Below are 115,343 nucleotides of genomic sequence, written 5' to 3'. Positions count from 1 at the left end.
AGCTCCTCGGCTTCATTCAGAGGAATTTCTTTTTCCCATTCGTAACGGCTGATACCGGATGCATCGGATGCTCCCTTAATGGTGAGATACCCCTGCCCGCCACGTATGCGTACCCGCACCGTCCGTCCGCGCGCACTGCTGATATATCCCTGAATGATACGGTTCTGCGAGTATGCTTGCGACTTGTATTCTCCTTTTACGAGAAATTTCCGTTCTATCTCTTGCGGCATATTTATCTTCTGAATCAGCCTAAGAAGGAATAGCCCACCAGCATGGCAACCACCAATACCAAAGCGGCAACTCCGATAATCAGCAATACTCTCCTGGCTTGTTGTTCTTCTTTCCGGCTGTGCATTACTTTCTTTTTACTCTTTCCCATGGTGTTTCTATAGTTTAAAGTTCAACGATAAACAAAGTAAAAGGAAATTCGGGAAGTTTGCAAGCATTTATAAAAGAAAAAAGAAAGGAATGTGTCAAAACAAAAAAACGTTTGTTATTTGTTTCTTTATCAGACACGGGATTACACGGAGTTCACCGAAAAAGAATAAAGCAAATCTGCGAAATCCGTGCAATCCTGTGCCTATAGAAAGGAAAACAGAAAGGACTAAATGTTATCTCCGCCTGCAAATTCCATCAGGTAGGCCTTGACGAAACCATCTATCTTACCGTCCATTACCCCGTTTACATCCGAAGTCTGGAAATTGGTACGGTGGTCTTTCACGCGGCGGTCGTCGAATACGTAACTGCGGATTTGCGACCCCCACTCAATCTTCTTCTTGCCGGCTTCCACCTTTGCCTGTTCCGCCATACGATGTTGAAGTTCCTTGTCGTACAGAATGGAACGCAACTGACGCATTGCATTCTCCCGGTTCTTGGGCTGGTCGCGCGTTTCGGTATTCTCAATCAGGATTTCCTCTTCCTCGCCAGTGTAAGGGTCTTTGAACTGATAGCGCAAACGCACGCCGGACTCCACCTTATTTACGTTCTGTCCGCCCGCACCGCTGGAACGGAAAGTATCCCACGAGATGCGCGCCTGTTCGATGTTCACCTCAATCGTATCGTCCACCAGCGGAGTGACGAAAACGGATGCGAAAGAAGTCATACGCTTGCCCTGAGCATTATAGGGAGATACGCGCACCAAACGGTGGACACCGTTCTCGCCTTTCAGATAGCCGTAGGCATAATCGCCCGATATTTCAATGGTACAGGTCTTGATTCCGGCCTCGTCGCCTTCCTGCAAGTTGGAAATAGTTGCCTTATATCCGTGTGTTTCGGCATATCGCAGATACATACGCATCAGCATGCTCGCCCAGTCCTGACTCTCCGTGCCGCCGGCTCCCGAATTTATTTTCAGTACACAATCCATCTGGTCGGCTTCCTCACGAAGCATATTCTTGAGTTCAAGGGCCTCTACGGCAGCGGATGCCTTTGCATAGGCCTCATCCACTTCCTCTTCCGTTACCAGTTCATCCTTGTAGAAATCGAATGCAAGCTGCAACTCATCCGCCAGAACCTTGACTTCATTGTAGCCGGAAATCCATTGCTGCAAGCCTTTCACTTTCTTCATCTGAGCTTCGGCGGCTTTCTGGTCATCCCAGAACCCCGGAGCCTGCGTGCGCAATTGCTCCTCTTCCACTTGTATTTTTTTTCCTTCGATGTCCAGATAGCGGTTCAACGCTTCGGTACGTTCCTTGATATCTTTCAGTTGTTCAATGGTAATCATATACTTTCTTCAAATTCTATCTTTTCAAACCGCAAAGATAGTGCAAAAGTCTGAAAAAATCGCATAAATCCGCTGCAATCAACGGAATAAGAAAGAGGGCGGGCTATTCCGCCACTACGTCCCAACCCGAAAGTACATCACCGTAGAAGTAGAAAGTAACCTTAAAGACCGTCCTGCTGTTCTCATCCGCCACCCGATAGCAACGGGTGGCATCGTAAGATTCCGTTTGCTTATACTCACCCAAAGCCAACGGGGGTAACTCCTCTTTACCGGATGCTTCGGCCACAATCCGTCGCATACGCTTTTCCACCGACGCCATGATGCCTTTATGAGTAAAAGGATTGGTATCCGCCACGTGAGGATGCACCGCTTCAATGATACCGCCATTAGCCGCGCGCACCGCCCGTACACTGTCGGTATAAGTTTTGAACCGGTTCTTTACCTCGGACGAGCGCAAGCCTGCCACCGTAAATACGGCAATGCCCTGAGCACCGCTATTCAGCGCGGCATCCATACATTCGAACATTTCCGGACCATCGGTAGCAGTCATGCCGCAATACAATACGGTTTTATCATTCTTGTCGCGCACATTCTCAACGGTACAATCGGAAATAAAACTGACATCTTCCGTATAGAAAGTATGGTAAACCATCGGAAAAACGATATCCAGGTTCCATTTACCCCAGTCCTGCCGCACCATGCGTGAAGCCATCTTCGGCGTAGGAAACGGAGATGCCGCCATTGTCTTGCCATACGAATGCACCACTCCGGCAATCATATTCGCAACTTCCGTTATCTGGTCGCAACGGAACTGCCGCCACTTTATGTCTGTCGAAGGGTCCTGCTGCTCACGCGGGTCATAGCCATACCTGCTCTTGAACTTTTCGAGCATGGCGGGATGATAACCGTAATCCCATGCGGCATATTCCCGGTCTTGCACAATACCGTAATGCGGCCATAACGTGGTAGGAAGCACTACATCCACCAAACGGTTGTAGTCGATGGCAATTCCGTTCAATCCCTCGACTTCGCAATACGACTTAATTTTCTCCCTGATGAATTCGCGCACCTCAGGCAGTGCGGGACAGAGGAATTTATAATAATCCACATATGCCGTAGTATCTGCGAGGCTCTTTCCGTTGCGGTTTACGCTGAACCAGTCGGGATGTTCTGCCAAAATCTTATCGCGGTCGTGCTCCAGATTCATGGTCCACAACCATGCGTATACTTCAATGCCGTGTTTACGGGCTATGGGAATGGCAATGCGATAGTCGTCGGGGGTGGGTGCATTCAGCATTATTCCATCCATGCCGATGTCGTTCATCACCTGGCATACCGAATCGAAATTCATGCCGGGACGATAATCCAGCCATGTCCAGAACATGGGATACTGCTTAACGGTTACATTATTTTCCTGCCGGCATGAAAAAACGCTCCATATTGAAAACGACAATATCAGCGCCGATAAAAGCTTTCTCATAGCATACTAAGTTTTAAGATTAAAAATATCTTTCCATAGAATATAAACAGACCACACCGGCACAACCCTAAGAAGAAATACACATTTTTTATCCCGACTTCCAACTTTTTCCCCTTTTCTCCCTCCCCGCTCACAAAGACTTCTGAACAGGGGAACAATGAGTCCCTGAGTGAAAGGCATTCAGTCAGGAAGTCAAAGGCATTCAGTCCCTGACTCGATGGAGCTCATTCAACGGAGCGGAAAAGAAGGAAAAAGAAGAAAGAATCATACCGTTCCATTTGTAAACATATAAGCCTAAACCGTTGACGGCATATCCGACAATAAAAAAGGAGGCATACCGCCCTCCTTTTTTATTATTTTAAGCAAACTCTAAAGTCATCCGGACTTTTATTCTTCGTACATCTTATCAATCAGCTCCTTATAATTCTTTGCCACCACAGAACGTTTCAGCTTCAATGTATTTGTCAGTTCGCCCCGTTCCATGCTGAACGGTTCGGACAATAAAGTGAAACGTTTCACCTGCTCATAATGCGCAAACTGCTGTTGCAACGTATCAATGCGGGCACGGAACAAAGCCTGCACTTTAGGATGCTGCAATAAATCGGCCATATCCTTGTACTCAAGGCCTTTCTCCTTGGCGTAGTTCTTCACCAAGCCATAAACCGGAACAATCAAGGCAGACACAAACTTACGCTGGTCGGCAATGACAGCAATCTGGTCAATGTAACGGTCTATCGACAGTTTGGTTTCCAGAGCCTGCGGAGAGATATACTTTCCGTTCGAGGTCTTGAACAAATCCTTGATACGTTCGGTCAGATACAAATGATTTCCCTTCAGATAGCCGGCATCACCCGTATGGAACCAACCGTCTTTGTCGATAGCCGCAGCGGTGGCTTCCGGTTTCTTATAATAGCCGGTAGTAATAGTCTTACCGCGAAGCAGGATTTCATTGTTTTCTCCAATCTTCACTTCAAGGTCGGGCATGACAGTACCTACCGAACCTATCTCATACCCCTTGTCGAGGAAGCAGGACACGGTAGCCGTAGATTCCGTCAATCCATAACCCACCACCATATTGATGCCCACCGAGTGCACGAATTCGCAGATTTCATCGGATACGGCAGCACCGGCAGTCGGGAAGAAATTACCGTTCTCAATACCGATTGTCTTTTTCAGCAGGGCATAGATAGTCTTTTCATAGAATTTATACTTCAGATGAAGCATCAGGGGCGGCGTTTTGCCTGCACGCAGGTAATCAATGTTGTGCATCTTCCCAACTTTAAGAGCATCCAGCATCATTGCTTTCCGCAGGCCGCTCTCCTGGGCAATCTTCTCCTGCACACCGGCATATACCTTCTCCCAAAAGCGGGGAACGCTGCACATCAATGTAGGACGTATCTCCTTGATAGTGGTCTGAATATCTGCCGGACGAAGATTGACACAAACCTGCACACCTCTGTGAAGACAGAAATAAGTCCATGCTTTTTCAAACACATGCGTCAACGGAAGGAAGTTCATGGACACATCCTTATCCGTCATGGCAGTCAGGCGGATATCATGGATGCGGATAGCCTCTCTGTAGTTGAAGTGGTGCAGCATCACTCCTTTCGGCTCGCCGGTGGTGCCGGATGTATAAAGAATATTGGCAAGGTCGCTGTCCGATGCACGGGCGGTACGCTCTTCCACAACGGCATTGTGGGGTAGCCCCTCGCCCAATGCCAGAAACTCGTCGTAGTAGATAGAGGTCTTGTCGCGGGGATCGCGCACAACGCTGCGGTCGAAAATAATCAGTTTCTCCAGAGAGTGGCAAAAGCCAAATGCGCTGAAAGCGGCATCATACTGGAATTGCTCGCCCACAAAGAGGAAACGTATCTGAGCATCGTTGATAATATACTGGGCCTGAGCCGAAGAGCTGGTAGCATACAGCGGTATGGTAACCAGACGGTTGGCAAAGGCAGCAAAATCGGTAAATAAACATTCCGGCTTGTTTTGTGAGAAGATACCGATGTTCCTCTGTTCCTCTGCACCTAAAGCCACCAACGCATTGGCTGCCTGACGTACTGTACGAGAGAATTTATTCCAAGTGATAGGTATCCATTGTGATGTTTCATAGTCCCTGTATTTAAGGGCTACTTTGTCTCCATACTTCTCTGCCTGACGATGTATCAGAACAGACAAATGATGATAAGTCATATTTTTAATGAATTGGTAAATATGGGTACAAAGGTATTAGTTTTATTTGAAACTATCTCCCTTTTTCGGGATTTATCCGTAAGTTTGCAAAGTAATAACGAATATATAACAGAACCCAACGATGACAACGGATATAGAAACACTGGTTTCCGAGGCAATCGGACTGCTTAAATCATTGATAGCCATACCATCATTGAGCCGCGAAGAGGAGCAGGCTGCGGACTTTCTTCAGAATTACATCGAAATGCAGGGAATGGCAACCGGACGGAAAGGCAACAATATATGGTGTCTCAGCCCGATGTTCGACCTGAACAAGCCTACGCTGCTGCTGAACTCGCACATCGACACGGTGAAGCCCGTAAACGGATGGCAGAAAGCCCCGTTCACCCCTACGGAAGAGAACGGCAAGATTTACGGTTTGGGAAGCAATGATGCCGGAGCAAGCGTAGTCAGCCTGCTGCAGGTATTCCTGCAATTGTGCCGGACTACACAGGCTTACAACCTGATTTACCTGGCTTCCTGCGAGGAAGAGGTGTCGGGCAAGGAAGGAGTAGAGTCCGTACTGCCGGAACTACCGCCCATACAATTCGCCATTGTGGGCGAACCCACGGAGATGCAACCCGCCATTGCCGAAAAAGGGCTGATGGTACTGGATGTCACCGCCTACGGCAGGTCGGGGCATGCTGCCCGGAACGAAGGCGACAACGCCATATACAAGGTGCTGAACGACATTGCCTGGTTCCGCGATTACCGTTTCCCGAAAGAATCGGCTTTATTGGGGCCGGTAAAAATGAGTGTAACCATGGTGAATGCAGGGACACAGCACAATGTAATACCCGACCGCTGCACATTCGTAGTCGACATCCGCAGCAACGAATGTTACACCAACCAGGAACTTTTCGACGAGATACGGAAACACATCGCCTGTGAAGCCAAAGCGCGTTCTTTCCGCTTGGGTTCTTCGCATGTTTCTCCCGAACACCCGCTGGTAAAAAAGGCCGTTGCGATGGGTCGGACTCCTTTCGGTTCGCCTACCCTTTCAGACCAAGCACTGATGTCTTTCCCGTCCATGAAAATAGGACCGGGCAAGAGCAGCCGCTCCCATACTGCGGATGAGTTTATCTTCGTCAAAGAGATTGAAGAGGCTATTGCACTTTATCTGGACCTGCTGGACGGAGCAACAATATAAAACTTATCTGTTCAGCCAGGGTTCGGGATTCAGCTTCTCCTTTTCACGGCGTAGCTGGAAGTGAAGTACCGTACGTCCGCCGTCCGCCCCATCCGAGAATACCTGGCCGATAGCTTGCTTGGTAGTGACCGTATCACCTTGTTTCACCGAAGCGGAAGCCAGGTTGCAATATACGGAAATATAGGCTCCATGACGGATAAGGATATTAAACAGCCCGTTCAGTTTGAATACGGCCGCCACCTTGCCGTTGAAGACGGCACGCGCCTGCGCCCCCGGTTTTCCCTGGATGTCGATACCTTTATTGTCCAACTTGACATTGCGCAATCCCTCCACGGCATATTGCCCGTAATGGCTGGTTATGATATAGGCTCCGCTGATAGGCATAGGCAGCTTGCCGCGGTTATTGGCAAAGTCACCGGACAGCTCGCGGTCGGCCTTACTCATGGTATAAGTTTCCAGAGGAGCAACCTTTTTTCCGGAAGCGGACGTTCCCGACTTAGCCGCTTTAGCCGCTTCTTTCTTGCGGGCAGCCGCTTCACGGCGTGCTTCCTCTGCGGCACGTTTGCGGGCTTTCTCTATTTCTTCGGCAATCAAGCGGTCGATACGCGCATTAAGTTGGCTGGCCTCGCGCCGCTTCTTGGCAATCTCGTTCTGTAATCCGCGTTGCTTCTTCCGTAAATCGGCCACAAGGATACGCTTTTCTTTCTCCTGCGCTTCCAGTTTTACTTTCTCGGCCTCGCGCTCTTTCAGCAGATTGGCTTTGGCAGCCCGCACCTGCCTGAGTTCCGCTTTCTTCTTATTGACCTGTTCCTGCTTTTTCAGCACTTCCTCGCCCTGCAGGCGTTGGTAGGTGGCATACTCACGCACATAACGCAAGCGGCGATAGGTCTGCGCCAGACTCCGTGCAGAGAAAATAAACATCAGCTTCTCCTCAATGGAACGGTTCTTATAAAGGTACTGGACAGACGACTCGTATTTCTTCTTCTTGTCCTTCAAGTCGCGCTGCAATTTTCCTAACTGGCGTTCCAATGACGATAGCTCACGGTCTATCGACTCTACATCGTTATTTATGGTAAGGATATATCGTTTGCGTTCCTCTATCTGCCCCGTCAAAGCGGCAAGTCCGTTCAACTGGCTGCTTACGGTTTTCTTTGTAGTTTTCAGAAGTGTTTCCGATTCGGTAATCTGCTTTTGCAAAGCACCGCGCTTGCTTTCCAATTCCTTTATCAGTTTGTTGGACTGGGCAAGAAGCGGAAAAGCCAGACAGAAACAACCTATAAAAATACAAAGCAAACGTCTCATAAGCTCATCAGCATTTCTAATATTTCATTCAACTCAACTTGTGTGTACTTTGAAGACAGCTCGGTAGGCGTCAGCGAAAACGAATTATTGGAAAAGCCGGACAACTCGATTCTGCCTTTCTCCAGCGAAGGAATGCCCAATTCCTTTCCCGACAACTCTTTCTTTCCGTTGGGTTTGGAAGCATTGAATAGAATCTTTTCCAAATGGGCAAAGTCGGCTTTCTTCGGTAGCACATCTTTCAATTCCTTACGGGTAGCACGGACGTAACGCTTGCCCATGCGGTCTACCAGCAATATTTCTTCGGGTGTCACCTCCATGCGCGCCACCTCTGTACGTATGATAGGCATGAGGAAAGAAAGCTGCATCCGTTCGCCGCTTATCAGCTTCATCGTACCGTTTACGGTGAAAACGGCGTCTTTGGTAGGAACGGTCAGCCGCACCTTGGAAGACAGGTAGCGGGTACTTTCGGGAAATTTGGATGTCTCCGCCTTCCGGGTGGTTTTACAGCCTGCCAGACAGCAGAGGATAAAGAGCATAAAGACCAGAGTCCTGCCATTGAATTTTGTTTGTTCCATTACCTTGTTACTTTTATTATGTATCACTTCACCGTTTTACCGACTTACTTATCACTGATATACTTCTTCTTCCGAATCTTCTCCTGTAGGGTCCTGGACTTACTGCCTATCTTCAATGCCTGGTTCCAATACTCCAGAGCCTTGTCCACATCACCCGTCATATAGTAGATGTCGCCGCAATGTTCTACGATGACATCGCTTTTGCCTCCGTCACTTTTCATGGCATCGTCTATATACAAACGGGCCTCGGCATAATTGCCTTTCTCAAACAGAATCCAGGCATAAGTGTCCAAATAGGTGGCATTATCGGGTTCCGCCTTCACCGTCTTATAACTCATCTCCTCGGCTTTATCCAGATTACGGCGCTCGACAGATAGGTAATAAGCATAATTGTTCAAAGCTCCGATATTGGAAGGATTGTACACCAGCGCCGAATCATAGGCAGCATAGGCTTCCGTATTCAAATCTTTCGTATGATAGGCATCTCCCAAAATGGAATAGAAATCTGAAACAACCTCTTTCTTACTGTCCGCCGTAATTTGCGTCAATGCTTTCTGACAAATGGAAATTACATCATCCGTCCGTTCCGCCTGGTTATAAGCGATAGCCAGATAGAAATAGAACTCCAGCATCTCCGGGTTGGTTTCAACGCCGGCTTCGCATAAATCAATCACATCGTTGTAATCCTCCTTGCGTACCGCTTCACCCAGCAACATCATACGCGCAGCCGTATTGGTAGGATCGATTGTCAACACCTGACGCAGTACCGGAAAGGCTTCCTTGTTCATTCCCTTAGATAAAAGATACTGAGCGTAAAGCATCGGTATCCCGGCATCATCCGGCTCTTGTTCCAGAATACGGTCGAAAAGGCTGATAACCCGCGTACTGTCCTTACCGTTCTGCTCATTCTGCACGACAAACTGGCGCATTACATTCAGTTTCGTTTCCGAAGGAACTTTCTTGTTGAGCAATAAAGTGTCCAACTGCTGCTGATAAAGGTCTTTCTGACCGGTCTCCTCATAATAGGACGCCAGCGAATACATCGCCATGGCATTATCCGGCTCGGCATCCAACACCTTGCGGTACATGTTATATGCTTCCTCTTTCTTTCCGTTCTGCATATATACATCCCCTAACACAACCTGATAACGGGAATCCATCGGATACTCCGCAACCAGGCTCTCTATCTCATGGAAAGCATTCTTATTGTCTTTCATTTGCAGATAAATACGGAACTTCTCCATACTCAACTGCTCGCTTTTGCCCATCTTCTCCTCAATCCGGTTCAAAGTGGCAATCACCTTATCATACTGCTCCTGCCGATTATAAATGTCCAACAAGGCATAAAGCGGATCCAGCTTGTCGGTGAAACGTATAGACATATCTTCCAGCAGCTTCATCGCTTTCTCCTTTTCGTCCTGTTGCTGATAAAGATTCGCCAGTCCCTGACTGTACCAATAATTATCCGGATCGTTTTCCACGGCCTTCTCCAATGCAGCCTGCCCCTGAGGCACTTGCTTCAGGAACAAATAATATTGCGCCAGTTCGTATAAGGCCGACGAAGCATTCGGATTGATAGTCAGGCAATGTTGCAGCAAATCAAAAGCCGCATCATAGTCTTTCTGAATCTTCAGACGGGCTGCTTCCAAAAAGAAATAATCGTACTTACGCTGCTGTTCCGGAGTAAGTTCCGCCACAGGCTTCGCCGATAATGCCTTTGCCTGCTTACGGGATGTCCCGCAGGAGACAAGCAAGAAGCCCGCCACCAACAAAAACAGCCCTATTTTCTTATTATTGAATATGCTCATTATCTATATAAAATCAAATGGTATAAGCAACCCTCCGTCAATCACTAATCACTCATCGCTAATCACTCATACCCCATCCCAACTACACGCCCGTATGTCCGAAGCCACCGGCACCGCGTTCCGTTTCATCCAACACATCCACCTCCTGCCATACGGCCTGCTCATGGCGGGCAATTACCATTTGGGCGATTCGTTCTCCGTCCTCAATCATAAATGTTTCCGAAGAAAGATTTACGAGGATAATACAGATTTCACCGCGATAGTCTGCATCGATAGTACCCGGAGAGTTCAATACCGAGATACCTTTCTTGATAGCCAAACCGCTGCGGGGACGAATCTGCGCCTCAAACCCCGCCGGCAAAGCGATGTACAAACCTGTAGGAACCAGGCAACGCTGCAACGGTTCCAAAGCTATCGGCTCGGAAAGATTGGCACGGATGTCCATTCCGGCAGACAACTCGGTGGCATATGCAGGCAACGGATGTTTCGACTTATTTATAATTCGGACGGTCATACTATTATTTGCCATTTCAATGAAGTTACGATTGAGATTACTTTAATTCACTATTTAACGGACAAAATTACGGATTTTGAAGCAAATAGTCATACATTTGCAGTTAAATAATAAGAAAGTAAGAACATGATGGACTGGAATACCCTCATATCCGCCAAACGATTCGGCTTGGAAGAGTTTCATAAAGAGCGTCACGAGAACCGTTCTGAATTTCAGCGGGATTACGACCGCCTCATCTTCTCCGCACCTTTCCGGAGATTGCAGAACAAGACACAAGTGTTCCCTCTGCCCGGCAGCATATTCGTACACAACCGGCTGACACATAGCCTGGAAGTTTCCTGCGTAGGTCGTTCGCTGGGCAATGACGTAGCCAAAGCCATCCTTGCCCGCCGCCCCGAACCGCAAGACTCTTATCTGCCCGAAATCGGCTCCATTGTTTCCGCAGCATGTCTGGCGCACGATTTGGGCAATCCGCCATTCGGACATTCCGGCGAACGCGCCATCTCTACTTTCTTTTCGGAAGGAAAAGGGCTGGCATTGAAAGAAAAACAACCCGACGGAGAACAACTCACCCCGGCACAATGGGAAGACCTGACTCATTTCGAAGGAAACGCAAATGCTTTCCGTCTGCTTACCCATCAGTTTGAAGGACGCCGCAAAGGCGGTTTCGTCCTGACCTATTCCACACTTGCCAGCATCGTAAAATACCCCTTTTCATCGAGCCTGGCAGGACAGAAATCCAAATTCGGCTTCTTTACTACCGAAGAAGAAAGTTTCCGGCGAATAGCCGAAGAACTGGGGATGAAACAGCTTAACGGTTCACCTTTGAAGTACGCACGTCACCCGCTTGTCTACCTGGTAGAAGCGGCAGATGACATCTGCTACCAGATGATGGATATTGAAGATGCCCACAAACTGAAGATTCTCACTACGCAGGAAACGCAGGACCTGCTGCTGGCCTACTTTCCCGACGAACGTAAGGCGCACATCCTCGACACGCTCAAGATTGTGAGCGACACCAATGAACAGATAGCCTATCTGCGTTCTTCCGTCATCGGGCTGCTTATCGGCGAATGCACCCGGGCATTCCTCGATAACGAAGTACAGATACTGGAAGGGGAATTTGAGGGAAGTCTCATCAAGCATATCACCGAACGGCCTGCCGCGGCCTACCAACATTGCGCAGAGGTATCTTTCAAGAAGATATACCGTTCGCGCGATGTATTGGACATAGAACTTGCCGGTTTCCGTATCATCAGCACCTTGCTCGAACTGATGATCGATGCAGTACGCTCACCGGAAAAAGCATATTCGCAGTTGCTCATCAACCGGGTATCCGGACAATATAATATGAAAGCAACTGCACTGTATGAAAGGATACAGGCCGTATTGGACTACATATCCGGCATGACGGATGTATTCGCCCTCGACCTCTACCGGAAAATCAACGGAAACAGCCTGCCGGCTGTATGATTTATCTGCTCGGATAGAATATCTTATTCGCCCCGGAAGTCAGTTTGCATGCTTCCGGCTCGCTTTCGATGAATGACTGGATATGGCGGATGCGCTTTTCCGCCAGGATTTCATCGACGGCAATCAGGATACCTGTTTCTTCCACATCACCGAAACCGTAATTAATGGCCGTACCGAACATACGCATTGTCGGACTGAGACTCATGTAGGCATTTACCAACGGCGGAATATTGTATCCCAGCTTACGGATTTCGCCATTCAATATTTTATAGTCTTCCTTAAATGTATCCTTACAGAACAATGCAGCCAGTTCTTCCTCATCCGACTCCAATTGCAGCGGTTTCATCGGAGTAATCAGACTGTCTTTATCGGCAAAATGCTTTCTCAGGAAATAAAGAATCATGTCGCGTCCTTTACGGATATAACTGGGATACATGGTAACCTTTCCGAAGAAATACTTCACGTTGGGCATAACCACCGTCAACGCACCCAAGCCGTCCCACAAATTATCCAATGCGAACAAACCTTTGCTGTCGCGACGGGTAGACTGGTATTCGAGCGTCACGAATGAACGTCCAAGCTCAATGGTAGTAGGAAGATATTCATTCAAGAATTTCTCGGAAAAATTAAACATGTGCGCAGTAGCCAAAATCGGAGCGCCGTGCTCGTCGAAGCGTACATCCGTACCGAGAATATAGCGGTAACCGCCTAATATCTCTTCCTCTTCCGGATTCCAGACTATCAACTGCTTATAAGGATTATCCATAATATCGTACTCATCAATATCCATGGACATTCCTGTTCCGCCACCGGCAGCACGAAATGCAATCTCACGCAGACGTCCGATTTCCTTCATCGTATTGGGTGAATCCTGGGCAGTAATAATATATATCTGATTATTACTCTTATTCGTCATGCGCAAGCGTTTGTCTTCGGTCAACTCCGCTTTCAGCAGTTCTTTGCTTATCGGTGCAATAATATCTTCCATCTTCCGAGCTTCTATTTTTTTATATTCAATGTTCAACTTACAATTTATACACGATATCTTTCACATACTGCGCCCATTGGGCAGGTGTTTTCGTCTTATCGAATGTTTGCCAGGGAATAGGCTTACCTATAGTAATGGTAAATGTTTTATGACGGTTTTTCAACATTTCATCTGCCAGATACAACATGGCTATATTAAACTTGATACCCAACGTTTTGCAAAGATTCGCCAGGTTATAGAAAAAATCGGAGTTACGGCCGTCAAAATGAATGGGTACTACATCGCGGTGCGCTTCAACGCTCTTTACTATAAACGTCTTTTTCCAGTCCAAATCGCGGATAACCCCATTCCGGCGACGCGAGCAAAGCCCGGCAGGAAACATGATGAGCTGATCGTCCGATGCAAACCCGGCCTCTACCATTTTCGGAAAGTCCTTGGCCTGCTTGCCGGTCTTATTGATAGGAATACAAAGAGGAGCCAGTCCATGCAGGTTCATAAGCAGGTCATTTACCATATATTTCACCTTTCCATCGTAAAAACTCCCAAGTACATAACCCAACGCCACTCCATCCTGTCCACCTAAGGGATGATTGGAAACGAATGTATAAAGACCGTCTTTTCGCAGATTCTCCTTGCCCTTCACTATCAATTTGGCATCCAGAAAGTCCAGACAAGCCTGCAGGAATTCCACCCCCACTTTATCTTTCGACTCTCTCAGAAAAACATTCAATTCATCCTGATGAACAATGCGCTTCAAATAAGATACGACAAACTTAGGGATATACTTCACATGCTTCGGAGCTTTCTCCCGAAGAATCTTATCAATGTCAATCAAAAATAAAGAGTCGTCAGCCATTCTTTTTGTGATGAAATGATTGCGCAAAATTAACGCATCTTTTTAATTAAATGCAAATATTCGATAGAAAACTGCACCCAAAATCTATCAAATAGCACCTAAAATCTATCAATTGATAGTTTTCACCCCAAAGATTGCTTAAAAACAGCCTGTCGAAAAGCCGGAACTTTCGTAAACTTGCAATGCTAAAAGGCAAAACGAACAAGTAACCATTTAACAAAGCACATTTATGAATAGTATGACATTTAAAAAAGATCTGATCGGAGTTCAAAACGATTTATTACGCTTTGCGTACAAGCTCACCTCCGACCGCGAAGAAGCCAACGACCTTCTTCAAGAAACATCACTCAAGGCTTTGGATAATGAAGATAAATACATGCCCGATACTAATTTCAAAGGTTGGATATATACGATCATGCGCAACATCTTTATTAACAATTATCGTAAAGTAGTGCGCGACCAGACATTTGTGGACCAGACGGACAATCTTTACCACCTGAACCTGCCGCGCGACACAGCATTTGAGAACACAGAAAGCGCATACGACCTGAAAGAGATGCACCGTATCGTCAATTCACTGCCACGCGAATACAAAGTACCGTTCTCCATGCATGTTTCCGGTTTTAAATACCGCGAAATAGCCGAGAAGCTGGGACTCCCGCTGGGAACTGTAAAGAGCCGTATCTTCTTTACCCGCCAAAAACTACAACAAGAACTGAAAGATTTTGTTTAGTCAAGAAAAAGAAAACACTTCTTTCCTTTTTCAATAGATAACATAAGTTTTAAATATAGTAGCAAAGAGAAAAGGGCTTTCGGTAACGGACTGCCCTTTTCTCTTTTATTATCTTATGCTACCATCAGGATACGGAACTGTCCTGCCGGTTAGCTTCAGAATAGGCATAGTAGCATGTTGAGACTTTAAATAATCGCTCAATACCTTAGCCAGTTCTTTAGCTTTATCCGGATACCTGGCAGACAAATCATCATTCTCCGAAATATCATTCTCCAAATTATAAAGGCAGGCACTACCCGATTCATAGTAATGGATTAGTTTCCAATCACCCGCCACGACCGCACTTTGCGGTGCACCGATCGTCTGTCTTCTCTCACCCCAGTTATTGGGATAATGAAAAAACAAAGCACGCTCTTTATCTCCGGCATGTCCTTTTATTTGCTTCAAAAAACTTATCCCATCAATATGTTGAGGTGTCCGATAATCGCAGACTCCGGCAATTTCCAACAACGTAGGAAAAAAATCTTCAATAATAACGGGGGTGTCATTTATGGTAGAAGGTTTGGCAACATGTGGATAACAAACAATCATCGGCTCACGGATTCCACCTTCCTTTAAAGAACCTTTACCTTCACTCAGCGGATAATTCTTATCATGACGACCGATTGTATAACCGCCGTTATCCGACATAAAAATAATAACCGTATTATCGGCTATACCTTTTTCGTCCACATAATCCATTAAATCGCCTAAACTTTTATCCATACCCTCCAAAAGTGCCGCATACTGTGCTTCTTTATGTGAAAGTCCCTTATCTGCGTACTTCTGGTAGAAACGTCTGTCTGTTCCGAAAGGCGCATGTACAGCATAATGGCTCATATAAAGAAAGAACGGCTTAGACTGTCCGGTTACCTTATCTAATAAGCTTTTCGCCTCCAATGTCAAAGCTTCAGTCAAGAAAGTATCAGTACCATGATATTGCTCTAAATCCGGAACAGCCCACACTGCTGCACGTTCCGGATCGCTCTTGGCGCCATATCCTTCCTCGCCCAGATAGCTCCCCATAGCTCCGGCAGCATGACCGGCAATATTATAATCGAAACCTATTGTCAAAGGATTGGCCGCAGGTGTACCCATCGAACCAAAATGCGCTTTTCCAACCATCATAGTAGCATATCCATTCTCACGAAGTAGTTGAGGCAAACACTTCGCATAAAAAGAATGTTCCAATCCCGCTTCCGGACAAAGACCATTATAATTCCATGCTTCAAATTCCAAGACAGCATCTTTCCTATCGGTCGGCGTATCTTTCTTCAACGTCCAGTTTGTAACTTTATGCTGCGCAGCATTTGCACCAGTGAACAAACTTACACGTGACGGAGAACTGATTGAACAGGCATAAGCGTGAGTAAACATAACTCCCCTTTCAGCTAAACGCTCCATATTGGGAGTTTCATAAATACGGTTCAAGTCCGTGGTATCTTTCCAAAAAGGCAGAGAGGTATCCTGCCACCCCATATCATCCACCAAAAAAAGGATGATATTAGGTTTACGCTGTGCCATAGCATTACCCGACAGCAATGCTACAACTGTTAAGGAAGCAACTGTATATTTCATTTCACGTACCTATATCAATAGAACCTTATGGCAGGAGCTTTCCCACCTTTATAATCTTTATTCACATACACCCGTATCCAGTCAACGAACATGGCCGGCATAGCATCTTTTTTCCATTCGGACGGCATAACCGCCCCGGGCCATGCCTTAGGATTGGTTGATATACCGGTACTGAAAATAAGAAAGAAGCCTTCCGGATCACTCCAAGGCCAATCTTCATTGCCATTGGCTCCCTTACGGTGTTCAAAATAGGTCTGTCCATTCACGCCTCCTACTATGCGGTCGGGATACCATTCCAGCCAGTAGATATTCCACCAGGACATATCGGCCAGGTCAATTGTCGAGGTAACACTTCCGCTGCCTCCTACTACTCCGGCATAATAATTCTCCGAGTGCAATGTGAAATGTGCACGATTATTGACTGTCTTTTTCGGATTTTCCAATAAATCTATTTCCCCATTCTTAGGCCAAGGACGGTTATTGTTCCCCATAAACCAAAGTGCATCGTTGAAACCTTGATAAGCATTGCGTTTAAAACGAATCTCAATACGCATATTCTCGGTAAAGTTACACCAGAAATCCTTGCTTCCGGGCAATGACGTGCGATAACAGCCGTGAGAGAACTTCACATTGGCACCAAAACGATTGTCCAAAGAATCGGTTTCCTCAACTGTACGAATCTGTAACACACCATTGTTCACTTCCGAACAGCGTGCATTATCCACCCGTGCGGCACGGCTCATGTGTGCCCCCCTATGTTCAATGAATCCTTTCGGAAGATTATTTTCCGTATCACGGTTCAAAAATTCATGAGCGGTGTAGAAACGCCAACCTTTCACTTTCGGATGATTATCACCGGGTTTTAGCTTCAACGGTGCACCGGGACGGTCGTATACCAGTGTTTCATCATCTTTCGGCATGCCTTTCACAGCAAGGATACCCACCTCGCCAATAGCAGTAGATACTTTCCCGTTGATTTCGGCAAGCGGTTCAAGCTTGAAGTAACGTGCCCGATAACTCTTTCCGAAGCGTACAAAGTAAGGAACGGGATTGTGCATAATATTGCTGAACTCACCGGCTGCATCGCATTTTGTCCATTCCTCGCCGTCACTACTGATGTAGAAAGCATATTTGTAAATAGTACCCGCCAGGTCATCACCCGTAACCGGAGCATAACTGAAGCCTGTAACCTGCACTTCGCGTCCCATATCCACCGTCAACGGTTTCAATGAGTTGGTGTACCACCCCGTACTCCGGTCTCCGTCAATAGCCTGATGCGCATTCGGTTCACCGTCTGCTATACGCCATTCATCCACCGGAATATCACTCAACTGCACTTCCGTATTCTCGTCATTCAAAGGTTCGGCGAAGAAAAGTCCCACTTTCAGGATATTTGCCTTTCCACGTGCCGAACGGACAGTAACCCGTATTTTCTCCGCCTTGGTATCCGAGAAACGGATCAGACGTTTGTACCCAACCGTCGTACCTTCCGCCACATATCTCCACGAACCATTGGAGTAAGCCTCCACAAGAAAATTTTCCACACGCTGTCCTTTGGCAATATCTTCCTGAATAAGGAAGGTATTTACCACAGCGCCTTTCTGCACTTTATATTCGCGGACATCTCCACTTAAGGATTGCCAACGGGTATCTCCTTTCTGCAGAAAATCTTTGCCGAACGTCTTCTTCAGATAACCGGAAAGCTCTTTCAGACGCTGCACATCATTCTCATGAATCAACCCGCGCTTATCAGGCGGAATATTAAGCAACAATACCGAATTATAACCTACAGATTTGAAATAAATATCCACCAGATGCGCCAACGACTTCACTTGCTTGTCCTGTGCAGCATGATAGAACCAACCCGGACGAATAGACACATCCACTTCGGACGGCCACCAGAAAAGTTCCTTGGCACGCGCCACGATGTCACGACCGCCCAAGTCTTTGGCCTTACCATAAATACCCAATCCCTTTCTCAGTTCTTCCGAACGGGAATAGATGCCCGGCGGCAATGCTGTGGCACTCCACTCGGTTTCACGTCCGATTCCCTTTTCATTACCTACCCAACGCACATCATCACCCATGATAGCAGTCACAGCTTTGGGCTGCAGGCGACGAATGGTCTTTATCACTGCATCCCAGTCATATTCTTGCTTTTTACCGTTGGGTCCTTCACCGTTTGCACCATCAAACCATACTTCGTGAATTTCACCATATTGCGTCAGCAACTCCGTGAGTTGTTCAATGAAGAATTGGTTATAGACGGGAGAATCGCCGTAACAAGCGGCATTCCGATCCCACGGAGAGAGGTATATGCCAAACTTAATACCGTATTTATCGCATGCATTACGCAATTCGCGTACCAAGTCTCCCTTCCCGCCACGCCAGGGACTGGATGCAACAGAGTGCCGGGTAGTCTTCGTAGGCCACAGACAAAAACCGTCGTGATGCTTGGCGGTAATGATTGCCATCTTAAAACCTCCGTCTTTGAGTGCACGTACCCACTGCTCACAATCCAGTTCGGTAGGATTAAAGAGAGCAGGGGCTTCCGTACCATCCCCCCATTCACGTCCCGTAAAGGTATTGATACCGAAATGCAGGAAAGCGGTAAACTCCATTTGCTGCCACTCCAACTGTTGCGGAGTAGGAATTAAACGTGAAGCCATGTCCAGCTTCTGTGCAGCAGTAGCCTTTTCGGGGAAGATCAAATGTTTCTCGTAATAGGTTTCCTGTGCCTGCACTCCACAAAAGACTGCGAAAAGTAATGATGTCAGGAGCATTATTTGTTTCATATATATATTCTATTAATAGTTAACTCAATACCTCTTGCTATGAGCAAAATTCAAATAAGTTTGCACTCATCTGACAAGATAGATGGTAAAATCAAACTGTTGCCTGTCTATAGGAATAAGATAAGGCGGTAATGTGGCAGGTCCGCAAGTAGCGGTGCCCACTCCCGACTGTCCGGCATCCAGATGCACGGTTACCTTGCCATTACGTTCGAGTTCGTTAATGTGGGTAGCCTTTTCAATATTCTCATCCGAGAAAGGAGAAATACTAAACTGAAACGGACGGCTCGAATTGACAAACAATCCGTTATTGGCTTCATCCGCCAACTTCATCCAACGTACATCGGTACGATTACCTGTAGCCTGCGGCTTTACATAATAATGGAACATACGTTCAACAGTCGTATTGTATATGTCAATCTTACCGGACTGCTTACGGTCGGCATACGTTTCATGCTCTCCGCGCCCCAGATAAGAAACATTCCCATACCTATCGTTCATCTCGAATGCCAATCCCATGCGGGCCATTGATTTAACCATCGTAGTATCGGGCGTAAATTCGGTTTGTATCCTGACACCTCCGTTCTGCGCCAATGAGTATGCCAAAATAGCGTCGCCCACCTTCTTCCCTGCCTCATTCAGCAACTCCACTACCGCAGTAGCAGAAGCCTTGCCTTTTTTCAAAGAAACAACTTTCTGCACCGTCTTGTCAAGTCCCGCCTGACGCCATAAATGTGCCGCTTTCCGGTCGCGATTGTCATTATCCGTTGCCGGACGGAACAAGCTCAATGTAACCGGACTTGCCAGCAATTCTGTCCCATCCTGTGCAAGCAATTGTAAAGCACCGCTCTTTTCGTCCACCGTAAAAGTCATTTTGCCGGATGTTTCCGGCAGATAAGCCTTTCCGGTTGCATTACCGGGTAATACAAATTGGTCATAAGCTACCTCCCAGGAAGTATCTACTATAGGAGAAACTGTTTTCCGCATCCAACTCAAATTCAGATAGGCTTCACGCGTATTAACCGGCAGTTTGACTGCTCCAAACATCACATTGACCATTCCATGAGGCAAACAATCCACCTCCTGCATTCCTTTCGCCAGTACCATACCATTATCGGCTGTTACATTCCAATGCAATATATATTGATTCAGGTTCGAAAAATCAAACCAATTCTTAATACGTACAGTCAGATTCTTTTCATTGATCAAGGTTGTTTTGATATTCTGATAGATTTTCTTCACTTCCAATAAGTGCGGATGCGGTTCACGGTCTGCATTTACCAGACCGTTGCAACAGAAGTTACCAAAACTCGGAATATCTTCAGGTCCGTAGTCACCACCATAACTCCAATACCAGCGGCCGTTGTCGTCAATCTCACGGAACGACTGGTCTACCCAATCCCATATAGCTCCGCCTTGCACCATCGGATTACTCTCAAAAACATCCCAATACTCCTTCATACCCCCACAACTATTACCCATAGCATGCAGGTATTCACACAGAATAAAGGGACGATAAATACCCGGTGTAGCCAGATAAGCTTTGATTTCATCCACACTGCGATACATGCGGCAATAAATATCGGTATTATAGTTCTGTTCCGCCCGTTCATATTGTACGGGACGATTATTTTCTACCGACTTCAACCAATCGTATGTACGCTCAAAGTTTATACCATTGCCCGCTTCATTTCCCAAAGACCAGATAACGATGGCAGGATGGTTCTTGGAACGTTCGTACATACGCTGCGTACGATCCATGTGTGCCGGCAACCAAGTGCTATCCTTCGCCAGCGATGCCGGGCCATAGCCCATACCGTGCGATTCGATATTCGCCTCATCTATCATATACAATCCGTAACGGTCGCAAAGAGTGTACCAATAAGAGTCGGTAGGATAATGCGAATTGCGCACCGTATTGATATTGTTCTGTTTCATCAGGCGGATATCTTGCTCCATCAATTCCTTACTGACAGTACGTCCCAGTTGGGAATGTTCGTGCCGGTTAACACCTTTCACCAATATCGGTACCCCATTGATACAGAAACGGCCGTCCTTTATTTCCGAAGTGCGGAACCCCACCCGGCAACCGGTTACTTCGGTCACCTTGCCCGTAGCATCCTTCAACTCCAGAAACAATGTATAAAGATTAGGATGTTCCGCACTCCATGCCTGCACTGCCGGGAGTCGCTTCCCCGGAAAAGAGATGAAGTTGCTTAATCCGCGTGACTTTACCGGAATCTCTTCCGCCGATACAGTCCGGCCTTCCGCGTCTTTCAGCGTGTACGCAATGGAAGAAGCATTCTGTGAAGCGCCTTCTATCGTTACATCCAGACCGAAAAGACCATCTTTATAGTTCGTTTTTTCCAAAGAAGACGTCACTTTATAATCAGCAATATACCGGTGGGGAGTACTATACAGATATACATCGCGTTCGATTCCGCTTAAACGCCACATATCCTGACACTCCAGATAAGAACCGGCACTCCAGCGGTAAACTTCAAGTGCTATCATATTCTCTCCGTCTTCCAGTTTATCCGTAATATCCCACTCCGCAGGAGTTTTTGAGCCCTGATTGTATCCGATAAACTTACCGTTTACCCATACGTAATAGAAAGAGATAACTCCCTCACAGCAAAGCACCACCCGGCGATCTTTCCACGAAGCCGGAACTTTGAATGTACGGCGGTAAGAACCGACTTCATTGTCTTCGTAAGGAACCAGCGGCGGGTTCTTCTTGAATTTGAACATCTTGTCGTCAAACTCATACGACTCATTCACATAAATAGCCGTACCGTACCCCTGACGTTCCCAATTACCGGGAACAAGAATGTCCGCCCAACCACCGGTATAAAAAGACGGTTTATAAAACTCCTTCGGTCGTTTATCGGGATTCTTCACCCAATGGAATTTCCATTTGCCATTCAGGCTGAGGTAATAGGGAGATTGCTCGTAATCGCCCTGCTCCACATCCGTTACCGTGGCATACGGCCATACATAGGTATGAGGTTGCAATTTATTCAATCCTATGGCATATTGGCTTTGCCATTCCGGCTGTTCTTGTGCTGCAAGCGGTGAAAACGCAAGGATAGCTCCAAGTAATGTAAATATCTGTCGGCTCATACGGTCAATCATACACATTCGTTTTTTCATTCTATAATAAGTTCATCCAAGAAAGGTCTCGCTTCTTGTCCCGGACGCACATGATTTTCCGGACACAAGCCTGCTCCGCAAAGTGTTATCCGCACATAGCGGGCCTGCACATTATCCAAGGCAAACGAGCAGTTGTCAACATAAGAACCTTCACGGAAAATTTCTTTTTGAGAATAGTGCAATTCTCCAGCCAGACGGAAGTTGCGGTTATTATCAGATACAGCCACCCGTATACAAGCAGGTTTATGTACTGCCATTCCGTAAACAGTGATGCACCCCAACGTTACGGTATGGATTTCTTCTTTCTTCTGCAAATCAACAGTAAAAGAAATCGTATCGTTATTCATCCAAGAGCACCATTCGAAATCGGTTTGCTTCAAGCTGCCCCGTACGCCATTCACCAACAACTTCAGTTTTTCGGTATTGCTTCCCAAAATAGGTTTAGCCGTTGCTTTATTCCATTCCACCGGCAGAACCAATGTTTTACCTATCTGCTCTCCGTTGGCAAAAGTGGCAGCTTTCACGGTCTTAGATGTCGTAAGCCGTAAAGGCTCCGAATAAAGTGCAGATTGCAAATCCGGTTCCTTACCGTCAGTGGTGTAATGAATCTGTACATCCGGACGAACACATTCCAACTTGACCTGTAATTGCCCGTCAACGGGAGTTACCGTATGCTGTATATTATACATGGAACGGGCATAAACTATTCCCTTCGCCGCAATATGTTCATTAAACCGGTCCATCGCTTTTAAATAAGTCTGCCAATCCTTACGGTCGGTTTGCGTCCATGCCCCTTCGGCCAAAGCAGACAGGCGCGGAAACAACAGATAGTCCACATCCTCAGGCTTGTTGCAAAACTCCGTCCAAAGGGATGCTTGTACACCCATTAAAAGTTTCTCAACAGCCGGACTCCATTCTTTTTGTACGGGTTCATAATCATATACATCTTTCAGAGTATTATTGCCGAAATAAGTCAATGGTTCAAACCATTGCGGCCCCTGATAACGGATAAGATACAATATAAGCGCAGGAGTCATCACAAACCGATGTCCCAGTTTGGCGGCTTTCAATGCAGCCTGTCCACGCCCCTGCCAGCCGAAAATAATGGCATCTTCGGGAATATCGGTATTGGTCAGCTCGTCCCATCCCATCACTTCGCGGCCTTTACTCTGCACATAACGCGCCATACGTGCCATGAAATATCCCTGTAAGTCTTCTTCGTTTTTCAACCCTTCTGCTTTCATGCGTGCCTGACAACGCGGACATTTTTTCCAATTAACCTTCCATGCCTCATCACCACCCAAGTGAATATATCTTGACGGAAACAAATCTACGATTTCATCAATCACTCCTTCAAGGAAAGTATATACACTATCGTTTCCAGCGCAATAGATGATATCGGCATGAGCTCCTCCCAATCCCGGCAACACCCCGATATATTTATCCACTACCGGACAGGCAAGCAATGGATACGATGCCAATGCGGCATTACTATGAGCCGGCATTTCTATTTCCGGAATCACTTCGATATGGCGTGTCATGGCATAAGATACAATCTCCCGAATATCATCCTGCGTATAAAAGCCTTTCTCCACCGTGGGTTCTCCCTGACGGGCATTACGACGGGCAAAGAACGGCGCTCCCGGACGTTCCACCCGGCGCGATCCAATTTCCGTAAGCAGCGGGTAACGTTTGATTTCAATACGCCAACCATTATCATCCGTCAGATGCAAATGCAGCTTGTTCAGTTTCAACATAGCCATGCAATCTATGATACGCAGCAGATTCTCCTTAGGCGTGAAAAATCGGGATACGTCTACCATCAATCCGCGATAGCTGAAACGGGGGCGGTCGGTAATAGTCATGGCAGGTACGGTCCACAAAGCGTTAACCACCTGTGTACCCTCTATAGCAGCCGGCAATAATTGCCGGATACTCTGCAAGGCATAAAAAAAGCCTTGTACATCCGATGCGTAAATGCGGATTTTCTTTGAGGTGATTTCCAACAGATAGGCTTCCGAATCTAAGGAAGCATCAGTTAGCAAGCAAACATCTCCTTTCTTACTTTCCGTTTTTATACGGGGAGTAAAGCCGGCGGCATTCGTAAAAAGCGCGGTAAACTGTTTCACGACTTCCGCCTGTTCTTCATTTTCCACTGCGAATACCGTCTTAGCCGTGAATTGAAAGTTACCCGTGCCCGGCACAATTGCGACCGGACAGGGAACCAACGAAAAAGGCTGAGTCAAGTTATCTGCCTGGCAGCCCAAGGGGGGAAGCAACCAGCAGCATAATAATAGCATTATAAAGTATTTCATAAAATAAAATCGTTATTTTCAAGTAAAACATAAATCATTCCTTATCTCTTTCCGGTCCGAAGCGCACCGGGTCGTTATATTGTTGCTGTAAATCCAGTAAAGTAGTTTTCAGTTCGGCTGTCACTTCTTCGGTACCGGGTTGGCCATAGATGTTATACATTTCGGCAGGGTCGTTTTTCAAATCATACAATTCCCAAACATCGATGTCATTATAGAAATGAATCAGTTTATAGCGCTCTGTACGCACTCCGTAGTGGCGTTTTACCATGTGTTCTGCAGGATATTCGTAGAAATGATAGTACAATGCCTTACGCCAGTTTACAGGATGCTCTCCCTTGAGTAACGGCAACATGGAAATGCCGTGCATATCTTCCGGCAGACTGATACCTGCAAGATCGAGGATGGTCGGACCATAGTCTATGTTCTGTACCAAATCCGTAATGTCGCCGCGTGCATCCAGCCCTTTGGGCAGGTGCATAATAAGCGGTGTGTGCATGGACTCTTCGTACATGAAACGCTTGTCGAACCAACCGTGTTCGCCCATATAAAAGCCTTGGTCAGAGGTATAAACCACCAATGTATTGTCCAGCATATCTTTCTCTTTCAGGTAATCCAATACACGCCCTACATTATCGTCCAGCGACTTAACCACTTTTGCATAATCACGCATATAGCGCTGATATTTCCATTCGGCGAGTTCTTTACCTTTCAGGTCACGTTTATAAAAATCTTCAATGATAGGCGCATAAAATGTGTCGAAAGCTTTACGGTCATCAGCGTCCATACGTTCTATGTAACTCAGATAGCGCTCTTTCAGTGGGGAGTCTTTGCCCTCTTTCAACATCTTCAGGTCGTAAATCAAGTCCATATCCTTGAATATGCTCATTTCCTGAGAAGCGGCGGCAGGGCGGCCTTTATAATCATCATAGAAGTTATCGGGCAAAGGAAATGTCTTGTCTTCGTAGAGGGCAAGGTTTTTTATTTCAGGCAGCCAGTTGCGATGAATGGCTTTATGATGAATAAAAAGACAGAAAGGTTTTTCCTTGTTCCGCCTGTTTTCCATCCAATCGATACTCATGTCTGTAATTAAGTTGGTGATATAGCCTTTGCGGACAACGGTATCATTGTTCATCGTGATAAAGTCCGGATTAAAATAATCTCCCTGGCCGGGTACAACTTCCCAATAATCAAAACCGGTAGGCAGGCTTTCCAAATGCCATTTACCTATAACAGCCGTCTGATAGCCGTTTTCGCGCAGTATTTTGGGAAAGGTTTGTTGCGAACCGTCGAACACACAAGTGGTATTATCATAGAATTTATTGCCACATGTGTGTTTGCCGGTAAACATGCAGGCACGGCTCGGCCCGCTCAAAGAGTTGGCAACAAAACTATTGACAAAGCGCACACCACCGTTGGCGATGCGATCTAAGTTGGGAGTTTCTATATAGCGATTGTCATAGCAGCTCATCATCTGCGCCGTATGGTCGTCGGTCATGATGTAGACGATGTTGTAAGGTTTTGAAGCCGGCATACATGCGGCCAATGATACCGCCGAAACCGCCCCTGTCAAAGTATACAACCATCCGGTCTGTAGTTTATTCATGATTCAATCAGTGATTAATTTGTTGTTTCCTTTTATATGTAAAATGCCGGAAGCATGGATATTCACCCATCCTTCCGGCATTTGGGTTTCTGATTATACTTACAGATTGTAACTTAGTCGGCCGGTATCGCCTTGATATAATCAGTCAAACTGCTATCCCATGAGTCCTTATATGTATCCACTTTGTCGGCCGGTACATATATCGATTCTAATGCCTCGCATCCGGTAAACCATGTACCTGAATGCTCTGCCGGTACATCTGTCGCCGTGCCAACCGTAACGCTCTTCAATGCCTTGCAATTCTTAAAGGCAGAGCCCCATATATTAATGATTCCTTCAGGAAGAATTATAGTTTCTATTGAAGTATTTTTATCTGTATCAGGTACGGAAGGGGTATTCATATAAAAAGCGTTGGAAGGAAATGCTTTAGTATAAGTAATTTCCGATAAGTCAATATTTACTACATCGGCAGTACCTTTCAAAGGATTTGTTATATTCGTAGCAAATGCAGCTGGAGCTAAAGCAGAAGCATCACCCGTAACCTTAACATTTTGAGTTCCGGGAGGAATCGTTATCGGCGTATTGGCAGAATAAGTAACAGTGGTCCAAGCTATTCCGGGAGTAGCTGTTGATGTAAATGTCGCTTCCTGAACAACCGATAACGTATTTCCGTCGGAAATCAGAAAAGCTACCGTTACACTTTCATCGCCTGACGGATAAGTAACAATCAATTTAGTATCAGCACCTATTCCCGTAACCTTTATCGTCCACCCTGCAGGAGTCTCGTCTACCTTTCTCATGATATGTCCGGCTCCAAGGGCAATCGGATATGTCACCTCGGTTCCGTTGGTGCCTTCATACGTTGCCGACAAAGCATCTTTCAGGTTCACCCACTTCACCAGCTCTTTCGTTGTATTGTCATTCAACGTAACAATCACCCTGCCGTTTTCTTCCTTCACCTCCTTAATAGGATGTGCACCTACTGCATTTTGGTCTACCGTCACCGTGGTTCCGCCAATTGTCAAATCGAATATTTCAGGATTATCGGCATTAGGCGTTAATGAAGCTCCGCCTCCTTCTGTCACATATACCTTCTTGCCTTCTATCTGTAAAGGCTCGCCGTTCATCGTCCAATAATAACCGTTATCGTCCTGTGCCACACCAACCGAAGCATCGCTTCCGCCACTGACCTCGCTGTCTTCATTATAGTACAACGTAATAGCATTAGCGTGCAGGAAAGAGATTTTATACCCTTGCACACCATCCTTTTCCACTTTTTCCACATTGGTCACATAATCGGTAGCCGTAAGAATCCCCTGCAAAGAATTCAGTTGGTCTACAACCGTCTTCTGCCATTTCTCCAATGCGGAAATTCTTTCTTCCTGACCGTTCACCGCATCCCACAATCCATCATCATCGTAGCTACAGCTACCCAACACAGTTACTGCACACAACGTGCACAAAATAGTCTTAATCTTCATATTATTATTCTTTATAGGTTAATGTTCTTTCTTTTTTTCATTGTTATGTACATTAATACAAAATGAGGTCTTTACGATAAGGCATCTCATGATCCGTATAAGTATCGTCTATATAAAAACGCACCCAGTCTATTTCCATACGGGGAATCTTTATATCCGGATTCACTTTCAAGATATTCCGTGCAGCCTGATAGCTCATCACCATATCCGTTGCACCGAAATTCGGCTCTGCTTTGTGCAAAAACATCATCGTGATGATGTAATACAACCCTTCACTGTTTATACTGTAGGAGAACGGCCAGCGACCGCCATTCTGTTCTGTCATCGCTTTGGTCACCCGAAGCGTTTCTACACCGTTTGTCCCTATGGCAACGGTTTCATCGTCTATCCATTCTACCCAATAAATCTGGAATTCGTCTATAATAGTACCTCCGGTCTTGCCGCCCGAAGCCAATTCCGTGACAGCTTTGGTTGGATTATAAGCACCGGCACCGGTACTGGTCCCCGGCGTGGGAGCACCAAAATGGAAAGTTTGTTCCACCCCGCGCCTGTATGCCAAATTATTGTGTCGGCTATTATTCTCCATAACATCTATTTCTCCAAAATCAGGCCAGTTATTCCACTCGGCATTTCCACCCACCTGCTCATTGCCTTGCAGCCAGATACCAGGCAGCATACCGCTATTTTCCATACCGCGGATACGGGCGCGGGTCTCAATGCGCATACCCGGATAAATACGGATATTGGAAGATGCCCATGCCGTACTATTGGCATTGCCGCGCATGAATTTACAAGAATAGAATGCAGATGTTCCATAATCCCATTCCTTACCCCCGTTACCGGATTTAGCCCTCTCTTTCAATGTCATCATACGCAAATAGCCTTCATCCATTACATAAGCATACTTAGCATTATCCACCGCACCTTGACTTTCTACCGCAGCAGTATTCTGGTCGGCAAAGCCAAACGGATATTCCTTACTGACATAATCGCCCATCGGACTGTCCTTCGTCGTGAGACAGGCATCAATCTTATGAAACTCATAAGCGCGGAAAAACTTCCATTTACCGTCGGGCAGCACATTGCCGCTGTTGGGGTGCGGGTCACCCTCTTTCATCACCACATAGTTCAGTTGTCCCCATTTCTTCACGGCATCTTCATTTTGAGGCGACACGAAGAGTTGGTCGGCATCCTCGTACAACCACCGTTCATCCCTTATCTTCGTATCCATACCCTTATGGATATCTATTCTGTGAATAATGATTTCATTTGCCACCAACGGATAACGGCTTGCCACCGGAATTGTGGAGAACGTGAGCTTCAGATCTTCATCGGCAATGGTTTCCGTACTTTTTATCATCATAATAGCCTCACTCTCCACCGAACTCTCTCCGGCCGGAATCACCAATTGTTCGGGAAGGTTCTCAAGACGCCGGGCCACACCTTCCGCAGGCGTAATAACGATAGTAAGGTCGTCCTTCAATTTAGAATTGACGGAAGCTGTCAAAATAAAACTCTGTCCCTCTTTCACTGTATTATCCGCATTGTTTTTTATCATTACGCGCGAATAATGATAATCGCTCACGGTGAGCAGTTGCAAGGCATTCTCTACTCTATAGCCGCGTGCAAAAGCCGATATTTCGACAGAATATTCTTTATTCAGCCCCTCTTTCACAAGTACCGGAATAGTCTTGCTCGTTTCTCCCTGCTTCATAACGACTTCGGTGGGAAATCCTTCGAACAACAGGCGGTCTACCGCTCCTTTTTCCGTAGTGGCGCTCAGTTTAATGCTTACATCCTCATTCATCGCTTTCATACCTTCGTCCGTACCGGTGACATCAAAAGTAATCTCCAGCGTTTCACCCATCACCAAATCCGTACTATTAATGCTCATCCTCAGAGGTACGGGTTCAGGTAACGGCGCCATCTTCTCCTCCGAACAACCGGTAATGCCCAACACGGCAAACAACAATATGCAATATATATTCTTACTCTTTTTCATGGTCTGTTCTTTCTAAAATTAAATAACCGCATCATATTCTTACTCTTCTCCCCAACCGGGATTCTGCTTCATCTGCCTGTTCAACTTGAGTTCGCTGGGCGGAATAGGAAGCAGGTAATCACGACCGGCAACAAATTGGTAGCCATTGGGCAACAGTTCCTGCAAAGGATCCATCCATTGACTACCGTCGGTCAGTATGGTAGTAAGTTTCGATTGCTGCTCTTCGGTGAATGATTTATAAAGTACCGCATCCTTTCCCAAATAAGCGCCTCGTCCACGCTTATTGACAATAACTTTGGCGCCGCCCCAACGCATAAGGTCGTCCAACCGATAGCCCTGTAACGCCAGCTCCACACGGCGCTCGCGACGAATCTCCTGAAGAACGGGCGTCAACGCGTACCCATAGTCTGTGAAATTAGGATCGACAGTCACAGGCTTCACATACTTCACTCCGGCACGTTCGCGCAAAGGCTTCAGTGTTTTTTCCAGTACGGCATCATCGCACTTACCCAATTCTTCCGCTGCCTCAGCATAACTCAACAACGCTTCGGCATAACGCATAATAACCAACCCAACTTCCGAATCTCCCTGCACATAGGTAGTATCCACTCCAAGTCGTATGTGATATCCCGTCACGTTCTTGGCATTGCCGTCACTCGTCAGGAAAGGGGGATTGATACCTTTGGCATCGGAAGCTACATCCTGCACATTCAATGGTCTGGAGCCGGTGATAGTCGATTTGAATTTATAGCCGCTACTCATCACAGTTTCCGTAAGACGCAAATCGCGATTTTTGAAAGTTTCATTGAAATCCTTGAATTTTTCATCATTCGGGTCAACAGGTATTCCGTCTGCACTAAGATATGTATTTACCAATTCACCCGATACCCCGGCAGGGCCGTTCTGGTCAACCACACCGCCGGCAAGTAATCCGCTCAAGGCATGAAACACACCTTCCGTAATAGAGTACTGTTTCCAAAAAATGGCTTCAGTGACATTGGAATAGTCTTTCTGATTGAAAAGACGTCCGTAAGCATCTCCCGGATTCACCACATCTTTATCCGTATCCCTGGTGTTCAGTTGCAATCCGCTGTTAAGCAACATATCGCCCCAACGCAGCACTTCATTGAAGAAGTACTCGGATTGGTCCGTATCGGCTGCAAAGGCATCGTTTTTGTGATATTTTTCCCAAGAACCCTCATAAAGCGCTACTTGCATGGCAAGCATCATAGCCGCCTCTTTTGAAATACGCAATCCTGCATATTTGCTACGGTCGAACAGTAAATCCTTCGCTTTATCCAAATCCTCAAGAATGAATTTTGCTACCTCGCTGCGGTCTTTTTGCGGAATCTGCAATCCGGCGATAGTAGCGTTCTCATCCCAAAAAGCATCCATCACGGGAATATCTCCGAACTTCTTCAGTTGCACAAAATGCCAATAGGCCCGCAAAAAGTAGGCTTCGCCAATCAGCGATTTAATCTCTTCCGTTTCCAGATTCTCGGGTACTTTATAGTAATGAAAGAAATAATTGACATTGCGCAGGTTCTTATAACCGGTTTCCCAAGCTTGATTACTGGAAAATACCGTTTCTTCGCCATTCAGGCGCCTATCGTAAATTTCGGACAGGATGTTATCGCTGTTTTTCTCTTCACCGCGCACTCCCATTCCGAATTTCTGCAAGGAAGGTAATGCCGTGTACAAGCCGTTGATATAGCCGCGTACCTGTGATTCGCCCGAAAGGAACGATTCATTATTCGGTGCAGTTATCGGTTCTCTGTCCAGGAAGTCGGAGCACGATGAAAACAGCGTGCTTGCTCCCATTAGTAATGCAATATATAAATAAGTTTTTTTCATACTCTTTATTCTGTTACCAATACTTAGTTAAAATGTGAAATCAATACCAAACACAAAGTTTCTGTTCATGGGATATACCTTACCGTTACCGTTCTCATTGGCAGCGGATGTCAGTCCCGGAGCCGTATCGTTGCTACCGCCCGCCCATGTATTCACCTGATTCAGAGTTTCCGGATCGAACGACTTGGGCAATGAGGTAATGGTAAACAAATTATCACAAGTAAAATAAAGACGTAAATTCTCCAGGCGCAATGCCTTGAGCATCTTCTTGTCGAATGTGTAGGATACCGTAAGGTTCTTCATACGCATATAAGCCGCATTCACCATATAACGAGTAGTATTATACCCGGCATTTACTCTGTAATCGTCTGTCTTCGGATCGGCCAGACGAGGCAGATAGGCATCGGGATTCTGCGGACTGAAATAATCCAGATGTTCCTTGAAGTAGTTCTTTCCGCCGAACAGATAAGTACTGCCCGCCAACGGGAAATCGCGTTTACCCACACCTTGGAACAAAGTAGAAACCTGGAAACCTTTGTAGCCCGCTTTCAGATTGATACCGAAAGAATATTTAGGAGTGGTGTTACCTATGATGCGTAAGTCGCCGTGGTCGTCCAACGTACCTTTTCCCGGATCCACTTTCCCGTCGCGATTGACATCGATATACTTCAAGTCACCTGCCTGCCACAGATTATCTGCCTTAAAGAAAGAGAGGTCCTTACTCTGAAGGTAATCGTCCACTTCCCGGTTGGTCATGAAAAGGTCGTCGGCCACGAATCCCCATATCTCGCCGATATCCATACCCTCATAATATCCTTTATTACGCGCCAAACCGGTATGATTATTATAAATGATACCTTCCGGATTATTATACTTGGTTACAACAGCCTTATAATCGAACAAATTAAAACCTATCCCATAGCTGAACCCGCATTTCAACTTATCCTGCCAGTTGACGGAAAGTTCCCAACCACGGTTACGCAAAGTGGCATTGTTTATCTTTGCACGGTCGTCCGGTACAATGCCGCTGACGGCAGGAATAGCTTCGGCCGGGCCAATCATATCTTTCGTCATGCGCTGATAAGCATCGAACGTTACGGAAAGACGGTCATCGAACAGCATCAAATCCAAACCGATATTGGCATTATCCACCTTTTCCCAAGTAATGTAGGGACTTATCATTTTCGGTGTAAGCGAAATGGTTCCTTTGGCGGGTTTATTGCCTGTACCCGGCAACAACCACGCATTCACGTTGTTCGGGTCGAGTGTCATCACGCCGAGATAATCATAAAGCCCCGCACCGTTTTGGTTGCCAAGACGACCATAGGACACACGTACTTTAAGCTGTGACACCGGCAGGTTAAGTTTGGTAAAATAAGGCGTACGTGAAATATCGTAGCCGGCAGAGAAAGATGGGAAAAATCCCCAACGATTGTCCGGAGCAAAACGGGATGATCCATCGTAACGTCCGCTGAACTCCAAGAAATAGATATTCCGGTAGTTCCAGTTAAGGCGGGCAAACATACCCATTGTAGCCCAATGCGACCGAGCTTCGGCTGCATAGGGAGTTCCATTGGCATTATCAAAAGAGTAAATATCCTCGCTCAACATACCGTCCTTATACATATACTCACTGGAGTTTTCCTGCAATTCCATCTGAAAGCCTGCCATCCCCTTGAAGAAATGATCGCCCCACTGACGGGTATAGGCACCGGTCACACTGGGCGAAAGATAGTAATTGAACACACTGCCGCGCGTCAGCGAACCGAACTGGGTATTCTGCCACTTCATACCGGGATAATGGTATCCCTGCTTATTGCCCGATACTTCCATTACAGAACCATTAGGCAACGCATAATTACCTTTACGCAACTCGAAACTATTGTTCTCTACGTCCAAACGGGCTTTCATCTCGCCCACAAACTCCAGTCCTTCCAGCGGAGTGATAATTGCAGAAAAAGACATTGCATCCGATACCCGATTCTGGCTATAGCCCGCCTTTTGCAGATAAAGTTGCTCGTTCCACGTAGGAGTGGAATACTCCGCCTGCTCGACAGGGAGTTTCGTGACACGGCTTGGCGACATATTAGCTATCGTTCCATAAAAAATAGTCTGGTTTGCCAAAGGTCGTTTCAAAAGACTCAACGACACATTATTATTGAAATTGAACTTCAGCCAATCTGTAGCACGTATGGAAAACTTAGTGTTCACATTATACTTCTCCAAATCATCCTGCACCTTATCCATCAAGCCTTCCTGGTAGATATAACCCAAACCTACATAATAAGAAGTCTTTTCCGAACCGCCCTGTATACTGATATTATGAGAATGGCGGATAGCACGGTCCTTGAAATAATAATCGAACCAGTCGGTATTGGCATACTGCGCATTATCGGCTGCCGCCCAACCGTCACCCGACTGATTGACATCTATACCGGGAAACTCGGCAGAATAAGGATTCTGCATAAAACCTTCCATTTTCTGAATAGTTGCATCGGAAATCTGATGAGAACGTCCCATACTCTCGTCCCGCAAATTGGAATACCTCGCCCATTCCAATGAGCTCATCATCTGCGGCATGTTAATGGGAGAGCTGAAACCAACGGAACCGCGATAGGTAACGCGCGCTTTCTCCTGTTTTCCGCTTTTAGTAGTCACCAGCACTACGCCATACGCAGCACGTGCACCGTAAACAGCAGCAGCCGAGGCATCTTTCAGTACACTGATACTTTCAATGTCGGCAGGGTTCACATTCTGCATACTCTGCTCGATGCCGTCCACCAATACATAGGGTTCGCCGCCGTTAATGGAACCGACACCGCGTATATTGAATTTTATTTCAGCGCCCGTCTCACCACCTACTCCATCGGCAGCGGCATCCGAAGCAAAATTCAGACCGGCAACATTTCCTTGCAGAGCACTGGTCAGGTCGGTTACCGGACGGCTGGTGATGGCTTCCGATTTCACAGTTGCCACAGCAGCGGTAATAGTATTACGCTTCTGCTTATCCATACCGACAACCACAACTTCCTCCAACAGTTCGGAGTCTTCTTTCAACGTATAGACATTACCGGTCAGCTTGGTAATCTTCACCTCCAACGGAGTATATCCTATATAAGATATAGTCAACATATCCCCCACTTTGCCGGCAACGGAAAACTCACCGTCCAAATTAGTAATGCCACCGGTAACTGTACCTCTAACGGAAACAGATGCGCCAATAATACTCTCGCCTTTATCGTCGAGAACGCGCCCCTGAATCATCTGTTGCTGTGCGGATACTCCTAAAGGAATCAACGTAAGGAGCAATAGAAAAACGAAACAAATCTTTTTCATAAGCAATTCTTCATAATATTAAATTTATAAGGTAATTCGGTTATCAGGTTTATGTCCTGTAAACCCACGGACAAATGTAAATCATGCCGTAAAAACAGATGTTCAATTATCACTATTTCTATTTCCAAATTTAACTAACATACATCTGTACATACCTGTAGAGCCTTTTTTAAGATTGCGCCAATGACTTTAGAGCAATACAAATCTGACATACCAACCAGTCATTGGAATGTGTGATATACCGAAAAACACACTCAAGTATAGAAACCGATATTTTGATTAATCAGTCATCACTCGTCACTTTTGCACTTAACCAACTGATAATGTACAAGTTGATTGGTGATGAGAAGCGTTATGACAAGTGACGACAAATACTTGGTCATCACCCTTTTTTTGCACTTTTCCACACCAATCACCTGTAATACAAGCATTTGACACTTATCGACAGAAAACTGATTATACCTTGTTTTCTTTGTTTTTTACCACATTTCATGCCGGTTATCTCCGGTACGGAATACAACAATGCCTTATATATAATACCGCAAAGCTTCATACATAATATCGCTATACCTGTTTCTTTTCCTCGTTTTGCAATTGGCAACCGAAGAGCCCGCAGTTGGCAACCGTACGGCCCGCAACCGGCAACCGGAGAGCCCGCAATTACAAAACGAGGTTTTGGTACATATACAAAGACAAAACGCATAAGAGAATATCCTGTTTAAAGCTATTGACGGCCTTATTTCTCCCGTTACTTTCCGAAGACGAGAACAGGAAAAATTAAGAATTCGCTCAGAAACAACAAGATAATGTTATGGAAATAAGTTACTTTCTCATACCGGATATTTGGCACAATACTTTGTATTTCCAAAACAATAAACTACTTTTGCAGCAACCCCTTGAACTATCCTTATGAAAAAAAATCCAGTCTTCTTAATGATTTGCCTATTGTTATCCCTTCCTTTTAAGGCTACAGAAATGAAGCAGTATGCTTTCCAGCAAATCATCAATATCCAAAACGGCTTATCTTCCTCCGTACGATGCCTGACCGTGAGCCATGAAAAAGGATATGTGTGGGTAGGTACACGCACCGGCATAGGACGTTTTGACGGATACGAACTGAAAAAATACCTCCACGACAATATAACCCATCTGTTTGAAGATAACGAAAACAAAATCTGGGCTGTTACCGCCAAAGGCCTGTATTACTACAATGAATCGGATGATAATTTCCTGCAAGCGAAAGACAAAGAACAGCATCCACTTTCTGCCGCCTCTATCTGTCCATGGACAGACGGAGTTTTATTTGGCGGATACGGAAAGATTTATAAATACAACTATGCTGACCGGCAAACGGAACTGCTTTGCTCCCTGCAACCCGACAATCACTATAATATCACTACCTTGCGAAAATGGGACAAACACACACTGCTTGCCATAAACCGTTGGAAAAACGCATTACTGATTGACATACGGACAGGAAAGACACAACCCGCTCCCTTCAAAAGTGATGAGCTGACGGACTGCTTCATAGACTCTAAAGGCAATGTATGGACTGCCCCATACCACCAAGGCGTAAAATGCTACGATCGCAACGGAAAGCTTTTACATGCTTACCACACGATGAATTCGTCCATGAAAACCAACGTTGTACTATCCATTACGGAATGCGACGGACACATCTGGATAGGAACCGACGGTTACGGAATCTTCATATTAAATCCTGAAAACGGAGAAATGGTGTCATTGGAACATGTGCCGGGAAACCGTAACTCGTTACCGACAAACTCCATTCTCTGCCTATACAAGGATTTCAATAACAACATATGGGCAGGCAGCGTATGGGGTGGATTGATAAACATCAAGGAAACGGGTATGACAACCTATTCGGAGGCTTTACCCGGAATAGAATATGGCCTCAGCGGTCAAGTCGTATTAAGCATCTATCAGGACGAAGAACAAAAAATATGGATAGGCACGGACGGAGGCGGCATCAACAAGTTTAATCCCGATACCCGGAAATTCAATCATATACTACCGACATGGGGCGATAAAGTATCTTCAATAACCGGCATAGACAAAAGGCGACTGTTAATTTCATTATTCAGCAAAGGCATATTCTTTTTCGATAAGGAAACAGAGGAATATCAACCGCTGATTATAGTCAATGACAGTATCAACACATTACTATGCCAACGGGGGAAAAATGTCAATGTACTCCAAAATACACCGGAAACCGTATTATTGCTTTCCGAATCTCCATATAGCTATCATTTGACAAAGAAGAAATTCACTCCAATCGTCTCCGTTGGAAAAACAGCTATAGACGGTGTAATACAGCCGGTGTGCAATGACAGCACCCGCAGTTTCCTGCACGATCTCAAACATATATACCGATTGGACAGCCTTAACCGGCTTCTACCCATCCACACCTGCTACGAAGACACTGTATTCAACTCTATTTCCCTCGATGAAAACGGACTCTTTTGGATAGGAAGCAACCACGGTTTAAGTTATTACTCTACCATAAGCAATAAGCGGACCTGTATCTCCAATGAATTAATCGACGAAATCAGCGCATTGATTTGTGACAAGCGGGGAAAAGTGTGGCTTGGAACCGAAGGCAAATTATTTGCTCATCTTATTGAAAAAAAAGAATTTATCCTTTACGGAGAGTCCGACGGCATCGTACTTAACGAATATTTGGAAAAGCCGCGACTACTATCCACGCAAGGAGATATTTATATGGGCGGCATCAACGGATTACTTCACATCAACAGGCAACTGCCCCAAGAGGAAAACAGTGATCCCGTTTTAAACTTGGCGGATGTATGGGTGGGTGGAGAACGAATGAATAACAATATCACCCACAGGCATCTGGAAGTCATAGAGTCAAACAAGCCTATATCTATCAAAATCATAGCCGGCAACAAGGATATCTTTCGAAAGCCGATGTTCCGTTTTACCGTACATGGACCGGACGGACAAATATCTTATTCCTACAAACCGGAACTGACATTGAACAACTTACCTATAGGAACATATCGAATATCGGCCTCATGCAGCACCCGAAGCGGAAGCTGGACCGGCGATTATCAGATATTAGAACTGTCGGTATCGCCGCCCTGGTACAAGTCGGGCTGGTTTAAGGCATGCTGCTTGGCATTGATTCTTTCTCTTGCAACGGGTATTATCTATTCGTTGTTGCGCCGCAATGCAAACAAACTGAAATGGGCAATGAAAGAGCATGAACAACAAGTGTATGAAGAAAAAGTCCGCTTTCTTATAAATATCAATCACGAACTGCGCACACCTTTGACCCTGATACACGCCCCCTTAAAGCAATTATTGGAATCGCTCACTTCCGACGATTGTAAATATGAAACCATACAAAACATTTGCAAACAGTCCGACCGTATGAAGAAGTTATTAAACATGGTCTTGGACGTACGTAAAATGGAAGTAAAACAAAGTACACTAAACATTGAAAAAGTAGCGTTGAACGACTGGATAGAACAACTTATTGCAGATTTCAAACCGGAAGCAAGGAACAGAAACATCGACATCCGGTACCGGACCGACACGGCGATTGACAGTTTGTGTTTTGACAAAGAAAAATGTACAACCATACTAACCAATCTTTTAATCAATTCTCTTAAATACAGTCCCGACAATAGCCGGATTATGGTTTCTGCCGACTTATCGGATGATAAGAAGTGCGTACGAATCTCTGTTTCCGATCAAGGAATCGGTTTAAAGGAAGTAGACATAAACAGCTTGTTTACCCGTTTTTATCAAGGTAACAACAGTCGTCCCGGAACCGGTATCGGGTTGTCCTATTCCAAAATTCTTGCCGAGCAGCACGGTGGAAGCATAGGAGCTTATGACCACCAAGAATTTCCAGGAGCCACTTTCTGGTTTGAAATACCCCGTAATATCCAGTCCGGAGAAATCACGCTGCAACCTCACCCTTACCTCAACGAATTATTGGCTCCCACCCAAGAAGTGGAAAGTATTCCTGATGCCGGTGACAATCAGGAAAACACCAAAGAACATACGCTACTCATTGTAGATGACAATGTCGATTTGACCGACTATTTGCACAACACTCTAAAAAACAAATTCAAGAAGATATGGCTGGCTTTCAATGGTGAAGAAGCCTTGCACACCTGCCGGAAATACCAGCCCGACATTGTGGTGAGCGACATTCAGATGCCGCGAATGAACGGGTATGAACTGTGTAAACATATCAAAGAAGAACTTGAAATCAGTCATATCCCCGTCATATTACTTACAGCACGCAACGATGATGAGAGCCAACTCTTCGGATACAAGAACGGGGCGGATGCCTACCTCACCAAGCCTTTTGAAGTGAATATGCTTCACGGCGTGATACGCAGCCAATTAAAGAACCGTGAACGGATACGCGCGCGTTACACCGAAACAGGCTCATTGCCTGAGCCGAAAGAAAGCACTTTCAGCTCTGCGGATGAAGATTTCTTACACAAGCTAAATAAGTTAATATCAAACAACCTGGACAATGCTCAAATGGGAATACCGTTCCTCTACCAGGAACTGGGAGTCAGCCGCGCTTCACTCTATAACAAGTTGAAAGCCCTTACAGGCATGGGAGCCAATGATTATATCACTAAACTACGCATCGAGCGGGCTATTTTTCTGCTCACCAACAGCAAACTTAGCATTAATGAAATCTCCGAACAGACAGGATTCTCCACATCAAGATATTTCAGTACGGTATTCAAACAATATACAGGATATTCACCCACACAATACAAAGAAAAGCACTCATAAATACCCTATTTTTCTCCGTTGGAACGGCAGTTATAGAATGCAATTACAGCAGATAACTGCGCCAGTTCCCCACCAAACAAACAACATAACACATTGTTCATTTTCAATAGAATAAGTAATCAACAAGCTGTTGAAAACTTCTAAATAAGATTTTAGTTAAAACATTGTGGGGAATTGTGGGGAAATGTGTACTTTTACCGTCGCTTATTATAATAAGGTGAAAAATGATACGCTTTTTAGGCAATATTGAAGCAAAGACGGATACAAAGGGACGTGTATTTATCCCTGCCGGCTTTCGGAAACAGTTGCAGGCTGCTTCCGAAGAGAGACTCGTATTGCGTAAAGATGTATTTCAGGACTGCCTGATACTCTACCCCGAAAGCGTCTGGTTTAAAACGCAAAACCAACTCCGGCAGCGGCTGAACAAATGGAATGCGAAACACCAACAAATTTTCCGACAGTTTGTAAGCGATGCGGAAATCATGATTCCCGACGGGAACGGACGCATCCTGCTGCCTAAACGCTACTTGCAAATGGCAGGCATACAAAGTGAGGTACGCTTTATCGGCGTGGACAACACCATCGAAATATGGGCGAAAGAAAAGGCTGAACAGCCTTTCATGGACCCGGAAGAATTCAGCGAAGCGCTGCAAGATATTTTAGGAGAGGAAAACCTGGGAGAGGAAGAAGCAGAGACAAGCGATAAGAGCGTAGAGTAATAGAACGATTGTAATGAAAGAAAAATGAAAGAAGAAACAACATATCATATTCCGGTACTGTTGATGCCAAGCGTTGACGGAATGAATATCCGTCCGGACGGAACGTATGTAGACGTGACATTCGGAGGCGGCGGCCATTCCCGCGAGATACTCTCCCGCCTGGGAGACGGTGGAAGACTGCTTGGTTTCGACCAGGATGAAGATGCCGAACGGAACATCGTAAACGATCCGCACTTCACTTTTGTACGCAGCAACTTCCGGTATCTGCATAACTTCCTGCGTTATCATGGCATCGAGCAGGTAGATGCCGTACTCGCCGACCTCGGTGTGTCGTCACATCATTTCGACGATAGCGAACGGGGGTTCTCGTTCCGTTTTGACGGCGCCCTCGATATGCGGATGAACAAGCGTGCCGGACTCACAGCCGCCGACATCGTAAATACATACGATGAAGAACGCCTTGCCGACATTTTCTATTTGTATGGAGAATTGAAGAACAGTCGCAAGCTGGCATCCGTTATTGTCAAGGCACGTGCCGTTCAAAAGATTGGCACCATCGGGGAATTTCTGGAAATTATCAAGCCCCTCTTCGGACGTGAAAGGGAAAAGAAAGAGCTTGCCAAAGTGTTTCAGGCGTTGCGCATCGAAGTCAACCGGGAAATGGAAGCATTGAAAGAGATGTTATATGCAGCCACGGAAGCATTAAAGCCGGGTGGACGGCTGGTGGTAATCACCTATCATTCGCTGGAAGACCGCATGGTGAAAAACATCATGAAGACCGGCAACATAGAGGGCAAGGCGGAAAAAGACTTCTTCGGAAACGTACAGACGCCTTTCCGTCTGGTAAACAATAAAGTGATTGTTCCTGATAACGATGAAATAGAACGCAACCCGCGCTCGCGAAGCGCCAAGCTGAGGATTGCGGAAAAACTGTAAGAATGAGGGAAGCGATAAGGCTGTAAAGAGATAGAACGATGAATGAAACAAATAATAAACAAGAGGAGCAAAAAGGCGAAAAGGTGAAAAGACGGACTTCGCTAAAGAACATTATAGGCGGTGATATTCTGGCTACGGACTTTTTCCGCCGTCAGACGAAGCTGCTTGTCCTCATCATGGTTCTTATTCTGTTCTATATCCATAACCGTTACGCCTGCCAGCAGCAGATGATAGAGATAGACAAGCTCAAGAAAGAACTGATAGATATAAAATACGATGCCCTGACACGCAGTTCCGAACTGATGGAACGGAGCCGTCAATCGCGTATCGAGGAATACATCGCAACGAAAGAGAGCGATTTGCAGACTTCGACCAATCCGCCATACTTAATCAAATAAGTACGGATAATGGTAAGCAAACCGATAAACAAGTAAACTGTAATATAGTATAATAGTAAATCGAAACAACCTTGGCAGTAAACAAGAAAAATATAATGACCCGCTACTTCTTCGTAGTCCTCGTCATGGGACTGATAGGAGTAGCTATTATCGTAAAAGGTACTGTCATCATGTTTGCCGAACGTCAGTACTGGCAAGATGTTGCCGACCGCTTTGTAAAGGAGAATGTTACGGTGAAGCCCAACCGCGGCAATATCCTTTCATCGGACGGCAAATTAATGGCGAGCTCCCTACCGGAGTACCGTATTTACATGGACTTCAAAGCAGGTGGAGAGAAGAAAGACACCATGCTTATGAATCATCTGGGAGAAATCTGCGAAGGATTGCACCGGATATTCCCCGATAAAAGTGCCGCCGAATTTAAAAGACATCTGTTAAAGGGACGCAAAAGGGGTAGCCGCAACTACCTGATTTACCCGAAACGTATCTCCTATATCCAATATAAGGAAGCCAAAAGACTGCCGGTGTTCAACTTGAACAAATACAAAGGCGGTTTCCACGAACAGACTTACAACCAGCGTAAAAAGCCCTTCGGCTCTTTGGCCGCCCGTACATTGGGCGACCTCTATGCCGATACAGCGCAAGGAGCCAAAAACGGTATCGAACTTGCCTTTGATACGCTGCTGAAAGGACGTGACGGTATCACCCATCGCCAGAAGGTGATGAACAAATACCTGAACATAGTGGACATTGCTCCCGTAGACGGTTGCGACATCATTTCCACCATCGACGTGGGTATGCAGGATATTTGCGAGAAAGCACTGATAGACAAGCTGAAAGAGATAAACGCCAGTGTGGGTGTTGCCGTATTGATGGAAGTACAGACCGGAGAAGTAAAAGCCATTGTCAACATGATGAAAGCGGGCGACGGCAACTATTACGAAATGCGTAATAACGCCATCAGCGATATGCTGGAGCCGGGTTCCACATTCAAGACAGCCTCTATCATGGTAGCCCTTGAAGACGGAAAGATTACTCCTCATACGGAAGTCGACACAGGCAACGGCATCATGATGATGCACGGCCGCCCGATGAAAGACCATAACTGGCATCGGGGCGGATATGGCAAGATTGATGTGACACGTATTCTGGAAGTATCATCCAATATCGGCGTCTCATATCTTATCGACAAGCACTACAGCGACAATCCGCAGAAGTTCGTAGACGGATTGAAGCGTATCGGTATAGACCGCCCGCTCCACCTGCAAATAGCCGGAGAGGGCAAACCTAACATCCGCGGTCCGAAAGAACGGTATTTTGCCAAGACCACGTTACCCTGGATGAGTATAGGATATGAAACGCAGGTACCGCCACTGAACATACTGACTTTCTATAATGCCATTGCCAACAACGGTACAATGGTGCGCCCTAAATTCGTAAAAGCGGCAGTGAAAGACGGTGAGGTTGTCCGTGACTTTCCTACGGAAGTTATCAATCCGAAGATTTGCTCGGACAATACGCTGACACAGATACGGGAGATTCTGCGCAAAGTAGTTGCCGAAGGTTTGGCCAAACCCGCCGGAAGCAAACAGTTTGCCGTAGCCGGCAAGACGGGTACGGCGCAGATTTCGCAAGGTGCCGCCGGTTATAAGGCGGGGCGGGTGAATTATCTCGTCAGTTTCTGCGGATACTTCCCGGCAGAGGCTCCCAAATACAGTTGCATCGTTTCCATACAGAAGCCGGGACTTCCGGCATCGGGCGGCTTGATGGCGGGTAGCGTATTCAACAAGATTGCAGAAAGGGTATATGCCAAGAATCTGCGGTTCGATATACGCAGTGCGATAGACAGCACCACCAATGTAATTCCTGCGGTAAAAGCCGGAGAGATGAACGAGGCATTATGCGTGCTCAACACATTGGATGTTCCGGTGCAGAAACAGTTTGAGGTAGAAAACGAGAGAGAGTTGTGGGGACACAGCCAGGCTGCCCCGTCCGCCGTTATCCTGCAAAATCAGAAAGTTTCCGACGGCATAGTTCCCAGCGTAGTGGGCATGGGGGCCAAGGATGCTGTTTATCTGCTGGAAAGCAAAGGACTTAGAGTACGCCTCAACGGCATCGGCAAGGTAAGAAACCAGTCCATCGCAGGCGGAAGCCGATTGATAAAAGGACAGACAATAGCCTTGACATTACGTTAATATAAGAATATACATTATTATATAATAAGGAATGAAATTAAGCGAACTATTAAAAGCGATACAACCGGTACAAATTATCGGCAGTACGGAGAAAGATATAACAGGAGTGAATATCGACTCCCGTTTAGTTGCGGCCGGACATTTGTTTATGGCAATGCGCGGTACGCAGACCGACGGTCACGCATATATCCCTACCGCCATTGAAAAAGGCGCTATAGCCGTACTGTGCGAAGACATGCCGGAAGAAACAAATCCTGATGTTACATATATCCAAGTAAAAGACAGCGAGAATGCGGTGGGTAAGGTTGCCACCACTTTCTACGGTGATCCCACTTCCAAAATGGAGCTGGTGGGCGTAACCGGCACTAATGGCAAAACAACCATTGCCACCTTATTATATAATACATTCCGTTATTTCGGATATAAAGTCGGACTGATTTCCACGGTATGCAACTACATTGACGACCGGCCCGTGCCGACCGAGCATACCACCCCCGACCCGATTACCCTTAACCGCCTGCTGGGTGAGATGGCAGACTCCGGATGCAAATACGCATTCATGGAAGTCAGCTCCCACTCTATCGCACAACAGCGTATCAGCGGTTTGAAGTTTGCCGGTGGCATCTTCACCAATCTTACGCGCGACCACCTGGATTATCACAAGACTGTCGAAAACTACCTCAAAGCAAAAAAGAAGTTCTTCGACGACATGCCCAAGAACGCGTTCAGCCTGACCAATCTGGACGACAAGAACGGGCTGGTCATGACCCAGAACACACGTTCGCGCGTATATACGTATTCATTGAGAAGCCTCAGCGATTTCAAGGGAAAAGTATTGGAGTCTCATTTTGAAGGCATGCTGCTCGACTTTAACAACCATGAACTGGCCGTACGCTTTATCGGCAAGTTCAATGCTTCCAACCTTCTTGCCGTATTCGGCGCAGCCGTACTGTTGGGAAAGAAAGAAGAAGATGTGCTCGTTGCCCTCAGCACTTTGCACCCTGTAGCAGGCAGATTCGACTCTATCCGCTCTCCGAAGGGCATTACCGCCATTGTGGATTATGCCCATACTCCGGATGCGTTGGTGAATGTGCTGAATGCCATCCACGGCGTACTGGAAGGCAAAGGCAAAGTGATTACCGTAGTCGGCGCAGGCGGCAACCGTGATAAAGGGAAACGTCCTATCATGGCTAAAGAGTCCGCCCGTTTGAGCGACCGTGTCATCATCACTTCCGACAATCCCCGCTTTGAAGAGCCGCAAGACATCATCAACGATATGCTGGCAGGGTTGGATAAGGACGATTTGCAGAAGACAATCAGTATCGCCGATAGAAAAGAAGCCATAAAGACCGCCTGCATGCTGGCGCAACCGGGAGATGTCATTCTCGTAGCCGGCAAAGGACATGAAAATTATCAGGAGATAAAAGGAGTGAAGCATCATTTCGATGACAAAGAAGAACTAAAGGCGATAATGTTTTAAAGTGATAAAGTAAGAAATTATGTTATACTACTTATTCCAATGGTTAGATAAATACGACTTCCCCGGTGCGGGTATGTTCGGCTATACATCTTTCAGGGCATTGATGGCTATCATCCTGGCATTGCTCATTTCGAGCATCTGGGGTGACAAGTTCATCGACCTGCTGAAACGCAAACAGATTACCGAAACGCAACGGGATGCCAACATCGACCCGTTCGGCGTAAACAAGGTGGGCGTACCGAGCATGGGCGGAGTTATCATTATCTTTGCCATTCTGATTCCCTGCCTGTTGCTGGGCAAGCTGAATAATATCTATATGATTCTGATGCTTATCACCACTGTGTGGTTAGGTTCATTAGGATTTGCCGACGATTACATCAAGATATTCAAGAAAGACAAGGAAGGCCTGCACGGTAAGTTCAAGATTATCGGCCAGGTAGGCTTGGGACTCATTGTAGGGCTTACCCTGTATCTCAGTCCGCAGGTCGTTATCCGTGAAAACATCGAGGTAGAGAGACCGGGACAAGGCATCGAGGTAGTGCATGCCGCCAAAGAAATCAAGGCTACACAGACTACCATCCCTTTCTTCAAGAGCAACAACCTTGACTATGCCGACCTCGTGTCTTTCATGGGAGAACACGCACAAACGGCGGGCTGGATACTGTTCGTACTCGTCACCATATTCGTAGTAACCGCCGTTTCCAACGGCGCCAACCTGAATGACGGCATGGACGGCATGGCAGCGGGCAACTCCGCCATTATCGGTCTGACACTGGGCATACTGGCATACGTATCCAGCCATATCGAATATGCCGGTTATCTGAACATCATGTACATACCGGGTTCGGAAGAGCTGGTAATCTTTATCTGCGCTTTCATCGGTGCACTTATCGGCTTCCTCTGGTACAACGCCTACCCGGCACAGGTATTCATGGGCGATACAGGCAGTCTGACCATCGGCGGCATCATTGCCGTATACGCCATTATCATCCATAAAGAGCTGCTGATACCTATCCTATGCGGCATATTCCTTGTAGAGAACCTGTCGGTAATTCTGCAACGGGTCTACTACAAAGCCGGCAAACGGAAAGGGGTTAAACAGCGTCTCTTCAAACGGACGCCGATACACGACCACTTCCGCACCGGCATGAACCTGATAGAGCCCGGTTGCAAAGTGGTATTTACCCAACCGGCACAATTGTTCCATGAATCGAAAATTACCGTCCGCTTCTGGATCGTAACCATTGTACTGGCAGCAATAACAATTATAACGTTAAAGATAAGATAACAACCCAATGAAGAATTATGAATGAAAAATGAAGAGTTACCGATACAGCGCATCACAATATGCAGCCGGATTCTTCATTCATCATTCTCCATTCTTAATTATAATAGTATATGAGTAGAATTGTAGTTTTAGGAGCAGGCGAAAGCGGCGCGGGAGCTGCCGTACTTGCCAAGGTGAAAGGTTTCGACACGTTCGTATCCGACATGTCTGCCATTAAAGACAAATACAAGGAACTGCTGAACAAGCATGGCATTGCCTGGGAGGAAGGACAGCACACGGAAGAGCTGATACTGAATGCCGATGAAGTGGTAAAAAGTCCCGGCATCCCCAACGACGCTCCGCTGATTCTGAAATTGAAAGAAAAAGGCATCTCCATCATCTCCGAGATAGAGTTCGCCGGACGTTATACAAACGCCAAAATGATTTGCATCACCGGTTCTAACGGCAAGACTACCACCACCTCGCTCATTTACCACATCTTCAAGAGTGCGGGACTGAATGTAGGGCTGGCAGGCAACATCGGCAACAGCCTTGCCTTGCAGGTGGCCATGGAGAAGCACGACTATTATGTTATCGAACTCAGCTCCTTCCAACTGGACAATATGTATAAGTTCCGCGCCAATATCGCCGTTCTGATGAACATTACCCCTGACCATCTGGACAGATACGATCACTGCATGCAGAAGTATGTGGATGCCAAATTCCGCATCACGCAAAACCAGACTCCGGAAGATGCTTTCATCTACTGGAACGACGACCCCATCATCCGCAGAGAGCTGGAAAAGCACGGCTTAAAAGCCCATCCCTATCCTTTCGCCGCCGTAAAGGAAGACGGCGCCATTGCTTATGTGGAAGACGGTGAAGTGGAAATCAACGAACCGATTGCTTTCAACATGGAGCAGGAAGAACTTGCCCTGCGAGGAACCCACAACCTGTATAACTCATTGGCTGCCGGCATTTCCGCCAACCTTGCAGGTATCCGCAAAGAAGATATCCGCAAAGCCTTGTCCGACTTCAAAGGTGTAGAACACCGTCTGGAAAAGGTAGCGACCGTACGCGGCGTCCAATTCATCAACGATTCCAAGGCAACCAATGTCAATTCCTGCTGGTACGCCCTGCAAAGCATGACAACCAAAACCGTGCTTATTCTCGGCGGCAAAGACAAGGGGAATGACTATACCGAAATAGAGGATTTGGTACGTAGCAAATGCTCCGCGCTGGTCTACCTGGGACTGCACAATGAAAAGCTGCACGGCTTTTTCGACCGCCTCGGTCTGCCGGTGGCCGATGTGCAGACCGGCATGAAAGACGCGGTAGACGCCGCTTTCAAATTAGCCCGGAAAGGCGAAACAGTATTATTGAGTCCCTGTTGCGCTTCCTTCGACCTCTTCAAGAGCTATGAAGACCGGGGCGACCAATTCAAGAAATACGTAAGAGAGTTATAAATGGATTTATTAAAAAGCATATTCAAAGGAGACAAAGTAATCTGGATTATTTTCCTCTTCCTCTGCCTCATCTCCATTACAGAGGTGTTCAGTGCTGCCAGTACGCTTACCTATAAGAGCGGCGACCATTGGGGGCCCATCACCCAGCACAGCATTATCCTGATGGTAGGCGCTGTGATTGTGGTCCTCATGCACAACATCCCCTACAAATGGTTTCAGGTATTCCCTGTCTTCCTGTTGCCGGCTTCCGCAATACTGCTGATACTGGTCATGATGATGGAACGTATCAACGGGGCGGCGCGCTGGATGACGTTCATGGGCATACAGTTCCAGCCCTCGGAGATAGCCAAAATGGCGGTTATCATAGTCACGGCTTTCATCCTGTCCAAAGGGCAGGATGAGGACGGCGCCAACCCGAAGGCTTTCAAGCGGATTATGATAATAACCGGAGTTATCTGCCTGCTCATTGCTCCGGAGAACTTATCCACGGCGGCATTGCTGTTCGGGGTAGTCTTTCTGATGATGTTCATAGGGCGTGTCTCTGCAAAACGACTGTTGATGCTGACCGGCAGCCTGGCATCGGTAGGCATTGTTGCCGTAACTTTCCTGCTGATGACAAAGAACAGCGACATACCTTTCCTGCACCGGTTCGACACGTGGCGTGCCCGTATCGAGAAGTTTACGAGTGACGAGGTAGTGCCTGCCGCAAAATTCGATATAGACAAAGACGCCCAGATAGCCCACGCACGTATCGCCGTCGCCACCAGCAATGTCATCGGCAAGGGACCGGGCAACTCCGTACAGCGTGACTTCCTGAGCCAGGCATTCTCCGACTTCATCTTTGCCATTATCATCGAGGAACTCGGACTGGTAGGAGGAGTCATAGTCGTATTCCTCTACATCTGTCTGTTGATACGTGTAGGACGTATCGCAAAGAAATGCGACCGCACCTTCCCCGCCTTCCTCATCATCGGCATAGCCCTGCTGCTGGTGTCGCAGGCCATCTTCAACATGATGGTGGCCGTGGGACTGGCTCCCGTAACCGGGCAACCGCTGCCGCTTATCAGCAAAGGAGGTACTTCGACGTTGATAAACTGTGCCTATATCGGCATGATACTGAGTGTGAGCCGGTACACCGCCAAGCTGGAAGAACAGAGAGCGCACGATGCCCAAATCACCATGCAGGTGGAAACCGGCAACGGAAACGAAAGCACTTACAGCGAAGCGCAAAGCGCTGCCGAGCCGACAGCCAAGATGCTGAACAGCGATGCCGAATTTGAATAAGATTAATTATCAGTAGTAGCAAGTAGATAAACTCATATATGGAAACAAAGAACAACAAACCGCGCATTATCATCAGCGGTGGCGGCACGGGCGGACACATTTTCCCGGCCGTATCCATTGCCAACGCGATTAAGGAATTGCGTCCTGATGCGGAAATCCTGTTCGTAGGTGCAGAAGGACGCATGGAAATGCAGCGTGTACCCGATGCCGGCTACAAGATTATCGGCCTGCCCGTGGCGGGCTTCGACCGCAGGCACTTGTGGAAGAACTTTGCCGTATTGGTGAAACTGGCACGCAGCCAATGGAAAGCGCGCAGCATCATCAAGCAATTCCGTCCGCAGGTGGCAGTAGGCGTGGGCGGCTATGCCAGCGGCCCTACCCTGAAAACGGCGGGAATGATGGGAGTGCCTACCCTGATACAAGAGCAGAACTCCTATGCAGGTGTCACCAACAAGCTGCTTGCCAAGAAAGCCTGCAAGATATGCGTTGCCTACGAAGGCATGGAAAAGTTCTTCCCTGCAGAGAAGATTATCATGACCGGCAACCCCGTCCGCCAGAACTTGCTCGGACATGCCGTTGCGCACGAAGAAGCCGTAAGCTACTTCAGCCTGAACCCGTCCAAAAAGACCATCCTGATACTGGGCGGCAGCCTCGGGGCACGCACCATTAACCGCACCCTGACCGCCGGCCTTGACGTCATCCGGCAGAACCCCGACATACAGTTCATCTGGCAGACCGGCAGAATATACATCGACCAGGTAAGGGACGCCATCACCGCGGCAACCGGTGAAGCCGTACACCACCCGCACATCAATGCCATACCCAACCTGTATGTGACGGATTTCATCAAAGACATGGCGAAGGCCTATGCGGCTGCCGATTTGGTAATCTCCCGTGCCGGCGCCGGCTCCATTTCGGAATTCTGCCTGCTTCACAAGCCTGTAATCCTTGTCCCCTCGCCCAATGTGGCAGAAGACCACCAGACCAAGAACGCACTGGCGCTCGTCGATAAAGACGCCGCCATCTACGTAAAGGACGCGGAAGCCGAAGAGAAACTCCTGCCCGCAGCACTGGATACGGTAAAAGACAGTGATAAACTGAAAGAATTGAGCAACAACATCGCCCGATTGGCATTGCCCGACTCGGCAACCGTCATCGCCAAAGAGGTGCTGAAACTTATTAAATGACAAGTACATGAATATAGAAACCATAAAATCCGTTTATTTCGTCGGTGCCGGCGGCATCGGCATGAGCGCACTGATACGCTATTTTCTATCCAAAGGCAAGTTCGTGGCGGGATATGACCGTACGCCAAGCGAACTGACCGGGCATCTCATTGCAGAAGGTGCACAAATACATTATGAGGAAAACACCGGTCTCATCCCTGAAAATTGCAAGGACAAGGAAAGCACACTGGTGGTGTACACCCCTGCCATTCCTCAGGAGCATGCCGAACTGGCCTATTTCCGGGAGAATGGTTTCGAGATACATAAACGTTCCCAGGTATTGGGCACGATTACCCGCAGCAGCAAAGGACTCTGCGTTGCCGGTACGCATGGCAAGACCACCACAAGTACAATGGCGGCGCATCTCTTCCACCAGTCGCATGTGGGCTGCACGGCTTTTCTCGGAGGCATCTCCAAGAACTACGGAACAAACCTGCTCTTATCTCCGGCCAGTCCGTACACCGTAATCGAAGCCGACGAGTTCGACCGTTCGTTCCACTGGCTTTCTCCCTATATGAGCGTTATCACCTCTACCGACCCCGACCATTTGGACATATACGGTACGCGCGAGGCTTATCTTGAAAGCTTCCGCCACTATACCACCCTTATCCAACCGGGAGGGGCACTGATTATCCGGAAGGGGCTTGCCTTGCAGCCGGATGTACAGCCGGGCGTAAGAACTTATACCTACTCCCGCGACGAAGGAGACTTCCATGCCGAGAACATCCGCATCGGAAACGGTGAAATCGTCATCGACTTCATTGCTCCGGACACCCGCATCAACGATATCCGGCTCGGTGTACCTATCGGCATCAACATAGAGAACGGCGTGGCAGCCATGGCGCTTGCACACCTGAACGGGGTCACCGATGAGGAAATCAGACAGGGAATGGCCAGTTTCCGCGGCGTAGACCGCCGTTTCGACTTCAAGATAAAGACGGACAGACTCGTATTCCTCAGCGACTACGCCCATCATCCCGCCGAAATCGCGCAAAGCGTGAAGTCTATCCGCGAACTTTACCGGGACAAGAAGATAACGGCTATCTTCCAACCCCATCTCTATACCCGTACCAGAGACTTCTACAAAGACTTTGCAGACAGCCTCTCGCTACTGGACGAAGTGATTCTGACAGAGATATACCCTGCCCGCGAACAACCCATTCCCGGTGTCAGCAGCCAACTCATATACGACAACCTGCGCCCGGGCATCGAAAAGTGCATATGCAGGAAGGAAGACATTCCCGACCTGCTCTCGAAGAAACCGGTTGAAGTGCTGATAGTGCTGGGAGCCGGAGACCTGGACAACTATGTACCTTCCATAGCCCGGCTGCTCGAACAGCGCAGCAAAGCGTAAACCGTAAAACAGTAAACAGCAAATAAGCCTATGATTAAAAGGATTCTACTTTCTATCGTCCTGTTGCTCGTCCTTGCCTACCTGATAGTGGCCGTTACCGCTTTCAACCGGAAGCCGGCGGGTCAAGTGTGCCGTGATGTGGAGCTGGTTATCAAAGACACGGTATATGCCGGCTTCATCACGAAAAAGGAAGTAGCCGCCATGCTGGAAAAGAAAGGCGTCAGTCCCATAGGCAAGCACTTGGACCGTATCCGCACCAAAACGTTGGAGCAGGCGCTCTCCAAGCATCCGCTCATCGACGAAGTGGAATGTTACAAGACGCCGAGCGGCAAACTCTGTATCGAAGTAACCCAGCGCATCCCTATCCTGAGGATAATGAGCGCCAACGGCGAGAACTACTATCTGGACAATAAGGGCACGGTAATGCCGCCCGATGCAAAGTGCGTTGCGCACCGTGCCATTGTGACCGGAAACGTAGAAAAGTCGTTTGCCATGAGGGATTTATATAAGTTTGGTGTATTTTTGCAAAAGAATTCGTTCTGGAACGCGCAAATCGAGCAGATTCATGTATTGCCCGACAAAAACATAGAGCTGGTACCGCGCGTAGGCGACCATGTCATCTACCTCGGTAAGCTGGACGACTTCGAACGGAAACTGAAACGGGTAAAGGTATTCTACGAAAAAGGATTGAACAAGGTAGGCTGGAACAAATATTCCCGTATCAGTGTTGAGTTTGGTAACCAGATTATCTGCACGAAAAGAGAATAGTTACCGCGCAGCAAATAGTAGACAGTAAATAGTAAAATAGTAAATAAAACAGTTATGGCAACAACAGATTTCATCGCCGCTATTGAGTTGAGTTCTTCCAAGATTTCCGGTATCGCAGGAAAGAAGAACAGTGACGGAAGCATTCAGGTGTTGGCCTATGCACGCGAAGATGCGTCCTCGTTTATCCACAAGGGGGTCATCTACAACATCGACAAGACAGCACAGGCATTGACTTCCATCACCAACAAGCTGGAAAACCAGCTCAACAACTCCATTGCCAAAGTATATGTAGGCATCGGCGGACAGTCATTGCGCACAGTAAAAAACGCGGTGAGTCGTACACTGGACGAAGAAGGCATCATCTCGCAAGAGCTGGTAGACTCTATCTGTGACGAGAACCTTGAAGTGCCGTTGGCAGACATGAGTGTACTGGATGTGGCCCCCCAAGAATACAAGATAGACAATACCCTGCAAGCCGACCCGGTGGGCGTGGCAGGCCAGCACATCACAGGACAGTTCCTCAACATCGTGGCACGCGCCTCACTCAAGAAGAACCTGGAACACAGCTTCGAGCAGGCAAAGGTAGAGATAGCCGACCTGCTTATCGCTCCGATAGCGTTGGCAAATGCCGTTTTAACGGAAAACGAGATGCGTTCGGGCTGTGCACTGGTAGACTTCGGCGCCGATACCACCACCATTTCGGTCTACAAGAACAATATTCTCCGCTACCTGAGCGTATTGCCGCTAGGTGGCAACACCATTACTCGTGACATCACGTCCCTGCAGATGGAAGAGCAGGATGCCGAAAAGCTGAAACTGCAATACGGCAACGCCCTCTACGAGGAAGAGGAAGAGAGCGAGACACCCGCCGTATGTGCACTGGAAGACGGACGCGCCATTGAGCTGGCCACGCTGAACAACATCATCGGAGCACGCTCCGAAGAAATCCTTGCCAACGTATGGAACCAGTTGCAGCTCTCCGGTTATGAGGATAAGCTATTCTCCGGAGTCGTATTCACCGGAGGCGGAGCAAACCTGAAGAATATTGAGGAAGCCTTCCGCAAACAAAGCAAAATAGAGAAAGTAAAGACGATGCGCTTCGTGCATGACACCGTTCACGGATTCAGTGACGTACTGACCAAGGACGGTATGCAGAATACCTTGCTCGGCCTTCTTGCCGCAGGCAACGAAAACTGCTGCCTGCAGGAGGTGAAACCGATCCTTGAAAAGCCCAACGACCCGAATGACACACAAACTGTCATCGGATTTGATACAGGCAAAGATACGGTCAAAGAAGCCCCCAAGAAGCCCGAACCTTCCAAACCCACGTCGGGCACCAAAACCGGTACAGGTACGAAGAAACCCGGCAATACAAGACCAAAACCAAACAGGTTTTGGGGGCTCTTCGATAAAATTCAGGAAGAAATTCTAGGAGATGGAGAGAAAATGTAACATAAGTTTTAACAACAGAATAAACTATTACTCATGGACGATATAGCACAATTCGATTTTCCGACCGATTCACCGAAAATCATCAAAGTTATCGGTGTAGGTGGCGGTGGCGGTAATGCCGTAAACCACATGTACCGGGAAGGCATACATGATGTCGCTTTCGTTGTCTGCAACACCGACCGCAAAGCATTGGAAGAATCTCCGGTTCCAGTTAAACTGCAACTGGGGCACGAAGGATTAGGAGCCGGGAACCGCCCTGCGAAAGCGAAAGAAGCGACCGAAGAAAGCATAAACGAAGTGCAAGGGATGTTGAACGATGGTACGAAAATGGTCTTCATCACTGCCGGTATGGGTGGTGGTACAGGTACCGGTGCAGCTCCTACCATTGCCCGGATTGCCAAAGAAATGGACATACTGACTGTTGGTATCGTTACTATTCCTTTCCGTTGGGAAGGAGACAAGAAGATAGACCAAGCATTAGACGGTGTGGAAGAAATCAGCAAACACGTAGATGCGTTGCTTGTCATCAACAATGAAAAGCTGGGTGAAATCTATCCAGACCTCTCCGTAACCAGCGCATTTGCCAAAGCAAACGACACCTTGCTGATTGCAGCCAAGAGCATTGCTGAAATCATCACTATGCGAGGCATCATCAACCTCGACTTCAACGATGTAAAAACAGTCATGAAAGATGGTGGGGTAGCTATTATGAGTACCGGTTACGGCGAAGGCGAAAGCCGAGTCAGCGAAGCCATCAAGAATGCACAACATTCTCCGTTGCTGAACAATAACGACATCTTCAACTCTAAGAAAGTACTGCTTAATATCTCCTACAGTCCCGACCATGAACTGATGATGAGCGAAATGGATGAAGTAAAAGACTTTATGAACCGCTTCAACCGCGACTTCGAAACCAAATTTGGTATGGCGGAAGACCCGGAACTGGAGCAAAAAGTCAAGATTACCCTGCTTGCCACCGGCTTCGGCATCCAGGACATCCACATGAAAGAGATGGACGACCGCATCACCCAGCGTACCGCAGAAGAGCAGAAGCGCCTTGCCGAATTGGAGGAAGAGGAAGAGCAAAGACGCTCACGCCGCGAAACCTATTACGGAAAGGATGCCAACACCAAGTATCAGCGCCTGCGCCGCCGGCATATCTATATCTTCAACCCCGAAGACCTGGACAACGCCGACATCATCAGCATGGTGGAGAACTCCCCTACCTACCAGCGCGACAAGAGTACCCTGGCGGCAATCAAGGTCAAGGCGGAAGAAGCCGGCATACTCGCCACCGAAGAAGCGCAGGAAGCGGAAAGCGGCGGCAACGGCATAATCACTTTCTAAACCGACTGTCGTTCCGGACTTCAGCCGGAAACAGTACATTGTAAACAGTAAAACAATAAAGAACAATATGGATTTATTTGAAAGAGTCAGCGAAGACATTAAAAACGCAATGAGAGCCAAAGACAAAGTAGCTTTGGAAACCCTGAGAAACATCAAGAAAGTATTCCTCGAAGCCAAGACCGCTCCGGGAGCCAATGATACCCTGACCGATGCCGATGCCCTGAAAATCATTCAGAAGCTGACAAAGCAAGGCAAGGACGCCGCCGAAATCTACGTGCAGCAAGGCCGCCAGGACCTTGCCGATGCAGAACTGGCGCAAGTAAAGGTTATGGAAGCATACCTGCCCAAGCAGATGTCTCCCGAAGAACTGGAAGCTGCCTTGAAGGAAATCATCGCCGAAACAGGCGCTACCAGCGGTAAGGATATGGGCAAGGTAATGGGCGTAGCCAGCAAGAAACTTGCCGGGCTTGCCGAAGGACGTGCCATCTCGGCCAAAGTAAAGGAATTGCTGGGATAAGCGTTCTGCCCAACCCAATACGTACAGAGCCGTACTTCAAGCTCCCCTCCGGTTGGAGAGCAGTTTGAAGTACGGCTTTTTATTGTTTTCATGCCTATGACACGCCCGTTTCCCCCGGAAGAAACGCCCGTTCCCTTTCATAGAAACGAGAATTTCCCTTTAAGGAAACTGAAATTTCCCTTAAGGGAAACGCGCGTTTCTCTACAGGAAACTCCAGGAAACACGTAAGGAAACGGAATGCCCTTTGAAACGGAGCTCAATCAAACAACTCTTTCAAGACTTCCAAAGACTTTAGTACGGGAAAATCCGGCAGATGCAAACGGTAATACTCGTTCATAATCGTCAGACAACGGGCACGCTCCATGCGGCTCATGGCAAAGAGATGCATTGTTTCGTAGTTCATGCGCATCAACCTTGTGAGACGTGCCGCCTCTTCCGGCGCTATATAGTCGGAATGCAATTGCGGACGCAACGGGGTAAAGCAGGCATTCTGCAAATCAAAATAATCGCCGCCGTGATAATCTTCCAAGTTCGGATACAATCCGAGAAAACGCGACAAACGCATCAAAAAGACCAGATGAAAATTGGCAAAGCCACTGCCGCATTCATCCAACCAGACAATGGAATGCTGCAAATAAGCGAATAAAGGACGGTTTTCCGCCTCCTCGCGCAGCGCACGATATAAGAATTCGGACAGAAACAAAGCGATGGCAGATTTATAAGGGTCGTAAGGAATCGAAGTAAAAGGATAGAAAGACTTTGCCTCTTTCACCTTATATATAGAAGTATTCGGACGGAAATCCGCTTCCAGCTCTACCAAAGACAGAGGTTGGAACAGTACCGACTTCACCGCAGCCTTGCGCGAACGGGACACCGGAACCAGGAAAGAAGCCCGTCCGGACACCTCGGTATAGATGTCTACAATAATAGAAGTATCCTTATACTTCAAAGAATGCAATACGATTCCTTGCGTTTTCTGTAACATTTCCGTCCTTTAATCAAGTTTCAATCCGGCTAACAAAGCTACAAAAAAAGCGCGAAACTACGGAACTTAAAGAAGAGGAATAAAAAAAATGAAGCAAATACAGAAAATTTAAAGCATCATTATACATCTGATTATCAATAGATAAAACCATATACAAGAGGAAACACAGAAGAAATTCTGCAAATTTTTTATCAGAAATGTTTGCCAATTCAAAAATAGTTTCTACCTTTGCAACCGCAAACGAAAGGAAAAACGATTGCAAAGAGCGGAAACGCTCAACAAGGATGGCCCGTTCGTCTATCGGTTAGGACGCAAGATTTTCATTCTTGAAAGGGGGGTTCGATTCCCCCACGGGCTACAATTAAAAAGATAAACGAATTAAAAAAGATTAGTCGAGATGGCAAATCACAAATCATCACTGAAAAGAATCAGACAAGAAGAGACAAGAAGACTTCACAACAGATATTATGGCAAGACCATGAGAAATGCTGTTCGTAAGCTTCGTGCTACTACAGATAAAGCTGAAGCAACAGCAATGTATCCTGGTATCACAAAGATGTTGGATAAGTTGGCTAAGACTAACGTAATCCACAAGAACAAGGCTAACAATCTGAAGTCAAAGTTGGCAGTTTATATCAACAAACTCGGTTAAGCTGATAAGTTACACAAAAGATATGGGAGTCCGGACTTTTTAGTTCGGACTTTTCTGCGTTTGTATCATTTCCGGACAATACCCTCAAAACAAACAAATCCTCACGGTGCTAAAAAGCTGTAAACAGCCCAAATTTATCAAGCCGCCGGCATGATATATCAAGGATTTTCACTATTTTTGCTTTGTTATTACAATAAGAGAAATTAGATTATGACTGAAGAAGAAAAGATAAACGGCGAAAGCAATTACTCGGCCAGTAACATCCAGGTACTGGAAGGTTTAGAGGCTGTACGTAAGCGTCCTGCCATGTACATCGGCGACATTAGTTCCAAGGGACTCCATCACTTGGTTTACGAGGTTGTAGACAACTCCATCGACGAAGCTCTCGCCGGTTATTGCGACCACATCGAGGTTACCATCAACGAAGATAACTCTATCACCGTACAAGACAACGGACGCGGTATTCCGGTAGACTTTCACGAAAAAGAACAGAAATCCGCTCTCGAAGTTGTCATGACCGTGCTGCATGCCGGCGGTAAATTCGACAAGGGTTCCTACAAAGTTTCCGGTGGTTTGCACGGCGTCGGCGTATCTTGTGTAAACGCATTGTCCACGCACATGACGACGCAGGTTTTCCGCAACGGAAAAATCTACCAGCAAGAATACGAATGCGGCCATCCGCTATATTCGGTAAAGGAAGTCGGCACTACCGCAATCACCGGTACGCGCCAGCAGTTCTGGCCGGATGCTACAATCTTTACTGAAACGGTCTACAGTTACGATATTCTGGCAACCCGCATGCGCGAGCTGGCCTACCTGAACGCCGGCATCAAAATTACGCTGACCGACCTCCGCGTAAAAGAAGAAGACGGAAGCTACAAGCAAGAAGTTTTCTATTCCGTAGAGGGCTTGAAGGAGTTTGTGCGCTATATAGATTCTTCCCGCGAACATCTGGTGAACGATGTCATCTACATCAACACCGAAAAGCAAGGTACTCCGGTAGAAGTAGCCATCATGTACAATACTTCCTACAACGAGAATATCCACTCTTATGTAAACAATATCAATACCATCGAAGGCGGTACGCACCTGGCCGGCTTCCGCCGTGCGCTGACCCGTACCTTGAAGAAATATGCCGAAGACAACAAGATGCTGGAAAAGGCAAAAGTAGAGATTTCCGGCGATGACTTCCGCGAAGGTCTGACCGCAGTTATCTCCATCAAGGTGGCCGAACCGCAGTTTGAAGGACAGACCAAGACAAAGCTCGGTAACAACGAGGTTATGGGAGCTGTGGACCAGGCTGTAGGCGAAGCACTCTCCTATTACCTGGAAGAGCATCCCAAAGAGGCCAAAATGATTGTAGACAAGGTGATATTGGCAGCACAGGCACGCGTGGCTGCACGCAAGGCGCGCGAGTCCGTACAACGCAAGTCACCGATGTCCGGTGGCGGCATGCCGGGCAAACTGGCCGACTGCTCCAGCAAAGACCCGGAAGAATGCGAATTGTTCCTTGTCGAGGGTGACTCTGCAGGCGGTTCTGCCAAACAAGGACGTAACCGTACTTTCCAAGCTATCCTGCCGCTTCGCGGTAAGATTCTGAATGTAGAGAAGGCCATGTGGCACAAAGCATTCGAAAGCGATGAAGTAAACAATATCATTCAGGCTTTGGGCATCCGCTTCGGTGTAGACGGAGAGGACAGCAAGGAAGCCAATATAGACAAGTTGCGTTACAAGAAAGTAATCATCATGACCGATGCCGACGTCGATGGTTCTCACATCGACACGCTGATCATGACGCTCTTCTTCCGCTATTTCCCGCAGGTGATACAGCAAGGGTATCTGTACATTGCCACTCCCCCGCTCTATCTCTGCACCAAAGGCAAGGTGAAAGAATACTGCTGGACAGACCAACAGCGCCAGAAGTTTATCGATACTTACGGCGGCGGTTCGGAAAATGCAGTCCACACCCAGCGCTACAAAGGTTTGGGTGAAATGAATCCGGAACAATTGTGGGAGACAACCATGAATCCGGAAAACCGCATGCTGAAGCAAGTGCATCTTGAGAATGCTGCCGAAGCTGACTATACCTTCTCCATGCTGATGGGTGAAGACGTAGGCCCGCGCCGCGATTTCATCGAAAAGAACGCAACCTATGCAAATATTGACGCATAATCAGGAAATTAAAAATTGAGAATTAAGAATTGAAAAATAGACATGCTATCATTTTAATTCTTAATTCTCAATCCTCAATTTTTTATTTACCAACCTCACATCTTACAACGAAGAAGCTCCGGACGGACAGGAAATACCTGTTGACCGGAGCTTTTCTTATATCATTCCCTGCTTCTTCATCTCTTCGGCAGCCAGTTCCAGCTCGGCATACCAATCTTCGCCGAATTTACGTATCAAAGGTTCCTTTAAGAACTTATATACCGGCACATCCTCTTTCCGCCCCAACAGGACAGCCGCCTTACAAACATCCCAACGGTGATAGTTCACCGCCTTATAAGGCCCGTAATCGCCTATGCGGATAGGATAAAGATGGCAGGAAACGGGTTTGTAAAAGTCCGTCTTACCTTCTCTATACGCTTTTTCTATGGCACAATAGCAACAGCCTTTCCCGTCATAGCAAGTAAATACACAGTCCTTGTTATTAACGATAGACGTTACCAAATCGCCCTCTTCATCCGTGTACACCACTCCTTGTGCATCTATCACGGCACGCGCTTCCGGAGAAAGTTCATCCCAAATCACAGGCAGTACCTCTTCCAGTTTCTCTACCTCCTCAAATTCCACCGGAGCACCGGCATCCCCTTCAATGCAACATTCTCCTTTGCAAGCATCCAGATTGCAAAGGAACTTCTCGCGCAGTACATCAAAAGAAACTACAACATCATCTATCTGTAACATTAGTAAATTGAAAATTAAAAATTGAGCATTAAAAAATAAATGTTCACCTGTTTAAAGATTGTTTCATCCGCTTCTTCTAAGACAATATGAATTCTTTCTGAGAATCCGCTAAAAACTTGTATGCGTTTACTATTCGAATAGCAAACGCATACGACTTAGCATGGATAACATTATCCCTTGCTATCATTTCTTAATTTTTAATTCTCAATTATCAACTTATAATCAAGTCTTTACCAGTCATTTCAGCAGGTTGCTTCATACCCAGAATATGCAGGATGGAAGGAGCTACATCCGCCAATACACCGTTCTCTACCTTAGCATTCTTATTGGCCGTGACATAAACAAACGGAACGGGATTCAAAGAGTGGGCCGTATTCGGCGTACCATCCTCGTTCAGGGCATGGTCGGCATTACCGTGGTCGGCAATGATGATTACCTCGTAATCGTTGGCTTTGGCAGCTTCCACCGTATCTTTCACGCATTCGTCGATAGCTTTTACGGCTTTCTCAATGGCTTCGTAAATACCGGTGTGACCCACCATATCGCCGTTCGCATAATTCACTACGATGAAATCGAACTTCTTGGTATTGATGGCCTCAACCAGTTTATCTTTTACTTCGTAAGCGCTCATTTCCGGTTTCAGGTCATACGTAGCCACCTTCGGAGACGGAACAAGGATACGTTCTTCCGCATCGTACGGAGTTTCGCGACCGCCGTTGAAGAAGAATGTCACGTGGGCGTACTTCTCCGTTTCGGCAATATGGAGCTGGGTCTTGCCGTTGGCTGCCAGGTATTCGCCCAAGGTATTCTGTACGTTTTCCTTATCGAAGAGAATGTGCACACCCTTGAAGGAAGCATCGTACGGAGTCATGCAATAATACTGCAAACCGGGAATAGTGTGCATTCCCTGCTCGGGCATATCCTGCTGAGTAAGCACGATAGTCAGTTCCTTGGCACGGTCGTTACGATAGTTGAAGAAGATAACTACGTCACCTTCCTTGATAGTACCGTCGAAGTTCGCGTTTACAATCGGTTTGATGAACTCATCGGTTACGCCCTCATCGTAAGACTCCTGCATGGCCTGGGCCATGTCGGAAGCAACCTTACCTTCTCCGTTTACCAACAGGTCATAAGCCACTTTCACACGTTCCCAACGTTTGTCGCGGTCCATGGCATAGAAACGGCCTACGATGGAAGCAATCTTACCGGCTGACTTTTCGCAATGTGCCGTCAACTGCTCGATGAAACCTTTACCGCTCTTCGGGTCGGTGTCGCGACCGTCCATAAAGCAGTGGATAAATGTATTCTCGATGCCGTATTCCTTTGAAATATCGCAAAGCTTGAACAGATGGTCGAAAGAACTGTGTACACCGCCATTGCTGGTGAGTCCCATAAAATGGATGTTCTTACCGTGCTCCTTCGCGTAAGAGAAAGCGGAAACGATTTCCTTGTTCTTCAGGATGCTGCCGTCGGCACAAGCACGGTTAATCTTTACCAAGTCCTGGTATACGATGCGCCCTGCACCGATATTGAGGTGACCTACTTCCGAGTTACCCATCTGTCCGTCGGGCAAACCGACATTCTCGCCGCTTGCCTGCAACTCCGAGTGCGGATAAGTGGCCAACAGGCTGTCCCAATAGGGAGTAGGCGTATTGAAAATCACATCATCTTTACCTTGATCGCCGATACCCCAGCCATCAAGAATCATTAAAAGGGCTTTCTTGCTCATAATTATTAGTTTTTTAATTGTACAATCTCTACTTATATGGAAGAAGGGAATTGATTTACAATCCGTTTTTCCAATTGCAAAGGTACAAAATAGCAGCCAAACTATGTCATTCGGAAAGTAAAAATAACATTTGCACAAAGGAGCGCTTTCCATAAACAACAAGAAATCCTAAAAAAGCCATGCCAACGCATGAAATCCAATATGATTTTCATACTTTTGCATGGCTTTTAAATAAAATCAACTGAAATTATGGACGATTCAAACCCACGAACGTGCAATAGTGTTTACAATTAAAGCGAGCGGAGACGTTGGTCGCAATGCCTCTGTTCGGACTAAAGAAAGGAGGCAAAACAATGAGAAAGTATCTCTACAGCGAAAACGGCTTCGTAGAAAAAGCCGAATGGAAACCTAACTGCTGGGTAAACGTGGAGTGCCCGGACGACAACGATTTCCAATTCCTTACCCAAGAACTGAAAGTTCCCGAATCATTCCTTGAAGACATAGCCGATACGGACGAACGTCCGCGTACGGAGACCGAAGGCAACTGGCTGCTGACCATTCTGCGCATTCCGATGCAGAGCAACCAGCACGGCATCCCGTTTATCACTGTGCCCATCGGCATCATTACAAACAACGATATCATCGTTTCCGTATGTTATCATCACACCGAACTGATACCGGACTTCATACAGCATACCCGCCGCAAAGGGATTGTTGTCAACAATAAGCTGACACTGATTTTACGAATCATATACTCCTCCGCCGTATGGTTCCTGAAATATCTGAAACAAATCAATAACGATGTGGCCACCGCCGAAAAGGAACTGGAAAAGAGCATCCGTAACGAAGACCTTCTCCAGCTGATGAAACTGCAAAAAACACTGGTGTACTTCAACACTTCCATCCGCGGCAACGAAGTCATGATAGGACGGTTGAAAAACATCTTCCAAGACACGGACTATCTTGATTTGGAACTGCTGGAGGATGTTGTTATCGAACTGAAACAGGCGTACAACACGGTAAACATCTACAGCGACATCCTTACAGGGACAATGGACGCTTTCGCTTCCATCATTTCCAACAACGTGAATGCTATCATGAAACGCATGACAAGCCTTTCCATTACCCTGATGATACCTACGTTGATAGCCAGTTTCTATGGTATGAACGTGGATATACATCTGGAAGGATTTCCACATGCGTTTGTGTTCATTGTGTTGCTGTCCGCAATATTATCGGCCGTGACCTTTATATGGTTCAGAAAGATCAAATGGTTCTGAAAATACGTGTACGCTACAGACATCAGTATTTCAACACCTTTGCAGACACCGTTTTATACCTGGGCATTGTCATACCGATAGAAGCACCGATATAAGTGGGGTCGCAAACTATATATTTCCGACCGTTCACCATGAGATAATCACCGGAAACATTGCCATTGAAGCGGACAGCAGTGGCGATGTGTTCCGGGTAATCCAGCAATACGACATCAAGCCCCAAGAGTTTCCGCACCAGATAAGAGAACAGCATCGCACGGTCCTCGCAATCGGAATAGGGATAGTAGAACAGTTCTTCGACAAAGAACGGCTTCTCGTATCCGAACTGTTGGCTATCTGTCTGATATTGGAAAGCGGTCTGCACGAAATTTATCAGAATGTTTGCCGCATCCGCCTCATTCCGCCCCTGCACCAAAGGAGCCAATGAAGATAATATCCGGTTTTCCATGGCAACATTGACCGGAGCATTGAAGTAGACGCTGTAATCGCACTGGGGATAATCTTTATAGAAATCCATCAAAGCCTTCGGAACATCCACCGTTACCCTGGCAGCGCTTCCCTTTGCCTGGTGAGTGGAGCTGACGACTGTACCCGGAAACAACGGAGCCTCTTTCAATTGCATTCCTACACTGTTCTTTGCCTTGGGAGAGTCTTTCTGACACATGTAAAACTGGCATTGTTCATTATTGCCGCTGAGATTATAGTAGTTCTGACCGTTTAAGGTTATATAAGGATGCGCATAGATAGAACAATCCGTAGCAACGAACAACATCATTTTATCTTCCGTGGCTTTTCTTGCCATACGTGCCTTGTAACCCATTTCATTGAGCAGGAACTGTTGCATTACAATGCTTTCATTGGCCGTACCGCAATAAGTATCGGCTACCTGCCTCACCAATGTAAAAACTCCCCAATCGTTCAGCCGCAAATCTTTCCGTATCTGCGCACAATCTGCCAATAACGGCTTGTAATCGGAGTTGCATAAAGCCTCGTAGGCATCCGCAATGGCATTCTCATTAAGTCCGTTCAGGCTGCATTTACGGTTCAGGCTGTTATTCAAATAAAAAGCCAGACCGCCATACGCTATCTTGCTGCGTCCCGATTCGCCCCTGTACAATGGGGACGTTGGAGTTGAGGAGACCGGTAACCGGGGTTCTGCCGCCAGCTCCGGACGTCGGTCTGCTTCAACAACAGGAGCAGGTTCTGCTTCCGGTTCGGCCTCGACAACCTCGACCACCGGTTTCTTTTCCGGCTGCACCGCCGGCTTGTCCGCAGCTTTCTCTTCGATAATGATGACTTTCGGGTCTTTCTTCTTCCGAACTATCACTTCGGGCTTGTCAAAGACAATTCTGTCCACCTCATTAAGCTGTACTACCGGCTTCTGTTTCCCTTCCGAAGTTGTCATATCGAGTATTTCCTCAATCGTCAGGCAAACCGGCTTTTCACTCTTCGGCGCAGTCTTTTCATCGTATACAACCGGCTTCACCGGTTCGGGCTTCACCCGCTTCAAAACCGGCTTCTCCGCTTCAAACTCCTTCCAGGGCTCACGCATGAAGTTGATGAAGTCTTTATCGGCATCATCCATAAATTTATCGAAGTCTTCCAGCTCCTCTTTCATAAAACCGGATATGCCGCCCTTGTTCTCCTGAGCCATTCCCGTAAGAGCCAATAAAAGCCCTGCAATAAAAGATATCGTTTTCTTCATGATCGCATCGTTTTAAATAACCGAAAAAGGTTGCACCCGGAGCACTGTGCCACAGGAACAACCTTTATAAATCCATATAGATTACTCAGCCTCTACCGGTTCGCCGATAAACTCCTCCACTTGCTGGGAGAGTACGCCCAAAGCCACCTGTTTTTTAGCCGCCAACGCAGCCTCTTCCCTGGCTTTCTTTGCTTTGGCCTCATCGATAGACATATATACATTGAATTCCTTGCTGCCGTCCTTGTTTTCTTTCACCAATACAAGGTGCTGCTTCACAAGACCGGCAATCTTTGTATTGACACCCGATTCATAAGCCGCGCCGAACTTGTCAATCTCCTCTTCCGGAGTAGAAGACGCCTCGGAAGACATCAACCCTTTCATCTTGCCTACAACCTGTGCTTTGGCTCTGGAAGCATAACTGGTAATGCCGTTCATTATGGCATTCTCTCTGCCTATTTTTACATTCTTGCCGATGGCAATACCTACCAGCTCGATGCGGTTTTCCGGATCTTCCTCCAGATACGTGCGGTACTTGGAAAAAGCATACTCCAGTGTAGAAGAACTTGCCAATGGCTTCCATCCCTCTTTGGTCAACTCTTTCACCCTTTTCTTGACATCCTTTTTCAGAGCTTTGGACTGTGCACCAGCAGTTGCCGCACAACCGAACAATATAGCGCAGACAAGCGCAAAAAACGCAAAACTTCTTTTCATAATCATTTCTTTTTTATTGTTAATAATATACTCATTCCCAGTTTGTGACATAAGGTAAAGACAACTGGGAGCGCTCTACGGCACCCGTTTGCGGATTGACGAATGTTATGGCACCCTGCACAAAGGAGAAAAGCGACTTCTTTTTCTCTCCAACCGTAAATTCACCCTCTGCCAATGCCTTTATCTGTATGATGCCTTTGGTTTTATAAACGCCATCTATATCATCGAATATAATAGGAGCGGATATTTCAGGAACATGAAGTTCCAACGCCTTCAACCCGAAAGGAGTGCCTCCCCTGTTGTTCAATGTCAGACGGATATTGATATTGAATATCTTTCTGTCCGCCACGGAATCGGCCGTCAGCACCAGTTTCCCTTCCGGTACGACGGAGAAAGCCATGCTTCCCGTTCCTGCCTCGTTCAGGAAAGCTTTATGCTGCAAACGTTTGCCGCCGACTGTCAGTGAGATGTTCAGGAAGTTCTCTTCTTCCGGCAGACAGTCTTCCGCACTGTACGTAATGACGAACATTCCGTCGGCAGGACGGACGCTGATTTGACCGGCGCAGTTGGACGTAACTTTGGGTTTGGCCGCCACTTTTATAGGATTACCATCCAACAGAAGCTGGCACTGATACTTTCCGCTTTCAAGGAAAGTGCCCGTCAGTGTAAGCGCATCGTACAACTGCCTGTAACGGGCAGTCAGCCCCTTTACCCGGCTCAAACGTACATCATCGAAGAAGTACTCGGACAAGGTATTCAGTTCCGTTATGGCACGGCTTATCTCATCGGCAGATTCGATTGCCCCTATCTTCTGCTCCAACGCTTCATACCGGGCCACCTGCCCGGCATCCAATGCTTCAAATTCCGCAGTCAGTTTCCTTTGCTCCAAACGCGAAAAAGGATACTTTACCGAATAATTATAATGTTCTTTTTTCGTGGCTTTGTCCTGGACTTTCTCCCAATAGATTTCTTCGACATTGGAAAGGGAAATCCCTTTCAGAAAAGGAAGATTGGCAGACTTTATCCTGGATATCTGCGTAAAAGCATCCGAAGATTCTATGTTTCCATTCACATTGACTTCCGAAAGAGTATTCTTCTTGGACACCGTTACATTGCTGGCTACCGACTGAATGATACGTTCGGTTATCTCGGTCAACGCTTTCGTCTGCCCCTCTGCCAACGAACCGGCCGTAACCGACACTACCAGATAATCTTCCACCGCCGTATTCAGCCAGCCCGGAACTTTCTTTGCACTCCTTTCCACCACTTTGGTCTGGGCTGCGACACCCGCAGCCAGCAATGTGATGAAAATCATCCATATCAATCGTTTCATACGCTTTTTATCTTTTTATTGCCATTGAACCGGCAGGTTACGAATGTATACTTTTGTATCCGCTACCAACAACTCTATATAAGAAAAAAGGGAGAATCTATCGAATACGTTCGTTACATAAAATTCCCGCCGTACCGTTACACGGGGCGGCATCTTCATCCATGCCCCGTTCTGTATCTCGAAGTTCTTGCATTCCGTACCACTGTCCGTAAAGGCGGAAGTAAATCGCAAGAACTCATCCGTATTACGACCTGTGTCCACATTGGTCATTTCCGCCAAAATCGTGATACGCTGCTGGGTAGCATTACCTGTGCACTTCAAAACCTTGAACTGCAGCCTGTTTGTGGAAAGGGTAATTTCGCAGCGGGCTGCCGGAGTTTCCTGCGCAACGGGCTTTTCGACCACTTTCTCAACAATCACAGGTTTCTCGACTACCTTCTCAACCACAACCGGCTTTTCCACTATCTTTTCAACCTCCACTATTTTCTCCACTTCAACAGGTTTCTCTATCACTTTCTGTATAATCACCGTATCCGGCTGTACATCGGGCACATACTGCGCCAACTCCGTCTGGAGCACGGAAGCCTGCTCATAACAAGGCACACTCTCCGACACGGCAGAAAGATAACTCAATGCCTCCGGGTATTTCTTCAAATTGTAAAGGCTTTGTGCTTTCTGAAGAATAGTGGCGCAATTAGCAGCATAATAATCCTGTATCTTCTGCCGGGCAATACGGATAAAACGGGTGTAAACCGGATCGGTTGTACGCAGAGCGGAAATCATGGCTTTATAGGGGTCGGCACCTTCTGCAGCCTGCCCGGACACAGACACAACGGCACTGTGATACATGCTGCCGTCTATCCTGTTCTTGGCAACCAGCGTCAATTCTCCCTTTACAAGCGTGGTATTACGCATCAATCCCGAAGTGGACTGCTTGTCTAAAACCGTTATTACCGGTTCTATGACAAAGACATTATAGTCGTTTGCCGCTCCCGCACTGTTTCGGGTGATAATTTGTCTCAACTTGTTTTGAAGCATTTCTTGCGATGCTGCGGACAACTCGCTTTCCCCGGACAACGGTTGTACGGAGAAGTTGATTGTCTGTCCCGAAAGCTGAACGGTACAAAATCCTGCAATCAATAGAAATAAGAATTTCTTCATATCATAATTATTAAAAGACAGATGTCCGGCTGTGTATCTTATCCATAAAAACACCTGCCGGACACCCAGTCCAATGTTATTCCCTGGAATTCTGAATTAAAAGCTGTATGTACTGTCCGGAAGCGGCCTTCTCGCTAACCGTATAGCCTTTGTCTTTCAACAATCCCGATGCAAACCTTCTCAGCTTGCCCGTTTCCGACTTTATGGAACGCGGTCTTCCCGTATCAGGGTCATATACCGGCACACGCATATAGACATTCAGACCGTTGCCTCCCGAACGGACTTCACCGTTGCCTTTGAAAGCATTTTCAAGCACCCACTCGTCAAGTTCATCACTCAACGTCATATCTCTTGTGCCGACAACATCGTTTTCCATATCAAAGTCGCAGTTTTCATCGACATTGAGGGTTATGTTCACTTCCCGGCCATTGGTTACCATATCACGGAATGCCTGTTTCAACTGGTTGAAGAAATTCTCAGAGATGCCTTCCAAGGCATATTCGGTCAGCTCTTTTTTAGACGCACGGAAACGGTCGCTCACAATACTGGCGTTTGCCAACGAAAAACCGGTCTCACGCTCTTTAGCCTCCATCAAAAGAGTGACATTGGAAGCTCCTCCGGCGAAATCTTCTTTGGAAATTTTCACCGTCACATATATATCCGCCCGTGCGCCATCCACATACGCCTGCAATCCGGTAGATTTGGCATTCAATGCAGAGGCCGCATAAGCACGGTTCTGCACCCGCTGGAACTCCGTCATAAAGTCAATCGTCTTGAAATTACGCAAATTAAACTCTTCCTTTATCTTGGAAAGAGCCAACGGCACAGCTTCATCATTCAGAACCGCATCTTTTATCCGGTCGTTCTCTCCTTCTCCGGGTTCTACAAACGGAACCACCATTACATTCGGCTGTCTCGCCTGACCGTTTTGGGCTAACAGATAAAGAGGTAGGAACAGACTTAAAAAAGAAACAACTATTCTCATAATCATCTATATTAATCAAAAACCGAACGAATCGAAGTTCATATTCGCTATCTTATTCTTCAAAACATAATAGTTGACTGCAATATCAAAAGGCTTCTTCTTTACTTTCTCACCTTTCACTTTGTCCAGTTTTCCCATGGGCTTCACCGAACTTATACAATCCTTATACTCCTTGTTCTCAAAAAAAGCAAGCAACTTGCCCTGGCTCTTCGCTTCCGCCTCCGACTCCGTCATCGAAATCACAGCCGGATAATCCTTGGAAAAACCCGAATAAAGCAAAGCACGGATTACACGCACTTCCGCATCCTCCTGCGCCAAAGCATCATTCTTGCCATATCCCAACGTACGGAGTACCACGACGGCATCTCCTCCACGTCCCCTTACTTCCATTAAATTAACCGATCCACCATAATTCACCGGTTTTACCTTTTGGGCAAAAGAAGTCGTGAAGCACAGTAAACAGAAAAAAGAAAAAATCAATATCTTCTTCATATATCAACGGGATTTTAAAAGTAACAGTCTACATTGCAGGAAACTGTTGGCATCCAATGTAGGTATCAATTCTATTATACGGTCTTTACCCTCGGTGAAAGAAACCGCAGATGTAGAAGCGCGCAAGTCTTGTACCTTTACAGCACCAACCACTTCGCTCTGACGCTCCCCACCACTATATTTTATCAAAGAAACCTGGAACTGATCTCCTTTTCTTATATTCAGGCTCTCGCCGCAGGTAATGACATATTCATCTCCTTCGTAGCCGAGAAGCCCGTATACCGGGATATTATTCAAAAAGAAGTCCGTCAAAGGCTCCGTTAAAGTAGCCAGAGCTTCCTGACAAGCGGCGTCCCGGTTGGGACGGATAGCGGTTTTCTTGATATCGCTGATAAACTCACGCGAAATCAATGCTGCCGCCGTAGAATCGCGCGCATCACTGATGCTTACTTTCAGGCGAAGTACACAGGAATAACCTGCTCCACCTGCCCTGCGGGTGAACTGGCAACTGTTTATATCACAGGAAAGCGTATAGTCATTCTGCTTGGAAGATACGTACTCTATCTTTTCCGCTCTGGACATCTTCATAAACAGACTGGCCTCTGCATCCCGTGTGAGGGCTTCCAATGCGTTTTCATCGGATATCTCAAAACGCCCGCTCGCCTTTGCCACTTCATCCAGCTTGGCACGTACATTCCCCTCATAGATACGAATCATATCCATAGGTTTGGTATTACCTTTGGCCTCCTGCTCTTTGGCAATATTCACCAAAGTGCCGTCCGTAACCTTTATATCTACAAGACGTAAGGTCATTGCGTTCTTACCCTTACTTTGGGCAAAAACACCCAAAGCAAGAGTAAGCATTACAAACAATAAATATATCTTTTTCATCGTGCTGTCCCTTGTTTACAACTATTCTTCTTTCACTTCCTGCCCCTCGTTGGCTTTCTTATACTTCAGTTTCTCCGTGTTCTCTTTGATATTACGCTGAATCAATGGAATTACATTTACAGACATCTTAATAGCTTTTGTTGCCTGTTTCACTTTCTTTCCGATTGTCAATGCTTTCAATGGGTCCGAAGTCAGAGATGCCAGTGCCGATACGCTTTCAGCAGTAAGGGAGACTCCACGGGCAGCAGCCTCTGTAAGATTCAGAGTAGCGATACTATATACTTTCAGCGCATCATTCTTGGCAATGGGTTCGTTTGTATTCTTGTTTTTGGCATTCCAAATCGTATCCGTCACTCCCATTTCTTCGTCAAAATAAGGTTCGGGAACCATCTCTATAAAAGCGGTATTCTCTTCTACCCGTTGCAGCAAAGCAAACAATTCATTCGTGTGTATAAAAAATGTATCAACTTCCGCAATGCCTATATTGGCTTCGATAGGCTCCCACTCTGCCAAAAATTCTTCATAATCTGCACGCAAATCAGCTATTTTAGCATCCTTCTTGGCTGCTTTCTTCAATTTAGCTTCTTTCTTGGCATTCTCTTTTGCTTGTTTTCGTGCTTCTTTTTCTTGTCTTGCTTTCTCTTTCTCCGTTAATTCCTGAGAGTAAGTAGTGGTAGTCAAAACAAGCAGACCCAATAAAACCAATAAATATTTCTTCATAACCTGTAATTTTTAATGTGAAACAGAAATAGTACTTCTGCTCCAGGGTTTATAATAAATGTGTAAATCTCCCTTTTCGCCTAAAAAATATTGATAGTTGTGAACAGCTTTTTACTAAATCTGAAAATACGCTTCACAGTCAGTTTCCAATCTGCTTAATCATGATATCACATCTTATCAATCCGTCTCAGATAACTTTTTTTTTCGTTAACAAAGATAAGCGCATTTTAATATTGCGTATGTACACTAATTTTATTATATTTACCCAATAAACACCTACTATTAACCAAAATACTATCAGAATGAACACAAAACTAAAGAAAATCGCAGGACAACAACTGCAGCTGCTACGCTTGGAGAAGAACCTGACACAAGAACAAATGAGCGAAAAACTAAATCTTTCTACAAGTGCCTACTGTAAAATTGAATATGGTGAAACGGATTTAACACTGACAAGATTAGACAAAATCGCAAAGGTACTGGGTATCTCTGCGTTAAGTCTATTCAGCTACATAGACAAAAGCATGAATCCGAATACAGACAACAGTTGCAAAAACAACAGCAACAATGACAGCGCATATGACCTGAATGACCTCCGTGAACTCATCAAGGCCAACACCAGAATCATCGACCTGCTATCCAAACGGATAGACTTATTGGAACAAAGATTATAGGAAAGGAAGCTCCAACTGCCCGCCACCCAGCAAATTGAACGTCATGCGGTGATAAGGAGTGGTTCCCCGTTCGGCAATAGCCGCACGGTGCTTCTTTGTGGGATATCCCTTATTATGATTCCAGTCGTAATAAGGGAACTCTTCGTGCAGCCGGTTCATATAATCGTCGCGATAGGTCTTGGCAAGAATGGAAGCAGCTGCAATGGAAAGGTATTTGCCGTCGCCTTTCACAACGGTGGTATGCGGAATGTCCCGATATTTCTTGAAACGATTGCCGTCGATAAGCAAATGTTGCGGACGTAGCTGCAACCGGTCAACAGCACGGTGCATGGCAAGAAAAGAAGCATTGAGGATATTTATCTTATCTATTTCCCCGGGAGAAACAATCCCCACCGCCCATGCCAACGCTTCTTTCTCAATGACTTCGCGCAGGGCATACCGCTGTTTTTCGGTCAGTTGCTTGGAATCGTTCAGCAGTTCGTTCTTGAAATCTTTGGGAAGAATAACGGCTGCGGCATAGACAGCACCGGCAAGGCAGCCGCGCCCCGCTTCGTCACATCCCGCTTCTATCAGTTCTTTATTTAAATAAGGTAACAGCATACATCACTACATTAGAATGCGCAAAGATAAACCTTTTCATAAGTAAACCGGATTTTTAAAGAGAATAAATATGACTATCTTTGCCGGCAAATTAAAATACAACAGAGATGTTTACGATTATCGGACTGATGCTCACCGGAATGTTGCTGGGCTATCTCTTACGGAAAAGAAGTTTACATAAGATTCATACTGTCATCACGGTATTAATCTGGGCGCTGCTGTTCATCCTCGGCATTGAAGTTGGCGGCAACGAGCAAATCATCAAAGGATTGCACACCATAGGCATCGAAGCCGTGATACTGACCTTGGGCAGTACGTTGGGCAGTGTCATTGCTGCCTGGGCGCTGTGGAAAGCTTTATATAGGAAGAAAGGAAAAACGGCATGAAAGGCAGCCTTATTATAATCGGTTTCTTTGTTTTGGGTACGCTTTGCGGAATTTTCCACCTGATACCCGTTGATGCAGTCATGGATAGCAAGGTCAGCTTCTATGCACTTTGCGCCCTGATGTTCAGTGTAGGATTGAGTGTGGGTAACGACCCGCAGACATTGAAGAATTTCCGTTCGCTCAATCCCCGGCTGGTATTTCTGCCCATTATGACGATACTGGGCACACTGGCAGGCTCTGCAGCGGTCAGCCTCATCCTGACGCACCGTTCCCTGACCGATTGCCTGGCCGTAGGTTCGGGATTCGGATATTATTCACTCTCCAGTATCTTCATTACCGAATACAAAGGAGCCGAACTCGGAACTATCGCCCTACTCGCCAATATCAGCCGCGAGATACTTACCCTGCTGGCAGCACCGTTACTGGTACGCTGGTTTGGCAACCTGGCTCCCATCTCTGCCGGCGGCGCCACAACGATGGATACCACACTCCCGATAATCACCCGTACCGCAGGACAGCAGTTTGTCGTAGTCTCCATATTTCACGGATTTGTTGTGGATTTCAGCGTGCCGTTTCTGGTGACCTTGTTCTGTTCGATATAGGTGATTACAGACAAAGCGCTGCTTCGAACGTAGAAATTAGGATATTATTGTGATAAATCCATCCCATGAGACAAATATATTCGTCTCGCGAAACGGCAAAAATCATCCCGTGAGATGAATAAATCCGTCTCACGGGATGAATGATTTCGTCTTACGGAACGAATCGCTTATGTTTAGAACAGGCTCCAAGCCACAGTCAGCCCCGCCATAACAATGGCCACCATGCTCATCAGTTTGATAAGGATATTAAGGCTCGGACCGGAAGTATCCTTAAACGGATCACCTACCGTATCGCCTACAACCGTGGCTTTATGCACTTCGCTGCCTTTGCCGCCGAAATTGCCTTCCTCGACATACTTCTTGGCATTGTCCCACGCACCGCCGGCATTCGCCATAAAGATAGCAAGTACGAATCCGCTGCTAAGTCCGCCGATAAGCAGTCCCAACACACCGGGAACACCGAAGACAAGTCCGGTCAGAATGGGAGCAATGATTGCTATCAGCGAGGGAACTACCATTTCGCGTTGCGCGCCTTTCGTGGAGATGGCTACACAACGTTCATAATCGGGTTCGGCCTCACCTGTAAGGATACCCTTTATCTCGCGAAACTGGCGGCGTACTTCATCCACCATATGGGCAGCGGCACGACCTACGGCATTCATCGTCAGTCCGCAGAACAGGAAAGCCATCATCGAACCGAGGAACATGCCCGAAAGAACTTTGGGATTCATCAACGTTACATCGTAGTGGTGCATGAAATCAAAGAAAGTGGCATCTTGTACGGACACCGCTTCACCGCCCACAAAGATGTCGGTAGTGCCCAGACGGGTCAGACCGATACGGATTTCCTCGATGTAGGATGCAAGCAGGGCAAGTCCCGTCAATGCAGCCGAACCGATGGCAAAGCCCTTACCCGTAGCGGCTGTCGTATTGCCCAAAGAATCGAGCGCATCGGTACGCTTACGCACCTCCTCGCCCAGACCGGACATTTCCGCATTGCCGCCGGCATTGTCGGCGATAGGACCGTAAGCGTCCGTGGCCAGTGTAATGCCCAACGTGGAAAGCATGCCTACGGCAGCGATACCGATGCCGTAAAGTCCCAGACCTACATTGGCAAAGTCGAAACCGGAAGCAAAAAGATAGGAAGCAATGATGCCCACCACTACGGCAATTACCGGAATGGCAGTAGAGAGCATACCCAGACCGATACCCGAGATAATGACAGTAGCTGGCCCCGTCTTGCCGCTCTCACTCAATTTCCGGGTGGGGCGGTAAGACTGGGAAGTATAGTATTCCGTGGAACGACCGATAACGATGCCTACCACCAGCCCCACAACCACCGAGCAGGATATCCACACCCAGTTGTCCAGCTTCAACAGCCAAAGGATAAGGAAAGTGGCAATGACTATCAGCACCGAACTCAGGTTCGTACCGAAAGCAAGGGAGTTCAGCAGGTCCTTCATCCCGGCATTCTCTTTGGTACGCACGGAGAAGATGCCTATAATAGAAAGGATAATCCCCACAGCGGCAATCAGCATCGGGGCAATGACGGCTTTGAACTGCATCAGCGTATCCCCCGAATGGATAAAAGCGGCTGCGCCAAGAGCCGCCGTAGCAAGAATGGAGCCGCAATAACTCTCGTAAAGGTCGGCTCCCATACCGGCAACGTCGCCCACGTTATCGCCTACATTGTCGGCAATGGTTGCGGGATTGCGGGGATCGTCTTCAGGGATGCCGGCTTCCACTTTGCCCACAAGGTCGGCGCCTACATCGGCGGCTTTCGTATAGATACCACCGCCCACGCGTGCAAACAACGCCTGTGTGGAAGCTCCCATACCGAACGTCAGCATCGTAGTGGTGATAATACAAAGTTTATGAGTGGGTGTCATCACATCCACAGGGATAACCGCATTGAGCAGCAGATACCAGAAGGAAATATCGAGCAGGCCAAGCCCCACTACAACCAGCCCCATTACCGCACCGCTGCGGAAAGCGATGCACAAACCCGCATTCAATGAGTTACGGGCAGCGTTTGCCGTACGCGCCGAGGCATACGTGGCCGTCTTCATACCGAGAAATCCGGAAAGGCCGGAGAAGAATCCGCCTGTGAGGAAAGCTATCGGAACCCAGGAGTTCTGCACTCCGAAGCCGTAAGCCATAATCGAGAAGAGAATCACCAGTCCCAGAAACACCCATCCCACAATCTTATATTGCTGACGGAGATAGGACATGGCGCCTTTGCGCACAGCAGCGGCAATCTTAACCATTTGAGGAGTTCCCTCACTCTCTTTCATCATCTGACGATGGAAATACCAGGCAAAGCAAAGCGCCAGAACGGAAGCGGCCGGTACCAGCCAGAAAAGCAATTGGTCCATAGCATAAATCGTATTAAAAGGTTGAACGAAAGCTTAAAAGTATTGATTTGAAATGAAATAAGCAAACGATTAACCGAATTTATGCCAAAGACTGGAAAAACAAAAGAATATATCAGAACGTACTTGATGATTTCCTTTAGGCACGGAATTACACAGGATTTCACGGAAAAGAATAAAGTTAATCCGTGAAATCCTGTATAATTCCGTGCCTGAAAGAAATAAACCGCAAGCGTTTTTTATTTTGCCGCACTCTCTTTATTCTACCGTCACAGCCGTACCGCAAGCAGTCACCATCAGCATACTGCCGCTGCCACCTACCGTTTCGTAATCAAGGTCAACGCCAATCACTGCATTAGCGCCCAACAAACGGGCTTGTTCCTGCATCTCGCGAAGCGCCGTATCTTTAGCCTCACGAAGCACTTCCTCGTACGAACCGCTGCGTCCGCCTACCACATCGCGGATACTGGCAAAAAAGTCACGGAATACATTGGCGCCGATAATTGTTTCGCCGGATACGATGCCATAATAACGGGTTATCTTTGCACCCTCAATCACTGAAGTCGTTGTTATTAACATAATCTTTATTTTTAAGTTATCTGCAACTTATCAGACGCACAAAGAGGAAGAAAAGTTGCAGCAATAGTCAAAAAAAAAATTAAATACGCAATTTCATCCGGCAAGCATCAAAACATACGGCTCACACGCTCTATACCCGCTACCAATACATTTATCTCTTCTTTCGTGTTATACAGGCCAAATGAAGCACGCACCGTTCCTTCAATGCCGAGACGCTGCATCAACGGTTGTGCGCAGTGATGCCCCGTACGTACGGCAATGCCCAAACGGTCGAGCAAAGTGCCCATATCGAAATGGTGAATATCGTCTACGAGGAAAGAGATAACACTCCCTTTCTCTTCGGCCTCACCGAAGATGCGCATACCGGGAATCTCTTTCAAACGTGTCATGGCATATGTAGTCAGTTCATGTTCATGGGCGGCAATCTTCTCCATGCCGATGGCAGAAACGTAATCCAACGCTTTGGCAAGCCCTGTCGTACCGATATAATCGGGTGTTCCCGCCTCGAACTTGAAAGGAAGTTCATTGAAGGTAGTCCGTTCGAACGATACGTGCTGTATCATTTCGCCGCCACCCTGATAGGGGGGCATCTTATCGAGCCATTCTTCTTTACCGTAAAGCACACCCACACCGGTAGGGCCGTACACCTTGTGACCGGAAAAAACGTAGAAATCCGCATCCAAATCCTGCACATCCACCGGCATATGCGGAATGGACTGGGCTCCGTCCACAAGCACGGGAACGCCTTGCCCGTGGGCATAGCGTATCATCTCCTTTACGGGATTCACCGTACCCAGCACATTGGATACATGGGCTACGCTGACAATCTTCGTACGTTCGGAAAACAACTGTTTGTACTCGTCCAACAAAAGTTCGCCTCTGTCATTCATCGGGATAACTTTAATGGCAATCCCTCTTTTGGCAGCCAGCAATTGCCAGGGAACGATGTTGCTGTGATGTTCCATGACGGAGAGAATCACCTCATCCCCCTCCTGCATAAACTCTTCACCGAAGCTGGATACAAACAGATTGATACTTTCCGTCGTGCCGCGGGTAAAGATGATTTCATTCGTACTGCCGGCATGGATGAACTTCCGTACCGTCTCGCGAGATGCCTCGTGCAACTCCGTAGCCTGCTGCGAAAGGAAATGCACACCGCGATGCACATTGGCATTGACCGAATAGTACTCATCCGTAATGGCATCCACCACCTGACGGGGTTTCTGCGTAGTCGCACCGTTATCAAAGTAAACCAACGGCTTACCATATACCTCACGGGAAAGTATCGGAAAATCAGCTCTTATCTTTTGAAGGTCCATATCTTTTAAATTATGAATTATGAATGAAGAATAAGCTGCGCAGCATCAGTACCCGCATGGCAATTCTTCATTCATAATTCTCCATTATTTACATATTGCACACCCGCGGCATTTGTTCAGTTCACCGCGGAAACGTTTCTCCACCAACAGGTGCAGACGGTCTTTCAAGGCATCCAGGCGGATTGTGTCAATCACCTCGTTTACAAAAGCGAACATCAGCAGCAAACGTGCCTCATGCACGGAGATGCCGCGCTGCTGCATATAGAACAGGGCGCTTTCATCGAGCTGGCCTACCGTAGCACCATGACTGCACTTCACATCATCGGCATAAATCTCCAGTTGCGGCTGGGTATACATATGCGCTTCGCGAGTGGCGCAAAGATTACGGTTCGTTTGCTGGGAACTCGTATGCTGCGCACCCGGACGTACCAGTACCAGGCCTGCAAAAGCACCGACAGACTGGTCGTCGAGCACATACTTAAAGAGTTCGTTGCTGGTACAGTTGGGCACTGCATGGTCTATGGTGGTATTGTTGTCCACATGCTGGTTCTTATCCGCAACAGCCATCCCGCAAAGGTTCAGTTCAGCACCTTCGCCGGCAAGCGTAACTTCGGTTGTATTACGGGTAGTACCGTTATGCAAAGTCATTCCGTTCAGCAAAACGTTGCTGTTAGCTTCTTGTCTGACATACAAACTGTTGATGCGTACCGTACTGGTATGCGTCTCTTCCAGTTCATAGAAGTCGAAAGTGGCGTTCTCCCCAACGAATACCTCTACCACTTGCGTAGCAAGGAAATTCACACTGTCCATGGCGTGGTCGCATGCCAGAAGACGGGCTTGCGCACCCTCTTCCAAAATGATAAGCACACGGCGGTTTACCATAAAGTTGACATCGCCGCGCAGAATGTTCACCAACTGGATAGGTTTCTCCACCACCACGTTCTTGGGAACATACAGCAATACGCCGTCCTGCGCAAAGGCTGTATTGAAAGCCGTCACTCCATCTTTGGAAGTATCTGCCAGCTTACCGTAGTACTTCTTCACCAGCTCCGGACGCTGCTCCGCCATTTCCTTGAGGCTACCGAAGATAACGCCCTCAGGCAAATGCGACTTCGGCAAAGCCTTGTTATAGAAAGCATCATTCACAACAAAGTAAAGGGAGGTGCTCATATTCGGCACATCGCACTTGAATACTTCGTAGGGATTAACCGGAATCTCCAACCGATTCAGGTTCAGTCCGTAATCGGGTTCAAAGAACTTGCTGACATCGGTATATTTATATTTCTCCGTCTTACGGGTAGGAAATCCAAGCCGCTCGAAGTCGGCAAATGCAGCGGCACGCGGAGCATTCAGCGCTTCGGCGCTATGGCGGCATATCATCGCCTCCGTCTGGGAGAAAAGGTCTATATATTGTTGCTCTACACTCATGTTATCTGATTATGAGTTTTGAATTATAATTATGAACGGGCTGCGCATCATCATGTCGCAGGATAATTCATAATTCATAATCCATAATTTATAATTCACTCGCTTCTTTCTTAATCCAATCGAAGCCGCGTGCTTCAATCTCCTTAGCCAGTTCGGGACCGCCCGTCTTCACGATGCGTCCGCCAAGCAGTACATGGACGGTATCCGGTTTCAGATAGTCCAGCAGGCGTTGGTAGTGGGTGATGACCATTGCGCTGGTTTGGGGAGTCTTCAGTTTGTTGAAGCCATCGGCTACAATGCGCAAAGCATCTACATCAAGCCCGGAATCCGTTTCGTCAAGAATGGCGAAAGTAGGTTCCAGCATAGCCATCTGGAAGATTTCGTTACGTTTCTTCTCACCGCCGCTGAAGCCTTCGTTCACGCTACGGTTGGCAAGTTTGTTGTCCAGTTCGACAATGGCGCGTTTCTCGCGCATCAGTTTCAAGAATTCGCTGGCAGACAGGGCGGGCAGATGACGGTATTTACGCTGTTCGTTGACAGCGGCACGCATAAAGTTCACCATCGAAACTCCCGGTATCTCCACCGGTGTCTGGAACGAAAGGAAAACACCTTCATGAGCGCGGTCTTCAGGACTCATAGCCAAAAGGTCCTTACCGTTGAAAGTTACCGTACCGCGTGTCACCTCGTATGCAGGATGTCCCACCAGCACATTGCTCAGTGTACTCTTTCCGGCTCCGTTCTGTCCCATCAGGGCATGCACCTCACCGTCGCGGATCGTGAGGTTGATGCCTTTCAATATCTCTTTGCCATTGATGCTGGCGTGCAGGTCTTTTATCTCTAACATGATATTTAATTTTGAATTTTGAATTCCAATAGCTATCCTACGCTTCCCTCGAGTGAAATAGCTAATAATTTCTGAGCCTCTACGGCAAACTCCATAGGCAGCTTGTTGAGTACCTCCTTTGCATAACCGTTCACAATCAGTCCTACGGCATCTTCCGTAGAGATACCGCGCTGGTTGCAATAGAATATCTGGTCTTCGCTAATCTTGCTGGTGGTTGCCTCGTGCTCTACAATGGCCGTCTCGTTATGGATATCCATGTAAGGGAACGTATGCGCACCGCACTTATCGCCCAGCAGCAAGGAGTCGCACTGGCTATAGTTGCGGGCATTGTCCGCTTTTTGGGCAACGCGCACCAGACCGCGATAAGAGTTTTCGCTCCGTCCGGCGGAGATACCCTTGCTGACGATAGTGCTGCGGGTATTCTTTCCGAGATGAATCATCTTCGTACCGGTATCTGCCTGCTGGTAATTATTGGTTACCGCCACGCTGTAAAACTCTGCCGTAGAGTTATCGCCCGAAAGGATGCAGGACGGATATTTCCAGGTAATGGCCGAACCGGTTTCCACCTGCGTCCAGGACAGTTTGCTATTTACCCCTTTGCAGTGTCCGCGTTTCGTTACGAAATTATACACGCCGCCTTTGCCTTCGGCATCACCCGGATACCAGTTCTGGACAGTGCTGTACTTCACTTCCGCACGGTCGTGCACCACAATCTCCACAATGGCGGCATGCAGTTGGTTTTCGTCACGCATCGGCGCCGTACATCCCTCCAGGTAGGAAACGTACGAATCATCATCCGCCACAATCAACGTTCTTTCAAACTGTCCGGTATTGCGGGCATTGATACGGAAGTAAGTGGACAACTCCATCGGACAACGTACCCCTTTCGGGATATAGACGAAAGAACCGTCGGAGAACACCGCAGAGTTCAGTGCAGCAAAGAAGTTGTCGCGATAGCCCACCACCGAGCCCAAGTACTTCTGTACCAAATCAGGATGTTCGCGCACTGCTTCGCTGAACGAACAGAAGATGATGCCTTTCTCCATAAGCGTCTCCTTAAAGGTAGTCTTTACGGATACAGAGTCCATTACGGCATCCACCGCCATACCGCTAAGTGCCATCTGCTCTTCCAGAGGAATGCCCAGTTTATTGAATGTCTTGACCAGCTCCGGGTCTACCTCGTCCATGCTCTTGGGTCCGTCCTTCTTCTTGGTAGGGTCGGCATAGTATGAGATAGCCTGATAGTCTATTTCAGGAATACGGAGATGCGCCCATGCAGGCATCTCCAGCGTCAGCCAATGGCGGTACGCTTTCAGGCGGAACTCCAGCAACCACTCGGGTTCTCCTTTTTTCTCGGAAATCAGCCGCACCACATCTTCATTCAAACCACGCTCGATGATGTCTGTGTGCACGTCGGTCGTAAAACCGTACTTGTACTTCTCCTGAGTGAGTTCCTTTACATATTTATTGGGTTCTTCTTGTTGCATTGTTTCTATAATTATAAAATTACAAGTTACGAATCAAACCACATCTCCATTCACAATCTGTTCCGTAACAGCCTTTGCTGCAGGAAAGAATATTCCGGCAAATGACTTCATGGGATAATATAACACCGATTCTTTCTTTTTTGTTTGACTGAGCAGCGTATTGTCCGAATCTATAAATTCGATAACGCCCACCAGCAAACTCACCAGCAGAAGTGCTTTCAGCGCTCCCAGCCCGGAACCCAGCCAACGGTTCAGCCAACCGAGCGACACGGCTTCCATCGCCTTCGTCAGCAGCGAAGCTATCAACGCAAAAGCCAGAGGCACCGCTACCCAGATAGCAATGAATGCCAGCACTTGCGCCACTGTCATTGAATCGGTAATCCTGGAAAACACTTTCTCGGCAACGGAAGCATACAAAGCCTTTGCCGCCACCAGACCGGCAACCAGTCCCAACAAGGTAGCCAACTGCTTTACAAAACCTTTTATAAAACCTACAAGCGCTCCGGCACCGATTATTACCAAGATTATACTATCTACAACAGCCATAACTATATTAAAAAGGCGCGGATTACACGGACAAACACGGTTTTTCTTAACCAATCCGTGAAATCCGTGTAATCCGCGCCTGAAGATTTTTTATATATTGCTTACAGAGTCTGCTTTACCTCCACTTCTTCGTAAGATTCGATGATGTCTCCTACCTTGATGTCGTTGCAGTTTGTCAGGCTGATACCGCATTCGAAGTTTGTTCCAACTTCCTTTACATCGTCCTTGAAGCGCTTCAATGCATTGATATTTCCTGTGAAGATAACAATACCGTCGCGAATCAGACGGGCCTTGTCGCTGCGTTTCACCTTTCCGGTCTTCACCATGGCACCTGCCACAAGACCCACTTTGGTAATGTTGAATACCTCGCGCACCTCGATAGTGGCCGTCACCTGTTCCTTCAAAGTCGGCGCCAGCATACCTTCCATGGCAGCCTTCACCTCTTCAATGGCATCGTAGATGACAGAGTACTTGCGGATGTCCACACCTTCCTGCTCTGCCAGTTTGGCGGCAGCACCCGAAGGACGAACCTGGAATCCAACAATAATCGCATCCGAAGCGGCAGCCAGAGATACATCCGATTCGGAGATAGCGCCGACGCCTTTGTGAATAACGTTTACCTGTACCTGCTCGGTAGACAGCTTAATCAACGAGTCGCTCAACGCTTCAACGGAACCGTCCACGTCACCTTTCACGATGATATTCAGTTCGTGGAAGTCGCCCAATGCCAAACGGCGGCCCACTTCATCCAACGTCAGCATCTTCTGTGTACGCAGACCTTGCTCACGCTGCAACTGTTCGCGCTTGTTGGCAATTTCACGTGCTTCCTGTTCAGTCTCGATTACATGGAATGTATCGCCTGCAGCCGGTGCACCGTTCAGGCCGAGAATCAAAGCCGGTTCCGAAGGACCTGCCTCTTTCATGCGCTGGTTACGTTCGTTGAACATGGCTTTCACCTTACCGTAACTTGTACCTGCGAGCACAATATCACCCATCTTCAAAGTACCGTTGGATACCAGCACTGTAGCCACATAGCCACGACCCTTATCCAATGAGGACTCGATGATGGAACCGGTAGCACGGCGATTCGGGTTTGCCTTCAAATCCAGCATTTCGGCTTCCAGCAATACTTTCTCCATCAAATCGCTTACGCCGATACCTTTCTTGGCTGAAATATCCTGAGACTGGTACTTACCGCCCCATTCCTCAACGAGGAAGTTCATGGCAGCCAGTTCTTCCTTAATCTTATCGGGATTAGCGGTCGGCTTGTCAATCTTATTGATAGCGAATACGATAGGCACACCGGCAGCCATGGCATGGTTGATGGCTTCTTTGGTCTGCGGCATCACATTGTCATCGGCAGCCACAATGATGATGGCGATATCCGTTGCCTTGGCACCGCGGGCACGCATGGCGGTAAACGCTTCGTGACCCGGAGTATCGAGGAACGTAATCTTGCGTCCGTCTTCCAATGTCACGTGGTAAGCACCGATATGCTGCGTGATACCACCCGCCTCACCGGCAATAACATTTGCCTTACGGATATAGTCGAGCAACGAAGTCTTACCGTGGTCTACGTGACCCATCACCGTTACAATCGGAGCGCGAGGCTCTAAATCTTCCTCGGCATCCTCTTCTTCGACAATAGCCTGGGCCACTTCCGCACTTACATATTCTGTCTTGAAACCGAATTCTTCCGCTACCAGATTGATTGTTTCCGCATCCAGACGCTGGTTAATGGAAACCATCATGCCGATGCTCATACAAGTAGCGATAACCTGCGTAACGGAAATATCCATCATGCTCGCCAGCTCATTGGCAGTCACGAACTCGGTCAGCTTCAATATCTTGCTTTCCGCCATTTCCTGGTCTTCCAGCTCCTGCATACGGCTGGATGCCATGTCACGTTTCTCCTTACGGTATTTCGCACCCTTATTCTTGCCTTTGGAAGTGAGGCGTGCCAAAGTTTCCTTTACCTGTTTTGCCACATCCTCTTCACTTACTTCCTGCTTGATTACAGGTTTCTTGAAGCGGTCTTTATTCTTGTTCTTACCGGCTTGTTGGTTATTACCCCCTTGCTGGCCGCCTTTCAGACGATCGTTTCCGCCACGCTGGAAGTTGGATGCATTGTTGATATCCACCTTTTCCTTGTTAATGCGGACGCGTTTTTTCTTGCCGTTGGCATCGTTGCCATCTTTCGTCTTATTATCGTCACGACGAATCTCCTTGATAATGGCTTCTTTCATCAGCTTCTTCTGATCCTGACGCTGCTTTTCTTTTTCTTCACGCTCCTTGCGCTTTTCCTCTTTCGATTTCTTCTTCGGACGTGTAGACTGATTCAGCGCAGCGAGGTCTATTTGTCCGATGACGTTAATCTTCGATACAAACTCAGGCTGATGTATTTTGAATATTTCTTCTTTTTCATCTTTATTTTCCGAAACAGCTTCTTCGGTTGCAGCGGGAGCAGGCTCCGCGTTAGAAACCGGTACGGGTTCTGCAGCCACCGGCGCAGTTTTTTCTTCTTCTGCCGCCGGAGCAGGTTCAACCACCGGAGCAGGTGTCGGCTCGGGCTGAGGTTCGGGAACGGGTTCCGGTTTCGGAGCCTCAACAACAGGTGCAGGTTCTTCCGCCTTTACTTCTTCAACCACCGGCATCTCCGGTTCCACCGCTTCTTCCTCTTTTTCCACAGTATGTTTGCGATTCAGTTTATCCAAATCAATCTTCCCGACAGGCTTAAACTTCGGACGTACATCTTCGGGAACCACAGCCTTTACCACCTCTTCGGTTTTCGGCTTTTCCTGTGCTTCCTTGTCATAACCGTCAATAGCCACCGATGCCTTGTTGCGTTCCTTACTCTGACGTTCCTGAATGAAACGCTCCGTTTTCAATTTAAGATCCTTATCTGTACTAAACTCTTTCACAAGCAAGTCGTACTGCTCGTCGGTAATCTTCGTATTGGGATTTGCTTCAATGGCATATCCCTTCTTTTGCAAGAACTCAACTACCGTCGTGATTCCTACATTTAAATCTCTTGTTACTTTATTTAACCTTATCGTCATACTTTAATTTAATGAATAATGGAGAAAGAAGTGGTGGTTAGTGATTAGCGATTAGGGGTTAGCGATTAGTGTTTAGTGATGATTTTATTATACATACCAAAAATCACTTATCACTAACCCCTAATCACTTATCACTAATTTTCCCCTTCTTCAAACTCCGATTTCAAAATGCGTAATACTTCGTCCACCGTTTCCTCTTCCAGGTCAGTCTTCTCAATCAACATCTCGCGCGGTGCATTCAACACAGCCTTGGCGGTATCAATACCGATAGCCTTAATGGCATCGATTACCCAACCGTCAATCTCATCGCGGAATTCATCCAAGTAGATATCTTCATCCTCTACCGCTTCATCCAATTCGCGGAATACGTCAATGGTGTACTCAGTCAACATACTGGCCAGCTTGATATTCAAACCGCCTTTACCGATAGCCAGCGACACCTCTTCCGGTTTCAGGAAGACTTCCGCCTTGTGCTCTTCCTCGTTCAGACGGATGGAAGATATCTTGGCGGGGCTGAGGGCGCGCTGTATAAACAACTGGATATTCGACGTATAGTTGATAACATCGATATTCTCGTTGCGAAGCTCGCGGACAATACCATGAATACGGCTACCCTTCACACCGACGCAGGCACCTACCGGGTCGATACGGTCATCGTATGACTCAACGGCAATCTTAGCACGCTCACCGGGAATACGGGCAATCTTCTTGATAGTAATCAGTCCGTCATTGATTTCGGGTACTTCCATCTCGAACAGACGTTGCAGGAAAACGGGCGACGTACGACTCAGGATAATCTTCGGATTATTGTTCTTGTTGTCGACGCGGGCTACCACGGCGCGGGCAGTCTCACCCTTACGGTAGAAGTCGCTCGGAATCTGTTCGGTCTTGGGCAACAGCAGTTCATTGCCTTCGTCATCGAGCAGCAACATTTCCTTTTTCCAAATCTGGTAAACCTCTGCATTGATAATAGTACCCACCTTATCAATGTATTTATTGTAAATACTGTCTTTTTCCAGTTCCAAAATCTTGGAAGCCAATGTCTGGCGCAAGTTCAGAATAGCACGGCGGCCGAACTTCGCAAAGTTCACCTCATCCGTCACTTCCTCTCCCACCTCGTACGAAGCGTCAATCTTCCGGGCTTCGCTCAAAGAAATCTGCAGGTTCGGGTTTTCAAGGTCCTCATCCGCCACAACTTCACGATTACGCCATATTTCGAAGTCACCCTTATCCGGGTTCACAATCACGTCGTAATTCTCATCGGTTCCGAACATCTTTGCAATCACACTGCGGAACGACTCTTCGAGTACGCTCACCATGGTGGTTCTATCAATATTCTTCAGTTCTTTAAATTCCGAAAAGGTATCTATCAAGCTGATAGTTTCTTCTTTCTTGGCCATAGTCTTATTTAAAACTAATTAAGTATTTAGTATATTTTATCTCTTCGTATGTAAAGGTCAGGTCCTCATCCACCATTTTAGGACGCTTGGCTCCCTCCTCTTTCACTTTCTTCTGAACAGTGACGGTAAACTGCCGCTCGTCGGCATCTTTCAACACTCCGCAATGCTTGCGGCCGTCTTTTGCCAATACTTCCACTTCCTTGCCGATGTGGTTGACGTACTGTTGCAGCACTTTAAACGGTTGTCCGATACCGGCAGAACCGACTTCCAGTTCGTAATCCTCATCCTCACGATTCAACCGGGACTCTATGTAGCGGCTCAGTTCTACACAATCCTCAATCCAAACACCTTCTTTGTGGTCTATCTCCACCACAATCTTGTCATCCGGGCTGATTATGACTTCCACCAGGAAGTACTCCTTATCTTCCAGCCACTCGTCTACAATCTGACAAACTGTTTTCTTTTCTATCATAGATTAACCATTAGGAACAAAAAAGAGGAGCTCAATCGCCCCTCCACCTTTCATCCGTTTCGGTTGCAAAGATATAAATAATCTGTTCGACTACAAAATAATAGGAGAAAAAAAGAATATTTAGCACTCCTGCCCGAATTTATCTTCCATTCAAAATTAATCACTACATTTGCAGGGTTCTTTAAACTCAATCGTCATGGCACATCACCTGAATACCAACAAACAGTTTATGATAGGCAACGGCATCCTTGCTTTTGCCGTAATATTCGTTGTCGTTATCTTCGTCTACATGAGCATGCGCCTGCAACGGCAGAAAGAGGGCGAACGCCACTTTGCCGAAACCTACAACATCACTTTGGTGAAAGGCTTTGCCGGCGATTCCATCTCCATCCTTCTCAATGACAGCGTGCTGGCAGACCGGCGCATCGGTGAAGAGCCTTTCAATATCGAGGTAAAACGGTTTGCCGAGCAAAGCGCACTGATGATAGTGGACAAGGCAACCGACAGACTTTCTCTGTTTGAGTTGAGCGAAAAAGGCGGTAACTATCGTTTTGAAAAAGACGGCGATGAAGTGAAGCTGTTGGCACAGTAGTCCGTTTCCGTGCCTCTCCCACTATAATCGGCCTGCTTCAGAAGTCTGTCCTATACTTTCTCAGCTCGCTGCGCAGCAGTTGCGCCTTGCCATCCGTCATGCCATCAAGCAACGCCCAAAAGCGCTCGCCATGATTCATTTCACGGGTATGTGCCAACTCGTGCAGCAGCACATAGTCTATCAAGTGTTTGGGCAATAGAACAAGGAAATAGGACAGATTGATGTTTCCACGGGCGGAACAACTTCCCCAACGCCCGCTGCTGGAGTTTATTTTCACACTCTTATAAGAAAGATTATGCTGCAACGAGAGTGCATAAAGCCGAGGCGGAAGAATAATCTTGGCATTACGCCGCAAGGCTTCCTCAATCACTTTACGCAGCCAAGCCTGCAACTCCTTATTTGAGAAGTCTGCATCCGGCGGACAGATAATCTGCATTTCCCCCAGTTCCGAGCGCGAAAGGAAGCGGTCGCGTTCTCCGCCGACCAAACTCAACTTGAAGAATTCCGTATCAATCTGATAGTCCAAATCAATCAGCGGACGGCTTTGCTGCTGTCGGGCGGCCCTCAGCCGGGGACGCAGTTGCTCCACAGCATTCTTTACTTCTCCGATGGTTGTACCCGGCGGAACAGTTACATGAATGGCATCCTCACGCGTACGAAAGGTCAGACGCCGGGCACGGACATTCACCCGTACCAACAAACGTCCCAACTCCTTATCCTCTAAAACATGCTCCGTTGCCATCTGTTCTTTCCTCCTTGAAATAAGGACAAAAGAACGAAGAATCGTCCGAAAAAGCAAACGCTTGTCTACCAAAAACGAACAATGTGTTCAAAAGCGGACACCGCATTTCCTCCATTACATCCTAATAAACAAAGATTTATGCTTATGGCATAGGATTTGAATAAGAACCGGCAGCAAGAAGTTCCCGGTAAAAAGTCATAATCCCCTGCAACTTTTTGAGAAAAGACTACGTCTAACAAACAAGAACACTTAAAATACATTGAACATGAAAACATTAACAGCAATCATCGTATCAGGCATCTTCGCATTAAGCGCAACAGCCTGCACGTGCAACTCCGGTCTGTTTGGCGGAAAAACAGTCAAAGCCAGCAGGAACTATGTAACCAAGAATATCAAAGTAGACAACTTCACCGGTCTGAACCTGGCAGGCAGCCCGAATGTTACTTACACCCAAAAGGCGGGAAAACCCGAAGTGGAAGTGTACACTTCCGACAATATCGTAGACCTTCTGGACATCAATGTAGTTAACAACACCTTGAATATCAAGTTCAAGAAAGGTGTCAGCGTATCTTACAACAAGCTGGAGATACGCGTCTCCTCCGAGACACTCAACAACATCTCCGTTGCCGGCTCCGGTAATGTAGAGTTAGCCAACGGACTGAAAACAGACCACCTGAAAGTATCCGTAGCAGGTTCGGGAGACATCGACGCGGACAACATAACCTGCACCGGCAATCTTAACGTATCCGTGGCAGGGTCGGGCGACATAGAAGGCAGCAACATCACTTGCGCCAATCTCACGGCATCCATAGCCGGTTCCGGAGATTTGAAGCTTGACAACGTATCGGCCGCCGGCACCGAAGCCTCCGTCTCAGGATCGGGCACGGCAATATTGACGGGAACTTCCCAGGAAGCCGATTACCGTGTAGCGGGTTCGGGCGACCTGTTTGCATCCGGTCTGCAGGCAAAACGCGTATCGGCAAGCGTATCCGGTTCGGGAGACATCAAATGCCATGCCACCGACTTCCTGAAAGCACGTACCAGCGGCAGCGGAAACATCGGTTATAAGGGCAACCCGGAACTGGACTTCCCCAAGAAGGGATTATACAAGCTTTGATTCTACATACACTGCAGAGGGAGGGGGCAACTTTCCGCTCCCCCAACAACAATAAAAGGGACGCTGCATCACGCGGCGTCCCATTTATCTTAGTTAGTTTCTATAAAATTTTGAGAGAATTGAAACTTCACAGCCTCTGTTTTTGTTTTAATAAAAGCACACTAACTATATTATATTTAAAGCAAATGAAAATGTTATTTTAAAAGCAAATGAAAATATCTACTGTCTGTTTTCCTTCTCCTTGCTTACACGGTGCAGACTATCCAATATCTGCTTCTCGTGCGTTGCGGCCCTATCCCCCGAAAGGGCGACCGACGGAGCGGAAATTTGTTTGCCGATAGTATCGGCGGCAGCCACCTCTCTTACATCGGCAAAGAACGAATGTTGCATCACATTGCCCAATGAAAGCACCACTGCCACTGCGGCTGCGGCTTTAAACAACGGCATGAAGCGCGCCGTCAATGTCATGCGCCTGGCCTTCACAACCGGAGCTTCAATCTCGGCAAGCACCCGTGCATCGAAATCCGCACCCAGATGCTCTTCCTGCTGAAGTTGCTGATATACAAACAAATCCTTATAACGCGACAAGTGTTCGGGAACGTCCTCTTCTGTAAAGAAAGTACGCAACTGCGCTTCTTCCTCAAGAGAAGTCTCACACTGCCAATAACGTTCTAAAAGTTGTTCTATATATTTAAAGTCCATAACCTTCTATATCAATAAACCGTTGTTTAACCTTTTGCCTTGCCCTGAAGAGGTTCACTTTCACCTGTTCCTCTGTCAGACTCAGGACAACCGCAATCTCCTTGTAGCTCTTACCTTCCATATCCCTCAGCTGCATAATCAGCCGCTGCTTTTCGGGAAGTTCGTTTATCAGGCGGTGTATCAGAGCCATTCGTTCTTTATTCACCAGCCTTTCGTAAGGGCCCGATGCTTCGGAAGCCTCTTCCATATCGGGGGTAAGTTCCACCGCTCGGGCGTCTTTCCTTTCGCTGCGGTCTATCGCCAGATTCCTTGCCACTGTCAGGCAATAGGCTTCGACAGAACCGAACTGCGTCCACTCGTCGCGCTTGTTCCATACCCTAATCAGCGTTTCCTGCACAACATCTTCCGCTTCCGCCCGGTCGGATGTAATCCTCAGGGCCAACCGAAAGAGCTTGTCTTTCAGAGGGAGAATGTCATTACGAAAACTGATTTCCTGCATCTCTAATTAATTGACGGTTCAGCAAACGGAAAGTTACAGTCTGCCACCACTTTTTTTTGATTTATTTTTTGATACGGGTTCCGCCATCACTGTTTATGGCTGAGGCTAAAGTGATTACAACTTCCGTGACTCCGGCATTCAAAGCCTCGAAAGAATTCTCCAGCTTGGGAATCATGCCGCCCTGGATAACCCCTTCGGCAACATACTGCTTAAATTCTTCCGGGGTAATCCGGGAAATCACGCTGTCGTCGTCATTCTCGTTGCGCAGCACGCCTTTCTTCTCAAAGCAATATACCAGCGTCACGTCAAACTGTCTGGACAAGGCTTTGGCCGTTTCTCCGGCAATCGTATCGGCATTCGTATTCAGCATGTGTCCCTCGCCGTCGTGTGTCAGCGGGGCCATTACCGGAACAACGCCTTTATGGATGAGTTCGCTCAGAAACGCTCCGTTCACCTGCTTCACATCGCCCACGAAACCATAGTCCACCTCCTTTACCGGACGCTTTGCGGAACGGATCACGTCCATGTCCGCACCCGTCAGGCCGAGCGCATTCACGCCTCGTGCCTGCAAACCGGCCACCATATTTTTGTTCACCAGTCCGCCATACACCATTGTCACCACCTTCAAAGTCTCGGCATCGGTGATGCGGCGTCCATTCACCATTTTGCTTTCAATACCCAACAGGGCTGCGATTTTCGTTGCCGAACGTCCGCCGCCGTGCACCAGAACTTTATATCCTTCGATGGCGGCAAAGTCATCCAACAACTTGCAGAGGGTGGCTTCCTCTTCCACGATTTTGCCACCCACCTTGATTACAGTCAGTTTCTCTCTCATTATTCCAAATATGTGTATCCGTACAAACCGGAACGGTAATTAGACAAAAATTCCTTGCCTTCTTCCAGGGAGATGCGTCCTTCCTTTACCGACTGGCTCACCCAGGTCTCCAAAGTACGCACCAGCTTCTTCGGACTGTACTGCACGTAATCCAGTACTTCCGCCACCGTCTCACCGTCGATAACCTGCTCTATCGTATACCCCTTATCGCTCACGGATACGTGCACCGCATTCGTATCGCCGAACAGATTGTGCATATCGCCGAGAATTTCCTGATAGGCGCCCACCAGGAATACCCCCACATAATAGGATTCCTTACTCTTCAAGGAGTGTACCGGCAAGTAATGGGACACGTTCTTGGTAGAGATAAAGTTGGCAATCTTACCGTCCGAATCGCAAGTAATGTCCTGCAAGGTAGCCGTCCGGTCCGGCCGTTCGTCCAGACGCTGGATAGGCATGATGGGGAATATCTGGTCTATCGCCCAGGAGTCCGGCAGGGACTGGAAGAGCGAGAAGTTACAGAAATACTTATCCGCCAGCAGTTTGGGGAGACCGCGGAATTCATCGGGCGCATGTTTCAGTCCGCCGGCTATCTGGTTCACTTCGCGCATGATAGACCAATACAGCCGCTCAATCTTGGCGCGGGTCTGCAGGTCCACGATGCCGTGGCTGAACAAATCAAGCGCCTCTTCGCGTATCTGCTGCGCATCGTGCCAGGCTTCCAGCATCCTGTTCTGGTTCAGTGTATCCCAAATGCCGTAAAGCTCCCGCAAGAGTTCGTGGTCGTTTTCGGTCACCTCTTCATCGTCGTCCCATTCGGGCAGATTGGTGGTTTCCAGCACCTCGAATATAAGTACGGAATGATGCGCCGTCAAAGCGCGTCCGCTCTCCGTAATGATATTGGGATGGGGAATGCCGTTCTTGTCGCTGGCATCCACCAGAGTAGAAATGGAGTCGTTCACATACTCCTGGATGGAATAGTTTACGCTGCCCTCGCTGTTGGACGAGCGCGTTCCGTCATAATCCACTCCCAGGCCGCCGCCGATGTCCACGAATTCCACGTTGAATCCCATGTTGTGCAACTGCACATAGAACTGCGACGCTTCACGCAGAGCGGTTTTGATGCGACGGATTTTCGTTACCTGGCTTCCGATGTGGAAATGTATCAGCTTCAGGCAGTCCTGCATGCCTTTGCTTGCCATGAAGTCGAGCGCTTCGAGCAATTCGCTGGACGACAGTCCGAACTTGCTTGCATCGCCGCCCGAATCTTCCCACTTGCCGCTTCCCGACGAAGCCAGCTTGATACGTATGCCGATATTGGGCTTTACATTCAACTGCTTCGCCATTTTGGCTATCAGCTTCAGCTCATTCATTTTCTCTACTACGAGAAAGATGCGTTTTCCCATCTTCTGCGCCAGCAAAGCAAGCTCTATGTAGCTCTCATCCTTGTATCCGTTGCAGATAATCAGCGAGTCGGAGTCCATATTGATGGCAATCACCGCATGCAGTTCGGGTTTGGAGCCTGCTTCCAGTCCGAGATTGAATTTCTTGCCGTGGCTGATAATCTCCTCGACCACCGGACGCATCTGATTCACCTTAATGGGATAGATAATAAAATTCTCCGCCTTGTAGCCGTACTCTTCCGCCGCTTGTCTGAAACAACAGGAAATCTTCTCAATCCGGTTGTCAAGAATGTCGGGAAAGCGCACCAGCATGGGCGCCGTCACGTCACGCAGTTGCAATTCGTCGACCAGGTCTTTCAAATCGACGCCGACGCCGTCTTTACGCGGTGTTACTACAACATGACCTTTGTCATTGATACCAAAGTACGAAGTGCCCCAACCTGTAATGTTGTACAGCTCTTCCGAATCTTCAATACGCCATTTTCTCATTTCTTGTTACTCTGCTGTTTTAGTAGTTTATTTATAAAAAAGGGGTACAAAAATACATATAAATCTGGAACATCTTGCCTTTTAGGGCGAAAAACACACATTTACAAGAGATTAAATGCCCAGCAGGCTACGCAACTGCTGCACGGACCCGGCAATCTGCCGTCTGCTTTCCAGATGTCCTGCATCGAAACGGTAGCGGGCTTGCACGTAGAAAGGGGCGCGTTTCTCCAATGCGTCCGCAATAAAGGCGCGCAGCTCCTCGTCCGTTTTTCCCTGCAGGATGGGGCGCTGATGGGTTGCCACCCGCAAACGGTTGAACAGTATATCAAGATGTACATCCAGGAACACGGTTTGCCCGTGTCCGTTCATGTAGTCCATATTGTCGAAGAAACAGGGCGTGCCGCCGCCGGTCGAGATAATGACATCCTCAAACTCGGACACCTCGTGCAGCATATTCCGCTCCAATTCACGAAAAGAGGCCTCTCCCCGCTCGACGAACAGTTCACGGATGGATTTGTGAAAACGTTCCTCGATGTACCAGTCCAAATCAATGAAAGGTACATTCAGTTCGCGGGCAAAAGCCTTTCCCAAAGTTGTTTTACCGGCTCCCATGTAACCGGTCAGAAAGATACGTATCATAGTTGCTTACCGTTTGTGTACAAAGATAAGCAATTCTACAGTGAGACTACCTCACAATCAGCGGAAAATTTTAATCCGCTCGCTCAACTCCCCGAACTCCTTTTCGCCGGGTTCGGCAGTGGGCGTGCCAAAAGGCATTTCGGCTATCAGCATCCAGCTCTCCGGCAAGTTCCAGGTACGGCGCACCTCGTCGTCAATCAGCGGGTTGTAATGCTGCAAGGAAGCTCCCAAACCTGCGTCTTCCAGCATGGTCCAGACAGCCAGCTGGTGCATGGCCGATGTATGCTGCGACCAAGTCGGAAAGTTTTCGCTGTAAGAGGGAAACGCATCCTGCAATTTCTTTACAACCGTTGTGTCCTCAAAATAAAGCACAGTGCCATGCCCGGCAGCAAAGCAGCCGTCAATCTTGGCTTCCGTCTTTGCAAAAGCCTCAGGCGAAATGCGCTGCTTCAACGTATTTTTTACAATATCCCATAGTTTCTTATGCTCGTCGCCCAGCAGCAGGACGATTCTTGTTGACTGCGAATTAAAGGCCGACGGCACGTTCTTCACCGCCGTACGGATAATATGCACCACTTCCTCATCCAAAACAGGAGAGTCGCTACCTATGGAATAATAACTGCGCCGGTGTTCCAACGCTTCTGCAAATGTTCTCTTCATATCTTTTTATTTTATTGTCTGTTCTTATTAAGAATAAATGAGTTATATAAAATTACAAACTCAAGGAATTGGACCGATACTCTTTTTTTACTTCCCACTTCTCCTCAATTTAAAAGAACAAGCGAACGGAGCCGATTGTTCGCATTTGTGAAATATATTCGTACCTTTGCCGCAGTTATGAAAAAAGAGAAATTCTACGTTGTATGGGCAGGCGTCACTCCGGGCATTTATACATCCTGGACCGAATGCCAGCTACAGACCAAAGGCTATGAGGGGGCAAAGTTCAAATCGTTCGACACCCGCGAGGAAGCAGAGCACGCCTTTGCCGCTTCACCCTACGATTACATCAAGCGCAATACATCCGCAGGCAGCACGCCATCCAAGCCGCCTCAAAATGCAGACGCTCCCTACCCCACCGCCGTCCTTGAAAACAGCCTTGCCGTAGATGCAGCATGCAGCGGAAATCCCGGAGCAATGGAGTACCGGGGGGTACACGTTGCCAGCCGCCAGCAGGTTTTCCACTACGGTCCCGTGTACGGCACCAACAACATCGGAGAGTTTCTTGCCATCGTGCACGGCCTTGCCCTGCTGAAGCAAAAGGGCTTTGACATGCCTATTTACAGCGACAGCGTTAATGCCATCGGTTGGGTAAAACAGAAGAAATGCAAGACCAAGCTACCCCGCGACTCCAAAACCGAACAACTTTTCCTGCTGATAGAGCGCGCCGAGAAATGGCTGCGTGAAAACACCTACTCCACCCCTATCCTGAAATGGGAAACCAGGCAGTGGGGAGAAATACCCGCGGACTTCGGAAGAAAATAGCAGGGCGGAACACCCATATCCCCATGACAAAACCCTCGCATACACGGGGGATAATGTCGTTATGCCACTACAGAAACAGCCTTATCCTTCTACTGAAACTTCGTCCCGCAATTGCGGGCTCGACAGCCCGCATACGGCAACCGTACGGCCCGCAGCCGGCAACCGGGGAGCCCGCAGTTGGAAAACGAGGTTTTGCATCAGGCTTTCCTATATTATACATGCGCCAAAACGACAAAACCAACGGGCAACAGTCACATTAAAACGCAGAGATTGGGATGCTCCGCCCCTGAAAACAGAGGATTTTAACCGCTGTTAACACGTTCTGCATCATGCGCGTTTTGTAGCTGTATATAAGCATTTTACAACAGAGAAGAAGGGTAAAAATGACGACAGAGGGTGACGACCAACAATTTGTCATCACGCTCGTCACCGTTGTCAACAGTTCCTCTATCCCTTTCCGGGACAGGGATAGAGCGCTATAGGTGATGAGTGACGAGAAAAAACGAAAAACAACACAGAGGGGGTATTATCCCAAAGATTGCATATCATTCAGCTTTTTATAGTAGCCGTCTTTGGCAAGAAGCTCCTCGTGCCTGCCGCGTTCTACGATTTCGCCCTCGTAGAGCACGCAGATTTCATCCGCATTCCTGATTGTGGAAAGACGGTGCGCAATGGCAATCGTGGTGCGGGTTTTCATCAACCGCTCCAAAGCTTCCTGCACCAGACGTTCCGACTCCGTATCGAGTGCGGAGGTGGCCTCATCCAGAATCAGTATGGGAGGATTCTTGAGAATGGCACGGGCAATGCTGATACGCTGGCGTTGTCCGCCGGAAAGTTTGCCGCCACGGTCGCCGATATTGGTATCGTAACCTTTCTCGGTGTCCATAATGAAATCGTGGGCATTGGCTATCTTGGCAGCTTCCACAACCTGCTCCATGGTGGCATTCTCTACACCGAAAGCAATGTTATTGAAGAAAGTGTCATTAAAGAGAATGGCTTCCTGATTGACGTTTCCTATCAGGCCGCGCAAATCGGCGATGCGCGCATCCTTGATGTCAAGACCGTCTATCAGGATCTTGCCCGATTGTACATCGTGGTAGCGGGGCAGCAAATCCACCAACGTGGATTTTCCGGAACCGGATTGCCCTACCAGTGCGATAGTCTTGCCTTTGGGTACGGTCAGGTTGATATGCTTCAATACCTGGCGGGAACCGTCGTAGCTGAAGCTGATGTCCTTGAATTCCACCTTGTCATCCAGCGAGACGAGCTGCTTCGGCCGGGCAGGTTCTTTAATGGGATTCTCCGCAAAGAGTATCTTGTCGATACGCTCCATGGAGGCAAGTCCTTTGGGAATGTTGTATCCGGCTTTGGAGAATTCCTTCAACGGGTTGATAACACTGTACAGTATCACCAAGTAGTAAATGAACGAGGGGGCGTCTATAGTAGCGCTGTTGCTCAGAATCAACGTGCCGCCGAACCACAGCACGATAACGATGACGCATGTGCCCAGAAACTCGCTCATGGGATGCGCCAATGCCTGGCGGGTGGCTACCCGGTTGATAGCATCGCGGTATTCGTTGCTGCACTTATTGAAACGCTCCATCATCTTGTTTTCGGCAATGAAGGCTTTAATGATACGCAACCCGCCCAGGGTTTCTTCCAACTGCGACATAGTATCGCTCCACTTTGCCTGCGCATCCAGCGACTGCCGTTTCAGTTTCTTGCCTACCGTACCCATTACCCAGCCCATACCCGGAAGCACCAGCAGCGTGAACAGCGTCAGCTGCCAGCTGATGGCTATCAATGTGCCGAAATAGGCTATAATCAGTATCGGGTTCTTTATCAGCATATCCAGCGAACTGGTTACGGATGTCTCCACCTCGGTAACGTCGCCGCTCATGCGGGCTATGATATCGCCTTTCCGTTCCTCGGAAAAGAAACTCAGCGGCAGGTGCAGCACCTTATTATATACTTGCGCACGGATGTCGCGCACCACGCCCGTGCGGAGAGGAATCATCACGGCGGAAGAGGCGAAATAGGAGAATGCTTTCAGCAGGGTCATCACCGCCAGGAAAACGCCTAAAATCAGCAATGTCAATGAGCCGCCCTGCGAGGCTATCATCTCGGTGACGTAATAATAGAAGTTGTTGACCGCTATGTCTTTCATGTTGATTCCTGCCGCATCCCAGGGAATGAACTCGTAGGTCTTGGTATCCATCTTGAAAAGTATCTGAAGGATAGGGATAATCAGGGCGAAAGAGAATATGTTCAGAATTGCCGATAGCAGGTTCAGGAACAATGCCCATATCAGATATTTCTTGTAAGGCGGAACAAAACGCCGCAGGAGTCGGAAGAATTCTTTCATTCGGTCAAACAGTTAATTCATTACGTTCGTATCGGGCGCAAAGATAGCACAAAGCAGGGGGAGAATAAAACGAACAGGTTCTTTTTTGCGCGCCGGGCGGATAAAAACCAGCCGATTGCATGTGAAACAACTGTTTTTATCAAAACGCGGCACAATAACCGGTACTTTTTCTGCAATCCCGATAATAATTGTGTAGCTTTGTAGCTGGATAAAAACAACGCTAAAGAAGAATGAAACCATACGATTACCTGATTGTAGGCAGCGGCCTGTTCGGAGCCGTGTTTGCCCATGAGGCTCATAAAGCCGGAAAGAGATGTCTGGTGATAGAGAAACGTCCACACACCGGCGGCAATATCTACTGCGAAGAAGTAGACGGCATCAACGTGCATAAATACGGTGCGCATATCTTTCATACAGACAACAGGGAAGTATGGAATTATGTGAACCGGCTTGTTGAGTTCAACAGATACACCAACTCTCCGATTGCCAATTATAAAGGAAAACTGTATAACCTGCCTTTCAACATGAACACTTTCTACCAATTGTGGGGAGTACGTACTCCGGCAGAGGCCCGGGCAAAGATACAGGAACAGTGCAGGGAATACGAGCATATAACCCACCCGCAAAACCTGGAAGAACAGGCACTGAAACTTTGCGGAGAGGACATCTACCGGCAACTGATAAAAGGATACACGGAGAAACAGTGGGGACGCCCGGCAACAGAGCTTCCGGCATTTATCATCCGGCGCATTCCGTTCCGGTTTATCTTCGACAACAACTACTTCAACGACCCGTATCAGGGCATTCCCATGGGAGGATATAACCGTTTAATCGGTGCCTTGCTGGAGAACATCGAGGTGCGCACCGGAACCGATTACATGGCGCACCGCAAAGAGCTGGACGCTTTGGCGGAGAAGGTGCTCTACACCGGCTGCATAGACGAATACTTCGATTATGCATGCGGACATCTGGAATATCGCAGCCTGCGATTCGAACACAGACACCTCACGGATATAGAAGACTTTCAAGGCAATGCAGTCGTGAACTATACCGACCGCGAAACTCCTTATACCCGTGTCATCGAACACAAGCACTTTGAGTTCGGCAAACAGCGTTCTACTGTCATCACCTATGAATATCCCGATGATTTTGAACAGGGGAAAGAGCCTTATTATCCGGTAAACGACGAAAAGAACAGCCTGATTTTCAGGAAATATCAAGAACTTGCACAGCAACAGGAGCGAGTGCTGTTCGGCGGCAGACTGGCGCAATATACGTATGCAGACATGGACGATACGGTGGCAGCGGCATTAAGGCTGTGGGAAAAAGAGAGCTTATGATTCCGCCTTACTTACCCGCACTTGCGAGAAATTGCCAAAGCCTCCAGTGCGGATAACGCCAGAATGTATAACGGATAGCATGGATATCTGCAAGCAGCTCTTTCACAAAAGCAGAAGTCCGCAGCTCTTCAACCGTATTGTCTTTTTGCGCACACCGCAGAATGCGGCGCAGCATCCTCAGCCTGCGGTAAATCATTACAGGCATATAGCGGGCATGTTCTTCTTCGGGAATGGACAACAGCCTCTCCTTATGGAAGATGTGCTCGTAATCAGCCGTAAGTTTGAATACATGCGTTATATTCCCGCCATGTTGTATATAGTTATAGACACTGTTTCCGCCAACCAGACGTACCGGCTTGGATGATGCAAACGCCAACCGCAGGTTCATAAGCATGTCTTCTCCCATCACAATCTCCCGGGGTGTACGTAGCGTGTACTCATCAAACAACGTGCGCCTGAACAGCTTTCCGCATGTAGCCGAAATGTTGTATCTGCCCTTGATTAAAAGCTTACGGTAACAAGCCGGCGAAAGCCTGTTTACCCCCCACAAGCGCTTTTTCCTGCAAAAACCGACTACAATATCCGTATCTTCCGACGTTGCTTGAAACAAACGCTGCAAAGCGTCGGCAGGCATGGTATCATCAGAGTCGACAAAGACTACCCATTCTCCTGTTGCCAGCTCCACCCCTTTTTGACGCGCATAGGCTGCTCCTCCATTTTGCACATGCAATACTCTGATGCGAGTATCCTTTTCCGCCAGTTCGTCGCACAGAAGCCCGGTGCCATCCGTACTTCCGTCATCGACCAGACATATCTCGAAATCTTCAAAAGACTGTGCAAGCAAACTTTTTATGCATACAGTCAGGAAATTTTTCCGATTATAAACAGGTATTACAATAGAAACTTTTACCATCTCACTTAATCAGTTATCAAACAGCTTCATAGGATACGTCCCGGGCAGCGGGCTGCTACTTGCCGAGGTTCACATATTTGGGTTTTCTAAGCCCCAACAAATAAGGCACGCACTTAATGTACCTTTTTAAACGCTCTTTTACAGAAGAAAGCGGCCGTTTCCCTTTCCAGGGCGTCATATCCAGGTATTTATAGTATTCATTCCTCAACGGATGCATACTGTCATAATTCCAGGGTTTCTTGTTGGTATAATGCAGAATGACAGGATGCAGCAGTTCTTCACGGAAAGCCTGCCAGTCGGCCACCCGTTTGTCAATGCCGTAGCGATAAAAACCATCCTGCATGTTCCACTTCAAAGGAACAAAGACCTTGTCCTTGCATAGGACGACATTCAGCAAATCCTGGTCATTAAACTGGATGCGCTCCGGATAAGTCTCGAAATACCGCACACACTGCACATCGACCTTATGTTTCCGCCAGTAATCAAGATTAATCAGCAGCACCCCCGCATTGAAATACGAGCAGGACTTATCATAGTGCAAGCGTTCGTAACGCTCATCCTCATCCTTGCCGATATCTTCGACACAAGCCGCACCGCACCCGGACAAATCCGTGTTCCAGAATTCTGAAATATCTCCCAATATTACAATATCGCAGTCCAGGTAAAGTACTTTCTCCAAACTCTCGGGCAGAATAGATGAAAACATGCAACGGTAATAAGTTGCCATGGAAATCCGCTTGCCGAACTTTTTTATGGAAAAGCATTGCAACAGATCTTTCGGAGGATAGTAAAAGCAGACTTCATTGCCATAAGGAGCAGCCAGGTTGCGTAGAATAGCCTGATCCGCTTCCGAAAGGTACGGAGCTACAATATGCACACAAATATCGGCACGCTTATTATTCTCAAACAGAGAAACCAGCGTAACAGCACAGTGCTGTATAAAATTAGCATCAATATTACAAGCAATATGTATCATACAATGGTGTTAACAATTTGACGTTTGTTTGGTTACCTGAAAATATTTATCCATTACAAGCAATGAAATCAGCCGTTCGCGTCCGGCATCGAAAAATTGGGAAACATATTCGTGGGCATGCTCGACAATCTGTTCCGCCTCTGCCGGGTGAGCGATGTAATAGTTTAGTTTCTCCTCCAAATCGGAAAGGTCATCCTTAATCTCTATATAGTGATAATCGGGAATCAGCTTTCCCTCCATAAACCAGGTTTCACAGGTAGGACGCGTCATTACGGCAATGGAGTTGGACGACATTACCCATTTCAGGTTGGAGGCGACATCGTTACCCTCGAGCGCCATGATAAATTTATAATCAAGATGCTCACGGATTGTTTTCTTGGGAGTCATCCACTCCTCAGGATAACCTTCGTTCCTGCCCACCACGCCGCAATCGCAAATGGATGAGCCAAAATATTTTTGAAGGAACTTCTCACGAATGCGGCTAAGGCGAATCTTTCCGCGAAATATAGCCTGATTGCGTTTTTGTGAAAAAGGCACAGGATCGTTCAGAAATATAAAATGACGCAGTTTGTCCAGTTTAAGCACAACCGAATACGCATTGTCCTCCTTCAGCAGCCGGCTCTTTACAATCGAAGGGTATTCGGGAGTAAAATATACGTCACCGGGAATATAGCTGATGCACAGTTGGCGGTCAAACCAACGGGCCACATCCTGCAAATCAAAATAATATGCCTTGTGAAACGTAGACGGACGGAAATTCTTTATCTTGTCCAGATAGACATAATAGCTATGCTTATGCTCATGCAATATTGTATCGGGCAGGTCTACCGGATACTGCATCTTATTATAATAATTCACCCTTTCATAAATGTAATCCTTATCAGGCCGCGCCTCCACTTGTGCCAAACAGCTCTTTCTCCGGATTCTGAAAAAGCAATCGGGTATGCACCGCTTCAAATATCCCTTTAAAAAGAAGAATACCTTCGGGGGCTTGCCGCTACGAAGCTTATACAACAGACTATCACTCATCTAATACCGTTTTATGGTCAAAAGAAATGTTTTTTAAACGTTCGTTTAAAAAACACAAAGATAAAAGTTATTTCCTATCTAAAAAATATTGTGACTCGTTTTTTTCGCATTTACGGATAAAAATGTATCAATCTGAGGATACGCACATATAATACAGTTATAAATATATACAAATAGAAACAATTTAAAATCGTTTGAAAAGATGTTTTTTAAACGAACGTTTAAAAAACATTTTCCTCAAAAACAGAGATATGAGATTTATTAAAATGACCGGCGGACTGGGCAATCAAATGTTTATCTACGCCTTCTATATGCGGATGAAAAAACATTACAGCAATACCCGGATTGATTTATCCGATATGGTGCACTACAAAGCCCATAACGGCTATGAGATGCATCGGGTTTTCAATCTTCCCCCAATAGAATTCCGTATCAACCAACCCTTAAAAAAGGTTATTGAATTTCTATTTTTCAAGAAAATCTATGAACGCAAGCAAGTCCCGTCAAGTCTTGTTCCATATGACAAAAAGTATTTCTGGCCTCTATTATATTTCAAGGGTTTCTATCAGTCGGAACGTTTTTTTGCCGACATGGCAGACGATATACGCAAGGCTTTTACATTCAATCCGCGCCTGTCCAACAGGAAAACAAAGGAAATGTCCGAACAGATAGACCATGATGAGAATGCGGTTTCCATACATGTACGCCGGGGAGATTACCTGGAACCCAAATATTGGAAAACAACCGGCTGTGTATGCCAACTGCCTTATTACCTCAACGCCATAGCCGAAATGAACAAACGGATAAGCCAGCCCTCCTACTATGTTTTCTCGGACGACATTGCCTGGGTGAAAGAAAACCTGCCGTTGCCAAAAGCCTTCTTTATCGACTGGAACAAAGGTGCAGAAAGCTGGCAGGATATGATGCTGATGAGCCGCTGCCGCCACCACATTATCTGTAACAGTACGTTCAGCTGGTGGGGAGCATGGCTGAACCCGCGGGAAAATAAAACCGTCATCATGCCCGAACGCTGGTTCCGGCATTGCGAAACACCGGACATCTGTCCCGACAAATGGATAAAAGTACCGATTAATCAACCTGACAGCATACAATAAATTATGAAAATTGGTATTCTTTATGTGGGTATCGGAAAATATATCCGACTTTGGGATAAGTTCTATTCCAGTTGCGAATCGATGTTTCTTCCTCAATATGAAAAGAAATACTTCATATTCACCGATTATCCGTTAAAAAGCAGCACTAATGTACAAGTTTCGTTCCAGGAAGATTTGGGCTGGCCCCAAAATGTCCTGTTCCGCTACCAAATGTTCCTAAGGCACAAAGAAGAACTCAAACATTTTGATTATCTGTTCTTTTTCAATGGCAATACAGAGTTTCTGCAAATAATAACCCCCGAAGAATTTTTACCGACCGAGAAAGAGGCATTGACCGGTTTGGAATGGCACACCTATAGAAACAAACCATTGCAAAAATATCATTATGAGCGAAGAAAAAATTCACAAGCATACATACCATACAACAGCGGCGAGCACTATTATCAAGGCGGACTAATCGGCGGTGAGAGCAAGGCCTATATCGAACTGTTAGAGCAATGCAGCCTTATGACGGAAACCGACTTAAAAAGAAACATCACAGCACGCTGGCATGATGAATCTTACCTGAACAAATATCTGCTGGATAAGCAAATTAAAATTCTGAGTACAGAATATGGCCGCCCACAAGAATGGACGGTTCCCCCAACTCCCAAAATAATATTCCGGGATAAGAACACCATCCTGGGAGCATCCTATATCTGTTCCTTAAAAAAAAGGAACCGCCTGAAACTTATTAGCAAAGCCATTCGGAATATTCTAAACAAGCTACTGAAACGATGAAAGAATTAAGGTTATTCTTGAGAAAAATAGATCAAAAAGTTATATCTAAAGGCAAACATTATCTGCTTACCCTCATTATACTTTACAGATATAAGACAAATGAGGTTCTTGACCATTATAAGGAACAAACACCCCAAAAGGAAGAACCTATCGGTGCAACATCTCCAATATGGGTGTGCTGGTGGCAAGGAGAAAAGAAGATGCCCGACATAGTAAAAGTATGCTATTCCTCCATATGCCGGCATGCAGACAACCACCCCGTAATCCTAATAACAGAGAAAAATTTTCAGGAATATGCAACAATGCCCGACTTTATCATGCAGAGATTGTACAAACGCGAAATGACAATCACGCATTTTTCCGACTTGCTAAGAATGAATTTATTAAAACGGCATGGTGGCATATGGCTGGATAGCACAATATTGCTCACAAAAGATATAGATTCGATAATCAACACGAGCCTGCCATACTACAGCCATCATCACATCCCCAATAACTGCAACGTAGTAAAAGGTAAATGGACCGGTTTCTTTCTTGCTTGCGGTAAAGGCAATATTCTCCCCTCTTTCATCCTGGATGCTTTCTACAATTATTGGAAAAACAACAACCGGATTGTAACTTATCTTTTTATCGATTACCTCTTTGCCTTAGCATACAAACATATTCCTGCCGTATCGAAAATGGTGAATAATATTCCGGTACAGCCCATGAGTAATCTTTCTAAATGCTTAAACCAGGAATATGATAAAAAAGCAATGGAAACGTTTTATACCAAATACCATTTCCACAAGCTGACTTACAAGAAAGCATTTGCCATGCAAACCCGCAACGGGAGAAAGACAATCTATGCCCATCTCCTGACCGATAAGGCATTCTGACAACCGGTCAATCAGTCTATTTTCCCCAGCCTTTCGTGTATCCCGTCGCAATAAGCTTTCCACAGTTTAGGGATATCACTCCATCGGTAAGCATCGGTAAACGGACAAGTGACAAGCGCCGTCAAAATATAGCCCGCCACTCCATTAAAACCACGAAGATACCTTACTGCCCAATTACGTCCATAATGATGACTCAAATAAGTGGAATTACGTACCTGATAGAAACGTTTCCACTTTTTCTTCTTACTCCGTTCGCTCCAACTGTCATTCGAGAAAAACTTCTCCTTATCCATCAGCGCATCAGGAACATACAATATTCTGAATCCCGCCTGTACCGTACGGAGACAATAGTCCGTATCATCACAAAAGATAAACAGATCCTTATTGGGATAGCCAATCTTCCCAACAACCTCACGCCGGATAAACGGTCCCTCAAAAGCCGCTCCTTGTATCTCCACAGGCCCTGTTACAGTCTGTTTCGCCAGCTTCCCGGTGTACATGGAAGCAAAAGGATTCGTCAAGTTATACCCTTGAAACTCATGCGTGAAAAGCTTCCCCTCCTGCAAACGGCGCGGAGCAAGTATACCTATATCTTCCCGACCGGCATGCTGCAATAACCGTTCCAGACAATCGGCACGCGGAAAAACATCATCATCCATGCACCAAATCCAATCCGCACCTGCCTGATATGCATACTGCATACCGGTGTAAAAACCACCGGAGCCCCCCACATTAGCCTGATTGATAACGGTAAGTCCCGATTGGGTCTTCAGCCATTCGGCAGTAGCATCCGTACTGCCGTTATTGACAACTACAATTGAGGAAACAGGCTTATTCTGTTGCAGGCAACGAACCGTTCTCTTCAACAGTTCTATCCGATTATAAGTGACAACTACGGCTATAATATTCATGACGATTTTAATAAAGATTATCAATCTTTCCCGGCTGAGTACTTCTGTAAGCAACCATCAGCTCAAAACACTTTTCCACATCGAAACCGCGGGCCTTTGCATACTCCTCCGCCATCCAGCGATGCATCTGCGGGGTAGCCGGCAACCGTTCGAAGTTCTTGCAACCGGCTTTCATGCCGATAGTTCCGACAAACATACGGTTCAAGTCGACAATCTCCAGCTTAATGCCTTCCGGTGTTTTCTGAAACAGGATATTTTCACGTCCGTAATCTTTATGGGCATATCCATGTTCGTGGAGAACGGCAGTTACCCGCCCTATCTCACGCAAAACTTCCTCTTCATAGTCAAACTTCCGCCTGAACAGGTCGTTATAGACATACGGACATGTTGACAGACAGCTCACATAGTAACTTTTATCGAATAAAAGGCCGCTGCGCACATTGAAATATCCTACCGGTTGCGGAGTCCCTACCCCTATCTTAAGATACAGTTCGGCATGATCGTAAGAACGCTTCGCTTTGGATGGACGGAAAATACCGTACACAAAGCGATTAATGATATTCGGGCGGTGAAAAGATTTAACAACATACTCCCGACCGCCATATTCCATCTTTCTCAATTCGTTACGTCCTTTATGAATAACGACACCTTCGTTTTTCTCAAAACGTTCCGGCAAAGACAAGATAAAATCTCCCAACTCCTTAAAGTCCGGGTGAATAACTAATGTATAAGGATGAAACATATCGGATTTCCGGCTCATTTCAGATTTCATAAATATATCAGATTTTATCTAACCCCTTTGTATACTTCAACCAGTAATATTTCAACGGATTCTTATATTTCAATTGTTTCCACGGACGGCTGCCATGGGGCTGATGCAATACTGGCAACGTAGTAAACAGGTAATTCTTAAACCCTTCTTTTAAAGATTGATGCGAAACAGTTACATCATGCCAGTTCTTTTCAGGGTTCAACTGATGGAAGTCGAATGCTTTCAGGAAATTCAATGTCAGCAAGGAACAACAGAAACTGCAATGCTTTTTCTCCGGAAACACCTGGTTTTCCTTACCTTTCGCAAAAAGATAGGGATAGTTGATTTCTCCTTTCTCATCGACTGTGACGGCAGCGGCAATACCGCAGTCCGCCCGTTCTGCCGCTCCGTTGAACAAAGCCTGCAATGTATTCTTCTTTACCACAACATCCGACTCCACGATTATCAAACCTGCCTCCGCCTCGATGGCACGTTGCTGTGCCATTTGCAATACCAGCAGATAGTTCGGTGAGGGATGATCCGTTATTTCCGCAAGATTTACCAATTCAAAGCCCAGTTTTTCGGATGCATCCTGCAACTTAGCCGTGTTCTCTTCTGTACTGAAGTCATTATATACGGTATAGGTAAACGGCATCTGAAAATCGGATGCAACAATGGCTTCCACCGTTTGCAACGTCAATTCAATGGAGTCCTTTACAGGAGTAATGATATGAATACACTTCATTGGATATAATTAATTAGTCTTTGTTCAACAAGCTGCAAAATTCCCACAAGTTGACAAAACTATACAATATTTTGCACACAGCCAAACAGTTTGCCTCATTTATTCCTTATCTGCTTTCCGTTTTACCGTATGCTTTACTTTCAATACGGCGAGATTCAGTTCAATCGTTGTTTCCGAGTCTGTTGCCTGAAGATTATTATCCAATAAATCGGTGAACAAATCACCGCTTTTCTCCAACAAGGATTTCTGCTGCTCTTCGGAAGCATCCGGCAGGTTGTTCAAGGTACGGGAGAGTTCGCGCAGTTTGGCAAAAGTCTCGATAATCGCAAACGTTGCATTTGTAGCACGAGAACTTTTCAGAATGGTAGCAAGCATATAAAGACCTTTCTCTGTAAAGGCTTTAGGTTCAACTGTAGAATGTTTCAACACAGAGAACCGGTCGAAATTTTCGACCAGATACTGTTTTTCAGATACTTGCAACGTAAAACAATAATCCTTGGGAAATTTATCAAGGTTATTTCTAAGGGCTTCATTCACACGTTTCGTCTCCACCCCACACAAAGTGGCAACATCCCTGTCCAAAAGAACCTTCTGCCCGCGAAGAGTAATTATCTTATCCTCTATTTCCTCAAAGCCAATCAGTGTTTTCATCAGTATATCAATTTATGTTTTAAACAATCTGTCAAAGGTATGCATTATTATATCAGAAATGTCTGTTCTCATGAATTATTTCTAACTTTGCCTGCAATAAAACAAAAGCATCATGAAAGTAATTGTCGATGATAAAATACCTTTTATAAAGGAAGCCATTGAAAAAATAGCCGATGAAGTAGTCTACGCACCGGGAAAAGACTTCACCCCTTCTTTGGTGAAAGATGCGGATGCACTAATTATCCGTACACGCACTCGTTGCAACCGGGAATTGCTGGAAGGTAGCAAGGTTAAGTTTATCGCTACGGCAACCATCGGCTTCGACCATATCGATGCGGAATACTGCCGCGAAGCCGGTATTACATGGACAAATGCTCCCGGCTGCAATTCCGCCTCCGTAGCCCAATACCTGCAATCATCTTTAATTTTGCTGCAAACGCTGAAAGGTATCAATTTACCGGAAGTTACTATCGGCATTATCGGAGTAGGCAATGTAGGCAGCAAAGTTGCAAAAGTGGCACAGGAATTGGGGATACGCGTTTTACTGAACGACCTTCCCCGTGAGGATAGAGAGGGGAAACAAGGCTTTTCGTCCCTGCAAACACTCGCCGAAGAATGCGACATACTCACTTTCCACGTACCTTTATATAGGGAAGGCAGATACAAGACCTGCCATCTCGCCGACGACGCCTTTTTCCAATCGCTAAAGCGGAAGCCTGTTATCATCAACACTTCACGCGGAGAAATAATCGAGACCGGTGCACTGCTGAACGCTTTGGAAACAGGGCTGGTTTCGGATGCTATCATTGACGTCTGGGAAAATGAACCGGCCATAAACCTCACCTTATTGGACAAGGTATTCCTCGGCACACCGCACATCGCCGGCTATTCGGCAGACGGCAAAGCCAATGCAACCCGCATGTCGCTGGATGCCCTATGCCGGTATTTCAATGTACAGGCAGACTATCAGATTATTCCTCCTGCCCCAAGCCAACCGCGCATTACAGCAGATACCCTATCGGCCGCCTATCTACAAATGTACGATCCCCGACAAGACAGCAATGCGCTCAAAACGCATCCGGAACTATTTGAGAAGTTACGGGGAGACTATCCTTTAAGAAGAGAGAAAGAAGCATACACAATTGTGAATCATCCGGAATAGCATGCCGCTTCTTTCCGCAAAAACAATATCCCGAAAGGTTATCAGCACACTTCCGACAACAAACCGCCGATAACTTTCGGGTAATATTCGTATTCCAGCGCATGCACTTTCTTTGCCACGTCTTCTGCCGTATCCTGCGGCAGGACAGGGCATTTGTACTGCACTATAATTTCGCCCTCATCGAAATGCTCATTCAAATAATGTATGGTAATACCGGTTTCCGTTTCACCGGCAGCCACCACAGCTTCATGCACATGCCCGCCATACATTCCCTTACCGCCAAATTTAGGCAATAAGGAAGGGTGAATATTTATAATTTTATTAGGATAAGCATGCAAGATACAGTCCGGCACACGTGCAAGGAAACCGGCAAGGACAATAAAATCTATTCCTTTATCTTCCAACAAAGACAATACAACCGTACCATCCGCCCATGCGGCCTTGTCCAAACAGGCAAACGGAACATTCAGTCTACGTGCACGTTCCAAAACAAAGGCAGTCTCCCTATCTGCCAAAACCAGCTTTACGTTCACCGATTCGCTATTTTGGAAATAACGGATGATATTCTCTGCATTTGTCCCGTTACCGGAAGCGAAAATAGCAATGTTTTTACTCATAAGCCCTCCAAATCCTGCACAAAACCGTGAAAAATGTGCAAAAAGGTGCATTTAATTCATCAAATATTTGCGAGGAACGATAAATATTCATTCCTTTGCACCGCAAATTTAAAGAAATAAAACTAATTATTAATTAAAAACTTAAAGTTATGTCTGAAATTGCATCAAGAGTGAAAGCGATTATCGTCGACAAATTAGGCGTTGAAGAATCAGAAGTTACTAACGAAGCTAGCTTCACTAACGATTTGGGAGCAGATTCTCTTGACACTGTAGAACTTATCATGGAATTCGAAAAAGAATTCGGTATCTCTATTCCTGATGACCAAGCTGAGAAGATTGGTACTGTAGGTGATGCTGTATCTTACATCGAAGAACACGCTAAGTAATCTTAATCCATTCATATCTTAGTATGGAATTAAAAAGAGTTGTAGTAACAGGTCTTGGCGCCATTACTCCCATTGGCAACACAGTACCCGAATTCTGGGAAAATCTCGTGAATGGGGTTAGTGGAGCAGGACCTATTACTCATTTCGACGCATCACTTTTCAAGACCCAATTCGCATGCGAGGTGAAAAACTTTGATGCCAATCAATATATCGACCGCAAAGAGGCACGCAAGATGGACTTGTATACCCAATATGCCATTGGTGTAGCCAAGCAAGCGGTAGAAGATTCCGGTCTTGATGTCGAAAATGAGGATTTGAACAAGATCGGTGTCATCTTTGGCGCCGGTATTGGTGGAATCCGTACATTTGAAGAAGAAGCAGGTAACTATGCCCTCCATAAAGAAAACGGTCCTAAGTTCAATCCGTTCTTCATCCCCAAGATGATTTCGGATATTGCTGCCGGACAAATTTCTATCCTGTACGGTTTTCATGGTCCTAACTATGCGACTTGTTCTGCATGCGCCACTTCTACCAATGCCATTGCCGATGCATTCAACCTCATCCGCTTGGGTAAGGCAAATGCCATCATCAGCGGTGGTTCGGAAGCAGCTATCGCAGCCTGCGGTGTAGGTGGCTTCAACGCTATGCACGCTTTATCTACCCGCAATGACTCTCCGGAGACTGCATCCCGCCCGTTCAGCGCAAGCCGCGACGGTTTCATCATGGGTGAAGGCGGCGGCTGTCTGGTTCTTGAAGAACTGGAACACGCTAAAGCACGTGGTGCCAAGATTTATGCAGAGGTTGCCGGCGTAGGTATGTCTGCCGATGCGCATCACCTGACAGCTTCCCACCCGGAAGGTCTGGGAGCCAAACTGGTAATGACAAATGCGTTGGAAGATGCAGAAATGAAACCCGAAGAAGTAGATTACATCAACGTTCATGGTACATCTACTCCTGTTGGTGATATTTCGGAAGTGAAAGCTATCCAGGAAGTATTCGGCAAGCATGCTTATGAGTTGAACATCAGTTCAACCAAATCCATGACAGGCCACTTATTGGGTGCTGCCGGTGCGGTGGAAGCCATCGCAAGTATTCTTGCCATCAAGAATGGCATTATTCCTCCGACTATCAACCACGAAGAGGGTGATAACGACGAAAACATCGACTATGACCTGAACTTTACGTTCAACAAGGCTCAGAAGCGTGAAGTGAATGTAGCTTTGTCCAACACGTTTGGATTCGGCGGTCATAACGCATGTGTTATTTTCAAGAAATACGCAGAATAATACGGTCGTGTTACGTAATCAAATAGATAAAATAAGGCTCTTATTCCATAAGGACAGAGAGTCTTATTTTTGTTTTTATAAGATACTCGGATTCTTTCCCCGTAACATCCGGTTCTATGAGCAGGCACTGCTTCACAAATCCACTTCCATCCGTTCCGAAAAAGGACGTCCGTTAAATAACGAGCGGCTGGAATTTTTAGGCGACGCCATTTTGGATGCCATTGTCGGTGATATAGTATATAAGCACTTTGAAGGACGCAGGGAAGGCTTTCTTACCAATACCCGTTCTAAAATCGTGCAACGGGAAACTCTAAACAAACTGGCTGTAGAAATAGGGCTGGACAAACTGGTTAAGTATTCCACCCGTTCTTCGTCGCACAACAGCTATATGTACGGCAATGCTTTCGAGGCATTTATCGGAGCTATCTATTTAGACCAAGGCTATGAACGCTGCAAGCAGTTCATGGAGAAAAAAATCCTCAAGAACTACATCGACCTCGACAAGATGTCGCGCAAGGAAGTCAACTTCAAGTCCAAACTTATCGAATGGAGCCAGAAAACCAAAATGGAGGTTTCCTTTGAGTTGATAGAGCAATTCCTCGACCAGGATTACAACCCGATGTTCCACACCGAAGTCCGCATAGAGGGCCTTTCTGCCGGTACTGGCACAGGCTATTCCAAAAAGGAGTCACAGCAAAATGCCGCACAAATGGCATTGAAGAAAATCAAGAGTGACGAAGCCTTCAAAGAAGCTATTGAAACAGCCAAGATACAGAACCACGCGGCAAAGGAAAATATGGCAACAGAGGAAACCCAAATTGTCGCAGAAGAGGCTTCTGCTGTAGAGACATCAGAAGTTCTTGAAGCTACAGATTATACGGAACCTGCGGATGCTGCACAAGATACGGTCAAATCATCCGAAACAAATCCCCATACGCTTACCCTGGACGACTAAATCATGGTCTTCGGTCACTAATTTGAGCTTTCCGGCTATCTCCCCCAAAGGAGCGGAAGATATTTCATTCCCTTTCAGCGTTACCATACGTCCAAACTGTCCGCCTGCAATCAACTCCGTAGCATGCCCTCCCATGCGGGTCGACAAATTACGGTCAAAAGGCGTAGGCGAACCACCCCGCTGGATATACCCCAAAACCGTTTCACGGGTTTCGATACCCGTTTCGTATTCAATCTCCTGTGCGATATATTCGGCTGCACGTTTCTTGCCGTCCGTCTGGATTCCCTCGGCAACCACAACGATGGAATACGGCTTTCCTTTCTTCAGACGATTCAGAATCGTATCACCTATATTATGAATATTATAAGAAAGTTCGGGAATTAAAATCACATCACCGCCACCAGCCATACCGGAGTACAACGCAATCCATCCGGCTTTATGCCCCATCACTTCTATCACCATCACCCGCTTGTGCGAACTGGCGGTAGAGTGTAACCGGTCTATGGCATCCGTAGCAATACTGACGGCAGAATCAAAACCGAAAGAAAAATCGGTCCCCCAAATATCATTATCAATGGTTTTAGGTACGGAAACTATATTCAAGCCCATGGCAGCCAACTTAGCAGCCGTTTTCTGCGTACCGTTACCGCCGATACAGACAATACAGTCCAGCCCCAGTTCCTTTACATTCCGTTCTATCAAAGCAGGCTTGTTTACATCGGATACCACCCCGTTTTTCTTGAACGGCTTTTCACGGGAAGTACCCAGCATCGTACCGCCCAAATTCAATAACCCGGACAGAGACTTGTCCGTAAACGATTCCACATCTTTTGTCAATAATCCTTGAAAACCGCTATGAATACCTATTACTTCCATTCCATAATGATTGATAGCCGTTTTGCAAACGCCGCGGATAGTCGCATTGATACCGGGGCAATCCCCGCCTGAAGTCAAAATACCGATTCTCATGATGTTTTAGTTTAAATTACGGTTCTTTTCACCTATACGGACGTAAAGATAGAAAAAAAAGAGAAAAAAGATAGAGATGCCGATAAATAAGATTAATTTTGCACACTTAAACAGATTTCGATAAGAACGATGAATATTACAAAACTTCTGAATAAAGTATACTTCGCCCCCCGCTTGAAAGAAATCGAACTGTACACTGAACATGCAGGTGAGTTGCAGGCAGGTGTCCTGAAACGTTTGGTACGCATGGCCGCCAATACGGAATGGGGAAAGAAATATGACTATGCCTCTATTCGTACTTATGAAGATTTCAAAAAACGCCTTCCCATACAGACTTACGAAGAAATCAAACCTTATGTAGCCCGCTTGCGTGCCGGTGAACAAAATTTGCTCTGGCCGTCGGAAATATGTTGGTTTGCCAAGTCTTCGGGAACAACCAACGATAAAAGCAAATTCCTTCCGGTCAGCAAAGAGTCTCTGCAAGACACTCATTATCAAGGCGGGAAAGATGCTGTTGCCATCTATCTGGGAATCAATCCCGAAAGCCGTTTTTTTTCCGGAAAAGGATTGATTCTCGGCGGTAGCCACAGCCCCAACCTGAACTCCAACCATAGTTTGGTAGGTGATTTATCTGCCATTCTGATACAGAATGTACACCCGCTGGTCAACTATATCCGTGTGCCAAGCAAGGAAATAGCCTTGATGAGCGAGTTCGAACCTAAGATGGAGGCCATAGCCAACAGTACAATCCATGCCAATGTCACCAATCTTTCGGGTGTGCCATCCTGGATGCTGGTACTTGTTAAACATATACTTGAAAAAACCGGGAAACAGTCATTGGAAGAAGTATGGCCCAATCTGGAAGTATTCTTCCATGGCGGAGTGGCTTTTACTCCTTATCGGGAACAATACAGACAAGTCATCAAAAGTTCCAAGATGCACTATGTCGAGACATATAATGCCTCCGAAGGCTATTTCGGCACACAGAACGACCCGAACGATCCGGCCATGCTGATGATGATTGATTACGGTGTTTTCTATGAATTCATACCTTTGGAAGATGTCGGCAAGGAAAATCCGCGTATCTGCTGTCTGGAAGAAGTAGAACTCAACAAGAACTACGCAATGGTCATCTCCACTTCTGCCGGACTGTGGCGGTATATGATTGGAGATACCGTGAAGTTCACCAATAACCGCCCGTACAAATTCGTCATTACCGGCCGCACAAAGCATTTCATCAATGCCTTTGGCGAAGAACTTATCGTGGACAATGCGGAAAAAGGTTTAAGCAAAGCCTGTGCTGCCACGGGAGCACAGATTGTAGACTATTCCGCCGCTCCCGTCTTCATGGACGAACATGCCAAATGCCGCCATCAATGGCTGATTGAATTTGCCAAAATGCCAGATGACCTGGATAAATTTGCCAAAATATTGGATGACACCCTTAAAGAAGTGAATTCCGACTATGAAGCCAAACGGCAGAATGACCT

Annotated in this window: 96 protein-coding genes, 1 tRNA gene and 1 pseudogene (2 of these 98 cut by a window edge); 37 read left to right on the top strand and 61 right to left on the bottom strand. The window is 46.9% G+C overall.

The features are described from left to right. The 5 genes from NQ565_RS04335 to NQ565_RS04315 all read right to left on the bottom strand — a co-directional run. Positions 1–230, bottom strand: partial view of a CYTH domain-containing protein gene (locus NQ565_RS04335; protein WP_005656144.1) — the start only. Its footprint begins 241 nt before the window's first position; only the first 230 of its 471 coding nucleotides appear in the window; its start codon is at positions 228–230; its stop codon lies beyond the left edge, outside the window. Positions 231–244: 14 nt separating this feature from the next. Then, positions 245–379, bottom strand: a complete 135-nt coding sequence (locus tag NQ565_RS04330) for a hypothetical protein (protein ID WP_005656142.1) — start codon at positions 377–379, stop codon at positions 245–247. 225 nt (positions 380–604) lie between these two features. After that, positions 605–1,723, bottom strand: a complete 1,119-nt coding sequence (gene prfB / locus NQ565_RS04325) for a peptide chain release factor 2 (RefSeq protein ID WP_005656138.1) — start codon at positions 1,721–1,723, stop codon at positions 605–607. Between the two features lie 103 nt (positions 1,724–1,826). Further along, positions 1,827–3,203 carry a glycoside hydrolase family 10 protein gene (locus tag NQ565_RS04320; RefSeq protein ID WP_005656134.1) on the bottom strand — a complete coding sequence of 459 codons (1,377 nt, stop codon included), beginning with the start codon at positions 3,201–3,203 and terminating at the stop codon, positions 1,827–1,829. A gap of 387 nt (positions 3,204–3,590) precedes the next feature. Next, the gene (locus NQ565_RS04315) at positions 3,591–5,396 is read right to left on the bottom strand and encodes an AMP-dependent synthetase/ligase (protein WP_005656130.1); all 1,806 of its coding nucleotides are present in this window, start codon (positions 5,394–5,396) and stop codon (positions 3,591–3,593) included. 121 nt (positions 5,397–5,517) lie between these two features. Between NQ565_RS04315 and NQ565_RS04310 the strand changes: the two genes are divergently transcribed. Beyond that, complete coding sequence (locus tag NQ565_RS04310; RefSeq protein ID WP_005656129.1) at positions 5,518–6,585, top strand: M20 family metallo-hydrolase; 1,068 nt, start codon at positions 5,518–5,520, stop codon at positions 6,583–6,585. Positions 6,586–6,588: 3 nt separating this feature from the next. Here the strand turns inward: NQ565_RS04310 and NQ565_RS04305 are convergent, their stop codons facing one another. The 4 genes from NQ565_RS04305 to dut all read right to left on the bottom strand — a co-directional run bounded on the left by NQ565_RS04305 (position 6,589) and on the right by dut (position 10,784). Beyond that, positions 6,589–7,887 carry a murein hydrolase activator EnvC family protein gene (locus NQ565_RS04305; protein WP_005656128.1) on the bottom strand — a complete coding sequence of 433 codons (1,299 nt, stop codon included), beginning with the start codon at positions 7,885–7,887 and terminating at the stop codon, positions 6,589–6,591. Next, positions 7,884–8,462, bottom strand: coding sequence for a DUF4292 domain-containing protein (locus NQ565_RS04300; protein WP_005656127.1), 579 nt, complete (start codon positions 8,460–8,462; stop codon positions 7,884–7,886). The genes NQ565_RS04305 and NQ565_RS04300 overlap by 4 nt, the downstream gene beginning before the upstream one ends. A gap of 44 nt (positions 8,463–8,506) precedes the next feature. Then, positions 8,507–10,270 (bottom strand): tetratricopeptide repeat protein, encoded by a 1,764-nt coding sequence (locus NQ565_RS04295; protein ID WP_005656126.1) that lies wholly within the window; start codon positions 10,268–10,270, stop codon positions 8,507–8,509. An 82-nt stretch (positions 10,271–10,352) separates the two neighbouring features. Next, a complete protein-coding gene (gene dut / locus NQ565_RS04290) occupies positions 10,353–10,784 on the bottom strand; it encodes a dUTP diphosphatase (RefSeq protein WP_016661100.1) in 432 nt (143 codons plus the stop codon). Positions 10,785–10,910: 126 nt separating this feature from the next. On the opposite strand from dut, the gene NQ565_RS04285 reads away from it, so the two are divergent. Further along, positions 10,911–12,257: a deoxyguanosinetriphosphate triphosphohydrolase gene (locus tag NQ565_RS04285; RefSeq protein WP_005656123.1), complete on the top strand. Its 1,347-nt coding sequence runs from the start codon at positions 10,911–10,913 to the stop codon at positions 12,255–12,257. 1 nt (position 12,258) lies between these two features. On the opposite strand, the gene NQ565_RS04280 is transcribed toward NQ565_RS04285, so the two are convergent. Together NQ565_RS04280 and NQ565_RS04275 are read right to left on the bottom strand one after the other, a co-directional pair. After that, on the bottom strand, positions 12,259–13,245 hold the full coding sequence (locus NQ565_RS04280) for a GNAT family N-acetyltransferase (RefSeq protein ID WP_016661098.1): 987 nt from the start codon (positions 13,243–13,245) through the stop codon (positions 12,259–12,261). A gap of 37 nt (positions 13,246–13,282) precedes the next feature. Continuing rightward, positions 13,283–14,101, bottom strand: coding sequence for a 1-acyl-sn-glycerol-3-phosphate acyltransferase (locus tag NQ565_RS04275; protein WP_005656121.1), 819 nt, complete (start codon positions 14,099–14,101; stop codon positions 13,283–13,285). 229 nt (positions 14,102–14,330) lie between these two features. Between NQ565_RS04275 and NQ565_RS04270 the strand changes: the two genes are divergently transcribed. After that, complete coding sequence (locus NQ565_RS04270; protein ID WP_005656120.1) at positions 14,331–14,834, top strand: RNA polymerase sigma factor; 504 nt, start codon at positions 14,331–14,333, stop codon at positions 14,832–14,834. 108 nt (positions 14,835–14,942) lie between these two features. Here NQ565_RS04270 and NQ565_RS04265 read toward each other — a convergent pair whose 3' ends face one another. The 9 genes from NQ565_RS04265 to NQ565_RS04225 form a co-directional block, all read right to left on the bottom strand. Next, entirely contained in the window at positions 14,943–16,451 is a 1,509-nt protein-coding gene (locus NQ565_RS04265; protein WP_005656119.1) for a sulfatase, read from the bottom strand. 14 nt (positions 16,452–16,465) lie between these two features. Further along, positions 16,466–19,246 (bottom strand): alpha-L-fucosidase, encoded by a 2,781-nt coding sequence (locus NQ565_RS04260; protein ID WP_005656118.1) that lies wholly within the window; start codon positions 19,244–19,246, stop codon positions 16,466–16,468. Between the two features lie 66 nt (positions 19,247–19,312). After that, on the bottom strand, positions 19,313–22,378 hold the full coding sequence (locus NQ565_RS04255) for a glycoside hydrolase family 2 TIM barrel-domain containing protein (RefSeq protein WP_394363658.1): 3,066 nt from the start codon (positions 22,376–22,378) through the stop codon (positions 19,313–19,315). A gap of 14 nt (positions 22,379–22,392) precedes the next feature. Then, positions 22,393–24,711 (bottom strand): glycoside hydrolase family 20 protein, encoded by a 2,319-nt coding sequence (locus NQ565_RS04250; protein WP_005656116.1) that lies wholly within the window; start codon positions 24,709–24,711, stop codon positions 22,393–22,395. A 34-nt stretch (positions 24,712–24,745) separates the two neighbouring features. Further along, positions 24,746–26,314 carry a sulfatase family protein gene (locus NQ565_RS04245; RefSeq protein ID WP_005656115.1) on the bottom strand — a complete coding sequence of 523 codons (1,569 nt, stop codon included), beginning with the start codon at positions 26,312–26,314 and terminating at the stop codon, positions 24,746–24,748. A gap of 113 nt (positions 26,315–26,427) precedes the next feature. Then, positions 26,428–27,795: a PL29 family lyase N-terminal domain-containing protein gene (locus NQ565_RS04240; protein ID WP_005656114.1), complete on the bottom strand. Its 1,368-nt coding sequence runs from the start codon at positions 27,793–27,795 to the stop codon at positions 26,428–26,430. A 52-nt stretch (positions 27,796–27,847) separates the two neighbouring features. Further along, positions 27,848–29,797 carry a DUF5006 domain-containing protein gene (locus NQ565_RS04235; protein WP_005656113.1) on the bottom strand — a complete coding sequence of 650 codons (1,950 nt, stop codon included), beginning with the start codon at positions 29,795–29,797 and terminating at the stop codon, positions 27,848–27,850. Between the two features lie 39 nt (positions 29,798–29,836). Beyond that, positions 29,837–31,651, bottom strand: a complete 1,815-nt coding sequence (locus NQ565_RS04230; RefSeq protein ID WP_005656112.1) for a RagB/SusD family nutrient uptake outer membrane protein — start codon at positions 31,649–31,651, stop codon at positions 29,837–29,839. 27 nt (positions 31,652–31,678) lie between these two features. Further along, positions 31,679–34,987, bottom strand: coding sequence for a SusC/RagA family TonB-linked outer membrane protein (locus NQ565_RS04225; RefSeq protein ID WP_005656111.1), 3,309 nt, complete (start codon positions 34,985–34,987; stop codon positions 31,679–31,681). A 909-nt stretch (positions 34,988–35,896) separates the two neighbouring features. Here NQ565_RS04225 and NQ565_RS04220 point away from each other — a divergent pair. From NQ565_RS04220 to NQ565_RS04150, 15 genes are all read left to right on the top strand, one after another. Further along, positions 35,897–39,796, top strand: a complete 3,900-nt coding sequence (locus NQ565_RS04220; protein WP_005656106.1) for a hybrid sensor histidine kinase/response regulator transcription factor — start codon at positions 35,897–35,899, stop codon at positions 39,794–39,796. Positions 39,797–40,020: 224 nt separating this feature from the next. Next, complete coding sequence (gene mraZ, locus NQ565_RS04215) at positions 40,021–40,515, top strand: division/cell wall cluster transcriptional repressor MraZ (protein WP_005656104.1); 495 nt, start codon at positions 40,021–40,023, stop codon at positions 40,513–40,515. Between the two features lie 24 nt (positions 40,516–40,539). After that, complete coding sequence (gene rsmH, locus NQ565_RS04210) at positions 40,540–41,451, top strand: 16S rRNA (cytosine(1402)-N(4))-methyltransferase RsmH (protein ID WP_005656103.1); 912 nt, start codon at positions 40,540–40,542, stop codon at positions 41,449–41,451. 38 nt (positions 41,452–41,489) lie between these two features. Then, the gene (locus NQ565_RS04205) at positions 41,490–41,849 is read left to right on the top strand and encodes an FtsL-like putative cell division protein (RefSeq protein ID WP_005656102.1); all 360 of its coding nucleotides are present in this window, start codon (positions 41,490–41,492) and stop codon (positions 41,847–41,849) included. A gap of 95 nt (positions 41,850–41,944) precedes the next feature. Then, positions 41,945–44,044 carry a penicillin-binding protein gene (locus NQ565_RS04200; RefSeq protein ID WP_005656100.1) on the top strand — a complete coding sequence of 700 codons (2,100 nt, stop codon included), beginning with the start codon at positions 41,945–41,947 and terminating at the stop codon, positions 44,042–44,044. A gap of 31 nt (positions 44,045–44,075) precedes the next feature. Next, positions 44,076–45,524 (top strand): UDP-N-acetylmuramoyl-L-alanyl-D-glutamate--2,6-diaminopimelate ligase, encoded by a 1,449-nt coding sequence (locus NQ565_RS04195; RefSeq protein ID WP_005656099.1) that lies wholly within the window; start codon positions 44,076–44,078, stop codon positions 45,522–45,524. 19 nt (positions 45,525–45,543) lie between these two features. Then, positions 45,544–46,812 carry a phospho-N-acetylmuramoyl-pentapeptide-transferase gene (gene mraY / locus NQ565_RS04190; RefSeq protein WP_005656098.1) on the top strand — a complete coding sequence of 423 codons (1,269 nt, stop codon included), beginning with the start codon at positions 45,544–45,546 and terminating at the stop codon, positions 46,810–46,812. 110 nt (positions 46,813–46,922) lie between these two features. After that, a complete protein-coding gene (murD, locus tag NQ565_RS04185; RefSeq protein WP_005656096.1) occupies positions 46,923–48,257 on the top strand; it encodes a UDP-N-acetylmuramoyl-L-alanine--D-glutamate ligase in 1,335 nt (444 codons plus the stop codon). Then, positions 48,258–49,541 (top strand): FtsW/RodA/SpoVE family cell cycle protein, encoded by a 1,284-nt coding sequence (locus tag NQ565_RS04180; protein ID WP_005656095.1) that lies wholly within the window; start codon positions 48,258–48,260, stop codon positions 49,539–49,541. A 38-nt stretch (positions 49,542–49,579) separates the two neighbouring features. Then, the gene (gene murG, locus NQ565_RS04175) at positions 49,580–50,728 is read left to right on the top strand and encodes an undecaprenyldiphospho-muramoylpentapeptide beta-N-acetylglucosaminyltransferase (RefSeq protein WP_005656093.1); all 1,149 of its coding nucleotides are present in this window, start codon (positions 49,580–49,582) and stop codon (positions 50,726–50,728) included. 7 nt (positions 50,729–50,735) lie between these two features. Then, positions 50,736–52,121, top strand: coding sequence for a UDP-N-acetylmuramate--L-alanine ligase (locus NQ565_RS04170; protein ID WP_005656092.1), 1,386 nt, complete (start codon positions 50,736–50,738; stop codon positions 52,119–52,121). A gap of 30 nt (positions 52,122–52,151) precedes the next feature. After that, the gene (locus NQ565_RS04165; protein WP_005656090.1) at positions 52,152–52,889 is read left to right on the top strand and encodes a cell division protein FtsQ/DivIB; all 738 of its coding nucleotides are present in this window, start codon (positions 52,152–52,154) and stop codon (positions 52,887–52,889) included. 54 nt (positions 52,890–52,943) lie between these two features. Further along, positions 52,944–54,341 carry a cell division protein FtsA gene (gene ftsA, locus NQ565_RS04160; protein WP_005656088.1) on the top strand — a complete coding sequence of 466 codons (1,398 nt, stop codon included), beginning with the start codon at positions 52,944–52,946 and terminating at the stop codon, positions 54,339–54,341. Between the two features lie 33 nt (positions 54,342–54,374). Further along, complete coding sequence (ftsZ, locus tag NQ565_RS04155) at positions 54,375–55,688, top strand: cell division protein FtsZ (protein ID WP_005656087.1); 1,314 nt, start codon at positions 54,375–54,377, stop codon at positions 55,686–55,688. A 67-nt stretch (positions 55,689–55,755) separates the two neighbouring features. Beyond that, complete coding sequence (locus NQ565_RS04150; protein ID WP_005656086.1) at positions 55,756–56,205, top strand: GatB/YqeY domain-containing protein; 450 nt, start codon at positions 55,756–55,758, stop codon at positions 56,203–56,205. Between the two features lie 256 nt (positions 56,206–56,461). Here the strand turns inward: NQ565_RS04150 and recO are convergent, their stop codons facing one another. Further along, positions 56,462–57,190, bottom strand: a complete 729-nt coding sequence (gene recO, locus NQ565_RS04145) for a DNA repair protein RecO (protein WP_005656084.1) — start codon at positions 57,188–57,190, stop codon at positions 56,462–56,464. Positions 57,191–57,476: 286 nt separating this feature from the next. Between recO and NQ565_RS04140 the strand changes: the two genes are divergently transcribed. From NQ565_RS04140 to gyrB, 3 genes are all read left to right on the top strand, one after another. Beyond that, a tRNA-Glu gene (locus NQ565_RS04140) sits at positions 57,477–57,548 on the top strand. Positions 57,549–57,587: 39 nt separating this feature from the next. Next, positions 57,588–57,842, top strand: coding sequence for a 30S ribosomal protein S20 (gene rpsT, locus NQ565_RS04135; RefSeq protein WP_005656082.1), 255 nt, complete (start codon positions 57,588–57,590; stop codon positions 57,840–57,842). Between the two features lie 210 nt (positions 57,843–58,052). After that, positions 58,053–60,014, top strand: a complete 1,962-nt coding sequence (gyrB, locus tag NQ565_RS04130) for a DNA topoisomerase (ATP-hydrolyzing) subunit B (protein ID WP_005656081.1) — start codon at positions 58,053–58,055, stop codon at positions 60,012–60,014. Between the two features lie 156 nt (positions 60,015–60,170). Here the strand turns inward: gyrB and NQ565_RS04125 are convergent, their stop codons facing one another. From NQ565_RS04125 to gpmI, 3 genes and pseudogenes are all read right to left on the bottom strand, one after another. Beyond that, positions 60,171–60,752, bottom strand: a complete 582-nt coding sequence (locus NQ565_RS04125) for a DUF3109 family protein (protein ID WP_005656080.1) — start codon at positions 60,750–60,752, stop codon at positions 60,171–60,173. Positions 60,753–60,831: 79 nt separating this feature from the next. Next, a pseudogene (locus tag NQ565_RS04120) lies at positions 60,832–60,939 on the bottom strand (four helix bundle protein); the annotation flags it as partial. Between the two features lie 24 nt (positions 60,940–60,963). Continuing rightward, a complete protein-coding gene (gene gpmI, locus NQ565_RS04115) occupies positions 60,964–62,481 on the bottom strand; it encodes a 2,3-bisphosphoglycerate-independent phosphoglycerate mutase (protein WP_040315966.1) in 1,518 nt (505 codons plus the stop codon). A gap of 353 nt (positions 62,482–62,834) precedes the next feature. On the opposite strand from gpmI, the gene NQ565_RS04110 reads away from it, so the two are divergent. Next, complete coding sequence (locus NQ565_RS04110) at positions 62,835–63,761, top strand: magnesium transporter CorA family protein (RefSeq protein ID WP_034535864.1); 927 nt, start codon at positions 62,835–62,837, stop codon at positions 63,759–63,761. A gap of 22 nt (positions 63,762–63,783) precedes the next feature. Here NQ565_RS04110 and NQ565_RS04105 read toward each other — a convergent pair whose 3' ends face one another. The 8 genes from NQ565_RS04105 to NQ565_RS04070 form a co-directional block, all read right to left on the bottom strand. Further along, complete coding sequence (locus tag NQ565_RS04105; protein WP_005656076.1) at positions 63,784–65,463, bottom strand: hypothetical protein; 1,680 nt, start codon at positions 65,461–65,463, stop codon at positions 63,784–63,786. A gap of 81 nt (positions 65,464–65,544) precedes the next feature. Beyond that, a complete protein-coding gene (locus tag NQ565_RS04100; protein WP_040316048.1) occupies positions 65,545–66,174 on the bottom strand; it encodes a hypothetical protein in 630 nt (209 codons plus the stop codon). Positions 66,175–66,205: 31 nt separating this feature from the next. Then, the gene (locus tag NQ565_RS04095; RefSeq protein ID WP_005656073.1) at positions 66,206–67,507 is read right to left on the bottom strand and encodes a hypothetical protein; all 1,302 of its coding nucleotides are present in this window, start codon (positions 67,505–67,507) and stop codon (positions 66,206–66,208) included. A 15-nt stretch (positions 67,508–67,522) separates the two neighbouring features. Then, positions 67,523–68,668, bottom strand: a complete 1,146-nt coding sequence (locus tag NQ565_RS04090) for an inner membrane complex domain-containing protein (protein WP_005656071.1) — start codon at positions 68,666–68,668, stop codon at positions 67,523–67,525. A 76-nt stretch (positions 68,669–68,744) separates the two neighbouring features. Then, a complete protein-coding gene (locus tag NQ565_RS04085; RefSeq protein ID WP_117899463.1) occupies positions 68,745–69,653 on the bottom strand; it encodes a DUF6175 family protein in 909 nt (302 codons plus the stop codon). A 15-nt stretch (positions 69,654–69,668) separates the two neighbouring features. After that, on the bottom strand, positions 69,669–70,145 hold the full coding sequence (locus NQ565_RS04080) for a hypothetical protein (RefSeq protein ID WP_005656068.1): 477 nt from the start codon (positions 70,143–70,145) through the stop codon (positions 69,669–69,671). 3 nt (positions 70,146–70,148) lie between these two features. Continuing rightward, positions 70,149–71,036: a hypothetical protein gene (locus NQ565_RS04075; RefSeq protein WP_005656067.1), complete on the bottom strand. Its 888-nt coding sequence runs from the start codon at positions 71,034–71,036 to the stop codon at positions 70,149–70,151. 21 nt (positions 71,037–71,057) lie between these two features. Continuing rightward, the gene (locus tag NQ565_RS04070) at positions 71,058–71,756 is read right to left on the bottom strand and encodes a hypothetical protein (RefSeq protein WP_005656065.1); all 699 of its coding nucleotides are present in this window, start codon (positions 71,754–71,756) and stop codon (positions 71,058–71,060) included. A gap of 302 nt (positions 71,757–72,058) precedes the next feature. Between NQ565_RS04070 and NQ565_RS04065 the strand changes: the two genes are divergently transcribed. Continuing rightward, the gene (locus tag NQ565_RS04065; RefSeq protein WP_005656063.1) at positions 72,059–72,430 is read left to right on the top strand and encodes a helix-turn-helix domain-containing protein; all 372 of its coding nucleotides are present in this window, start codon (positions 72,059–72,061) and stop codon (positions 72,428–72,430) included. Here the strand turns inward: NQ565_RS04065 and NQ565_RS04060 are convergent. Beyond that, the gene (locus NQ565_RS04060) at positions 72,425–73,030 is read right to left on the bottom strand and encodes a ribonuclease HII (protein WP_005656061.1); all 606 of its coding nucleotides are present in this window, start codon (positions 73,028–73,030) and stop codon (positions 72,425–72,427) included. The genes NQ565_RS04065 and NQ565_RS04060 overlap by 6 nt on opposite strands. A gap of 107 nt (positions 73,031–73,137) precedes the next feature. On the opposite strand from NQ565_RS04060, the gene NQ565_RS04055 reads away from it, so the two are divergent. Both NQ565_RS04055 and NQ565_RS04050 read left to right on the top strand, forming a co-directional pair. Further along, a complete protein-coding gene (locus NQ565_RS04055; protein ID WP_005656059.1) occupies positions 73,138–73,416 on the top strand; it encodes a LysO family transporter in 279 nt (92 codons plus the stop codon). Beyond that, entirely contained in the window at positions 73,413–74,018 is a 606-nt protein-coding gene (locus NQ565_RS04050) for a LysO family transporter (RefSeq protein ID WP_005656057.1), read from the top strand. The genes NQ565_RS04055 and NQ565_RS04050 overlap by 4 nt, the downstream gene beginning before the upstream one ends. A 173-nt stretch (positions 74,019–74,191) precedes the next feature. Here NQ565_RS04050 and NQ565_RS04045 read toward each other — a convergent pair whose 3' ends face one another. The 10 genes from NQ565_RS04045 to rimP form a co-directional block, all read right to left on the bottom strand. After that, positions 74,192–76,393, bottom strand: a complete 2,202-nt coding sequence (locus NQ565_RS04045; protein ID WP_005656055.1) for a sodium-translocating pyrophosphatase — start codon at positions 76,391–76,393, stop codon at positions 74,192–74,194. A 255-nt stretch (positions 76,394–76,648) separates the two neighbouring features. Next, complete coding sequence (locus NQ565_RS04040; protein ID WP_005656053.1) at positions 76,649–76,969, bottom strand: heavy metal-binding domain-containing protein; 321 nt, start codon at positions 76,967–76,969, stop codon at positions 76,649–76,651. Positions 76,970–77,076: 107 nt separating this feature from the next. Further along, positions 77,077–78,288: an aminotransferase class V-fold PLP-dependent enzyme gene (locus NQ565_RS04035; protein ID WP_005656052.1), complete on the bottom strand. Its 1,212-nt coding sequence runs from the start codon at positions 78,286–78,288 to the stop codon at positions 77,077–77,079. 84 nt (positions 78,289–78,372) lie between these two features. Next, on the bottom strand, positions 78,373–79,716 hold the full coding sequence (sufD, locus tag NQ565_RS04030) for a Fe-S cluster assembly protein SufD (RefSeq protein WP_005656050.1): 1,344 nt from the start codon (positions 79,714–79,716) through the stop codon (positions 78,373–78,375). An 88-nt stretch (positions 79,717–79,804) separates the two neighbouring features. Continuing rightward, on the bottom strand, positions 79,805–80,560 hold the full coding sequence (sufC, locus tag NQ565_RS04025) for a Fe-S cluster assembly ATPase SufC (protein WP_005656048.1): 756 nt from the start codon (positions 80,558–80,560) through the stop codon (positions 79,805–79,807). A gap of 32 nt (positions 80,561–80,592) precedes the next feature. Further along, entirely contained in the window at positions 80,593–82,047 is a 1,455-nt protein-coding gene (gene sufB, locus NQ565_RS04020) for a Fe-S cluster assembly protein SufB (RefSeq protein ID WP_005656046.1), read from the bottom strand. A gap of 33 nt (positions 82,048–82,080) precedes the next feature. After that, positions 82,081–82,593 carry a CvpA family protein gene (locus tag NQ565_RS04015; protein ID WP_005656044.1) on the bottom strand — a complete coding sequence of 171 codons (513 nt, stop codon included), beginning with the start codon at positions 82,591–82,593 and terminating at the stop codon, positions 82,081–82,083. 101 nt (positions 82,594–82,694) lie between these two features. Next, positions 82,695–85,652, bottom strand: a complete 2,958-nt coding sequence (gene infB, locus NQ565_RS04010) for a translation initiation factor IF-2 (protein ID WP_005656042.1) — start codon at positions 85,650–85,652, stop codon at positions 82,695–82,697. 134 nt (positions 85,653–85,786) lie between these two features. Further along, positions 85,787–87,052 (bottom strand): transcription termination factor NusA, encoded by a 1,266-nt coding sequence (gene nusA, locus NQ565_RS04005; protein ID WP_005656040.1) that lies wholly within the window; start codon positions 87,050–87,052, stop codon positions 85,787–85,789. 4 nt (positions 87,053–87,056) lie between these two features. Next, entirely contained in the window at positions 87,057–87,524 is a 468-nt protein-coding gene (gene rimP / locus NQ565_RS04000; RefSeq protein ID WP_005656038.1) for a ribosome assembly cofactor RimP, read from the bottom strand. 196 nt (positions 87,525–87,720) lie between these two features. Between rimP and NQ565_RS03995 the strand changes: the two genes are divergently transcribed. Then, positions 87,721–88,116 carry a hypothetical protein gene (locus NQ565_RS03995; RefSeq protein ID WP_005656036.1) on the top strand — a complete coding sequence of 132 codons (396 nt, stop codon included), beginning with the start codon at positions 87,721–87,723 and terminating at the stop codon, positions 88,114–88,116. Positions 88,117–88,153: 37 nt separating this feature from the next. On the opposite strand, the gene NQ565_RS03990 is transcribed toward NQ565_RS03995, so the two are convergent. Beyond that, positions 88,154–88,858 carry a YgjP family zinc-dependent metalloprotease gene (locus NQ565_RS03990; RefSeq protein WP_005656034.1) on the bottom strand — a complete coding sequence of 235 codons (705 nt, stop codon included), beginning with the start codon at positions 88,856–88,858 and terminating at the stop codon, positions 88,154–88,156. 265 nt (positions 88,859–89,123) lie between these two features. On the opposite strand from NQ565_RS03990, the gene NQ565_RS03985 reads away from it, so the two are divergent. Continuing rightward, positions 89,124–89,975, top strand: a complete 852-nt coding sequence (locus NQ565_RS03985; protein WP_005656032.1) for a head GIN domain-containing protein — start codon at positions 89,124–89,126, stop codon at positions 89,973–89,975. 219 nt (positions 89,976–90,194) lie between these two features. On the opposite strand, the gene NQ565_RS03980 is transcribed toward NQ565_RS03985, so the two are convergent. The 6 genes from NQ565_RS03980 to NQ565_RS03955 form a co-directional block, all read right to left on the bottom strand. Then, entirely contained in the window at positions 90,195–90,677 is a 483-nt protein-coding gene (locus NQ565_RS03980; protein WP_005656030.1) for a hypothetical protein, read from the bottom strand. Beyond that, positions 90,667–91,176 carry an RNA polymerase sigma factor gene (locus NQ565_RS03975; RefSeq protein ID WP_005656029.1) on the bottom strand — a complete coding sequence of 170 codons (510 nt, stop codon included), beginning with the start codon at positions 91,174–91,176 and terminating at the stop codon, positions 90,667–90,669. The genes NQ565_RS03980 and NQ565_RS03975 overlap by 11 nt, the downstream gene beginning before the upstream one ends. A gap of 61 nt (positions 91,177–91,237) precedes the next feature. Continuing rightward, positions 91,238–92,011 carry an acetylglutamate kinase gene (gene argB / locus NQ565_RS03970; RefSeq protein ID WP_005656026.1) on the bottom strand — a complete coding sequence of 258 codons (774 nt, stop codon included), beginning with the start codon at positions 92,009–92,011 and terminating at the stop codon, positions 91,238–91,240. Then, on the bottom strand, positions 92,011–93,903 hold the full coding sequence (gene speA / locus NQ565_RS03965) for a biosynthetic arginine decarboxylase (protein ID WP_005656024.1): 1,893 nt from the start codon (positions 93,901–93,903) through the stop codon (positions 92,011–92,013). The genes argB and speA overlap by 1 nt, the downstream gene beginning before the upstream one ends. Positions 93,904–94,014: 111 nt before the next feature. After that, positions 94,015–94,542: a shikimate kinase gene (locus NQ565_RS03960; RefSeq protein ID WP_005656022.1), complete on the bottom strand. Its 528-nt coding sequence runs from the start codon at positions 94,540–94,542 to the stop codon at positions 94,015–94,017. A gap of 57 nt (positions 94,543–94,599) precedes the next feature. After that, a complete protein-coding gene (locus NQ565_RS03955) occupies positions 94,600–95,202 on the bottom strand; it encodes a nitroreductase family protein (RefSeq protein WP_005656020.1) in 603 nt (200 codons plus the stop codon). A gap of 177 nt (positions 95,203–95,379) precedes the next feature. On the opposite strand from NQ565_RS03955, the gene NQ565_RS03950 reads away from it, so the two are divergent. Further along, positions 95,380–96,024: a ribonuclease H1 domain-containing protein gene (locus NQ565_RS03950; protein WP_005656019.1), complete on the top strand. Its 645-nt coding sequence runs from the start codon at positions 95,380–95,382 to the stop codon at positions 96,022–96,024. Between the two features lie 526 nt (positions 96,025–96,550). Here NQ565_RS03950 and NQ565_RS03945 read toward each other — a convergent pair. Beyond that, positions 96,551–98,389 (bottom strand): ABC transporter ATP-binding protein, encoded by a 1,839-nt coding sequence (locus tag NQ565_RS03945; RefSeq protein ID WP_005656018.1) that lies wholly within the window; start codon positions 98,387–98,389, stop codon positions 96,551–96,553. Between the two features lie 12 nt (positions 98,390–98,401). Continuing rightward, complete coding sequence (locus NQ565_RS03940) at positions 98,402–98,629, bottom strand: hypothetical protein (RefSeq protein WP_005656017.1); 228 nt, start codon at positions 98,627–98,629, stop codon at positions 98,402–98,404. Between NQ565_RS03940 and glf the strand changes: the two genes are divergently transcribed. After that, positions 98,620–99,729 (top strand): UDP-galactopyranose mutase, encoded by a 1,110-nt coding sequence (gene glf, locus NQ565_RS03935; protein ID WP_005656014.1) that lies wholly within the window; start codon positions 98,620–98,622, stop codon positions 99,727–99,729. The two genes, NQ565_RS03940 and glf, sit on opposite strands and share 10 nt — an antisense overlap. 7 nt (positions 99,730–99,736) lie before the next feature. Here glf and NQ565_RS03930 read toward each other — a convergent pair whose 3' ends face one another. The 3 genes from NQ565_RS03930 to NQ565_RS03920 are packed head-to-tail and all read right to left on the bottom strand — an operon-like array spanning position 99,737 to position 102,647. Further along, positions 99,737–100,642 carry a glycosyltransferase family 2 protein gene (locus NQ565_RS03930; RefSeq protein WP_005656012.1) on the bottom strand — a complete coding sequence of 302 codons (906 nt, stop codon included), beginning with the start codon at positions 100,640–100,642 and terminating at the stop codon, positions 99,737–99,739. A 55-nt stretch (positions 100,643–100,697) separates the two neighbouring features. Further along, on the bottom strand, positions 100,698–101,618 hold the full coding sequence (locus NQ565_RS03925; protein WP_005656010.1) for a glycosyltransferase family 8 protein: 921 nt from the start codon (positions 101,616–101,618) through the stop codon (positions 100,698–100,700). A gap of 9 nt (positions 101,619–101,627) precedes the next feature. After that, positions 101,628–102,647: a glycosyl transferase family 90 gene (locus NQ565_RS03920; protein WP_005656007.1), complete on the bottom strand. Its 1,020-nt coding sequence runs from the start codon at positions 102,645–102,647 to the stop codon at positions 101,628–101,630. 251 nt (positions 102,648–102,898) lie between these two features. Between NQ565_RS03920 and NQ565_RS03915 the strand changes: the two genes are divergently transcribed. Genes NQ565_RS03915 through NQ565_RS03905 form a run of 3 tightly spaced genes read left to right on the top strand, consistent with a single transcriptional unit; the run spans position 102,899 to position 105,420 of the window. Further along, the gene (locus tag NQ565_RS03915; protein WP_005656005.1) at positions 102,899–103,762 is read left to right on the top strand and encodes an alpha-1,2-fucosyltransferase; all 864 of its coding nucleotides are present in this window, start codon (positions 102,899–102,901) and stop codon (positions 103,760–103,762) included. A 3-nt stretch (positions 103,763–103,765) separates the two neighbouring features. Next, positions 103,766–104,542, top strand: coding sequence for a family 6 glucosyltransferase (locus NQ565_RS03910; RefSeq protein WP_005656003.1), 777 nt, complete (start codon positions 103,766–103,768; stop codon positions 104,540–104,542). 17 nt (positions 104,543–104,559) lie between these two features. Then, a complete protein-coding gene (locus tag NQ565_RS03905; RefSeq protein ID WP_229127117.1) occupies positions 104,560–105,420 on the top strand; it encodes a capsular polysaccharide synthesis protein in 861 nt (286 codons plus the stop codon). A gap of 11 nt (positions 105,421–105,431) precedes the next feature. Here NQ565_RS03905 and NQ565_RS03900 read toward each other — a convergent pair whose 3' ends face one another. The 4 genes from NQ565_RS03900 to NQ565_RS03885 form a co-directional block, all read right to left on the bottom strand. Continuing rightward, complete coding sequence (locus tag NQ565_RS03900) at positions 105,432–106,331, bottom strand: glycosyltransferase family 2 protein (RefSeq protein ID WP_016661055.1); 900 nt, start codon at positions 106,329–106,331, stop codon at positions 105,432–105,434. A 7-nt stretch (positions 106,332–106,338) separates the two neighbouring features. Next, the gene (locus NQ565_RS03895; RefSeq protein WP_005655997.1) at positions 106,339–107,103 is read right to left on the bottom strand and encodes a lipopolysaccharide kinase InaA family protein; all 765 of its coding nucleotides are present in this window, start codon (positions 107,101–107,103) and stop codon (positions 106,339–106,341) included. Positions 107,104–107,110: 7 nt separating this feature from the next. Next, positions 107,111–107,827: a glycosyltransferase family protein gene (locus tag NQ565_RS03890; RefSeq protein WP_005655995.1), complete on the bottom strand. Its 717-nt coding sequence runs from the start codon at positions 107,825–107,827 to the stop codon at positions 107,111–107,113. A 99-nt stretch (positions 107,828–107,926) separates the two neighbouring features. After that, a complete protein-coding gene (locus tag NQ565_RS03885) occupies positions 107,927–108,478 on the bottom strand; it encodes an ORF6N domain-containing protein (protein ID WP_005655993.1) in 552 nt (183 codons plus the stop codon). Positions 108,479–108,590: 112 nt separating this feature from the next. On the opposite strand from NQ565_RS03885, the gene pdxB reads away from it, so the two are divergent. Then, positions 108,591–109,640, top strand: coding sequence for a 4-phosphoerythronate dehydrogenase PdxB (pdxB, locus tag NQ565_RS03880; RefSeq protein WP_005655991.1), 1,050 nt, complete (start codon positions 108,591–108,593; stop codon positions 109,638–109,640). Positions 109,641–109,681: 41 nt separating this feature from the next. On the opposite strand, the gene purN is transcribed toward pdxB, so the two are convergent. Further along, complete coding sequence (gene purN, locus NQ565_RS03875) at positions 109,682–110,308, bottom strand: phosphoribosylglycinamide formyltransferase (protein WP_005655989.1); 627 nt, start codon at positions 110,306–110,308, stop codon at positions 109,682–109,684. A gap of 98 nt (positions 110,309–110,406) precedes the next feature. On the opposite strand from purN, the gene NQ565_RS03870 reads away from it, so the two are divergent. The 3 genes from NQ565_RS03870 to rnc are packed head-to-tail and all read left to right on the top strand — an operon-like array spanning position 110,407 to position 112,884. Next, entirely contained in the window at positions 110,407–110,643 is a 237-nt protein-coding gene (locus NQ565_RS03870) for an acyl carrier protein (RefSeq protein WP_004291965.1), read from the top strand. Positions 110,644–110,666: 23 nt separating this feature from the next. Beyond that, positions 110,667–111,929 carry a beta-ketoacyl-ACP synthase II gene (gene fabF / locus NQ565_RS03865; RefSeq protein ID WP_005655936.1) on the top strand — a complete coding sequence of 421 codons (1,263 nt, stop codon included), beginning with the start codon at positions 110,667–110,669 and terminating at the stop codon, positions 111,927–111,929. A gap of 7 nt (positions 111,930–111,936) precedes the next feature. Then, positions 111,937–112,884 carry a ribonuclease III gene (gene rnc / locus NQ565_RS03860; protein WP_005655934.1) on the top strand — a complete coding sequence of 316 codons (948 nt, stop codon included), beginning with the start codon at positions 111,937–111,939 and terminating at the stop codon, positions 112,882–112,884. On the opposite strand, the gene NQ565_RS03855 is transcribed toward rnc, so the two are convergent. Further along, positions 112,843–113,853 (bottom strand): ATP-dependent 6-phosphofructokinase, encoded by a 1,011-nt coding sequence (locus NQ565_RS03855; protein WP_005655933.1) that lies wholly within the window; start codon positions 113,851–113,853, stop codon positions 112,843–112,845. The two genes, rnc and NQ565_RS03855, sit on opposite strands and share 42 nt — an antisense overlap. A gap of 129 nt (positions 113,854–113,982) precedes the next feature. Here NQ565_RS03855 and NQ565_RS03850 point away from each other — a divergent pair, with 129 nt between their 5' ends. Further along, a protein-coding gene (locus NQ565_RS03850; protein ID WP_005655931.1) for a GH3 auxin-responsive promoter family protein crosses the window boundary here: on the top strand, positions 113,983–115,343 show its 5' portion. 157 nt of this gene lie beyond the right edge of the window; 1,361 of the gene's 1,518 nt are visible here — the first part of the coding sequence; its start codon is at positions 113,983–113,985; the stop codon falls past the right edge of the window.

Origin of the sequence: Bacteroides stercoris ATCC 43183 (assembly GCF_025147325.1) — a bacterium.
Lineage (GTDB): Bacteria > Bacteroidota > Bacteroidia > Bacteroidales > Bacteroidaceae > Bacteroides > Bacteroides stercoris.
The sequence above is the reverse complement of the archived record's forward strand: the minus strand, read 5'-3'. Positions and strand labels throughout refer to the sequence as shown.

Coding starts and splice junctions, on each gene's coding strand:
- speA (WP_005656024.1), bottom strand. CDS start 93,903: ATGAGAAAATGGCGTATTGAAGATTCGGAAGAGCTGTACAACATTACA.
- NQ565_RS04270 (WP_005656120.1), top strand. CDS start 14,331: ATGAATAGTATGACATTTAAAAAAGATCTGATCGGAGTTCAAAACGAT.
- NQ565_RS04125 (WP_005656080.1), bottom strand. CDS start 60,752: ATGTTACAGATAGATGATGTTGTAGTTTCTTTTGATGTACTGCGCGAG.
- dut (WP_016661100.1), bottom strand. CDS start 10,784: ATGACCGTCCGAATTATAAATAAGTCGAAACATCCGTTGCCTGCATAT.
- NQ565_RS04150 (WP_005656086.1), top strand. CDS start 55,756: ATGGATTTATTTGAAAGAGTCAGCGAAGACATTAAAAACGCAATGAGA.
- NQ565_RS04105 (WP_005656076.1), bottom strand. CDS start 65,463: ATGAAGAAAACGATATCTTTTATTGCAGGGCTTTTATTGGCTCTTACG.
- infB (WP_005656042.1), bottom strand. CDS start 85,652: ATGACGATAAGGTTAAATAAAGTAACAAGAGATTTAAATGTAGGAATC.
- NQ565_RS03910 (WP_005656003.1), top strand. CDS start 103,766: ATGAAAATTGGTATTCTTTATGTGGGTATCGGAAAATATATCCGACTT.
- NQ565_RS04330 (WP_005656142.1), bottom strand. CDS start 379: ATGGGAAAGAGTAAAAAGAAAGTAATGCACAGCCGGAAAGAAGAACAA.
- NQ565_RS04095 (WP_005656073.1), bottom strand. CDS start 67,507: ATGAAACGATTGATATGGATGATTTTCATCACATTGCTGGCTGCGGGT.
- NQ565_RS03985 (WP_005656032.1), top strand. CDS start 89,124: ATGAAAACATTAACAGCAATCATCGTATCAGGCATCTTCGCATTAAGC.
- NQ565_RS04100 (WP_040316048.1), bottom strand. CDS start 66,174: ATGAAAAGAAGTTTTGCGTTTTTTGCGCTTGTCTGCGCTATATTGTTC.
- NQ565_RS04225 (WP_005656111.1), bottom strand. CDS start 34,987: ATGAAAAAGATTTGTTTCGTTTTTCTATTGCTCCTTACGTTGATTCCT.
- prfB (WP_005656138.1), bottom strand. CDS start 1,723: ATGATTACCATTGAACAACTGAAAGATATCAAGGAACGTACCGAAGCG.
- NQ565_RS03940 (WP_005656017.1), bottom strand. CDS start 98,629: ATGGTTTCATTCTTCTTTAGCGTTGTTTTTATCCAGCTACAAAGCTAC.
- NQ565_RS03975 (WP_005656029.1), bottom strand. CDS start 91,176: ATGCAGGAAATCAGTTTTCGTAATGACATTCTCCCTCTGAAAGACAAG.
- NQ565_RS03855 (WP_005655933.1), bottom strand. CDS start 113,853: ATGAGAATCGGTATTTTGACTTCAGGCGGGGATTGCCCCGGTATCAAT.
- rimP (WP_005656038.1), bottom strand. CDS start 87,524: ATGATAGAAAAGAAAACAGTTTGTCAGATTGTAGACGAGTGGCTGGAA.
- NQ565_RS04180 (WP_005656095.1), top strand. CDS start 48,258: ATGGATTTATTAAAAAGCATATTCAAAGGAGACAAAGTAATCTGGATT.
- NQ565_RS04275 (WP_005656121.1), bottom strand. CDS start 14,101: ATGGCTGACGACTCTTTATTTTTGATTGACATTGATAAGATTCTTCGG.
- rpsT (WP_005656082.1), top strand. CDS start 57,588: ATGGCAAATCACAAATCATCACTGAAAAGAATCAGACAAGAAGAGACA.
- gpmI (WP_040315966.1), bottom strand. CDS start 62,481: ATGAGCAAGAAAGCCCTTTTAATGATTCTTGATGGCTGGGGTATCGGC.
- NQ565_RS03950 (WP_005656019.1), top strand. CDS start 95,380: ATGAAAAAAGAGAAATTCTACGTTGTATGGGCAGGCGTCACTCCGGGC.
- NQ565_RS04255 (WP_394363658.1), bottom strand. CDS start 22,378: ATGATTGACCGTATGAGCCGACAGATATTTACATTACTTGGAGCTATC.
- NQ565_RS03900 (WP_016661055.1), bottom strand. CDS start 106,331: ATGAATATTATAGCCGTAGTTGTCACTTATAATCGGATAGAACTGTTG.
- mraY (WP_005656098.1), top strand. CDS start 45,544: ATGTTATACTACTTATTCCAATGGTTAGATAAATACGACTTCCCCGGT.
- NQ565_RS03955 (WP_005656020.1), bottom strand. CDS start 95,202: ATGAAGAGAACATTTGCAGAAGCGTTGGAACACCGGCGCAGTTATTAT.
- NQ565_RS04300 (WP_005656127.1), bottom strand. CDS start 8,462: ATGGAACAAACAAAATTCAATGGCAGGACTCTGGTCTTTATGCTCTTT.
- NQ565_RS04265 (WP_005656119.1), bottom strand. CDS start 16,451: ATGAAATATACAGTTGCTTCCTTAACAGTTGTAGCATTGCTGTCGGGT.
- argB (WP_005656026.1), bottom strand. CDS start 92,011: ATGAGAGAGAAACTGACTGTAATCAAGGTGGGTGGCAAAATCGTGGAA.
- NQ565_RS03945 (WP_005656018.1), bottom strand. CDS start 98,389: ATGAAAGAATTCTTCCGACTCCTGCGGCGTTTTGTTCCGCCTTACAAG.
- sufC (WP_005656048.1), bottom strand. CDS start 80,560: ATGTTAGAGATAAAAGACCTGCACGCCAGCATCAATGGCAAAGAGATA.
- NQ565_RS04320 (WP_005656134.1), bottom strand. CDS start 3,203: ATGAGAAAGCTTTTATCGGCGCTGATATTGTCGTTTTCAATATGGAGC.
- NQ565_RS04220 (WP_005656106.1), top strand. CDS start 35,897: ATGAAAAAAAATCCAGTCTTCTTAATGATTTGCCTATTGTTATCCCTT.
- NQ565_RS04090 (WP_005656071.1), bottom strand. CDS start 68,668: ATGAAGAAATTCTTATTTCTATTGATTGCAGGATTTTGTACCGTTCAG.
- NQ565_RS04170 (WP_005656092.1), top strand. CDS start 50,736: ATGAATATAGAAACCATAAAATCCGTTTATTTCGTCGGTGCCGGCGGC.
- NQ565_RS04315 (WP_005656130.1), bottom strand. CDS start 5,396: ATGACTTATCATCATTTGTCTGTTCTGATACATCGTCAGGCAGAGAAG.
- murG (WP_005656093.1), top strand. CDS start 49,580: ATGGAAACAAAGAACAACAAACCGCGCATTATCATCAGCGGTGGCGGC.
- NQ565_RS04040 (WP_005656053.1), bottom strand. CDS start 76,969: ATGTTAATAACAACGACTTCAGTGATTGAGGGTGCAAAGATAACCCGT.
- NQ565_RS04250 (WP_005656116.1), bottom strand. CDS start 24,711: ATGAAATACTTTATAATGCTATTATTATGCTGCTGGTTGCTTCCCCCC.
- NQ565_RS04280 (WP_016661098.1), bottom strand. CDS start 13,245: ATGGAAGATATTATTGCACCGATAAGCAAAGAACTGCTGAAAGCGGAG.
- NQ565_RS04200 (WP_005656100.1), top strand. CDS start 41,945: ATGACCCGCTACTTCTTCGTAGTCCTCGTCATGGGACTGATAGGAGTA.
- NQ565_RS03890 (WP_005655995.1), bottom strand. CDS start 107,827: ATGAAGTGTATTCATATCATTACTCCTGTAAAGGACTCCATTGAATTG.
- NQ565_RS04240 (WP_005656114.1), bottom strand. CDS start 27,795: ATGAAGATTAAGACTATTTTGTGCACGTTGTGTGCAGTAACTGTGTTG.
- NQ565_RS04045 (WP_005656055.1), bottom strand. CDS start 76,393: ATGGACCAATTGCTTTTCTGGCTGGTACCGGCCGCTTCCGTTCTGGCG.
- NQ565_RS03930 (WP_005656012.1), bottom strand. CDS start 100,642: ATGGTAAAAGTTTCTATTGTAATACCTGTTTATAATCGGAAAAATTTC.
- NQ565_RS04110 (WP_034535864.1), top strand. CDS start 62,835: ATGAGAAAGTATCTCTACAGCGAAAACGGCTTCGTAGAAAAAGCCGAA.
- NQ565_RS03895 (WP_005655997.1), bottom strand. CDS start 107,103: ATGAAATCTGAAATGAGCCGGAAATCCGATATGTTTCATCCTTATACA.
- NQ565_RS04295 (WP_005656126.1), bottom strand. CDS start 10,270: ATGAGCATATTCAATAATAAGAAAATAGGGCTGTTTTTGTTGGTGGCG.
- NQ565_RS03960 (WP_005656022.1), bottom strand. CDS start 94,542: ATGATACGTATCTTTCTGACCGGTTACATGGGAGCCGGTAAAACAACT.
- NQ565_RS04260 (WP_005656118.1), bottom strand. CDS start 19,246: ATGAAACAAATAATGCTCCTGACATCATTACTTTTCGCAGTCTTTTGT.
- fabF (WP_005655936.1), top strand. CDS start 110,667: ATGGAATTAAAAAGAGTTGTAGTAACAGGTCTTGGCGCCATTACTCCC.
- NQ565_RS03980 (WP_005656030.1), bottom strand. CDS start 90,677: ATGGACTTTAAATATATAGAACAACTTTTAGAACGTTATTGGCAGTGT.
- sufD (WP_005656050.1), bottom strand. CDS start 79,716: ATGAGTGTAGAGCAACAATATATAGACCTTTTCTCCCAGACGGAGGCG.
- sufB (WP_005656046.1), bottom strand. CDS start 82,047: ATGCAACAAGAAGAACCCAATAAATATGTAAAGGAACTCACTCAGGAG.
- NQ565_RS03885 (WP_005655993.1), bottom strand. CDS start 108,478: ATGAAAACACTGATTGGCTTTGAGGAAATAGAGGATAAGATAATTACT.
- NQ565_RS04015 (WP_005656044.1), bottom strand. CDS start 82,593: ATGGCTGTTGTAGATAGTATAATCTTGGTAATAATCGGTGCCGGAGCG.
- gyrB (WP_005656081.1), top strand. CDS start 58,053: ATGACTGAAGAAGAAAAGATAAACGGCGAAAGCAATTACTCGGCCAGT.
- NQ565_RS03870 (WP_004291965.1), top strand. CDS start 110,407: ATGTCTGAAATTGCATCAAGAGTGAAAGCGATTATCGTCGACAAATTA.
- NQ565_RS04165 (WP_005656090.1), top strand. CDS start 52,152: ATGATTAAAAGGATTCTACTTTCTATCGTCCTGTTGCTCGTCCTTGCC.
- ftsA (WP_005656088.1), top strand. CDS start 52,944: ATGGCAACAACAGATTTCATCGCCGCTATTGAGTTGAGTTCTTCCAAG.
- NQ565_RS04065 (WP_005656063.1), top strand. CDS start 72,059: ATGAACACAAAACTAAAGAAAATCGCAGGACAACAACTGCAGCTGCTA.
- NQ565_RS04055 (WP_005656059.1), top strand. CDS start 73,138: ATGTTTACGATTATCGGACTGATGCTCACCGGAATGTTGCTGGGCTAT.
- ftsZ (WP_005656087.1), top strand. CDS start 54,375: ATGGACGATATAGCACAATTCGATTTTCCGACCGATTCACCGAAAATC.
- NQ565_RS04070 (WP_005656065.1), bottom strand. CDS start 71,756: ATGAAGAAATATTTATTGGTTTTATTGGGTCTGCTTGTTTTGACTACC.
- nusA (WP_005656040.1), bottom strand. CDS start 87,052: ATGGCCAAGAAAGAAGAAACTATCAGCTTGATAGATACCTTTTCGGAA.
- NQ565_RS04060 (WP_005656061.1), bottom strand. CDS start 73,030: ATGCTGTTACCTTATTTAAATAAAGAACTGATAGAAGCGGGATGTGAC.
- pdxB (WP_005655991.1), top strand. CDS start 108,591: ATGAAAGTAATTGTCGATGATAAAATACCTTTTATAAAGGAAGCCATT.
- NQ565_RS03995 (WP_005656036.1), top strand. CDS start 87,721: ATGGCACATCACCTGAATACCAACAAACAGTTTATGATAGGCAACGGC.
- NQ565_RS04050 (WP_005656057.1), top strand. CDS start 73,413: ATGAAAGGCAGCCTTATTATAATCGGTTTCTTTGTTTTGGGTACGCTT.
- recO (WP_005656084.1), bottom strand. CDS start 57,190: ATGTTACAGAAAACGCAAGGAATCGTATTGCATTCTTTGAAGTATAAG.
- NQ565_RS04235 (WP_005656113.1), bottom strand. CDS start 29,797: ATGAAAAAGAGTAAGAATATATATTGCATATTGTTGTTTGCCGTGTTG.
- NQ565_RS04080 (WP_005656068.1), bottom strand. CDS start 70,145: ATGAAGAAGATATTGATTTTTTCTTTTTTCTGTTTACTGTGCTTCACG.
- purN (WP_005655989.1), bottom strand. CDS start 110,308: ATGCACCTTTTTGCACATTTTTCACGGTTTTGTGCAGGATTTGGAGGG.
- NQ565_RS03925 (WP_005656010.1), bottom strand. CDS start 101,618: ATGATACATATTGCTTGTAATATTGATGCTAATTTTATACAGCACTGT.
- NQ565_RS04305 (WP_005656128.1), bottom strand. CDS start 7,887: ATGAGACGTTTGCTTTGTATTTTTATAGGTTGTTTCTGTCTGGCTTTT.
- NQ565_RS04035 (WP_005656052.1), bottom strand. CDS start 78,288: ATGGACCTTCAAAAGATAAGAGCTGATTTTCCGATACTTTCCCGTGAG.
- rsmH (WP_005656103.1), top strand. CDS start 40,540: ATGAAAGAAGAAACAACATATCATATTCCGGTACTGTTGATGCCAAGC.
- NQ565_RS04085 (WP_117899463.1), bottom strand. CDS start 69,653: ATGAGAATAGTTGTTTCTTTTTTAAGTCTGTTCCTACCTCTTTATCTG.
- NQ565_RS04075 (WP_005656067.1), bottom strand. CDS start 71,036: ATGAAAAAGATATATTTATTGTTTGTAATGCTTACTCTTGCTTTGGGT.
- NQ565_RS04310 (WP_005656129.1), top strand. CDS start 5,518: ATGACAACGGATATAGAAACACTGGTTTCCGAGGCAATCGGACTGCTT.
- NQ565_RS04230 (WP_005656112.1), bottom strand. CDS start 31,651: ATGAAAAAAACTTATTTATATATTGCATTACTAATGGGAGCAAGCACG.
- NQ565_RS03915 (WP_005656005.1), top strand. CDS start 102,899: ATGAGATTTATTAAAATGACCGGCGGACTGGGCAATCAAATGTTTATC.
- NQ565_RS03990 (WP_005656034.1), bottom strand. CDS start 88,858: ATGGCAACGGAGCATGTTTTAGAGGATAAGGAGTTGGGACGTTTGTTG.
- glf (WP_005656014.1), top strand. CDS start 98,620: ATGAAACCATACGATTACCTGATTGTAGGCAGCGGCCTGTTCGGAGCC.
- NQ565_RS04195 (WP_005656099.1), top strand. CDS start 44,076: ATGAAATTAAGCGAACTATTAAAAGCGATACAACCGGTACAAATTATC.
- mraZ (WP_005656104.1), top strand. CDS start 40,021: ATGATACGCTTTTTAGGCAATATTGAAGCAAAGACGGATACAAAGGGA.
- NQ565_RS04205 (WP_005656102.1), top strand. CDS start 41,490: ATGAATGAAACAAATAATAAACAAGAGGAGCAAAAAGGCGAAAAGGTG.
- murD (WP_005656096.1), top strand. CDS start 46,923: ATGAGTAGAATTGTAGTTTTAGGAGCAGGCGAAAGCGGCGCGGGAGCT.
- NQ565_RS04285 (WP_005656123.1), top strand. CDS start 10,911: ATGATGGACTGGAATACCCTCATATCCGCCAAACGATTCGGCTTGGAA.
- NQ565_RS04245 (WP_005656115.1), bottom strand. CDS start 26,314: ATGAATAAACTACAGACCGGATGGTTGTATACTTTGACAGGGGCGGTT.
- NQ565_RS03920 (WP_005656007.1), bottom strand. CDS start 102,647: ATGAGTGATAGTCTGTTGTATAAGCTTCGTAGCGGCAAGCCCCCGAAG.